The sequence below is a fragment of the Rhodococcus sp. ABRD24 genome (assembly GCF_004328705.1).
GTDB lineage: Bacteria > Actinomycetota > Actinomycetes > Mycobacteriales > Mycobacteriaceae > Prescottella.
In genome coordinates this window covers 288,358-403,700 of sequence record NZ_CP035319.1, presented here as the reverse complement: position 1 = coordinate 403,700, position 115,343 = coordinate 288,358, and the positions used below count along the sequence as shown (strand labels likewise).

Below are 115,343 nucleotides of genomic sequence, written 5' to 3'. Positions count from 1 at the left end.
CGAGAAACACGTGACGGTGATCGAACGCGCCGACCAGCCGGATCTGGCGTGAGAGCAGCATCCCGTTGCCGAAGACGTCGCCGGACATGTCGCCGATACCGGCGACGGTGAACGGTTCGGTGTCGACGTCGAGTCCGGATTCGGCGAGGTGGCGCCGCACCGAACCCCACGCTCCGCGGGCGGTGATACCCATCTCCTTGTGGTCGTAACCGGTGGCGCCGCCGGACGCGAACGCGTCGCCGAGCCAGAATCCGCGGCCAGTGGAGATTGCGTTGGCCAGGTCGGAGAACCGCGCGGTGCCCTTGTCCGCGGCCACCACGAGGTAAGTGTCGGGGCCGTCGTGGATCACGGTATCGTCGGGATGCACGGTCGCGCCGTCTACGACGTTGTCCGTCACGTCGAGCAACGCGCCGATGAACGCACTGTATGCGGCACGGACCTGCTCCGGCGACGGATCGGCTGCGCCCCGAACGACGAAGGCACCCTTGGCTCCCATCGGCACGATCAGGGAGTTCTTCACGATCTGGGTGCGCATCAGACCCAGCACCTCGGTACGGAAGTCGTCGCGGCGGTCCGACCAGCGCAGGCCGCCCCGCGAGATCGGTCCGCCCCGTACGTGGCTGCCTTCGACGCCGCGAGCGTGCACGAAGATCTCGCGGTACGGCACGATCGTCGCCGGCAGACTGACACGCGACGGGTCGATCTTGAAGGCGATCGGGCCGCCGGCGCGGACGCTGTCCTGAAACCAGTTGGTGCGCAGCGTTGCCGAGACGAGTGACCACAGCCCGCGCAGCAGGCGGTCCTCGTCGAGTGTCGCGGTCGCCGTGACCGCGTCGGCGAGGTCGGCCTCCGCGGTCGCGGTGGGCGCAGCGCGGTCGGGCAGGTGCGGTGTGAAGCGGGCGCGAAACAGCGCGACGAGGGCACGAACGAACCTCGGCTGCGCCGCGAGGATGTCGATGATCGACGATTCGGACAGTTCGAGTCCGGCCTGACGCACGTAGCGACCGAGAGCCCGCACCAGCGACGCCTCGTGCCACTGCAGGCCGGCGGTGGCCACGAGACGCAGGTAGCCGTCCACCTCGACCGCGCCGGATGCGGCCGCGGCGAAGGTGTCGGAGACCAGGTTCGCTGTCGAGGCCTCCCACGGCGCGCTGCTCGGGCAGAAGGTGAACAGGTGCACCGTGGTGGTTTCGGCAACGTCGGTTTCAGCAACGTCGGTTTCATCAACGTCGGAGCCGCGCCCGGGCAGTAGCTCGTGGGTGGCCACACACAGTCCCATGTGGGCGAACATCTCCACCAGGTCCGCGAGCAGGGGGGTGCCGTGCGGCCAGGTGAGCACCGCCGTCAGGGTCGAGTCGTCCCGGTGTGCCGCCGGCTGGAACCGCAGCGCCGGGCCGGCACTCTCCGGCGACGGAGCGGCGCTGATCGACTGGATATCCGGGATCCTGCCTGCTGGGCTGGCTGTCATGGCGATGTGTCTCATACTGACTCCCTCGTGGCGATGCGGCTGGAACCAGTGTGTGCGGAGGAGATCTGCGACACATGTGCCGGAACGGCGTGGGCCGCCGTGGTGAGTACACCCATTTGGAGCTGGCGCGGCTGTCAGGGCCGATCGAGGCGGACCAGCAGTGCGACCGGGAGGCGGTCGAATACCTTCGCCAGTGGTGCGGCGCTCGTATGGAGTTGCCCGGTGAGGCGGTCGAACCAGTCGCCCACCGGGAGGTGCACAGTGGTGGATCCCCAACCGGTTTCGCCGAGTGTGACGCTGTGGCGTGTGGCGAGCGCAATCGTGTCCGCCGGAGCACCGGCGGGTCCGCGTGCGAACCCGACCAGGTGCTCGCGGGCGGTTCCGACGCCGAACAACGGCGCGTACGAGCCTCCGACGAAGCTGTCGGGTCGCTCACGTCGCAGCCGCAGCGCCGTCCGGGTGACATGCAGCTTCGCGGCGCCCGTGTGATCGACCGCGGGGGCATCCACCCCCGGGGTGTCCATTGCACGGAGCAGCTTTCGACGTGGGGTGAAGTCGACGGGTCGACGGTTGTCCGGGTCGACGAGCGAATCCTCCCAGAGTTCGGTGCCCTGATAGACATCGGGAATGCCGGGGCCACACAGTTGGAAGAGCTTCTGGCCGAGCGCGTCGGACCGGCCGTGCGGTGCCAACTGAGCGACGATCGCAGTCATGCTGTGCGCGACGGGGCCGTCGATCACCCTGTCGATCCAGTTGTGGACGGCGCGCTCGAAGTCGTCGTCGATCGCGGTCCACGACGTGTGCAGCCCCGCCTCGCGGGTCGCCTTCTCCGCGTACGCGTGCAGTCGCTCGCGCAGGCCGGGTGCCGCGGCGGCAGGGGTGCCATCGGCGGGCCACACTCCGAACATGTTCTGCCACAGCAGTAGCCCGGTGACTCCATCGGGACTCGGCGTGGTCATCTCCCAGTCGGAGATGCACCGCGTCCACAGGTGCGGCACCTGAGACAGAACGCCGATACGGGCCCGCACGTCCTCGCCGCGCTTGGTGTCGTGGGTCGAGAGCGTCGTCATCGTTCGCGGCCAGTCGCGGGCGCGGGCGGCGGCCCGCAGGTGGAACTCGGCGGGGGAACAGCCGAATCGGCCGGGGTTCCCGCCCACCTCCTGCAGTGACACCAGGCGTGCGGTGCGATAGAACAGACAGTCCTCGACGGACTTCGCGGTGACCGCGCCGCACAGCTGCTGGAAGCGGGTCCGGGATTCCGCGCCCTCCACAAGCGCGCTCGCCAGTGTGGTCAGTGCGGATTCCCACTCGGGACGGGCTGCCGCGGTCTCGCCGATCACCCGTTCGAGCAGCCCCCGCAGCGGGGTGTAGTCGGAGCGATACACGGGCATCGCGGCGAGCACGTCCACCAGCGCGTCACGCAGCTGCGCGGGACTGCAGAAGGTGGCGGAGTCCCGCAGCACCGTTCGGATCAACCGATCGAGTTCGGGCGCCAGGTCGGTTCGGGCCGCGCGGCGCCGCAGGTCCATCTCGGTGTCTCGCAGCTACTGTGCGTCACCGGTTGCCCCCGACCGTGTCGCGAGTTCGGTCAGCGGTGCGGCGCCGTCCGGGTCGAGGAACAACCCGCCGACCTCGGCGAGCGCGTCGTAGCCGGTGGTGCCGTCTACCGGCAGGGTCGGGTCCAGCGGTTCGCCCTCGGTGAGGATCTTCTCGATCACCAGCCACCGATCAGGACCGAGCACGCCCCGTAGTTCGCGCAGATAGCCGGCGGGATCGCTCAAGCCATCCGGGTGGTCCACCCGTGCGCCGTCGACGAGGCCACCCGACACCCAGCTCGCGAGTTGGCGGTGTGTGGCTGCGAAGACCCGAGGATTCTCCTGCCGCACGGCGGCCAGATCGTTGACGGTGAAAAACCTGCGGTATCCGACCAGCCCGTCCCGCCAGCCGACCAGCCGATAGGCCTGCCGGTCATGGATGTCGCGCGGGGTGCCCTCCTCGGTGCCGTCGGCGATCGGGAACCGCAGCGCGCCGAGGGCCAGCACCGCGGTGCCGGAACCACGGTCGATGTGCAGCTCGTCGAGCTCGCGTTCGTGGCCAAGGACCGGCAGCGCAACGCGGCCGTCGGCGCCGTTGTCCTCGTGCCAGTCGATGTCGAACCACCGTGCATAGGGCGAAGCCCGCCCGCGGCTGAGAACGTCCCACCACCAACGGTTCTGGCGTGGATCGGAGATCCCCACGTGATTCGGCACCAGGTCGACGATCAGCCCCATGCCGCGTTCGTCGAGCTCGGCCGCGAGCGCCACGAGGGCGGCGCGCCCGCCGAGCTCGGCCGATACGGTCGTCGGATCGGTGACGTCGTAGCCGTGGGTGGATCCGGTGGTGGCGGTGAGGATGGGGGACAGATACAGGTGGGAGACCCCGAGCGAATCCAGGTAGCCGGCGAGCTTACGGGCGTCGTCGAGGGTGAACACGTCACCACGCAGTTGCAGTCGGTAGGTGCCCGTCACGGCCTTCATCGCGATCGGTCCCGCCGCAGGACCAGCAGCGATCGGGCCGGCACCGTCACCGTCGATGCCGCGGCAGTGGAGTCACCCGGTGTCCCGGTCGGCTCGGTGGTATCCAGCGCGACGGACCAGCCGTCACCGGGCACCGCGAACGCGAGGTCTTCGGCGTGGGCGTTGAAGCACAACAGGAACGAGTCGTCCATCACGCGCTGGCCGCGCTGGCCGGGCTCGGGAATCGCGTCGCCGCCCAGGTACACCGACAGGCCCTTTCCGAAGCCGCTGTCCCAGTCCTCAGTGGTCATCTCCCGGCCATCGGGGGTGAGCCAGGCGATGTCGCGGCTGTTCTCGGTTTCGCGGACCGGTCGGCCCCGGAAGAACCTGCGACGCCGGAACACCGGGTGGGCGGCCCGCAGGGCGGCGGCGACGCGGGCGAACTCGAGTAGATCGGCGTTGGTCTCGGCGAGCGTCCAGTCCATCCAGGACAGGGACGAATCCTGGCAGTACACATTGTTGTTGCCGTGCTGAGTGCGACCCAGTTCGTCGCCGTGCGCCAGCATCGGCGTGCCCTGACTCAACAGCAGCGTCGCCAGTATGTTGCGCCGCTGCCGGGCCCGCAGCGCCAGGATCTCCGGGTCATCTGTGGGACCCTCGACGCCGCAGTTCCACGATCGGTTGTGGCTCTCGCCATCCTGGTTTCCCTCGCCGTTGGCGTCGTTGTGCTTCTCGTCGTACGACACCAGATCGGTGAGGGTGAAACCGTCGTGCGCGGTGACGAAATTGATGCTCGCGCTCGGCCGGCGCCCGGTGGTCTCGTACAGGTCGGAGGACCCGGTCAGGCGGGACGCGAACTCGCCGAGGGTCGCGGGCTGCCCGCGCCAGTAGTCGCGGACTGTGTCGCGGTACTTGCCGTTCCACTCGGTCCACAGCCCGGGGAAGTTGCCTACCTGATAGCCGCCCTCGCCGACGTCCCAGGGTTCGGCGATCAGCTTCACCTGGCTGACCACCGGATCCTGCTGGACGAGGTCGAAGAAGGCGGAAAGCCGGTCCACGTCGTGCAATTCGCGGGCCAGGGTGGATGCGAGGTCGAAGCGGAAGCCGTCGACGTGCATCTCGGTGACCCAATACCGCAGAGAGTCCATGATCAGTTGCAGGGTGTGCGGGTGCCGCACGTTGAGGCTGTTCCCGGTCCCGGTGTAGTCCTTGTAGAGTTCGGGATCGCCGTCGTCGAGCCGGTAGTAGGCAGCATTGTCGATGCCGCGGAATGCGATGGTGGGCCCGCGGTGGCTGCCCTCCGCGGTGTGGTTGTAGACGACATCGAGGATCACCTCGATGCCCGCTTCGTGGAAGGCTCGCACCATCGTCTTGAACTCGGTGACGACGCCGCTCGGTTTCGTCACCGAGGAGTACTCGTTGTGTGGGGCAAGGAATCCGAAAGTGTTGTAGCCCCAATAGTTTCGGAGTCCCTGGTCGACCAGGATCTGGTCGTGCATGAACTGGTGGACCGGCATCAACTCGATCGCGGTGACGCCCAGCGATGTCAGGTGCTCTATGACGGCGGGGTGCGTGAGCCCGGCATACGTACCGCGAAGGTCCTCCGGCACCGCGGGATGTGTCGCGGTCATGCCCTTGACGTGGGCCTCGTAGATGAGGGTCTCGTGGTACGGGGTGCGCGGGGGCCGGTCGGTGCCCCAGTCGAAGTACGGGTTGATCACGACCGTGGTCATGGTGTGCCCGAGCGTGTCCTCGCCGTACGTGTACAACGGGGATGGCCTGGGGGGAGCCTCTGCACGAGTTGCTTGGGTGACGAAGGTGCCGTCGAATGCCTTGCCGTACGGGTCGAGCAGTAACTTCGACGGATCGCACCGCAGACCCGCCGCCGGGTCGTACGGGCCGTGGACTCGGTAGCCGTAACGCTGGCCGGGGGTGACGGTGGGCAGGTATGCGTGCCATACATATCCGTCGACCTCTTCGAGCGGGATTCGTGTCTCGGTGCCGTCCCGGGCGATCAGGCAGAGCTCGACTGCGTCGGCTACCTCCGAGAACAGCGAGAAGTTGGTGCCGCCTCCGTCGTAGGTGGCGCCCAGCGGATAGGCGGATCCCGGCCACACCTCGATCGTCGGCGAGGGCGCCGAGCCGCCGTCCGTCGGCGCCGAGGGGTCGGTGCGCTCCATGCTGCAAAACCCTAGCCCGAATGATCCGGATGCCGCGCGCGACTGCGGCTGTTGCCGGCGTGGAAACCGGATCCGACGTGCATTCGGGATGGCTGCCTTGAAAGTCCGGACGGGACGGAACTCGATGATTTACCGAAAGTGCGCGGATGTCCGCATCGATCGAAGGCGCTGACGGCGGTAGCGTGGATACGGTACTTCCTTTCTCGGACGAGGTGATTCTCATGCGCACGGCCCGCGTCGTGGTGCGTGGTGTGGCTGCCGTACTGGGTTCGGTAGCGGTCGGGGTGGGTGTGTTTGTGGCCGGAGGTGGTGTAGCCGACGCCGAGGAGCCGCCGCCGGATGTCCTCGGCGTCGAGTTGGACGAGGAAGACGGTCGGCCCACCGTCGAGGTGGACTTCGTCGATCTCCAGGGAGTCCACCGAGAGATCGAGATCGACCTCCAGACGGGCCGCATCATCGAGGATGAACCCGTATCCGGACAGGGGGCCGCGGCGTCAGGCGGCTTGTGGTCCCGCCCGATTGTGGGCGGGGATGGGCTTCTTGTAGGGATCTACTGACGCGGGTGGTGTGAACCACGGCTTTCGATCGTCACCGACTTCTACCTGCCAGTGGGAGTGGTGCAGCAAATGGTGGTGGTAGCGGCACAACAGCACTAGGTTGTCGAGGTCGGTGGGGCCGCCGTCGGCCCAATGCTTGACGTGGTGGCCTTCGCAGTGTGCGGGTGGTGCGCCGCAGCCGGGGAATGCGCAGCCATGGTCGCGAGCGATCAACGCACGGCGCTGCTTCTTGGACACAGTCCGACTGGTGCGGCCCAGGTTCAAGGGCACGCCGTCGTCCATGACAATCGGGGTGAGGTGGCAGTCGCAGGCCAATCGGCGGGCGGTCGCAATGGTGAGTGGCCCCATGTGGGGCACCTGCGCAACGTCTTTGTCACCGAACAGATTCGGATCGTTGTCTGACTCCCAGTGCCCGTGATCGGTCTCGGTCCGCGCGAGGTCGCTGGCGTTCACATGTAAGGACAGGTGTGGTCGTTCCCCACCTTCGATGGGTGCGTCACCGGAGTCGAGGTAGCGGCGCAGGATCTCGGCGAAGGCGTCGGCGCGTCGCTGCGCCGGGGTGCGGGCACCCGCTGGATCGTCGACCGGGTTACGCGGTTTGGTGAGCGACGACAGCGCCGTCAATAACATCTCGCCGGTGACGGCATCGAGATCACCCTTGACGGCGACGCGTCCGTTCAGGGTCTTCGAGGCATGGAACTCGTTGCGGTCGGTGTCCTCACTCGGTGGGAGTTCGTCGGATTCGAAGATCCGCTCGAGGCGCGCGATGCAGGTGCGGACGGTCATCGTGGTTGCGGCCGGTCCGGTGGCGCAGTCCAGCAGGACTTTTCGGCACGAGTCCAGAGCCTCGTGAGGCATGCCGCGCGGTGGGGTCTCGCAGAACTTGCCGATCAATGCGGCGTGTTCGGCCGACACGGTGCCGGCGCTGAATGCGTCGGCGATGTCGGGTTGCCGGCGAAGCGTCTTCCCCAGCGCCAGGATCCGTGCTGCGGCCGGCACTTCCAGCAGTGTGTTCGCTGCCAGCCACAGTTTGACACTGCGGAATCCGAGGGCGTCAAACGAAACGGCACGCTCGTCGATTTCGGCAACCATTGCGACACGCAGTGCTTCGAGGCGTTCGATCTCACGGGACACTTCGAGTGTGCCTTGCAGCAGCGAGATCTCGGGGAGCGTGCACACGTCACCCGGCTGCAGCGCGGTGGCTGCGATGCCTGAGTTGCTGAGTCCCCCCGGATTCATGGCACGAGTCTAGTTCGAACTGATATTCGAGTCAATGGTTCGCGTTGACTCATCAAAGATGCCCGCGTAGGTCCCATCGTTGACTCATCCGAGAATGCCCGCGTAGCGGCGTGTCGGTCCGGTCGATGCCGGTGGGGGCGGTAGGGCCGGGTGATGGGACTGTCTATGGCGGAACGTAAGTCTGTGACGAGGGCGATCGCGACCCGATATGCCCGGGCCGACAGGTCAGGGAAGTCCCGGATTCTCGACGAGTTGTGCGCGACGACGGGGTGGCATCGTGATCATGCCCGCAGGATGTTGCGGTCTGCTCTGATGCCGCGGGTGGTGCGTCCGCGGGCTCCACGTCCGGTCAAGTATGGTTCGGAAGTTGTTACAGCACTGACATTCTGTTGGGCGGTGCTCGGCATGCCGGCAGGGAAGCGTCTTGTCCCGATCCTGCCGGAGCTGGTTCCGGTGTTGCGGCGGTTCGGGGAACTCGACATCGACGACGACACCGCGGCGTTGCTGGTGCGGATGTCGGCGGCGACCGTGGATCGGCGGCTGGCCCCGCAGCGCAAGTCGCTCGAACTCAAGGGTCGCTCGCACACGAAGCCGGGATCGCTGCTCAAGTCGCAGATACCGATCCGGACGTGGGCGCAGTGGGACGATGCGGTGCCGGGGTTCGTGGAGATCGATCTGGTCGGTCACGAGGGCGGGAACGCGGTCGATGAGCATGCGTACACGTTGACGGTGACCGATATCGCCACCGGGTGGACGGAGAACCGGTCGGTGCCGAACAAGGCCCTCAAGTGGGTGGTCGCGGCGCTCGACGAGATCGCCGGGGTGTTGCCGTTCCCGCTGCTCGGTGTGGACTCCGACAACGGCAGCGAGTTCATCAACCATCATCTGCTGGCGTGGTGTGAACGGCGGGAGATCACGTTCACCCGCTCGCGGCCGGGGAACTCGAATGATGGTGCGCACGTCGAGCAGAAGAACTGGGCCATCGTGCGTACCGTTGTCGGCTATCTTCGCTACGACACTCCTGCGGAACTTTTGTTACTCAACAAGATTTGGGTTCTGCAATCGAATATGACGAACTTCTTCTCGCCGCAGCAGAAGCTGATCTCCAAGGTTCGGGACGGCGCGAAGGTGACCAAGAAGTACGACACCGCGACCACTCCACACCGGCGTGCGAGCGCTCACCCCGCGGTGACCGCCGACACGAAGGACGCTCTCGATGCGGCCTACGCGAGCGTCAATCCCGCGGCGGTCCAACGACAGATCCAGGCCCTTACCGCCGAGTTGATCACCCTCGCCACCAGTAAACGAACACCGACGAAGAAGCCCGGATCCGCCACCACTCCCTCGCGGACATCCACAAATGAGGCAACGAATCACGCTTCGCGGGCATCTTGACATGAGGCAACAGGTGGTGATCGCGTGCGCCGGACCTTCTGGCAGTCCCGGCGCGCGGATCCCGGCGCAGGGTCCTCTGATCAATGAGAGAAGCGGGCCCTACACGTCCGGGCCAATTCGACGTTGTCGGTCTGCGGCGACTCCGGGATGCGCAGCTGCTGCTGGAGGTGAGCGATCGCCCCGTCGTCGAGTTCGGCGTCGAAGACGAATGCCCCCCGGTTTCGGTTAGCGAACCATGTCATCTGCTCCCGTGCGCGCGTGGCGTCGTTCACGGAGCAATGCTGGCCCCGGGGGAGATACCGACGGTTCTCGAGTCGGCCGTGCAGCGTGCTACGGGTGCCCGGTCGAGCCGGACAGATCGGACAGTGCAAGTTCGCGAAGTGGATCACCGCCGTCGATGAAGAGTCTCCCGCCCGGGGCCAATGCTGCCGCGATCCTGCGGACCGCGAGCAGTCCCGCGTCGGGATGACGCCCGTCGAGTGCGCCCACCCGCACGGCGAAGGCGATATCGAACGGTGCCTCGTCGGCGGCAAGTTCGAACTGCTCGACCGCGACCTGACGGAAGCTCAGGGTTCCAGCCTCGATCTGCGTTCGAGATCCTCTGACGGCCTGTCGAATCGCGTTCGGCGAGCGGTCGATTGCGAGAATGTGCCCGGTCCCGATGCGGCGTGCGATCTCGCGCGCGGCGGCGCCCGGTCCGCATCCGATCTCCAGCACCCTTGTCCCGTCTCGGAGCGGTAGTGCATCGACGATCGCCGCGAGCCGGGGTGACAGCGAAGTGTTGACCACGACTGGAACACTACTGTTCGCTGGGACGCATCATCCGGTAATTCGGGGCCCGGGCCCGATCCGTGCACACCTGATCCGTGCACAATGAGCCCAAACGACCGTAGAAATCCGGTGGGGGTGAACGGTGAAGCGTGATCAGCGTGCCGAACTGTGGTTGCGCGACTACGTGACCACGACGATGACGCGCGAGCATCTCACTTCCTTCCTGTCCGACCTCGAGGAATCGTTCGCTGCTGACGTGCCGGAGCTTGCTGCGGACGCGGAGGTGCAGCGTGATCTGCGTGCGGCGATCCGCTGTCAGCTCGAGGCGTTTCTCGTTGCGAGTGTGCCGCTGGCCGACGGTCCCGCGGCGACACCCGTGTCGGAGGAGGCGCATGCGCTTGCGCGAACGATCGCCCAGCGCGGCCTGGAACTGCGCGTCCTCTCACAGCTCTACCATGCGGGCCACCGCGCGATGCTGGGTTTCACATCGGGTTTGGTCGAGCAGGAGGGATTGGATTCCGACTTCAAGCTCGAGGTGCTCACCACGGTGTGGGCGCAGACGAGTGAGTTGCTCAACGCCATGCTCGACGAACTCGCAGCTACCTACTCGCGGGAGCGGGAGCGGCTCCTGCAGGGCGCCTTCGCGTCCCGGTTGGCGACTGTCCGCGAGATCCTGGACGGCGGCGGCCACGCCACCCAGGACTCGGCGCGGCTCGGGTATCCGCTGCATCGCACGCACACAGCTGTCGTGGCCTGGGTCGAGGGGGCGGCGCCGTTCGCCGGTTCGCTGGAATCGGTCGTTTCCCGTGTGGCGGGGGGACGCCGCACCCTGTCGGTTCCCTCCGGTGCACACGGGGTGTGGGCGTGGATCGCGCACGGCGAGTCCGATGTCGAGCCGCTGACAACGGGGCCGTTGTCGGCACCTGCCGGAGTTCGCCTGGCGCTGGGTGAGCCTTCGTCGGGAATCGACGGGTTCCGGCGCAGTCACCGAGAGGCCCGCGCGGCGCAGCGGATCGCGGAGTCAGGACGGCGTCAGACAACAGTTACCCGTTACCGTGACATCGAGGTGGTCTCGATGCTGTCGGCCGACCCGGCCGCAATGGCCGCCCTCGTCGGCCGTGAGCTCGACGGACTGCTCGGCGAGGACACTACAGCGGAACGGCTCCGTGACACGCTGCGAGAGGTGCTCGCGTGCCACGGCAACCAGGAGGCCGCCGCTCGTCGGCTGGGCGTCCACAAGAACACGGTGCGGTACCGCATCCAGCGGGTCGAGGAGACGCTCGGCCGTGACCTGCTCGCTCGGCGTTTGAATCTCGAACTTGCGTTGAAGTGTTTCGACGCCTTCGGCCGGTGATTCACCTGTAGGGCGGCACATGTGCGAAATGTACAAAGCAACTGCGCGCGGCTGGGGGAATCGGCCAAGCGGGGCGGCGCGGAACCGTGTGACGATCGGCGTGTTCGCAAGTGTGTGGCCGTCGACGGATCCCGAGCGAAGGAGTTTGGCGTGGCAATTCCCCGTATTCCAGAAGGTTTCGACTTCACCGACCCCGATGTGTACGAGACGAGGTTGCCGATCGAGGAGTTCGCGGAACTCCGGAAGACGGCTCCCGTGTGGTGGGTCGAACAGCCGCCGACGAAGGGTGGGTATCCGGATGCTGGGTACTGGGCGGTGACTCGGCACGCCGACGTCAAAGAAGTCTCGCGCAACAGCGAGGTGTTCTCGACGTGGGAGAACACGGCGATCGCTCGGTTCTCCGACGACATACCCCGCGAGACAGTCGAACTCATGCGGCACCTGCTCGTGAACAAGGATGCCCCGGAGCACACCAAGCTACGCAAGATCATCGCCCGTGGCTTCACCCCGCGCGCCATCGCCAGCCTGCGTCCGGCGCTGGCCGCGCGCGCCGAGAAGATCGTCTCGGAGGCCATCGCCGCCGGGTCGGGCGACTTCGTCGCGCAGGTCGCGGCGGAACTTCCGCTGCAGGCCATCGCCGAATTGATCGGTGTGCCGCAGGACGACCGCAGCAAGATCTTCGACTGGTCCAATCAAATGATGGGTTACGACGATCCCGAGTACGGTGACGAGTCGGCGACGGCATCGGCGGAGCTGCTGGGCTATGCGTATGCCATGGCGGAGGAGCGCCGTAAGTGCCCGGCCGACGACATTCTCACCACGCTCGTCGAGGCCGACATCGACGGCGACGCACTCAATTCCGAAGACTTCGGCTTCTTCGTGCTTCTGCTCGCGGTTGCCGGGAACGAGACCACCCGCAACGCCATCACCCACGGCATCCTTGCCTTCATGGACAACCCCGACCAATGGGAGCTGTACAAGCGCGAGCGTCCGATGTCCGCCGTCGACGAGATCATCCGTTGGGCCACACCGGTGGTGGGGTTCCAGCGAACTGCACTGTGCGACACAGAGCTCGGTGGTCAGGCGATTCGCAAGGGCGATCGGGTGGTGATGTTCTACTCGTCCGCCAACTTCGACGAGGACGTGTTCGCCAATCCGACGGCATTCGATATCACGCGAACGGACAACGACCACTTGAGCTTCGGGGGTACCGGCGCGCACTACTGCATCGGCGCGAACCTGGCACGGATGGAGATCGAGCTGATGTTCAATGCGATCGCCGACCGCATGCCCGACATCACCAAGCTCGGTGATCCGCGCCGGCTGCGATCAGGGTGGATCAACGGGATCAAGGAACTGCAGGTTGACTACAGCGGAAAGTGTCCGGTCGCGCACTGATATCGCGTTTGTCGCTTCTTTCGCGGGGTCGGGTCGCGAACTCGTCGCACCCGAGTGTTTCCGCCCCGAGTGTTTCCGCTTGGAAACGGTGCTCACACCCAGGAGGTAGAGCCGGCAGTCAGCCCGAACGACCTGCCGAGCGAGGAGCCGAGCTCTGCACCTACAGTCGTGCGACGTGACCTCCATGCACCTGACTTCCGACCGGATCGTCGAGCTCGACTCCGAACACCTGTGGCACCCCTACGGTGCGCTCCCTGCGTCGACGGTCCCGCTCGTGGTCGAGTCCGCGCAGGGTGCCCGGCTCACCCTTGCGGACGGGACCGAATTGGTCGACGGCATGAGTTCGTGGTGGTCGGCAGTGCACGGGTACCGCCACCCGGTACTCGACGCTGCCGTCATTGATCAGCTCGGCCGGATGAGCCACGTGATGTTCGGCGGTCTCACGCACGCCCCCGCCGCACGGTTAGCCGAACTGCTCGTGCAGATCACCCCCGCCGGGCTCGACAAGGTGTTTCTCTCCGACTCGGGGTCGGTGTCTGTCGAGGTCGCGGTGAAGATGTGCCTGCAGTACTGGCGCAGCCTCGGGCGGCCGGAGAAACACCGGCTACTGACGTGGCGCGGCGGCTATCACGGCGACACGTTCGCCCCGATGAGCGTGTGCGATCCGGTCGGCGGCATGCATTCGATGTGGACCGACGTGCTGACCCGCCAGAGGTTCGCGCCCGTCCCGCCGCGCGACTTCCACCCGGAGTATGTTCGCGAGTTCGAGCGCATCGTGATCGAGCACCGCGACGAGTTGGCCGCGATCATCGTCGAGCCGATCGTGCAGGGTGCTGGCGGCATGCGGTTCCATCATCCCGACTACCTGCGGGAACTGCGGCGCATGTGTGACGAGCACGGACTGCTGCTCGTGTTCGACGAGATCGCCACTGGATTCGGCCGTACCGGCGAGTTGTTCGCGGCCGACCACGCAGGCCTCGCTCCGGACGTCATGTGCGTCGGTAAGGCGCTCACCGGTGGGTATCTCACACTCGCTGCGACGCTGTGTACCGCGACCGTTGCCGAGGTGATCAGTGCGGGCGAGGGCGGCGGCATCATGCATGGGCCGACGTTCATGGCGAACCCGATGGCGTGTGCGGTCGCCGTCGCCGCCGTCGAACTACTGCTGTCGCGGGACTGGCGGGCCGAGGTCGAGGCGCTCGGCAGGGGACTCGAGCGGGGCCTTGCCCCGTTGCGTGACGTACCCGGTGTCCTGGATGTCCGGGTGCTCGGCGGAATCGGCGTGATCGAGCTCGCTCAGCCGGTGGACATGCCGACCGCGACCGACGCGGCCGTCGCGGCAGGGGTGTGGCTGCGACCGTTCCGGAACCTGATCTATGCGATGCCGCCGTACATCTGCAACCGGGACGAACTGGACCGCATCACCTCCGGCATGGTTGCGGCGGCGCGGAGCCAACTGGAGTGAATACATACAAGCCCACTTGAACGCCGTTCAAGTGGGCTTGTATCGTGCTGTGGGTGGGTACCGAGGGCAACGCACTGAGCTGGCTGGACGACGTCGCACGCGACCGGCGGGCCGCCGGGCTGCGCCGGGAGTTGCGTCCACGCGGTGACGCCGACACGGTGATCGATCTCGCGTCCAACGACTACCTCGGTTTGGTTCGTCATCCTGAGGTGATCGATGGCACCGTCGAGGCGGTTCGGCGGTGGGGCGGTGGTGCCACGGGTTCACGCCTCGTGACGGGCACGACGCGCGAGCATGCGCGGCTCGAGCGGGAGCTCGCCGACTTTGTCGGTACCGAGTCAGGTCTCGTGTTCGCCAGCGGATATGCTGCGAATCTCGGTGCTGTGACGGCGCTTTCGGGCCCGGGTTCGCTGATCGTCTCGGACGCGGGCGCGCATGCTTCGTTGGTGGACGCATGCCGGCTGTCTCGCTCGCGGGTGGTGGTTGCACCCCATGCTGACGTCGAATTCTTGCGCCGGACGCTCGCGGGCCGCGCCGAGGAACGTGCCCTGGTGCTCACGGACTCGGTGTTCAGCGCCGACGGCGATCTCGCGCCACTCGTGGCAATGCACCGCGTGTGCCGCGAGTACGGTGCGGTGCTGCTGGTGGACGAGGCGCACGGACTCGGTGTTCGGGGCGTCGGGGGGCGCGGCCTCGTGCACGAGGTGGGGCTGGCGGGGGAGCCGGACATCGTGGTGACCGCGACGTTGTCGAAGTCACTGGCCAGCCAGGGCGGCGTGGTGCTCGCACCGGACAGCGTCCGCGCCCACCTGATCGATGCCGCGCGCACGTTCATCTTCGATACCGGTCTGGCGCCTGCCGCGGTGGGTGCGGCGCGGGCCGCGCTCGCGGTGCTGATCCGGGAACCAGAGCGCGCGGCGGCGGTGCTGGCGCGCGCGGGTGACCTGGCGCGGATTTCTGGGGCGGATGCCCCCGAATCTGCGGTGGTGTCGGTCATTCTCGGTGATCCGTCGGCCGCGCTGGCCGCGGCCGACGCGTGCAGGGAACGCGGGGTGCACGTGGGTTGCTTCCGGCCGCCGTCGGTCCCGGAGGGCACATCGCGGCTGCGGCTGACCGCGCGCGCGACGATTGCCGACGATGAGCTAGCGCATATCGAATCCGTTCTGGCTGAAGTGCTTTCGCTGGATGCTGCGGGAACTTCCGCATGAGTGTCGTGATCATCTCCGGGACATCGACCGATGTCGGCAAGACGGTCGTGACGGCCGCGCTGGCGGCCGCGATCAGCAGGCTGGGCCGGACCGTCGCGGTGTGCAAGCCCGCGCAGACCGGCGTTGCCGATGGCGAGCCGGGCGACCTGGCCGAGGTGGCACGCTTGGCGGGCGTTGCCACCGGATTGGAGTTGGCGCGGTACCCCGAGCCGTTGGCACCGGACACCGCGGCTCGGTGCAGCGGCCGGGCGCAGCTGACCCGTCACGAGGTGGTCGCGGCGATCCGGGACCTCGATTCCCGCCACGACGTGACGCTGGTGGAGGGTGCCGGCGGTCTGCTGGTGCGGCTCGGCAGGGACGGCTTCACGCTGCGGGACGTCGCCGGGGACGTGAGGGCTCCGGTGGTGGTGGTCGCGGCCGCGGGCCTTGGCACGTTGAACCATTGCGCGCTCACCGCCGAGGCTCTGGTGTCGGCGGGCGTGCCGTGCGGGGGTTTCGTGATCGGCTCCTGGCCCGCTGAACCGGGTCTCGCCGAGCGTTGCAATGTCGAAGACATTGCAACCGTGACGGGGTCGCCGCTGGTGGGGCGGGTCCCCGCGGGTGTCGCGGGTTCGGACACCGCCGGTTTCGCGTCGACGGCCCCGGAGTGGTTCGACCCCGACTGGCTCGCCGCGCTGATTGGATGATCGACGGGTCTCCTCTCGGCGGGCCCGGTACAGCTGCCTAGGTTCTGATGTGGCGGATGCCGACCACGGCCCGTCGGAGTCGATAGCGGGTGGCCGTAAGACGCGGTTGGGTGAGGAGGAGGCCCGCACGCGCCGCGATGTCTTCGACGACCTCGTCGATGGTGCGATCGTCGGTGTCGACGTGTTCGGTGAATCGGTCTGTGCCCAGGGCGGCGACGCAGCGGGTGATTTGCTGCATTGCCCACGTTTCGTCCCGTCCTGCAGCGCGGCCCAGCCAGTAGCCGCTGCGGGTCCGTAGTCGATGGCGAAGAGTTTCGGCCGAGGCAGTCAGTGAGAAGTGTTTGACATCAACGTTTTCGGCGGACAGACCGGTCATGATCTCGTCGAAATACTCCGGGTTGACGAGCGTCATCGGCACGATCACCGGTCCGTCGTGGGCGGCGACGGCATCGGCCAGTGTCGCGACGACCGCTGACCGCCACTGAGGTCGGTCTTGGAAGTCGCCTCGTTCGGACGCCGGAAGCATCTTGTGGACAGCGAATCCGATGAGTTCGGGATCGGCGATGTGGGAATGCGGGACGCGTCGATTCAATTCGAATGCAGTTTGTGTCTTTCCTGCGCCGAACGCGCCGTTGATCCATATGAGCACCGAGTCGAGTCTAGACACTGTCGCGAGTCCGGAGGGTGATCAGGTCTGTGGCGAGTGATGCCGGACCAGGGCGCGCGACCTTCACGGGAGGAAGGCGAATCCGATTGATCCGTCATGTTTCCCAACCTGAGCGGCGAGTGCGGACGATCAGCAAAGGGCATGATTTGAGCCTCACGTAGCGTCAGCCTTTAGCTTGTGGGTCATGACGATCACAGTTCTGGACACATTCACCGGTATGGACACGGTGCTGCGGGCCCCGACGGCGGAACGCTCGGCGCGGCTCACCGCGATGCTCACTCCGATGGCGGGTATGTACCGGTTCTTCCCAGGTGAGGTAGATCTCGAAGCGATGCACCGGATGAGCTTCGGATTCCCAGCCGACCGCGAGAATGAAGCGTGCCGTGACGCGCTGGCGATGTTGCATGATGCCGATGCGTGGGGACGAATCTCGCGGGCTCTCGACGATGCGTTGGCCATTTAGCTCATGGCGACGCCCAGTATCGAGGTACCGGACATCACGGTTCTCATAGTGCTCGGCGATCCCGGTAATGACTACTTCATGGAATCAGCGAAAGGCATGAGCGGGAACGGAAGTACGTTCGGTTACATCTCGCTGACCTTCTGGCCTACGCCGCAGAACCTGGACCGACTCGAGGCGACTGCCGTGCACGAGCTCAACCACAATCTCCGCTACAGTCCGGGTGGAGTGATATGGGACCCCTCCGTTGTCAACGTCGGTGAACAGGTCGTTTCCGAAGGCCTCGCTGACGCGTTCGCCCGGCAGCTCTATGGCGACGAGCTCGGCTATTCCCTCATCGGCGTACCGCACCTCTCGGACGAAACTGTTTTTGCCAAGGTCGTCTCCGGACTCGAAGTGACCGGAATGCAGAACTTCACTGCGTGGATCCATGGCGATGCGGCGGCAAGGAGATTCGGCGGTGAGCCTGTCGGTCTGCCGACCGGCGCGGGATACGCGGTCGGTAGCCGGCTGGTCGATACGTACCTCGCCAAGACCGGCCGCACTGCCGCTGATGCCCTCCACATCTCGAGCCGAGAGATCATCGACGTGGCACTCGGCCGCATCTGACGGGTGAATGTGGATCAGCCACAATCGCTCACGCTTGCCTCCACGGTGTCGTGTCGGTGCGCGAGGGCCACCAAGGAGCGCCTGGCATGAGCTATCGAGTTCTGTTTCCTGCGCGTTCATCCGGTTGCAGTAGCGTCAGGCGGGTGGCGAGGATTGCGCTTCTGGGTTTGGGCCGAATGTCTGGCGGACACACCTCGCGCGGCGGCGCAGGGTGCCGAGGCGATCATCGCGATGGTGGCCGACGACGATGTCTCGCGTGCGGTCTGGCTGGGCGCGGACGGCGCCCTCGCTGGCGACCCAGCGCCGGGCGCCTTCGCCGTGGAGTGCTCCACCATCTCTCGGACCTGGGTGGTCTAGTTGGCGAAACACGCTTCGGCGCACGGCCTCCGCTACTTGGACTCGCCGGTCACCGGCCTGCCCGACGCCGCTGCCGCCGGCACGCTGACCCTCTTCATCGGCGCGGATGCCGCCGACCTGGCCGCTGCCCGCCCGATGCTGGAACCGTTGTGCACCAGAATTGTTCACTTCGGTGAGGTTGGGGCGGGTACCGCCTACAAGCTCATCCAGAACTTGCTCGGCTCGATTCAGATCGCCGCCACCGCCGAGGCGTTGCGCACGGCGGAACTCGCAGGCTTGGACCTGGCCACCGTCGCCGACACCCTCACTCGGGGCAGCTCGGCGAGCCCCACGGTGATCCGCATGAGCAAGCTCATGCTCGACGGACCTCACGGCCGCGATATCGCTTTCACCGCGGCACTTCGCCTGAAGGACACCCGAATCGGCGTCGAACTGGCCGACGCCGTTGGTGCCCCCGCAGCCCTCGGCCACACCGCCCTCGACATCTTCCAGTGCTTGGTCGCAGCTGGCTACGGCGACCTCTCCGAAACCAAACTCATCGACCACCTCCGCAACTAGAGCGGTGTCTGAGAAGAGCGTGCAGGGTTCTGGGTCAGTCGGGCCGACCGGATGAGGAATCCGATGGAGGTGCTGACCGGGGCGAGTGCGGCTGTGATCGCGGGTATGCCGAGGGGTTGTGAAGGTGAGTAGTTCGAACACGGAACCGTTGATCTTGGTGTGGGTCGACACGGGGAGTGCCGACCACACCAACTCCGGGCTACCGCCGAACTGCGCCCTCATCGTTCGGATACGCTCCCCATCCCCGTGCTACAGAAGTCCCGCACTGCTCGGGTTCGTCGCCGGCGCGGATCAGTAGAGCAGTCAGCATGGTCGCGCCGCAGTCGAGAATCTCTCTCGCAAGCGGCCCGGTTGCGACGAGTGAGGTCAGCCCGTGGCCGATGATCCAACACTGGGTGGCGAGTTCGGGCGCAACGACCGCATGCTGGGCATGTCGGAGATCGTGTATGGAGCGGATCCGGCGGTTGCGTTCCCCCATCGGATGGCTCAGCCGCCCGGCCTGCCGGAACAAATGATCAGCGGTAGCGGCCTCTGGGAGGCGTGGATTCCTGATCTTGGACCGCCCGAGGGTTAATCCCGGCGCAGGGACAACCCTTGACGTACTGTGATAGCCATCACAAAGAGTAGGCAGATCGGGCGGCGGGCCGACGGCACTACCTATTCCGCCACGCTGATCGAGCCGACAAATCGACCAGTGCTTGTCGGAGGTTCGGATGACCACCACCGAAGTGATGGATTTGCAGCGCACGATCGGGCATCTGCGGGAGTGTGTCGGGTCGCTGCGGGACGTCTACGGCGACGCGTCCGTGGTGCGCAGGCTCGCAAACGACGTCGATCGTCTCGATATCGATGCCCATGATCTGACTGAATCACCGCCGCGGCCGACGACGGGCGCCTCGTCCGAGCGTGTGCAGGTGCCGGACACCCCGTATGACCGCTCGCTGTGGCAGGACGCGGACGACGAGGGGCTCGGCGGCAACCCACACGAGAACGCGTGAGGACTCCGCGCGTGACCGAGCTCGGCACACCGCCGCCGGCCCGGGCGTTGATCGGCGCCCGCACGCTACGGACCGACCGCTGGTGGCTGGCGCCGCTGCTCACGACGATCGGGCTCGCAGTCTTCGTGGTGTACGCGACCGTCCGCTCGTTCGTCCGGACCGCGTACTGGGTGGACGACTACCACTACCTGACGCCGTTCTACTCGCCGTGCATCAGTGAATCCTGTGTACCCGGCGCGAGCCACTTCGGCACGTGGGTCGGTGAGCTTCCGATGTGGATCCCACTCGGCTTCCTGGTACTGCCGTTCCTGCTCGGCTTCCGGCTCACCTGCTACTACTACCGCAAGGCCTACTACCGGTCGATCTGGCTGGCGCCACCGGCATGCGCGGTCGCGGAACCGCACGCCAAGTACACCGGCGAGACTCGGCTGCCGCTGATCGTGCAGAACGCGCACCGCTACTTCTTCTACGTCGCGCTGGTGGTGTCGCTGGTCAACACGTACGACGCGGTGCGGGCGTACGAGGGTCCGAACGGAAGTTTCGGTCTCGGGCTCGGCAGCCTGATCATCACGGTCAACGTGCTCCTGCTGTGGGCGTACACGCTGTCTTGTCATTCGTGCCGGCACGTCACCGGCGGCCGGCTAAAGCACTTTTCGTCGCATCCGGTCCGCTATCGGATCTGGACCTGGGTGAGCAAGCTCAACACCCGGCACATGCAGCTCGCGTGGACCACGCTGGCGACGCTGATCATCACCGACTTCTACATCATGTTGGTCGCGAGCGGCACCATCTCCGACCTGCGCTTGTTCAACTGACAGCAGTACCGGACCGGCTTTATCGACAGAGGGGGAACGCGTGGCGGAGGTCGAACGGCACACCTACGACGTAGTGGTGATCGGTGCCGGGGGCGCCGGGTTGCGGGCGGTGATCGAAGCGCGTGAACGCGGCCTGTCCGTCGCCGTGGTGTGCAAGTCGCTCTTCGGGAAGGCGCACACGGTGATGGCCGAGGGCGGGTGTGCTGCTGCGATGGGCAACGCCAACTCGAAGGACAGCTGGCAGGTGCACTTCCGCGACACGATGCGCGGTGGGAAATTCCTGGGCAACTGGCGGATGGCGGAGCTGCACGCGAGAGAGGCGCCCGATCGGGTCTGGGAACTCGAGACGTACGGCGCGCTGTTCGACCGGACGCCCGACGGGCGGATCAGCCAGCGCAACTTCGGCGGCCACACGTATCCGCGACTTGCACACGTCGGTGACCGCACCGGGCTCGAGCTGATTCGGACGATGCAGCAGAAGATCGTCTCGCTTCAACAGGAAGACTTCGCCGAGACCGGCGACTACGAGGCGCGCGTGAAGGTCTTCGCGGAGTGCACCATCACCGAACTGCTCAAGGATGGCGACCGGATTTCGGGGGCCTTCGGGTACTGGCGCGAATCCGGGCGGTTCGTGCTGTTCGACGCCCCCGCGATCGTGATGGCGACCGGAGGCATCGGCAAGTCTTTCAAGGTGACGTCGAACTCGTGGGAGTACACCGGCGACGGGCACGCGTTGGCGCTGCGGGCCGGGGCGAATCTGATCAACATGGAGTTCGTCCAGTTCCATCCGACCGGCATGGTGTGGCCGCCGAGCGTCAAGGGCATCCTCGTCACCGAGGGCGTACGCGGAGATGGCGGCGTACTGAAGAACGTGGACGGCGAGCGTTTCATGTTCTCGTACATCCCCGCGGTGTTCAAAGGCCAGTACGCGGAGACCGTGGAGGAGGCCGACAAGTGGTATGACGATCCGGACAACAACCGCCGCACCCCGGATCTGCTCCCGCGTGACGAGGTTGCTCGGGCGATCAACTCGGAGGTGAAGGCGGGCCGCTCCACCCCGCACGGTGGCGTGTACCTCGACATCGCGTCCCGCATGCCGGCCGAGGAGATCGTGCGGCGGTTGCCGTCGATGCACCACCAGTTCAAGGAGCTCGCCGATGTCGACATCACGAAGGAGCAGATGGAGGTCGGACCCACCTGCCACTATGTGATGGGTGGGATCGAGGTCGATCCCGACAGCGGATCATCCACAGTGCGAGGGCTTTTCGCGGCCGGTGAATGCTCGGGCGGCATGCACGGATCGAACCGGCTCGGTGGTAACTCGCTGTCCGACCTACTGGTGTTCGGCAGACGAGCAGGCCTGGGCGCCGCCGATTACGTGCAGTCCCTCACCGCGCGCCCCGTGGTCACCGACGCGGATGTCACGGCTGCGGCGGAGGCCGCGCTGGCACCGTTCGATCCGCCAGCCGAGGGGCTCGGCGAGAACCCGTACACCCTGCACACCGAGTTGCAGCAGACGATGAACGACCTGGTCGGCATCATCCGTAACGAGGAGGAGGTCGAGCGGGCCATCGCGAAGCTCGAAGAGATCAAATCCCGTATCGGCGGCGTGACCGTCGAGGGGCACCGCCAGTTCAACCCGGGCTGGCACCTGGCGTTGGACCTGCGGAACATGGTGCTGGTCAGCGAGTGCGTCGCGCGAGCCGCGCTGATGCGCACGGAGAGCCGCGGCGGCCATACCCGCGATGACTACCCGTCGATGGATGCCGACTGGCGGGCGACGCTGCTGGTGTGCAGCACGGTGCCGGGTGTTCGGGCCCTCGGCGACGGTGCGGCGATACCCGACGTGATCGTCACCCGGGAGGAGCAGGCGCCGATGCGTCCGGATCTGCTGGCGCTCTTCGACATCGACGAACTGGGGAAGTACTACACGGACACCGAACTGGCGGGGCATCCGGGAAGGGCGACCTGACATGGGCTACGACGCGAAGTTTCGGGTGTGGCGCGGCGACGCGTCGGGCGGCGATCTGCGTGACTACAACGTCGAAGTCCATGAGGGTGAGGTGGTGCTCGACATCATCCACCGACTCCAGGCGACCCAGTCGGCCGATCTGGCGGTGCGGTGGAACTGCAAGGCGGGCAAGTGCGGATCGTGTTCGGCGGAGATCAACGGTAAGCCGCGGCTGATGTGCATGACGCGGATGTCGACGTTCGCCGAGGACGAGACCGTCACGGTCACGCCGATGCGGACGTTCCCGGTGATTCGTGACCTGGTCACCGATGTGTCCTTCAACTACACCAAGGCCCGCGAGATTCCGTCGTTCACGCCGCCACCCGGACTGGCGCCGGGCGAGTATCGGATGAAGCAGGTGGACGTCGAGCGGTCGCAGGAGTTCCGCAAGTGCATCGAGTGCTTTCTGTGCCAGAACACCTGCCATGTGGTGCGCGATCACGAGGAGAACAAGGATGCGTTCGCCGGGCCGCGTTACCTGATGCGGATTGCCGAGTTGGAGATGCACCCGCTCGACACCGCCGACCGCCGGGACGCCGCGCAGGCCGAGCACGGGCTCGGCCTGTGCAACATCACCAAATGCTGCACCGATGTGTGCCCCGAGAACATTCACATCACCGACAACGCACTCATTCCGATGAAGGAACGGGTCGCAGACAGGCAATACGACCCAGTGGTCTGGTTGGGCAACAAGCTGTTTCGACGGGGGCGGTAGGCAGCGAAAGCACCGGCACCAAGCCTGCGTTCGCCGGATCGGCGAGTGGATCGGAATGAACCCAGTAGACATCTCCGCGGGTGCGAGTGTCGAGGTCGATCGAGCGGACGGTGCCGTCCGGTGACTGTGCAGCGAGGCTGCCGGCGGCAGCCCACTCGGTCCCGTCGCCGCCGCGGGCACGGTCGGCCAGGCAGGCCCACGCGGTGACCCGGGCGAGGGTGAGCCGATCCTTGACCGGGGTGAGCCGGCCGTCATGCTCGAGCATCCGCACTGGATGGGGATCGGGATCGACGCGCACCATCCCGTGTCGGCGATCGGTGCACAACATCGGACGGGTTGAACCGAGAAGGTAGAGCCGGCCCTCGGCGACGACGCCCCGGCCACCGTCGGTGCACATCCGTTGGACGGTCAGCGTCCCGGAGCCGGATCGGTCACAGCGGAACACGTCGTGGCGGGACGTGATCCAGCATCCGCCCCCGTCGGCGTGGACCGCGCGAGTCCACTCGCCTGTCGGGGGCTCGATCGTCAGCGGCAGCAGATACTCGACGACCCGATGTGGGTTGGACTCCGTATCAAGATGCAGCAGGACAGGGTTGGACCGATCAATCACCCACACGTCGGCTCCGTGGACGGACACCGCTCCGGCCACGAATCCGGATCGGGGCGCTGGGACATCGTCGAGGTCGAGGTCGATCAGCACTCCCGTCCGGACGAAATCCTCGCCTTCCGTCCGATCGTCCCAGTTCGACCAGAAACGGTGCGGTGTTGCCTCGATATCGGTCAGGCGTTCGCTGCCCTCGACGAGATGCTCACCGGTGGCCGTGCGTACGCGTTGCTGCTCGACCAGGCGCACGCGACGAACCCGTCCGCGGGCGGGAGCGGGATCGTCGGACGCCCCCGAGCCGTGGTCGACGAAGAACCGTCCGCGGAGCTCCACAGGTCCCGTCACCGGGCGGTCGGACCACCACGCGGCAGACCAGCCGTCACCGGTCACCTCCAGTAGCCAATGCAAACCACGGTCCGAATGTTCGGCGGGCATTCGCCCGTAGGCGGGCCGCGCCGTTGCCCGGACGGATTGCGCGCACGGAGACGGCATGGTGCCGGTGGGAACAAACTTCAGCACGGCTTCGACAACGTCGCCCGGCGCCGGTGGCGCAAGGGAACAGTCATCGAGGATCGACCCCGGGACGAACACAACAAGCGTGCGACTAGCCGTTTCGGCGATCATCGTCGAACCCCACGCACTCGACGAACCGATGGGCGACGCCATCGGACGCGGGGCTACCTTGCGCCGAACAATACCCCGATATCCGACGGATGGGGACGGCATGTCCTCGGGGTCTCGCGCGCTGGAGCTGGCCGCCAATCGGTTGGCACTCTCATGGGGGGAGTGCTAACTTTGTTTCTGTCGCACCCGTTCTTCGCGCAAGGAAGTTCCACTCCGCCATGTCCGTCGTTGCTGACCGCCCCGCCGCAACCCCTGACCCTGAACCCGAATCCCCGCCGTCCCTGCGAATGGCGTGGCCGATTACCGCGGTCGCCGGATTCCTGCGTCGCGCCGGAAGTGATACCGCGTTGGCCCTCGGAGCCCTGTCGGTCATCACTTTCTGGACATTCGGCCTGGGGATACTGCTCGGGCTGGGTGCGGTGGCGACCGGCGTGTTTGCCACCCGCGGCGACGTCGAGTATGACGAATCCCGTTCACTCGAGGCGCTTTTCGGAATTCTCTCGGGTGTTCTGGGTATCGCTGCGGGAGCGGTGTTTCTTCTGATCGCCGGCCCGGGACGGTAGCGAGCTGGAAGCCGTCATCTGCGCATTGTGACTGCGCACCGTGACCGAGCTGTGCCGACCGAGGCGAAATCGTCACTCGCCCGGACCCTGCGGTCCGCAGTATCGTGGGTGGTGCAATGACTATCATCGACGCAGATCCCGCGTCGGCGAACGCTATCGGCGTTCGTGCGCGGAGGATCGGCTCTCGAGGCCCCGGCTGAGGCGCACGGCATCGGCGGGCACTCAGCCCGTGTGTCGGACTCTCGGGTCCGTACGCCGCGACCATTCTCATGGAGCTCCCTTACCGAGCCGATGCAGCGTCCGGTTCCACGGACGCAGTTCCTCTCTGGTCCGCTACCGGGCAGGCCCTGCAGCCGATGCCGCTCACGCCGGCGCAAACCGGCCAGTGGCTCGCGCAGCATCTCGACCCCGATGTGCCGCTGTCGGTGGCGCAGTACATCGACATCCGGGATTCGCAGGGCCGAAAGCGCCTTGACGCCGCACTTCTCTCCCGGGTAATTGCCGACGCTGCCCGGGAATTCGGTTCGGGTCTTGTTCGTCTGGTTCTGATCGATTCGCAGCCGTATCAGGTTGTCGATCCAGATGTCGACATCAGCACGCAAATGCTCGACTTCCGCGGTGCGGCCGATCCCGAGGCGGCGGCGCGGGAATGGATGCGCCGCGATGTCGGCGCGCCGATCGACCTACTGCAGGACCGGCTGGCGGTGTCCGCGCTGATTCGGATCGCCGATGATCGGCACTTCTGGTACACCCGCACCCACCACATCGTGCTCGACGGTGTCGGCGCCGCAAGCATGCTGTACCGGGTGGCCGATCTCTACAACGCTGCCGTCGAGGGCAGGCAGCCGCCGCCGAGTATCGCGAGCGACCTGGCGGTCGTCCACGGTGTAGAGGCGGACTACGTCGGTTCGACTCGATGGCGGTCCGATCGGGAGTACTGGATCGAACGAACGGTTGGTATGCCCGAACGCAGCAGTCTGGCAGAGCGTTCGGCCCCGGCGTGCGTGCACAGCCGCGACGTCGGCGGCGAACTCGATTCGGAAACGACAGCCGCGCTGGCCGCGGCCCAGGACCGCTACGGTGTCAGCGTCGCGGCCCTGGTCGCGGCGGCGATCGTCGCCTATACTGCGCGACACACGGGTGCCGAGGACATCGTTCTCAGCCTGCCGGTGTCCTCGCGGACCACTGCGGTGCTGCGCCGATCCGGCGGAACGCTTGCCAACGTGGTTCCCATCCGAGTCGATGTCGGTACCCGAACCACGGTTGCCGAACTGGTGGCGGATGTCGCCCGCGCACTGTCCGGCGCGTTGCGACACCAGCGTTACCGGCACGAGGACCTGCGCCGCGAGCGCCGACAGCAGGGGTACGGCCGAGGATTCTCCGGTCCGCTGCTCAACCTCATGCTCTTTCCCGCCGAGCTGCGTCTGGGTGACACGCAGACGTCCCTCGAGGTGCTCTCGTCGGGTCCGATCGAGGACGTCCTCTTCAACGTCTACCAATACGGCGGTTCCGGACCGATCCGGTTGGACGTCAAGGCCAATCCACAGTTGTACGACGCGGTGACCCTCCGGATGCACCACGATCGATTCATCCGGTTGTTCGGCGGACTCCTGGTTGCCGCCCCCGGCACTCCGGTCGGCGACCTCCCGACGGTCGACGCGGCCGCGTTGCACGCGCAGCTCGACGGATGGTCCACGCCGGGATCTGCCGCGACGGATGCGACGCTTCCTGATCTGGTTGTGCGGCAGGCAATGTCGAATCCCGGCAAACCCGCAGTGGTGTTTCGCGATCGCATGCTCACCTACGGGGAGCTGGCGGAACGCGCGAACCGGCTGGCACGGCGGCTGATCGCGTTGGGGGCAGGTCCCGAACGGCCGGTCGCAGTCTTGATGGACCGATCGGCCGAACTGATAGTCGCGCTGCTCGCGGTCGTCAACGCCGGTGGTGCGTACGTCCCGATCGATACGAGCACACCGCAGGTGCGCCGGGCCTATGTACTTGCCGACGCACGGGCGGCGTGCGTGCTGACTACCGCCTCGGTTGCCGCCGAGATCCGTGATGACGCCACAAACGTGGATGCCCCGCTCGTCGTGCTCGAAGCCGACACCGGGGACGACCTTGCCACTGTCCCGGTGTCGGACACCGAACGCGCACAGCCGCTGCATCCGGACTGCCTTGCGTACACGATCTACACGTCTGGTTCGACGGGCCGACCCAAGGGCGTGCAAGTAAGCCACCGCGCCGCTGTCGCACTGCTCACCAATGCGGGAACTGCATTCGGAATCACGGACACCGATGTGTGGACGATGTTCCATTCCTTTGCATTCGACTTCTCGGTGTGGGAGATCTGGGGGCCGCTGACATCGGGCGGGACGGTGGTGGTGGTCGACCAGGACACCGTCCGCGCGCCAGAGGCGTTCGTCGAGCTGTTGCGCCGCGAGCAGGTGAGTGTGCTCAACCAGACACCGGCCGCATTTGTCCAGACCTTCGATTCCGAGCGCGCCGTCGCGCTACCGCCAGTGAACCTGCGTCGTGTTTTCGTCGGCGGTGACGAATTCGATCAGCGCCGTCTGCTGTCGTGGTTCGACCGGCACCAGGCCGACGGCACCCGGCTGTCCAGTGTCTACGGAATCACCGAGACGACAGTGTTCCTCACGCACATGACGATGACGCCGGAGCTCGCATCGTCGGGTGCAGGCAATCTCGTCGGCCGCGGGCTACCGGGTGTACGGCTCTACCTGTTGGATCGGCGGCTCGCACGGGTCCCGGTCGGGGTGGTAGGCGAAATCTACGCGGGCGGTCCGCAGGTGGCGCGCGGATACGGCGGACGGCCCGGTCTGACGTCGGAGCGGTTCATCGCGGATCCATTCGGCGACGACGGCTCCCGCATGTACCGTTCGGGCGATCTGGCTCGATGGAACACAGATGGACAGCTGGAATTCTTGGGCCGCAGTGACTTTCAAGTCCAGGTCCGCGGCTTTCGGGTGGAACCCGGCGAGATCGAGGTGGCCCTTGTCGAGTGCCCGGGTGTCGCACAGGCGGCCGTGGTGCCGCATCGGGGCGCGGATGGCGACCCCGTCCGGCTGATCGCGTACGTGGTGGCCGAACCCGGCGCGAAGCTCGACCCGGCCGTAGTGCGGGAAGCCGCCCGGGCGCTCCTGGCGCCGTACATGGTGCCGGCGGCGGTGATGGTGGTGGACACCCTGCCGTTGACGGTGAACGGCAAACTGGATCGGAAAGCTTTGCCGGAGCCGGATTTCGGCGCTCTCGCCGGTGGAGGGCGTGCCCCGGCAGGTGCTGTGGAGGAGGCGCTCGCCGGGCTGTTCGCCCAGGTGCTCGGCGTGGACTCGGTGAGTGCCGACGATTCCTTCTTCGGACTGGGCGGCGACTCGATCATGGCGATCCAATTGGTGTCGCGGGCCCGGGAGGCGGGGTTGGTGCTGACCCCGCACGACGTTTTCGAGCGAGTTTCGGTGGCCGGACTGGCTTCGGTGGCGGCCGCGCCGTCGGACGGCGCGGCCCCGCTCGAGGAGTTGCCCGGCGCCGGCGTCGGCCTGGTCACGGCGACGCCGATCGTGCGATGGCTCGTCGCCCGCGGTGGTTCGTGGTCGCGTCTGGCTCAGTCGGTGTGTGTACAGCTTCCGGTGGGGATCCGGTCGGAAGATCTCGAGGGCGCAGCGCAGGCCGTCCTCGATCACCACGACATGCTCCGTGCACGGATCGTCGCCGACGATGCCGGCGTGTGGTTCGACGTGCCGCCTTCTGGTGCCGTTCGGGCATCGGAAGTGCTGCGCCGTAGCGAGATCGACGATGATCCGGGAAGCTCGGAGTTTCGCACGGGCGTGGCCGCGGAACGGAATGCGGCGGTCGGTCGGCTCGACCCTGCGGCGGGCGTCATGGTGCAGCTGGTGTGGTGTGATGCCGGTCCGGAGCGGGCCGGGCGGCTCGTCGTCTCGATCCACCACCTCGTGGTAGACGGGGTGTCGTGGCGGATACTGCTGCCAGATCTGGCGTCGGCGTGGCAGCAGCTGCGGGCCGGTGCCGTACCAAGGCTGCCTGAGGTAGCCACCTCGATGCGCACGTGGGCGCACGCACTGACCGATCTGGCCCGCGCCCGCGAGAGCGAGGTCGACTACTGGCGTGGTCTTCTCGCCGAGGCGGAGCCGATCCTGGGACGGCGTCCTCTGGACCCCGCAGTCGACGTTGCGGCGACGGCGGAGGAGGTGTTCGTCGACCTGCCTGCCGATATCAGCGAGGCGATTTCGACGGTGGTGCCGGAATCGGTACACGGCAACGTGAACGACGCGGTGATGACGGGTCTGGCGCTGGCGGTTGCTCGGTGGCGGCGTGGCACAGCAGCCCCGATCATACTGTTCTCCCTCGAAGCCCACGGGCGAGAGGATCAGGTGATCGCGGGCGCGGACCTGAGCCGGACCGTCGGCTGGTTCACCACGACTCATCCGGTGCGAATCGACCTGGCGCGCATCGATATCGAGGCGGCCTTCGCTTCCGGCCCACAAGCGGTGGACGCGCTCAAGGCGGTCAAGGAGCAGCTACGGGAGGCGCCCGATCACGGCATCGGCTATGGGATGCTGCGCTACCTGTCCGACGAGTCCGCGGACGCGCTCCGGGGACTGTCCGACCCGCAGATCAGCGTCAATTACCTGGGGCGCATTGCCGTCGCACCGCACGGAACCGGCGGAGACTGGATGCCGCTCGATGACCTCGGTGACCTCGGCGGCACCGTTGACCCACAGCTGCCGCTGACCGCGGCGCTGGACATCAACCTCATCACCCTCGACACCGGGGACGGTCCCCGGTTGCGGGCGAGTTTTGCGTTCCCGACCGGGATTATCGACGCCTCCGCGGTGGAGGATCTCGCGCAACTCTGGTCGGCTGCGTGCGCCGCCTTGGTGACCGCCACCGGGCAGCCTGGGGCCGGCGGGCTGACGCCGTCGGATCTGCCGCTGGTCGAGCTCGATCAGGACACCGTCGATCGGCTCGAGGCGACGCTGCCAGATCTCGACGACGTGTGGCCGCTCTCACCGTTGCAGGCCGGCCTGCTTTTCCAGACGGAGATGGCCGGTGACACCGCCGATCCCTACATGGTGCAGCTCGAACTCGTACTGTCGGGCGCAGTGGATGCGGACCGGATGCGGAGGGCGGTGCAGGCGCTGCTCGACAGGCACGCGATCCTGCGGGCGTGCTTCGTCACCGGACCCGACGGCGACCCGCTGCAATTGGTGCCCGCTCACGTCGAATTGCCTTGGGCGAGCAGCATCGACGACCCGGAAGGCCCGGAAGGCCCGGAAGGCGCGGACGCTGTGTTCGCCGCGGACGCTGTCCGACGTTTCGACATGGGCAGGGCGCCGCTGTGGCGCGCACGGTTGATCCGCACCGGTAGCGACAGCCACCGCCTGGTCCTGACCTATCACCACATCCTGCTCGACGGCTGGTCGGTGCCGTTGCTGGTCCGTGAGCTACTCGGGCTCTATGTCGGGGACGGCGCCGCCGACATCGCGGTTGCGCCATCATTCCGGGACTATCTCGCCTGGCTCGGCGAAACGGATCTTGCGGCGTCGACCGCACGGTGGGTCGATGCCCTTGCCGGGCTCGACGATCCGACACTGCTGGCGCCGCTCGACCGCGGCCGTCAGCTGCCGACGGTCCCGAGGCCGGAGCGGCTCACGCTCACACAGGAGCAGACGTCGGCGCTCGCGGCGGTTGCGCGCGACCGCGGCTTCACCCTCAACACGGTCGTCCAGGTGGTGTGGGGCATTGTGCTCGGCTCGCTGATCCGGCGCGACGATGTGGTCTTCGGCGCAATCGTGTCCGGTCGCCCGCCCGCAGTGCGCGGCATCGAGTCGATGATCGGACTGTTCATCAATACGATCCCAGTCCGGGTGACGCTTCGCCCGGGGGAGACATTGAGCGAGCTACTCGCCCGCTGCCAGCGGCGAGCTGCGGAATTGGTCGATCACCAGTACGTCGGACTCGCCGAACTCGAACGGGCGACAGGCTCGGCGTCTTTGTTCGACACCATCACCGTGTTCGAGTCCTACCCGGTCGATCGCGACGGTCTCACCGAAGAAACCGATTTCGGCGGAATGCACGTCATCGATGTCGCGGTGCGCGATGCAACCCACTATCCGTTCGCGCTCGCCGCCACGCTGAACGACGCCCGACTGGAGCTGCGGTTCGACTACGCGCCGGCATTGTTCTCCTCCGAAGCGATCGACGCGATCGCGGATCGGATCCGGCGGGTGCTGTTCGCCGTCACCACCGACGTCGACCAGACTCTTGCGCACGTGCAGCTGCTCTCCGACGACGAATTCGACCGGCTGGCACCGGTTCACGGGCAGTACGGTAGTGCCCGGAGCACCCTCGCCCACATTCTCTCGGAGGCCGCCAGGCTCGATCCGGACGCGCCCGCGCTTTCGTGCGGGCCCCGCACCATCACCTACCGCGAGCTCGACGAACGCTCGAATCAGATGGCCCGGCACCTCATCGCCCACGGCGCCGGGCCGGAGGGCATCGTCGCACTCGGACTGACCCGGTCCATCGAGTTCGTCGAGGCGGTGTGGGCAGTGGCGAAGTCCGGCGCCGCGTTCGTGCCGGTCGATCCGACTTACCCCGCCGAGCGGATCGAACACATGTTGTCCGACTCGGGCGCGAGCGTCGGACTGACGGTCCGCGGGCGCCGCGGCAGTCTGTCGGACTCGGTCACATGGCATGTCCTCGACACCGACGGCTACCTCGACAGTGTCGCGGAATATCCGGCGTATCCCGTTGCGGACATCGAGCGGACGGCGCCCCTGCGGATCGACAACCCGGCGTATCTGATCTACACATCCGGATCGACGGGTGTGCCGAAGGGGGTTGTTCTGACCCACCGAGGCCTTGCCAACCTCGTGATACAGGAACGGGAGAGTCTCACCGTCACGGCCGCCTCGCGGGTTTCTCAGTTCACCTCGCCGAGTTTCGATGCGTCGGTCTTCGAGCTGCTGATGGCTTTCGGATCCGGCGCGCACCTGGTGATCGCACCGCCGGAGGTCTATGGCGGGCAGGCACTTTCCCGCCAGCTCGCCCAGGAGGGTGAGACGCACGCCTTCTTCACCCCGAGTGTCCTCGGCTCGATCGACCCGGATGGTCTGGACGCGTTGCGCTCGCTCGCGGTGGCGGGCGAGCCGTGCCCGCCTGAACTGGTCGGACGCTGGGCCCCCGATCGCAACATGTTCAACGCCTACGGCCCCACCGAGGTCACGATCATGTCCAACATCGCCGGCCCGCTCGGCCCCGACGACCCGGTGACCATCGGTGGGCCCACACTCGGCTTCGTCGAGCTCGTGCTCGACGCCCGCCTGCAGCCAGTTCCGGTGGGTGTGCCGGGCGAGTTGTATCTCGGTGGACCCGCGATCGCCCGTGGCTACCATCGCCGTCCGGGGCTGACCGCCGAGAGATTCGTCGCCAGTCCGTTCGTGATTGCCACGGACGATCCCACCCTTGAGGACGAGGGCACCCTGCCCGGCGATCGGCTCTACCGCACCGGCGACATCGTTCGCTGGCTCGAGGATCTGACGCTCGAATACCTCGGACGCAGCGACCAGCAGGTCAAGGTTCGCGGCTTCCGCATCGAGCTCGGTGAGGTCGATGCGGCGCTGACCGACCACCCCGGAGTGCAGTTCGCGGCGACACTGGGCCGGACCGCACCGTCCGGGGACACCGTCCTCGTCTCGTATGTCCGGTCCGGCGACGTGCCCGCAGTGGACCCCGGTGAACTGATGCGCCATGTAGCCGCCCGGCTGCCCGCGCACATGGTCCCGGCGCTGATCGTGCCGATCGGGGAAGTACCGCTGACTCCGGCCGGAAAACTCGACCAGAAAGCGCTGCCCGCTCCGGACTTCCCGCGGCTCGTGGACTCGACCGCGACGGCCACGCTCACTCCGGTCGAGTCGATCGTCGCGGAACACCTGCGCGCGGTCCTCGGTCTGGAACAGATCGGGCCCGACGACAGTTTCTTCGATCTCGGCGGCAACTCGCTGATGGCGACCCGGGTGGTCCGGCGACTGGGTGCGGCGCTCGACGCCGAGCTCGACGTCCGGGCCATCTTCGAGGCGCCCACCGTTCGCGGACTGGCCAGACGGGTCGCGCGCGCAGACGTCGAGCACCGCCCGCGGCTGCGCCCGTATCCGCACCCCGGCGCGGTCCCGCTGTCGTCGGCGCAGCTGCGGATGTGGTCGATCAACCAGCTCGACACCGCCTCGCCCGCATACAACATCTCGATGGTCGTGCGACTGCGCGGCCGCCTCGACGCGAACGCGCTGTGTGCGGCGGTCCGCGATGTCACCGAACGCCACCACAGTCTGCGCACGATGTATCCGGTCCTGGACGGCGAGCCGGTGCAGCGGGTCGTCGATATGGAAGCTATCCCGGGGCCGACGGCCCGCAACCTCGGCGACGAGGACCTCGAGCAGCACGTCGTCGGGTTCGCGTCGGACGGGTTCGACGTCACCCGGGAGGTGCCGCTTCGGGCGGAACTGCTGAAGGTCTCGGACCTCGACCATGTTCTGGTGGTGGTGGCCCACCACATCTGTGCCGATGGGTTCTCGATGACCCCGCTGAGCCGGGACGTGATGGCGGCCTACGCGTCCCGCGTCCGTGGCCGCGCCCCGGAGTGGGCGGAGCTGCCGGTGCAGTATGCGGATTTTGCGCTGTGGCAGCGGGATCTGCTGGGGTCACCGGACGACCCGACCTCGCTGTACAGCAGTCAGCTCGGCTACTGGAAGAATGCGCTCGCGGGGGCGCCGGAACTGCTGACGCTGCCGACCGACCGCCCGCGCCCAGGACACCAGTCGTTGCGTGGTGGGCGCGTGGGCGTCGACCTCGACGCCGAGTTGCACCTCGCCCTCACAGAATTGGCACGCCGACACAACTCTACGATGTTCATGCTGGTTCACGCCGCGCTGGCGGTGCTGCTCGCACGGCTGTCCGGTACGGACGACATCGTGGTCGGCACTCCGATCGCCGGCCGCGGCGAGGCGGGTCTCGACGAGGTCGTCGGCATGTTCGTCGGAACCCTCGTGCTGCGCACCCGAATCGGTTCCGACATCGGTTTCGACGACATCCTCGACCATGTTCGAGAGGTTGACCTCGGAGCCTTCGGACATACGGATCTGCCGTTCGAACGACTCGTCGACGAGCTGGCGCCGGAGCGGTCCACATCGTATGCGCCGCTGTTCCAGGTGCTCGTCGAGTACCGCACCGATATGTCGGCCTACCTCCACCTGCCGGGACTCGCGGTCGAACCCGTCGAACACGATCTCGGTGTTTCGAAATTCGATCTGCAACTGAGCATCTCGGAGACACGCGACGGCGCGGCGCCCACTGGGATGCGGCTCGAGTTCACGTATGCGACGGACCTGTGGGACGGTGCGACGGTGCAGTCGTTCGCGGACAGGCTGCACCGGATCCTCGCCGCTGCGGTCGCCGATCCGGCCGGGGCGGTCGGTGACATCGAGCTCCTCGGTGCGGATGAACGGCGGGTGCTCGCGTCCTGGAACGCCGACGGCACGCCGGTTCCCGACCTGACTCTCGCGGAGGTGTTCGACTGGACGGCTGCCGCGCATCCCGGCTCCTCGGCACTGGTCTCCGGCGGTCACCGGATGACGTACGCCGAACTGGCAGCCTCGTCGAATCGGCTCGCACGCTTGCTGATTGCACACGGTGTGGGGCCAGAATCGGTGGTGGCACTGGTCCTGCCGCTCTCCGTCGATACGATCGTCGCGACGCTCGCGGTCCTGACCGCTGGGGCTGCATACCTCCCGATCGATCCAGGGTCGCCGTCCGACCGGATCGCCCTCGTCCTGGAGGACGCCGCACCGACGTGTGTGTTGTCTGTCGAGGCCGTGTCGGGGGTGCTGGGGCCGGTCAGTGCGCCGATTGTCGAGCTCGACGCGGCCACGACCCGATGCCGGCTCGCCGAGTTGCGGCCCGAACCGGTGCCGGACGCCGAGAGGACGGGTCCACTGCGTCCGGATAACGCCGCGTATGTGATCTACACGTCGGGATCCACAGGACGACCGAAGGGCGTGCAGGTGTGTCACCGCAGCGCGGTGGCACTGCTGACGAACGTGCGGACACTGTTCGAGTTCGACCTCGAAGATGTGTGGACGATGTTCCACTCGTACGCCTTCGACGTGTCGGTGTGGGAGATGTGGGGTGCGCTCGCGTCCGGGGCGACGCTGGTGCTGGTGGATCCGTCGATCGCGCGTTCGCCGGCGGACTTCGTCGATCTGCTCCGGCGAGAACGGGTCACGGTTCTCAACCAGACACCGGGTGCGTTCTATCAGGTGATCGAGTGCGGCGCGGTCGCGGACCTGCCGTTGCGGTACGTGTTCGTCGGTGGCGAAGAACTCGCGCTCGAGCAGGTTGCCCGCTGGTACGACCGCCGTCCTCCCGGCGCGGACACGGTGGTGGAGATGTACGGCGTCACCGAGGCCACGGTGGTCGACACCACCGCGCCTCTCGTTCGAGGCGATCTCGCTGACGTTCCCCCCGGTGTCATCGGCCGCGGTGCCCCGGGCGTCGGCGTCTATGTGCTGGACCGCCGGCTGCACCCCGTGCCGCGGGGCGTTGTCGGCGATCTGTACATCTCGGGCGATCAGATTGCGCGGGGATACTCCGGTCGACCCGGGCCCACTGCGGCGCGGTTCGTGGCCCATCCGCTGGCGACCGACGGTCGGCGCATGTACCGCACCGGCGACCTTGCACGCTGGACGAGTGGTGGTCGCCTGGAGTTCCTGGGGCGCAGTGACTTCCAAGTACAGGTACGCGGGTTCCGGGTTGAGCTCGGTGAGATCGAATCGGGACTGCTGCAGACCGTTGGCGTCGCCCGGGCCGTTGTCGTCGCGCAGCGCGGCGATTCGGGGAGCGGTGACCGCCTGATCGGGTACGTCGTACCGGCGACCGGGTTCGAGCTCGACCCCGTCGAGGTCCGTGACGACGTGTCCGGCCGCCTGGCGCCGTACATGGTTCCTGCAGCAGTTGTCGTGCTGGACGACCTTCCGCTGACGGTGAACGGCAAGGTGGATCGGAAAGCGCTGCCCGAACCCGATTTCGGTGCCTTCACGGGAGTAGGGAGGGCCCCGTTCGGTCCTGTCGAGGAGGTGCTGGCCCGGCTGTTCACCAGGGTGCTCGGTGTTTCGTCGGTGAGCGCGGACGATTCGTTCTTCGCCCTCGGCGGCGACTCGATCATGGCGATTCAGCTGGTGTCCCGGGCGCGCGAGGAAGGCATCGTCTTCGCGCCGCAGGACGTGTTCGAGCGGGGCACTGTGGCGGGTCTCGCTGCGGCAGCACAGACCCGGTCCGGCGGCACCACCCCGGTCCTCGAGGAGATCCCCGGCGGCGGGCTCGGGAGAGTCGAGCCGACCCCGATCGTGCGGTGGCTCCTCGAGCGTGGCGCCGAGTGGCGGCACTTCTCGCAGTCGGTGACCGCGACGGTTCCTCCGGGTGTGACGGCGGACGAGATGACCAGGGCGTTGCAGGCCGTGCTCGACCATCACGACATGCTGCGGGCGCGGTGCACCGGAACCGACGTGGACGTCGTCGTCGAGGTAGGCGCGCCGGGCACCGTCGAGGCCGCGCAGTGCCTGCGGCGCGTCGGCGACGGTGAAGCGGACGTCCGTGCTGCTGCCAGTCGGCTCGATCCCTGGACCGGGTCGATGGTGCAGGTGGACTGGGACGTGGGCGGCCCGGAGAGGCCCGGTCGGATGACGGTGGCTATCCACCACCTCGCCGTCGACGGGGTGTCCTGGCGGATCCTGCTGTCCGATCTGGTATCCGCACTCGACCAGGTGCGTGCCGGCGGCGCGCCACAGTTGCCGCCGGTGGGAACCTCGATGCGTACGTGGGCGCACGGCCTGGTCGCGGCTGCGCGCGATCCCGACCGGGTTGCGGAGACGAGCCGGTGGGTCGATGTCCTCGCGCACGAGGATCCGGTGCTGGGCGTCCACCGGTTCGACCCCGGCCGGGACTCGAGCGGCGGCGTGCTGGACGTGGACGTCCAGCCCTCGATCACGCGAATGCTCCTGAACCGGCTTCCCGAGACATACCGGGCCACCGTGGCTGACGCCGTCGCGTGTGGGCTCGTGATGGCGCTGGCGCGCTGGCCCCACTGGGGTGGCGGATGCGACTCGGCGACCGTCACCGTAGAGAGCCACGGGCGGGAGGACCGAGTATTGCCCGGAGCAGATCTGGCTCACACCGTCGGCTGGTTCACCACCGCATACCCGGTTCGCCTGGATCTGGACGGAATTGACATCGGCGACGCGTTTGCGGCCGGTCCCGCCGCCGAGCGGGCACTCGGGACGGTCAGGGAACAGCTGCGAGCCGCCCCCGACCACGGAATTGGATACGGGATGTTGCGCTATCTCAATCCCGATACCTCCCCGATTCTCGCGGGCTACGACGATCCGCAGGTCGCCGTCAACTACCTCGGGCGGGTGTCCCCGGACCTGGATCCAGAGCAGGGATGGGATGTCGAGGTCGGCGCCTCTTCCGATCTCGGCGCCGGGCCGATCCCGTGCGCCCTCGCGCTGGACGTCATCCTGTTCGATGCGCCCGGCGGGCCACTGCTGCGGGGCACCGTTCGTTACGCATCCGGGATTCTCGATGCAGATGGTGCCGCAGAGTTCGCAGGCCTCTGGGTGGAGGCACTCGGTGCGTTGAGCCGGCGTCTGGCTCGGCCCGACGCCGGCCGCCTCACCCCGTCCGGCGTCGATGTGGCACGAGTGAGCCGTGCTGAGCTCGAGCGGTGGGTGGGCGCACATCCTGGACTTGTCGAGGTATGGCCGCTGGCGCCGCTACAGCAGGGTCTGCTCTTCCACGCCCTGCTCGCCCAGGAAGGTACCGATGCGTATCAGGTGCAACTCGTGCTCGATCTCGATGGCGATCTCGACGAGGAGCGGATGGCCGCCGCGGCGCAGGCGCTGATGGACCGTCACGCGAGCCTGCGCACGGTCTTCGACAATCGGGACGACGGCTCGGCGGTGCAATTGGTGCTGGCACACGTTCCGGTCGATTGGGCAGCAATCGAATCGGTGGACTGTGACGCGTTGATTGCACGGGAACAGCAGGCGCACTTCGACATGCGGTCGACCCCACTGATCCGATTCCGGTTGCTCGATGTGGGCGGCGGCCGGCACCGGCTGGTGATCACCAATCACCACATCGTCCTCGACGGCTGGTCGATGCCGCTGCTCGTGGCCGATCTGTTCGAACTCTATGCCGCCGGAGGGCAGCCGCTGGACCGGACGGCCCCGAACTACCGGGACTATCTGACGTGGCTGTCGTCGAGGGAAACCGCCGCGGCCGAGCGGGCCTGGGCGTCCGCCTTGTCGGGGCTCTCCGGTCCGACGCTCGTGGCGGGGCAGTCGTCGGGTCGGCAGACAACGGCGAGCGCGAACGTGGCCGTGCCCATGGACGAGGCGACGGCCGACGCGTTGGCGCACTCGGCCGAGCGGCTCGGCGTCACCGTCAACACCGCGCTACAGGGGGCTTGGGGAATTCTGCTCGGCGAAATGACCGCGAGTACAGATGTCGTGTTCGGGACCACCGTAGCCGGGCGTCCCCCCGAGATCGACGGCGTCGAGGCGATGGTCGGACTGTTCATCAACACGATTCCGGTCCGGGTCCAGCTCGATCCGAACGAGACAGTAGGGGAACTACTTTCACGATTGCAGGCCGAACGGGCCGCGCTGATGGCCCACGAGTACCTCGGTCTCACGGACATTGCGCGGGCCGGCGGATTCGGGGTCCTGTTCGACACCGCGATGGTCGTCGAGTCGTATCCGATGGACGCGAGCGCGCTGGCCCGGCTCACCGAACGCTCGGGTCTGCGGGTCACCGGCATCAGCGGTACCGATTCGACACATTATCCGCTGTCTCTGATGGCGTTCGACGACGGTGTTCTGCACGTCCGATTGCGGTATTCACCTGAAGTCATCGAACCAGCTGATGCGGTCGACGTGGCCCAGCGACTGCGGCGCGTCCTCGAGTACATCGCGCACCGGCCGGCAACTGGCGTCGGACGTATCGACCTGCTCGGTGACGCTCGCAGTCGTGAGCTGGTCCAGGTCGCCGACTCGTCCTCGGTCGAGCCGCGCACATGGGCGCAGTTGCTCACGGAGGGTGCCGCTTTCGATCCGGATGCGATTGCGCTGCGGTGGCGCGGCGCAGATGTTTCCTACCGTGAGCTCGACGAGCGGTCGAACCGGTTGGCGCGGGCCCTGATCGGCCGCGGGGTCGGCCCGGAGGACTTCGTGCCTGTCGCGGTGCCACGGTCGGCCGAATCGGTTGTGGCGATGTGGGCGGTCGCCAAGAGCGGTGCGGCCCCGGTGCCGATCGATCCGAAGCTGCCGGCGCAGCGGATCGCGTACATGCTCGCAGATTGCGATGCCAGCGTCGGTCTCACCGCAACCCGCGACCACCCGCTGCCCGGCAGCCTTGATTGGCTGGCGATCTCCGGGATGGATCTCGGCCGTTGGTCCGGACGGGCAATCGGTGACGAGGAGCGCACCCACCCGATCCGGACGACGGATCCGGCCTATCTGATCTACACGTCGGGTTCGACGGGTGCGCCCAAGGGCGTCGTGGTCACCCATACCGGGCTGGCATACCTGACCGCGGCGCAGGTGGACCACCAGCGGGTGACATCGGAATCTCGCGTCCTGCACGTGTGTTCGCCGAGTTTCGATGTCTCGATCCTCGAGCTGATGCTCGCGGTCGGTGCGGGTGCAACGCTCGTGGTCGCGCCGCCCGAGGTGTACGCAGGCGCCGAGCTTGCCGCTTACGCCGAGGCTGAACGGGTCACCCATCTGCTCGTCACTCCCGCGGTCCTCGGAACCCTCGAACCGGGCTCCGTGCCCGATATCGAGGTGATCGAGGTAGGTGGTGAGCTGTTCGGCTCGGATCTGGTGGAGACCTGGTCGCGTCACAGCCGAGTCCTCAACGCGTACGGGCCGACGGAGTGCACGGTGTGCGTGACCACCAGCGACACCCTCGCATCAGGCGCACCGATCACTCTGGGCGGGCCGCTCCCACGCTCGGGAGTCGGTGCCGTGGTGCTGGACTGCTGGCTTCGCCCTGTCCCGGCCGGCAGTGAGGGCGAGTTGTATCTGTTCGGTCCGTGCCTCGCCCGCGGCTACCGCGGCCAGCCGATGCTGACGGCCGACCGATTCGTGGCCAACCCGTACGGACCGGCCGGATCCCGAATGTACCGGACCGGCGACCTGGTGCGCCGCGGCGATCCAGGGCTGCAGTATGTGGGGCGCACCGATTTTCAGATCAAGATTCGCGGTCTGCGTATCGAGATCGGGGATGTCGATGCGGCGCTGGCCGCACACCCGGACGTCGAATTCTCTGCGTCCCTCGGACACACGGCGGCCAATGGGGAGACGGCCCTGGTTTCGTACGTGCGCCTCGCTCCGGACAGCGTCGCCGATGCCGCCGCAATCAAGAAGTTCGCTGCCACCTCATTGCCCGCGTACATGGTTCCATCCGCGGTCACTGTGCTCGACGAGGTTCCGATGAACTCCAACGGCAAGCTCGACCGCGCCGCTCTGCCCGACCCGGTGTTCACGACGGGGGAGTACCGGCCGCCCGAGACGGACGCCGAGAGGGTGCTCACGGAGGTGTTTGCCGACGTTCTCGGCGCCGAACACGTAGGCGCGGACGACAGCTTCTTCGAGCTCGGCGGCAATTCGCTGAGCGCGGTGCGCGTGGTCGCGGAGGTGCAGTCGCGGGTGGGGAGGGCGTTGCCGATGCAGTGGATCTTCAGTGATCCCACTCCGGCGTTGATAGCCCGCCGGATCGAGACGGGAACCCTCGCAGATCAGTCGATGCAGGCGCTGCTGCGGATGCGTTCCGGTGACGGCGGCTCTCCGCTGATCTGTGTGCATCCGGCGATCGGGCTGGCATGGTGTTACACGGGTCTGCTGCAGTACCTCGATGCCCGCCGGCCGGTGTTCGGCCTGCAGTCGCCGGGGTTGGTCGATTCCTGTGTCGTTGCGGCCTCGATGGAAGAGCTGGCCCGCCGGTACGTCGAGCAGATCCGAGAGGTACAGCCGCACGGGCCGTACCACTTGCTCGGGTATTCCGTAGGTGGCGCGATCGCCCACGCGATGGCGGTGCAGTTGCGTGCGCTGGGCGAGGACGTCGGCGCGCTGATCATGCTGGACACCCAGACCGCCGAATCCGTCCCCGACGAGGGCCTGACGCCGACCCTGGGGATGTTGTTCGCCGAGTTCACCGATATCGAGGCACCGATCTCGGACGGCGATCTCACTGCGCAGCGGGCTGCGGACCTGCTCGCTGACGGCGGCGGTCCGTATGCCGGACTCACCGCGGACGATTTGGAGCGGCTGTACGCCGACTACGTGCACACCATCACCCTCGGTCAGGCGTACCGCCCGGAGCGGTTCGACGGAGACCTCGTCTACGTCGCAGCCCTCGACGAGACGTCCGAGCAGCCGCCCGGAACACCATGGGACAGCTACGTTTCGGGCACCGTCCACATCCATCGCGTCGCGCACCGCCACAACCAGCTGACCACTCCCGAGGCGTTCGCGGAGATCGGTCCCATCGTTGCGCGCTATCTCGATAGTGGGACGAGATGAGGTTGCGGCACAAGCGGGGCTGGTGCTTTGATAGGTGACAGCGTCGCGTGCCGATGACGGACTGCGTCACCTCACTGTTCGGGGCGGGGAGCTAGATCAACCGGTGTCGCGGGCGCAAGTTGGACCGGAATGTCGACTGCACAACGATGTGAGTTCCGCTTCTACGAGGAGCTGAACGAGTTTCTGCAGCCCGCACAACGTCAGCACAGCTTCTACCACGACTTCGACGGCACTCCTTCGGTGAAGGACCGGATCGAAGCCCTCGGGGTGCCGCATACCGAGGTCGACCTGATCGTGGTGGACGAGGAGCCCGTCGGATTCGACCACCGGCTCGGCGGCGGCGAGCGGGTGGCGGTGTACCCCGCTTTCCAGTCGCTGGAATTGGCGGGGATTGCGCCGCTGCGCCCGGCGTTGCCGGAACCCCGGTTCGTGCTCGATGTCCACCTCGGTCACCTCGCGCGATACCTCCGTCTACTCGGCTTCGATACGCGCTACCGGAACGAGTGTGACGACGACGAGTTACTCGCATTGTCCCGCAACGAGAATCGAATCCTCCTCACCCGCGATATCGGACTGCTCCGGAGGGCGGCAGTGGTGTATGGCGGGTTCCTCCACGAAACTGACTCCCGGCTGCAACTGCGGGAGGTGCTCGACCGTTTTCGACTACAGAGTCGCATCGCGCCACTGACGCGGTGCGCCCGCTGCAACGGTCTGATCGGGCCCGCAACACCGGCGCTCGCGCGGGGCCGGGTGCCGGGTGGAGTGCTGCGGGAGCGGCGGCGGTTCAGTCGGTGTCACGACTGTGGCCAGGTGTACTGGTCCGGTGGACATCTCCAGCGACTGCGGGCCAGGCTCGCCGAGATCGGCGTGTGGTTCTGACCGGGACCGACTCCGATCCGGGTGCGCCAACGGTGGGCGGCCCGACAGCCGTCACCGAGCGCTGAACAAGCTCCGGACGAAGGACTGGCTCTCGGGCAGCGCCGCCCGCATCGTCTCCAGATGCCCGGTGGGGTAGGTGCGGAACGTGACAGGTTGCCGGTTGGCGGCGAGCTCGGCTGCCAGTTTCAACGCCAGTGGCGCGGGCACCATCTCGTCCGTCAAGCCCTGCCCGAGAAAGACCGGCCGGTCGTATCCGGTGGTCGGAATCTCGAGCATCTGCCGTGCGGCCTCGAGCAGTGCCGGATCGTCCAGCGGCCGGCTGACCAACTCGCCGATCGAGGTGTCGGCGAGCTCCGACTCCATCTGTCCGTAGCACTGCGTTTCGGCCCGCGCCAGGGCATCGTGCCCGCGTGGTGTCAGATAGCTATCGACGTCGAGATCCGGCCGTGCCGCGCGCAGCCCGGCCAGGATGTACGAGACGAACACCGTACTTCCGGTCAGCGGAAGTTGCGGGAATCCTGGGCGTACAAGTGGCGCAAGGTTTTCCAGATTCGATGGAGCTCCGGTTGCCACGGCGCCGCGATAGTCCAGTTCCGGCGCGTAACGCGTCGCGATGGCTGCGGTTGCCATCGCTGCCTGCCCGCCCTGCGACTGCCCGAGTGCGACCCACCGACTCGAAAGTGAGGGTTCCACCGCTCGCGCGGCCCGAACCATGTCGATCACGCTGTGTGCTTCCGACGGTCCGTCCAGATAGGGGTGGATGCCAGGTGTTCCCAGGCCCACGTAGTCGGTCGCAACGATCGCGTACCCCTGCGAGAGCCAGTTCGCGAGATAGGGGCCGCCGATCATGCCGGATCGGGTCGGAGCGCACTGGTCGGCTATGCCGACAGTGCCGTGGGCCCAGGACACCACTGGCCATCCACCGTCGGGCGGATCGCCCGGTGGAACGAACAGTGCGCCGGTGCTCAGGGCGGGACGACCGATCGGACCGGTGGACCAGTAGGTCACTCTTGACCCATCTGCCGCGCCCGGAATCCAGGAGGACTTCGGCAGCGGGCCGACGTCCACGATGGCACCCGGACTGGAAGGCGGCCCGAACGGTTCGGCGTGTGCAGGTACTGCCGCCGTGATCGCGGCGAGGGCCACCGCCAGTGCGGCCCCTCTGACGAGTCGCCGGATCATCACATCACCCGGTCAGGGAGTCACGATCGCGAAGTTCGGGTCGGGCTCGTCGAGGTACCCGGCGAGCTCCGCGAGTTTGGCCATGTCACCCTCCACGGTGATTCGCCCGTCTCCGATCTCCTTACCCAGGTCGGCCCCGCCGAGCAGCACTCCGAGCAGCATCCGACGCGTCAGGGTGAACGTCGCGTCCGGAGCGGACGCGTCACGGACGGTGGCGTCGAGGACGAAGTGCACGAGCAAGCCGTTGTGTAGCTGTGTCCGGTGCACGACGTCCTCGTCTGTGACGTGCCAGTCGATGACGACGTGCGCTCCCCACGACCGGGGCCCGTCTATCCGCAGCGAGATGGCGTCGAACACCTGCTCCACCGACAGTGCGGCCGCAATGTCGGCAGATGCGCTCGCGGTCGGTGTCCCGACGGGACCGTTGCGCAGTTCGAACGCGCCGGTGAGGTAGAAGTTCCGCCAGGTCGCGTTCTCGGCACCGAAGGCGAGTTGTTCGAAGGTGTCGGCTTGCATCGCCTTGGCCTCCGCATTGTCGGGCTCGGCGAAGATCACGTAGTTCACCACCTGCGCGACCCAGCGGAAGTCCCCGTCCGCGAACGACTCCCGGGCCTTCCGGAGTACCGCTTCCGAACCGCCCATGAACTTGACGTGTCGCTTCGCGGACTCCACCGGCGGGTATTCCCACAGGTGTGCGGGGTTGCCGTCGAACCACCCCATGTAGCGCTGGTAGATCGCCTTGACGTTGTGGCTTACCGAGCCGTAGTACCCGTGTGTGTGCCAGGCATTCTTCAGTGCCGGCGGCAGTTCGAACTCCTCTGCGATCTCGATGCCGGTGTGCCCCTGGTTGAGTCGCCGCAGGGTCTGGTCGTGGAGATAGCCGTACAGGTCTCGCTGCAGCGATAGGAACTCAGTGAGCCGCTCGGTGCCCCACGTGGGCCAGTGGTGGGATGCGAACAGGACATCGGACTGCGTCGCGTAGCGGTTGATCGACTCGGTGAGGTATTTCGACCACACGTGCGGGTCGCGGACCAACGCACCACGCAGCGTCAGGAGGTTGTGCAGCGTGTGTGTCGCGTTCTCCGCCATGCACAGCGCCCGCAAATCGGGGAAGTAGAAGTTCATCTCGGCCGGAGCCTCGGTGCCCGGCGTCATCTGGAACTCGATCCGGACCCCGTCGACAACCTCGATCTGGCCTGTCTCGGAGACGTTCACGGTCGGCGTGATGAGTGTCGGCGTCCCCGTCGACGTGGTCTGTCCCAGCCCGGCGCCCACGGCGCCACGCGGACCGCGTGGCAATACGGCGCCGTACATGTATGCGGCGCGTCGGGCCATGGCGGTGCCCGCGAAGATGTTCTCCTCCACCGCGTGTTCGACGAAACCGGCGGGGGCGATGACCGGGCAGTGCCCCGCGGCAACGTCCTCGGCGGTGGTGACGCCCTTGACGCCGCCGAAGTGATCGATGTGGGAATGCGTGTAGATCACGGCAGTGACGGGTCGTTCGCCTCGATGCTCACGATAGAGGGCGAGCCCGGCTGCGGCCGTCTCAGCCGAGATCAGCGGGTCGATCACGATGACGCCGGACTCGCCTTCGACCAGGGTCATATTGGACAGGTCGAGGCCGCGAACCTGGTAGATCCGTTCGTCGACCTTGAACAAGCCCTGCCTGGCGACCAGACCCGACTGTCGCCACAGGCTCGGGTTCACGGTCGGCGGGCAGGGCTCGCTGAGGAAGGAATAGGAGTCGTTGTCCCACACCACAGCCCCATCGGCCGCAGTTACCACGCCGGGGCTCAGCGCGGCGATGAAGCCGCGGTCGGCATCGACCATATCCGTGTCGTCGGCAAACGGGAGCGACTCCGCCGCTTGGGCGTTGGCAGCTTCGATGGCAGGGGTAGCGACCTGGTTGACCGTCATGTGGACGTCCTCTCGTCGGTCTGCCGACACGAATTCGGTTGTCTACTTCCTCAGCTGAGAAGCTGCGCCTTTGCCGCCGCGAACTCCTCGTCGGACAGCACACCCGACTGGTGCAGCTGGCCGAGCTGCTGCAACTTGGACACCAGGTCGTCGCCAGTCGGTGCCGGTGCCGGTGCCGGTGCTGGTGCTGGTGGGACAGGCTGGACAGCGGCAGCCTGCTGATCGGCGTACGCCTGCTGCTCCGCGGCACGCTGCTGCCCACGACGGTTCACGGCGTTGGACGTGGCCTGCGCGGTGCCCGCGATGACAGCGGTACGAGCGACGGTGCCGAGCAATCCGGGGCGACCCCTGCGGCCGGCTCGAAATACCATGTGGTTCTCCTGTTTTCTAGAGTGCTGCTTCGACGGCGGCGAGTACCGCGTCGCGGGGAATCTGGACGTGCAGTGCGACTTGGCCACCCGCGTCGCGGACCGTCGACGCGAACTGCCGGGCCCAGGTCTCCTCGTAGACGATGATCGCCGCCGACGTGCCGGGTTCGAGCGAGTCGCGCACGACGTCGAGATCCTCGTCGCTGATGAGGGACTTCGCCTCGATCGACAGGATTGCCAGACCGACCTCGTCGAGATCCTCGTCGACGTCCACCTGGGTGACGTTCCCGTCGGCGTCCTTGGCGAGATAGACGAGGTCGAGCAGTGTGACGTATCCGCGGTCGACCACGTTCTGCAAGGCCGCGACTGCGGCGTCGCTCACCCGTGTCCCCGGGAATGTCAGCACGACGAGTTCGACCGGTCCGATGTTCAATGTGTCACCCATGTGTTCGAGCCTGCCATCATTGGCGCTTGAATGCTCGCCGATTCGCCGGATGGCGTGGTCGGTGCGGGAACCAAGTGGTGATGGCCTTCAGCCGTGCACGGCCGACTCGCCGATTCGGGCACGAATGCCGTCGATGAACAGTGCGAGACCGAAGTCGAAGCGCACTGCGGGATCGCCGTCGAGCAGGTCCTCGTCCGGTCCGATCTCGGCAGCGGTCTCGGCGTCGGGGGAGACGGGAGCACGGGTGAGTGCACCCATGGCTTCCATCTGCGCGCGGGACTGCTCGTCGACAGTCTGACCGAGGACGAAGTAGAGCAGCGTGTAGGCGGCGAGTTCGGCGTGTGGACCGGACAGGCCGGCCCGGACGCCGGCGCCGACGAAACTCTCGCGAGCCAGATTCGATGTCATCCGTGACGCGTACGTGGCGGCCACCAACTCGGCGCCGTCCCGGTGCGCGAGCAGCGCGTCCCGTAGGCGGTGCGCCAGTTCGGCGACGCCATCGTCCCATCGGGCTGACGCAACCGGAGCGTCGACGCCCTCGAGGATGCGGTCAGCCATCGCGCCGAGCAATGTCTGCTTGTTCGGGAAATGCCAGTACAGGGCGCCGGGCTGCACGCCGAGGGAGGTAGCCAGTCGGCGCATCGTGAGATCGGCCAGCCCGTACTCGTCCAGGATGGCCATGGCGCCGTCGAGGACGTCCCCGCGTCGTAGCTGCACTGCAGTTCTCCCCGAATCGATGGTGGCTGTCCTTTGACACTATTCCACCGCAGATCTAACGTGAACGCCGTCCAACTTGTACGGTGTTCAATTCGGGCACCGATCACGCTTCGAATCTCGGCTCGACCGGGATTGTTCGAACCCGAGGAGTTGCAGTGACCCAGGCCCCCGCGCGGACCGACATTCTCGAAATTGCCCGTGATCAGGTGCTCGAACGTGGCGAGGCGCTGTCACAGGACCAAGTGCTCGAGGTGCTGCAGCTCTCGGATGAGCGTCTCGAGGATCTGCTCGCGCTCGCCCACGACGTGCGGATGAAGTGGTGCGGGCCGGAGGTCGAGGTCGAGGGCATCATCAGCCTCAAGACCGGCGGCTGCCCCGAGGACTGCCACTTCTGCTCGCAGTCGGGCCTGTTCCAGTCACCCGTGCGGGCTGCCTGGCTCGACATCCCGAGTCTCGTCGAGGCCGCCAAGCAGACCGCGAAGACCGGCGCGACCGAGTTCTGTATCGTCGCCGCCGTCCGCGGGCCCGACGAGAAGCTGCTCGCCCAGGTTGCGGCCGGCATCGAGGCGATCCGCAACGAGGTCGACATCCAGATCGCGTGCTCGCTCGGCATGCTCACTCAGGAGCAGGTCGATCAGCTCGCCGCGATGGGCGTGCACCGTTACAACCACAACCTCGAGACTGCGAAGTCGTACTTCCCGAACGTCGTCACCACCCACACATGGGACGAGCGCTGGGACACCCTGCGCATGGTCCGCGAGGCCGGTATGGAGGTGTGCTGCGGCGGCATCCTCGGCATGGGTGAGAGCGTCGAGCAGCGGGCCGAGTTCGCCGCGAACCTCGCGGCGCTCGAGCCGGACGAGGTGCCGCTGAACTTCTTCAACCCGCGGCCCGGCACACCGTTCGGTGACCTCGACGTGCTGCCTGCGAGCGAGGCCTTGAAGTCGGTGGCGGCGTTCCGTCTCGCGCTGCCGCGCACCATTCTGCGCTTCGCAGGCGGACGCGAGATCACCCTCGGAGACCTCGGTGCCAAGCAGGGCATGCTCGGCGGAATCAATGCCGTCATCGTCGGCAACTACCTGACCACGCTCGGGCGTCCAGCGGAGAGTGACCTCGACCTGTTGGTGGACCTCGAGATGCCGATCAAGGCTCTCAACGCCACGCTGTGAGTGGCATCGAGGCGGCGGACGAGCGCTACAACGTCTATACCGGCAGGCGGGTCCTGACCGGTGGCGACGACACAGTCCCTACCGCCGCGCAGCTGGGGCTCGAACCACCGCGGTTCTGCGAGCAGTGTGGTCGACGGATGATCGTCCAGGTCAGCCCGGACGGCTGGTGGGCGAAGTGCTCACGTCACGGCGTCACCGACTCTGCCGAGCTCGGACGCAGGTAACGTCGCGGGTTGTGAAAACTCGACGCCGCCCCGAGATGAGCGCGACCCTGCGGATCGTGTGGTCGCTCGTCGCGGCTGGCGGGCTGTCCGGTGTCGTCTGGGCGTTTCTCGCGCCGCCCGAACGGATGCTCGTGGTCGCCGAGGACCGCGGGGTGGTGCTCACGACCGAGAGCCTGCACCAGTTCGATTCGATCGCCATCTTCGCGGGAATCGGCCTCGTGGTGGGTGTGCTCTCGGCCGTAGCCGCGTGGGGAGTGCGTCGCGCCCGTGGACCCGCGGTGCTGGCCGCCTTGGTATGCGGTTCGGGTATCGGGGCAACCCTTGCCGCGCTGGTCGGCATGGGTGTTGCGCGTCTGCGGTATCCCAAGCCCGACGCGCCGGTGATCGGTGACATTCTGTCTGCTGCACCGGGGCTGGTGACTCCGCTCGTGCTCATCCTCCAGCCGCTGGCGGCCGCGCTGATCTATCTGCTTCTGGTCTCACTCAGTCCGCACGACGACCTTGGCGTGGGTGATCCGGATCACGAAGTCGCCCTGGACGATCGAGTTCGTGTCGAGGGTGCGAACACTGTGAACACCGTGACACCCGTGTGTGCCGTCGGCGCGGAGGAAATGAACGGCGTAGTCGACGACGAAAGCAGCAAGCGCTGAACCGGTGTGGGTAAGGGTGTAGCTGGAGTCGTCCGCGGAGCCGACGTGAGATCGACGTGCACCTGACCTGAGGGTCGGACTTGCTACGAGCCTGCATTCCCGATGAATGCGCCTGCGCGCGTAGCGATGTGAGTGCGTAGCCGGTCCACCGCCGGGGTCGGGCGGTGGCTACCGCCGGCGAGTCCGATGTCCCGCTGGGGCACTCCTGACAGGGGGATGCTGACCAACTCGGGGTGCGGGGTCTCGGCTGCCGGTAGCAGGGCAACGCCGAGGCCGTGGGCAACGAGTGCTCGGATCGTCTCGAACTCGGTGATCTCGAATGACACCCGAGGAGCGAATCCTGCTTCGGCGCAAGATGCGTCGAGGGTGCGCCGCAGGTGGTAGGACGGCGGACTGGCGATGAACGACTCGGCGGTGAGTTCGGCGAGTTGTATCCGCTTCCTGCCGGCAAGCGGGTGGGTACGTGAGACGTGCAGGAAGAGGCGCTGGCGTCCGAGCACGGTCGCAGGCAGGTCGTCGGGTGGCGGGATCATCACCGCCAGATCCAGACGGCCGTCGCGCACCATCTCGGCGAGCGCGTCCCCGTGGGCTTGCGTCAGGTGTAGCCGGATCCGCGGTGCGATGGTGTGGAACTCGGCGAGCAACGACGGGATGCTCACCGGCCCCAGCGTGAGTGGAAAGCCGAATCGTACGAGTCCGCTCTCCGGATCGGCGTTGCTACGCACCACCGCGACCGCGTCGTCGAGTGCTCGCACGAGGCTGTGCGTACGTTCGAACAGTTCCCGGCCCTGGGTGGTGAGGGCGATCCGGCGACCGACCGGTTGGAACAGCGGAACCCCCAATGTCTTCTCCAGCGTCTTGAGGCGCCGACTGAGCGAAGACTGTGGGACGCCGAGGAGATCGGATGCGCGGGTCACGTGTCCTTCTTCCGCTGCTGCGTCGAAGGCGGCGAGCAACGGCGCTATCGCCTCGATTTCGGCGGACATGAATTCATCCATTTATGGATGATAAGCGAAACATATTCTCATTGGACGGATGATTTGGGTCGGCGCAGTCTTGTGTCACACCAGTGAGGAGAGGGCGTGGCATGGACATGATCGGCGGCGGAGGGACAGGCGGAGGGATGGACGACGAGGTGCTCGACGTGGTTCTTGTCGGTGGCGGCATCATGTCCGCGACCCTCGGTGCACTGCTGGCAAGGCTGCAGCCCGACTGGTCGATCGCGTTGCTCGAGCGTCTCGGCGAGCTGGCCGGGGAAAGCTCGAACGCATGGAACAACGCCGGGACCGGCCATTCCGGGCTGTGTGAACTGAACTACATGCCCGACCCCGGTGATCCCGCCAAGGCTGAAGGTATCGGACGGCAGTTCCAACTCTCCCGGCAGTTCTGGGCGGCGCTCGCCGAGGACGGTGAGGTGCCTGACCCCGGCTCGTTCATCAACTCCACACCACACATGGACGTCGTTTTCGGAGAACGCGACGTCGCTTATCTGCGTGAGCGATACGACACCCTGCGGCAGCTGCCGTTGTTCTCGGCGATGCAGTACACCGAGGACCCGGCGAAGATTCGGGAGTGGGCGCCACTGATCATGGACGGTCGCCGTGGAGCCGAGCCGGTCGCGGCGACGCATTACGAGGCCGGCACCGACATCGACTTCGGGGCGCTCACCCATGCCCTCGTCCGGACGATGGAGGGCCGTGGCGCGCATGTGCGAACCGGTCACGAAGTGACTTCCTTGACGCGCGGGGGAGACGGTATCTGGGTCGTCGGGGGCCTCGATCGGCATTCCGGACACAGCTTTCGGATGAAATCGCGTTTCGTCTTCGTCGGCGCGGGTGGCTACGCTCTCAAGCTCCTGCAGAAGGCTCGGATCCCGGAGGTGCGCGGATACGCGGTCTTCCCGATCGGCGCCCAGTTCCTGCGGACCGACGATCCGGCCGTCGTCGGCCGGCACGACGCGAAAGTGTATGGCCAGGCCGCAATTGGAGCTCCGCCGATATCGGCACCTCATCTCGACAAGCGCATCGTTGACGGCAAGCAATCGTTGATGTTCGGCCCCTACGCCACTTTCAGTACCAGGCTGTTGAAGCACGGTAGGCTCACCGATCTGTTCACGACCATCCGCGTCCGCAACGTTGTGGTGTTGCTTGCCGTCGGTGTTCAGAACCTTCCACTGGTGCGCTATCTGATCGGGCAGTTGCTTGCATCGCGACGACGTAAGTTCGGGCAGTTGCGGCATTTCCATCCGGGCGCTGACCCGGCTCACTGGCGGGTTGTGCAGGCGGGCCAACGTGCCCAGCTCGTCAAGCCGCACCCGCGCAGGATCGGAGTTCTGACCTTCGGAACGGAGGTTGTCGTCGGTGCGGACGGAACTATCGCCGGGCTGCTCGGTGCCTCGCCCGGCGCATCGGTCGCCCCACCGCTGATGGCCGAGGTTCTGTCGAGGTGCTTCCCACAGCAATGCGATCGGTGGGAGCCGCTGTTGCGCAGAATCATGCCGGGAATCGACCTGACCGACGACGCGGGCCAGCGCGCTGTCGACAGCAATCTCGACCGCACTGGGCGCAGCCTGGGCCTGGCGTAGTCGCCGAGTGGATACCCCGCGGGATTTCGCCAATTCGTGCGTGCGTGCGACGGAGGTATCCGGTAGTGTAGAACGCATGTTCGATACGGGGGGATTGTCTACGGAGGTAATCGCAGACGACCGCGGCAGCGGTGTCGTTGTGCTACGTGCATTCCTGGACCAGCTGATGACGCTGGATCGAAATATCGGCGACGCGACGAAGATCGACCTGCTGCGGGCACTCGAGGAACTGAAAGCCGGGTGCGCGGCGGCGCAAGCGAGGGTGGCGGCCGATCTCGATGTTTCTGTGCGCGCGGGTAGAGCGGCACGCGGTGTGCCGTCGGCACAACAGGGTCGCGGCATCGCGTCGGAGGTGGCCTTGGCTCGCCGGGTGTCGCCACACAACGGTGGTCGGCATCTCGGTCTTGCCAAGGCGCTGGTAGACGAGATGCCGCATACCCTGGCGTTGCTGGAACGAGGGATTCTCAGCGAGTGGAGAGCCACGATCCTCGCCCGCGAAACTGCGTGCCTCTCGCGCGAGGATCGCGCGGCCGTGGACAAGGAACTGTGTGCGGATTCGGCTACGTTGGACGGTCTTGGGGACCGCGCCATCGCGGCACGGGCCAAAGCGCTTGCTGTGCAACGGGACGCCGAGGCGATCGTCCGGCGAGCACGGAAGGCGAAATCGGATCGACGAGTGACCTCGCGGCCGGCGCCGGACACTATGGGCTATGTCACAGCGCTACTGCCCGTGGCGCAGGCGGTCGCGGTGCATGCGTCGCTGGCGCGAGACGCGGACTCGATCCTCGCCCGCGGTGACAGCCGGTCGCGATCGCAGATCATGGCGGACTTGCTCGTAGATCGAGTGACGGGGGTGTCCGCGGCCGGGGCGGTGCCGGTAACCGTCAATCTGGTGATCTCGGACGAGAGCCTCCTGGCCGGGGGAGCGGAGCCGGCGCATCTGATGGGATCCGGGCCGATCCCGGCCGGGATCGCTCGGCAGTGGATCACCAATGCGGCTGACGACGGTCGGGCAACACTGCGTCGTGTCTATGCCTGCCCCAGCTCTGGCGCGCTCACGGCCGTCGAATCGCGATCGCGTTGCTTCCCGGAGGGGCTGGCTCGGCTGATCGACCTGCGAGACCGGACCTGCCGCACGCCGTGGTGCGATGCCTCCATCCGTCATCGCGACCACGTTCGGCCCCATGGAGAGGGTGGTACCACCTCGACGGATAACGGTGCGGGGCTGTGCGCAGGCTGTAACTACGCCAAACAAGGTCTCGGTTGGTCCGCGAGTGTCTGCCGGGGGCGTCGCGGACGGTCGGTATTGCATGTGGTGAATCTGCGGACGCCGACGGGGCACCGGTACCGATCGACGGCACCGCCGTTGCCGACTCCGCTACCCACGGCAGGCGTTGCAGTGCGGGAGTCGACCATGGAGAACGTCCTCGTCGAGTATCTGCGAGTTGCGTGAAGATCAGACCGGTGGCCGTAGGGCGGCAAACTCGTCCGTCACACGCAGCCGGGTGTCCGTGAAGCGGTACAGGGCGGCGGGCCTGCCACCGGTCCGTCCGGGGGGTGCCGTGCTTCCGGTTGCGATGATGACTCCTCGCCGAGTCAGCACCCTCTGTAGGTTCGTCGTGTCGACCTGATATCCCAATGCGGCACAATAGATTTCACGCAGTGTGGACATCGTGAACTCGTCCGGCGCGAGTGCGAAGGCGATGTTGGTGTAGGACAGCTTTGCGGCGAGCCTGGTGCGTGCGTGTTCGACCACGGTGCCGTGGTCGAACGACATTGACGGTAGGGCGGAGACGGGGTGCCATGCGGTGTCGGGCGGCAGCTGCGGGTCCGCCGGAAGCGGGACCAGTCCGAGGTAGGTCGATGCGATCCGGCGCGGCCCCGGTACCCGGTGCGGGTCGCTGAAAACCGATAGCTGCTCGAGGTGTGCCACATCGCGCACGTCGACTTTCTCTGCGAGCTGGCGTCGCGCGGAGGTTTTGAGGTCCTCGTGGTCGCCCAGGGTTCCGCCGGGTAGTGACCACGTGCCTTTCTCGGGGTCGAGTGCGCGCTGCCACAGCAGCACCATCAACTCGTCGGTTCGGCAACAGGAATCGCCGTGATGGCCGTCACCTGCGGCGATTGTTCCCCCGGGGGTTCGAACCTGGAACACCGCGGTGAGCACTTCGTGAACGGTGCTACCATGTGTCATGTTTTCGATCCTAAGTCGAAAACCTCGATTTCGGAAATTCGGGCCAGCCCGCCCGGGTTGTAGTGACGGAGCTGTAAACGAGCTTCGCGAAGAAGGAGTGGCCATGACATCGACGTTGTGGGCGGGTGCCGGAACGATCCAGGACGGCCCCGGTGGATACACCGGCGTCGAGGCCGGACCCGAGTGGGCGGCGGAGGTGCGTCGTCTGGCGAAGGAACGCAACGCCACGATCCTGGCGCACAATTACCAGCTGCCCGAGATCCAGGACGTCGCCGACCATGTCGGTGACTCGCTCGCGCTGTCGCGGATCGCCGCAGAGGCCGAAGAGGGCACGATCGTGTTCTGTGGCGTCCACTTCATGGCCGAGACCGCCAAGATTCTCAGCCCGGAGAAGACAGTGCTGATCCCGGACGAACGGGCCGGCTGCTCGCTCGCCGACTCGATCACCGCGGATCAGCTCCGAGAGTGGAAGGCCGAATACCCCGATGCGGTGGTGGTGTCGTATGTCAACACCACCGCCGAGGTGAAGGGGCTGACCGACATCTGCTGCACGTCGTCCAATGCGGTCGACGTCGTTTCGTCGATAGACCCCGACCGCGAGGTGTTGTTCCTGCCGGACCAGTTCCTGGGCGCCCACGTCAAGCGGGTTACCGGCCGGACCAACATGCAGATCTGGGCGGGTGAGTGCCATGTGCACGCCGGCATCAACGGCGATGAGCTGACTGCCAAGTCGAAGTCGCATCCGGACGCCGAACTTTTCGTGCATCCCGAGTGTGGCTGCGCCACGTCCGCGCTCTACCTCGCCGGCGAGGGCTTCGTTCCCGCAGACAAGGTCAAGATTCTCTCGACCGGAGGGATGCTCGACGCCGCCCGTGAGACCGGGGCCAAGCAGGTGCTGGTCGCGACCGAGGTGGGCATGCTGCATCAGCTGCGCAAGGCGGCGCCGGGCGTCGATTTCCAGGCCGTCAACGACCGTGCGTCGTGCCCTTACATGAAGATGATCACCCCGGCAGCCCTGCTGCGCTGCCTGGTCGAGGGCAAGGACGAGGTCAACGTTGCTCCCGATGTCGCCGAGCGTGCCCGCACGTCCGTTCAGCGCATGATCGAGATCGGGAATCCCGGCGGCGGGGAGTAATGACCGCGCGCGCGGAGAGTGGCGGCGTGGTGTGGGAGGCACACGCCGACCTCGTGATCGTGGGGGGTGGCGTCGCGGGACTGACCGCGGCTCGCACCGCGATATCGCGCGGACTGCGGGTCCTGGGCGTCAGCAAGGGCGGAGCGACCGACACCGCGACGCAGTATGCACAGGGCGGCATCGCTGTCGTAGGTGACGGGCGGACCGATTCGGTCGACTCCCACACAGGTGACACGTGCACGGCCGGCGCCGGGCTGTGCGACGAGTCCGCGGTGCGGTCGATCGTGTCGGCGGGCAAACAAGCCGTCGCGTCTCTGATCGCGGTGGGTGCCGCGTTCGACACCGGATCCGACGGAGTCGTCTCGCGCACCCGAGAGGGCGGGCACAGTACGCGCCGCATCATTCATGCCGGCGGCGATGCAACCGGCGCCGAGGTGCAACGAGCCCTCAACGCTCTGGGGCTGCCGATGCTGCACGGCGCCGCCGCTGCGCGGGTCACGACGGATGCGCGGGGCGTCACCGGGCTGATCGTGGTGTCCGAGCACGGACTGGGCGTCATCCACGCACCAGCCGTCGTGCTCGCGACTGGAGGGCTCGGCCAGCTGTACGCGTGTAGCACCAATCCATCAGGCGCCACCGCGGACGGCATCGCGCTCGCCCTCGAGGCCGGTGCGACCGTCACCGATCTCGAGTTCGTCCAGTTCCATCCCACGGTTCTGTACACGCCCAACGGGATCGGGCGACGCCCGCTGATCAGCGAGGCGGTCCGGGGGGAAGGCGCGCGACTGGTGGACGCCGATGGTCGCTCGGTTACCGAGGGCATCCACCCGCTCGGGGACCTCGCGCCGCGTGACGTGGTCTCGCGGGCGATTGCGCAGCGGCTGCGCGAGAGTGGCGGTGACCACGTGTACCTCGACGCGCGAGGCCTGAAGGGGTTCGCGCTGCGGTTCCCGACGGTCACCGCGTCCTGTCTGGCGGCGGGAATCGATCCGTCGGCTCAGCTCATTCCGGTGGCGCCGGCAGCTCACTACTCGTGCGGCGGTGTCGCGACGGACGTACACGGGCGAACCGAGGTGCCGGGCCTCTACGCGGCCGGCGAGGTGGCCCGGACTGGGCTGCACGGCGCCAATCGCCTCGCGTCGAACAGCCTGCTCGAGGGGCTCGTCGTCGGCGAACGGGTCGGTCATGCGGCCGCTGAACGTGCCGACATGTCAGTCGAGGCAACTGATCTGCTCCTTCCGTTCCGGCCGCGCGCCGCGCGGGAGCGGGTGCAGTCGCTCATGACCGCGCACGCGTCGGTCGTGCGCGACGGCGACGGACTGGACGCGGCGGCAGGTGAACTCGCACGATGTGGGGTTGCGGTGGCAGGGGACGGCCGCGCGCTCGAGGACACTGCGCTCACGGTCGCCGCATCCGCGCTGGCACTGGCCGCATCCGCTCGGCGAGAGAGCCGCGGCTGCCACACCCGAACCGACTATCCCGACTCGTCCGACGAGTTTCGCCGCAGCTTCGCGGTGCGACTCGGCCGCGACGGTGACCTGGAACTACCCGAACTGCAATCGACAGGAGCACGATGACCGCGTTGGACCGACTCGATCCGCTGGAGACGCTCGCGCTGGTGCGCACTGCGCTCGACGAGGACCTGCGGTACGGCCCGGACGTGACATCGGTGGCGACTGTGCCCGAGGGCGCCATTGCCGAGGCGTCGGTGGTGTCGCGCGCGGCCGGAACCGTCGCGGGCATCGACGTGGGACTCATGGTGCTCGACGAGGTGATCGGTGCCGGCAACTACGAGGTGCTCAGCCGCGTCGACGACGGCACTCGCATCCAGCCCGGTGACGCGGTTCTCACCGTGGCCGCGCCGACCCGTGTCCTGCTCACGGCCGAGCGAACGATGCTGAACCTGATGTGCCACCTGTCCGGCATCGCGACTGCTACATCAGCGTGGGTCGATGCGGTCGAGGGAACCGAGTGCAAGATCCGCGACAGCCGAAAGACACTGCCCGGTCTGCGTGGCCTGCAGAAGTACGCGGTCCGGGTCGGCGGGGGCGTCAACCATCGAATGGGTCTCGGTGACGCCGCCCTGATCAAGGACAACCATGTGGTGGCTGCGGGCTCGGCCGTCGCGGCATTGCGGGCCGTTCGGGCCGCTGCACCCGGCATCGAATGCGAGGTGGAGGTCGACAACCTCACGCAGTTGGACGAGGTGCTCGCGGAGAATGCCGAACTGGTTCTGCTGGATAACTTTCCACTGTGGCAGACGCAGATCGCGGTGCAGCGACGCGACACCGTCGCGCCGAGTACCAAGCTCGAGTCCTCGGGTGGGTTGACGCTGGATGTAGCCGCGGACTACGCCGGCACCGGCGTCGACTACCTCGCGGTGGGCGCATTGACCCATTCGGTCACCGTGCTGGATCTCGGATTGGACATGCTCTGACCACCCCACGTAGCGCACAGGTGGGGCCGGAACGTAAGTAACTTGCACCCATCCCGGATAATCGGTGTAAACCCCAGTTCTCCAGAGAGGACCTCTCATGCTTGCCCGCACCGACCTTCGCGGTCGTACCCCATCCACCGCTGAGCTTCGAGGCGCCCTGCCTCGCGGCGGAGTGGACGTGGACGCGGTGCTGCATCAGGTCCGTCCCGTCGTCGAGGACATCCGTGACCGTGGTGCGGAGGCGGCCCTCGATTACAGCGAGAAGTTCGACGGTGTCCGGCCCGGCGCCGTCCGCGTGCCGCAGGCCGAGTTGGATCGCGCGCTCGCCGAGCTGGACGCCGATGTCCGTGCCGCGCTCGAGGTCGCGATCGAGCGGACCCGCAAAGTGCACGCCGATCAGCGCCGCACCGACACCGTCACCGAGGTCGTTCCCGGCGGTATCGTCACCGAGCGCTGGGTCCCGGTCGAGCGCGTCGGCCTGTACGTACCGGGCGGCAACGCGGTGTACCCGTCCAGCGTCGTGATGAACGTCGTCCCGGCGCAGGCCGCGGGCGTCGAGTCGCTCGTCGTCGCCTCCCCGCCGCAGTCCGCCTTCGGTGGCCTGCCGCACCCGACAATCCTGGCCGCCGCAGCACTGCTCGGTGTCGGCGAGGTGTGGGCGGTCGGCGGTGCGCAGGCCGTGGCGCTGCTCACCTACGGTGGTACCGATACCGACGGTGCAGAGTTGACGCCCGTCGACCTCATCACGGGTCCCGGCAACATCTTCGTCACCGCCGCCAAGCGACTGTGCCGCGGCCTGGTCGGCATCGACGCCGAGGCCGGTCCCACGGAGATCGCCATCCTCGCCGACCACAGCGCCGATCCGGTGCACGTGGCCGCCGACATGATCAGCCAGGCCGAACACGACGTCATGGCCGCTTCCGTGCTGGTGACCACCAGCACCGAACTGGCAGATGCTGTCGACGCCGCGCTGGCGGCACAGCTCGAGCTCACCAAGCACCGCGAGCGGGTCGAGACGGCGCTGCGCGGGAGCCAGTCCGGCACCGTCCTGGTCGACGATATCGAGGCCGGGCTCAAGGTCGTCAACGCCTACGCCGCCGAGCACCTCGAGATCCAGACCGAGGACGCGTCCGCCGTCGCGGCGCAGGTGCGATCCGCCGGAGCGATCTTCGTCGGCCCGTGGGCTCCGGTGAGCCTCGGCGACTACTGCGCCGGCTCCAACCACGTGCTGCCCACCGCGGGCTGCGCGCGGCACTCGTCGGGTCTGAGCGTGCAGACGTTCCTGCGCGGCATCCACGTGGTCGACTACTCCGAGGCGGCGCTGAAAGATGTTGCCGGTCACGTCATCACGCTCGCCAACGCCGAGGACCTCCCGGCCCACGGCGAGGCTGTGCGGCTGCGCTTCGAGGCTCTCAAGTGAGCGCCGGGGTCGTCCCTGGATCGGCCGTCGGTATCGACGATCTGCCCGTCCGGGAGAACCTGCGCGGTCAGTCCCCGTACGGAGCGCCGCAGTTGACGGTTCCCGTGCAGCTCAACACCAACGAGAACCCGCACCCACCGTCGAAGTCGCTCGTCGACGACGTCGCCGAGGCGGTGCGCGCCGCGGCCGCGAACCTGCACCGCTACCCGGACCGGGACGCGGTCGCATTGCGCACCGACCTGGCTGAGTACATGAGCCGGCAGACCGGTGTCGCACTCGACGTCTCCAACGTGTGGGCGGCCAACGGCTCCAACGAGGTGCTGCAGCAGCTGTTGCAGGCCTTCGGCGGGCCGGGACGTACGGCGATCGGTTTCGTCCCGTCCTACTCGATGCACCCGCTGCTGGTCACCGGCACGCAGACCGAGTGGGTCCCCGCGCCGCGGCGCGAGGACTTCTCGCTCGACGTGGACACCGCGGTGCAGGTGATCGTGGAGCGCCGGCCCGACATCGTCTTCGTCACCAGCCCCAACAACCCGACCGGGCACAGCATCGGCCTCGAAGATCTGAAGCAGATCCTCACGGCGGCGCCGGGGATCGTGATCGTGGACGAGGCGTACGCCGAGTTCTCCTCGATCCCGAGTGCGGTGAGCCTGATCGACGAGTTCCCGACCAAGCTGGTGGTGAGTCGTACGATGAGCAAGGCGTTCGCGTTCGCCGGTGGCCGGCTCGGCTACCTCGTTGCGGCTCCGGCATTCATCGACGCAATGCTGTTGGTGCGGTTGCCGTATCACCTGTCGGTCGTCACGCAGGCGGCCGCGCGGGCGGCGCTGCGGCACGCCGATGAGACGTTGGGCAGTGTCGCGGAGCTGGCGTCCGAGCGTGACCGGGTGAGTACGGAGCTGTCGGCGATGGGCTATACCGTGGTCCCGAGCGATGCCAACTTCATCCTGTTCGGGCTCTTCGAGGATGCCGCCCGGACGTGGCAGCATTACCTCGACGAGGGTGTGCTCATCCGCGACGTCGGTATTGCCGGTCACCTGCGAGCCACTGTGGGTCTGGCTGCCGAGAATGACGAACTGCTGCGCATCAGCAGGAAGCTGGCCTCCACCGAATTGAAGGGCTTGTGATGACGAAGGACTGTGATGAGTGATCGGATCGCGCGGGTGGAGCGGACCACCAAGGAGTCGAGCATCGTCGTCGAGCTGAACCTCGACGGGACCGGGAACGTCTCTGTGTCGACGGGTGTCCCGTTCTTCGACCACATGCTCACCGCCCTGGGCTCGCATGCCAGCTTCGACCTCAACGTGCAGGCGAAGGGCGATGTCGAGATCGATGCCCACCACACCGTCGAGGACACCTCGATCGTGCTGGGGCAGGCGCTCGGTCAGGCGCTCGGCGACAAGCGCGGTATCCGACGCTTCGGCGATGCTTTCATCCCGATGGACGAGACTCTCGCCCACGCGTCGGTGGACGTATCCGGTCGCCCGTACTGTGTACACACCGGTGAGCCGGAACACATGCTGCACAGTGTGATCGGCGGCTACCCGGGCGTGCCGTACTCGACCGTGATCAACCGGCACGTGTTCGAGTCGATCGCCCTCAATGCGCGCATCGCGTTGCACGTGCGGGTGCTGTACGGCCGCGACCAGCACCACATCACCGAGGCCGAGTTCAAGGCCGTCGCCCGCGCGCTGCGCGAGGCCGTCGAACCGGACCCGCGGGTGACGGGCATTCCGTCGACCAAGGGTGCACTGTAGGCATGGATACCGTCCTCACCTACATCCTGTTCCTCGGCGCCGGTTTCGCCATCGGTGGCGTGTATGCGTTGTGGAAGGTGAACAAGCTGGCGTCGGGCGTGCTGTCGGCCCTTGCCGTGCTGGCCGCTGCGGCGGGGATTCTCCGGCTGATCTGATGCGCGAACTCCTGCGAACTCGCGGGATCCTGGTAGCTCTTCTCATGGGCGCCACCACCTTCGGTGGTTGGACGCTGCTGTTGCCTGTGGTCCCCCTCGCGATCGCCGATGGGGGTGGTTCGAGCACGGCTGCCGGAGCATCGACGGCGGTGTTCATGGCGACGACGGTCGTGACGCAGTTGCGTGTGCCGTCGTTGCTGCGCAGCCGTGGGTACCGAGCCGTGCTCGCTGCAGGCTGCCTGCTGCTGGGGCTGCCGTCGCTGGGCTTCCTGTTGAGTACGGCGACCGCACCGGCGCTTGCGATTTCGGCGGTCCGGGGTATCGGCTTCGGTCTGGTGACAGTGGCCGGGATCGGGCTGCTCGCCGAGTTGGCGCCGCGCAATCTGCTTGGCCGGGTGACCGGCGCCAACGGTGTGGCGGTCTCGTCGGCCCAGATGCTGGTGCTGCCCTTGGGGCTCGGCCTCTATCAGGCGGGACACTTCACTGCGGTGTACCTGCTAGGCGCAATCATCCCGCTGCTGTCCCTGGTGTCGATCTTCCGGCTGCCGGTCGTGCCGAAACCTGGTCTGCCGGCCGGGCGTAAGGGGCTGCCCGTGCAGGTGCTGTTGGTTCCGTGCCTGTCGATGCTGGTGGTGGCGGCCACCTACGGTGGGGTGTCCTCCCTGCTTCCGATCGCGACCGAAAACCGCGCTGCCGTGGCTGGTTTCGCGCTCTCGGCGTCGGCGGGCGCGATGCTGCTCGGCCGTTATGGCGCTGGCGTGATCGCGGATCGGCTCGGTGCGGGCCGCACCACCGTGCCGGCGCTGCTGATCGCGGCGGTGGGCACGGCGGTGCTCGCGTTCGCGGTCGCCGGGCACGTCGGCGATATCGGCCTCGTGGTCGGTGCGATGACCTTCGGGCTGGGATTCGGCGCGGTACAGAACGAGTCCCTGCTGGTCCTGCTCGCGTCCGCGGGCCGGGACCGGGTCGGGGCCGCCAGTGCCGCCTGGAACGTCGCATACGACGGCGGCACCGGTGTCGGGGCGCTCGCGCTCGGTGCGGTGGCGACGTCTGTGGGATATCCGCCGGTGTTCGTCGTCGCGGCGGTTGCGGTTGTCGCGGTCGTCCCCGTGGCGGCGGTCGCCCGGCTGCGCCCCGATAGAGTCCAGGCATGACCGCACGCAAGGTTGCTCTTCTCGATTACGGCTCCGGAAATCTGCATTCGGCCCAGCGCGCCCTCGCGCGTACCGGCGCCGAGATCGAGGTGACATCGGACCCCAAGATCGCGCTCGCTGCCGACGGCCTCGTGGTGCCCGGTGTCGGAGCTTTCGCGGCGTGCATGGAGGGCCTGCTCGGTGTCCGCGGCGATCGGATCATCGGCCAGCGGCTCGCGGGCGGGCGCCCGGTACTCGGCATCTGCGTCGGTATGCAGATCCTGTTCGAACGTGGCGTCGAGTTCGGTGTCGAGGCCGAGGGCTGCGGTGAGTGGCCCGGCACCGTCGAGAGACTCGAGGCCGACGTGCTGCCGCACATGGGCTGGAACACGGTCGAGGCACCCGAGGACAGCACGCTGTTTGCCGGAATGGCTCCGGATACCCGCTTCTACTTCGTCCACTCGTACGGCGTGCGCAGGTGGGAGTTGCCACCGTCGGAGATCATCGCGCCACCGCGGCTGACGTGGGCCGAACACGGCTCGCGTTTCCTCGCTGCCGTCGAAAACGGTGCGCTCTCCGCCACCCAGTTCCATCCGGAGAAGTCCGGTGACGCCGGTGCGCAGCTGTTGGAGAACTGGGTCCGCAGTCTGTGACCCGCGCCCCGGGCGAAGGCTCGGGAGGGCACCTACTAGGATCGGCGCAGTGAGCCTGGTCCTTTTGCCTGCTGTAGATGTCGCCAACGGTGAAGCTGTTCGCCTCGTTCAGGGAGAGGCGGGGAGTGAGACCAGTTATGGTGCGCCCCGCGACGCCGCCCTGGCGTGGCAGAACGACGGAGCCGAGTGGGTCCATCTGGTTGATCTCGATGCTGCCTTCGGCCGCGGCTCCAACCGTGAGCTGCTTGCCAGCGTCGTCGGCGAGCTCGACGTCAAGGTGGAGTTGTCCGGTGGAATCCGTGACGACGACTCCCTCGAGGCCGCCCTCGCGACCGGCTGCGCGCGTGTCAACCTCGGCACCGCCGCCGTCGAGAACCCGGACTGGTGCGCCCGCGCCATTGCCAAGCACGGCGAGCGCATCGCTGTCGGCCTCGACGTCAAACTGATCGACGGCGACTATCGCCTGCGAGGCCGTGGCTGGGTCTCCGACGGCGGTGACCTGTGGGAGGTCCTCGAGCGCCTGAACCGTGACGGCTGCTCGCGCTACGTCGTCACCGACGTCAGCAAGGATGGCACCCTCACCGGTCCGAACCTCGAACTCCTGAGTCAGGTCTGCGCGGCCACCGACGCACCCGTCGTCGCATCGGGCGGCGTCTCCACGATCGCCGACCTCGAGGCCATTGCCGGTCTCGTCGGTGAGGGCGTCGAGGGATCGATCGTCGGAAAGGCTCTCTATGCAGGACGATTCACGCTTCCCGAGGCCCTCGCCGCGGTCTCGCGCTAGGAATCGGCCGTCGCGATGAGCCCGCTCCGGGACCCGCTCGAGCTGCTGGCGATCGCGAGCGACGTCCTCGACGGTGCCCGGGACCGGTTCGTTGCGGGGCTGGGCGCCCCGAGCGCGGTTCGTAAGGGGCCCAACGATTTCGCCACGGCGGTCGATCTGGAACTGGAAGGGACGATCTCCGGGGAACTCGAGCGCCGCACAGGCATCGAGGTGCACGGTGAGGAATTCGGTGGGCCCGAACTCGCCGACGGTGACGTCTGGATCCTCGATCCGATCGACGGCACGTTCAACTATTCGGCGGGCCTGTCGACGGCGGGCATGCTGTTGGCGCTGCTGCGCGAAGGCGTTCCCGTGCTGGGGTTGACGTGGCTGCCGCTGACGGGTGAGCGGTTCGCGGCTGCCACGGACGGGCCGGTGTACCGCAACGGAATCGCGTTGCCGCCACTCGAGCCGAGCTCGCTCTCGTCGGCGATGATCGGGTTCGGGGCGTTCAACATCGACAGTCGGGGACGCATCCCGGGCTCGTACCGCTTCGAACTGCTCGGTCAGCTGAGCCGGGTCTCGTCCCGGATCCGGATGCACGGATCCACAGGCGCCGACCTCGCGTACACCGCCGCCGGAATTCTCGGTGGTGCAGTCGTGTTCGGTCACCACGTGTGGGACAACGCGGCCGGTGTCGCACTCGTGCGGGCGGCAGGGGGTGTTGTCACCGATCTGCGCGGCGACGACTGGCAAATCGGATCCCGTTCGGTACTGGCCGCCGCGCCAGGCATACACGGCGAGCTGCTCGATATTCTCCATTCTCTGGGCGATCCGGAGAAGCGGCCTGAAGGAGGGCCTCCACAATGACTTTGGCTGTTCGAGTGATCCCGTGTCTGGACGTCGACGCGGGCCGCGTCGTGAAGGGCGTGAACTTCGAGAACCTTCGTGACGCGGGCGATCCCGTCGAACTCGCCGCGACCTACGACGCGCAGGGCGCCGACGAGTTGACCTTCCTGGACGTCACCGCGTCCAGCGGCGACCGGGGCACGATGCTCGACGTCGTCACCCGGACCGCCGAGCAGGTCTTCATTCCGCTCACCGTCGGTGGCGGTGTGCGGACCGTCGAGGACGTCGACCGACTGCTGCGCGCCGGCGCGGACAAGGTCAGCGTCAACACCGCCGCAATCGCCCGCCCCGAGGTACTGCGGGAGATGTCCGAGCGATTCGGGTCGCAGTGCATCGTGTTGTCGGTCGATGCGCGGACCGTCCCGGAGGGGCAGGAGCCCACCCCGTCGGGCTGGGAGGTCACCACGCACGGTGGCAAGCGCGGCACAGGCATCGACGCCGTCGAATGGGCCATCCGTGGTGCCGAACTGGGTGTCGGCGAGATCCTGCTGAATTCGATGGACGCCGACGGCACCAAGGCCGGGTTCGACCTGAAGATGATCCGCGCCGTTCGCGCCGCGGTGCACGTCCCGGTGATCGCCAGCGGCGGTGCAGGCGCCGTCGAACACTTCGCTCCAGCCGTCGAGGCCGGTGCCGATGCGGTGCTCGCGGCCAGCGTGTTCCACTTCGGGGACATGACGATCGGGGACGTCAAGGCGTCCATGCGCGCAGAAGGGATCACCGTCCGATGAGTCTCGATCCGTCGATCGCCGCCCGCATCAAGCGAAACGAGGCCGGACTGTTCAGTGCCGTAGCCCAGGAGAAGTCCACCGGCGACATCCTCATGGTTGCGTGGATGGACGACGAGGCCCTCGCTCGCACCCTCGAGACCCGCAAGGGCACCTACTACTCGCGCTCGCGTCAGCAGTACTGGGTGAAGGGCGAGACCTCCGGCCACACGCAGTATGTGCACGAGGTGCGGCTCGACTGTGACGGCGATACCGTCCTGCTGATCGTCGATCAGGAGGGCGCCGCGTGCCACACCGGCACCCACACGTGTTTCGACACGGACGTCCTCCTCGCCGCAGAGGGCTGACTCCTGGAACACCCGTTCAGCGTCAACCGGGGGTGGGGTCGGCGGGTCCCGGCCGATCGGTGAGAATGACGGCATGCCCTTGATTCAGATCAGCCAGATTTCCGGACTGACCGCCGCGCAGAAGCGCGAGACCATCGCCGCCGTCACCAAGGCCTATGCCGAGGCGACCGGTAAGGACGCGAGCTCGGTATGGGTCACCATCACCGAGGTTCCGCGCGAGCACTGGGGCGTGGGCGGCGAACCGCTGGGGTGATCGCGCATCCGCGAATCGAGGCGACCGTGCGGTTCATCAGGTGCCGGATCATCCGCTGGTACAACAGGTTCCGAAGTCCGGTGAGGTTGGTCCCGTGCTGTCGGTAGAACGCGTCGGGATCGTCGTACGTGCCGAGGTCACGGCTGACTCCGGTTTTCTGAATCGCGGTGTCGGTGCCGGTCCAGGCCACTGGCGGATCGCCGATGTCGTCGGTACCTGCGCCGTACCCGAGGAATGCGCCGCCCGGCGCGACCGTGTTGCGTAGCCCGGTCAGATAGTCGGCGTCCAGGATGACGCCCTCCAGTTCGACCCACCGGTCTCCGAACCGCACCTCTGCCCAACTGTGGAGGATGTTCCGAGGGGCCAGACGGTAGAGGATTCCGTCGACGATGCCCTTTTGCAGACGCTTGTCGATCGTGGCCCCGTGGAACCGGCAGGGCACCTCGACTGCCCTGAGTAGCGCCATCAGCAGCGTCGTCTTGGTATTGCACTGACCGTATCCGTCCGCCAGCACCAACGAGGCGGGCAGCGCGTCGGATGCGTTGTATCCGAAATCGATTTCGTCCCGGACGAAATCGTAGACCGCGCCGATGCGGGTTCCGTAGGGCAGATCGCGCCATCGGCGCTCCGCGATCAGCACCTGGATCGAAGGGCGGTCGTAGTCGAGGATGCGGGTGGGCTGTAGATGAACGTCCATGAAACCGAACGTAGGTCGCGCGGGCACCGGAGGGCTTGAACGCTCCGGCTGACCTTTCGGCGGATGGTTGCCCGGCCGGATCAGGTGGTGCTCTCGGGCCACTCCTCGCGGTCGAACGTCATTCCCAGAAGGGCGGAAGGGCTCAGACCGAAGTTGCCCTTGAACATTCGGCTCAAGTGCGAGGAGTCGCTGAACCCGGCCACGACCGCCGCCTGCGTCAGATTGTCGCCCGCCGCCACTCGCTCCGCGACGGTCCGCAGTCGGACCCAGAGCCCGTATCGTCGGAACGGTATGCCCACTTCGCGGGTGAACAGGTGGGTCAATCGTGAAGGGGAGAGGCTGGCCTCGGCCGCAGCACGTCCGAGTGTGGGCCGTGAACCCGAGTTTCGCTCCAGGTAGCGAAGCGCCGAGCGGACCGGCTCGGACAGGTGGATGGGCCGCTGCGGAACTGACGGGGAGACTGCCCGAACCAAGCGGTCGATGGTGGTCACGGCGTCTGGGTCGTCGGAGTGCTCAGTGACGATGTGTGTCAGCGCGTCCTCGAACTCCTTGCCGCGGCTTCGTTCACCGACAAGGCCGAGGCCACGGCCACGCGGCCCGAACGGCTCGACGAGGATCAGGAGCAGATCGCGAGAGTTGCAGCGCAATCGGTGCGGCAGCCCGCTCGGAACGATCGCGGCCGAGGTGCGGACGTCGACATCCTCGAGCTCGAGGATGAACGGCTCGTCCAGGGAGACAATTACCTGCACTGCGTGATGCGCGTGTCGATCCGCGTCGCCGCCGGCACCACGGTAGAGAACTGCCCCGGGCGTCAACGTGAGCCGGCCGCCCCACGGGAGGCGCGCAGGCGTCGTCCTCGCCATCGACATGGCAGCCACCGTCCTGTGATCCGCTCTAGGCCTTGCCTGTGCCTGCCGCGATGCCCTTGTCGAGTTGTTCGACGAGCGCCTTGCCGAGTGACGACAGCTGGGCCACCTGAGCGGAGTCGAGCCCCTCGAACACCAGCGCCTGAACGGTGTCGACGTGTCCGGGGGCGGCCTCGACCACTTTGTCGTACCCGTCGTCGGTCAGGACCGCGAGCGCTCCGCGTGTGCCCGCGACCGTCTCCCGGATCGCCCAGCCCCGCTTCTCGAGTCGCGTGACGACGTGCGAGAGACGCGAGAGCGACGCGTTGGCCTGCTGCGCCAGATCGGACAGCCGCAACCGCCGATCGGGCGCTTCGGAGAGCAGGGCGAGCACGAAGTACTCGAAATGGGTCAGTTCGGAGTCTCGCTGCAACTGCGTGTCCAGCGCCGCAGGCAGACGGGTCACCAGGGACACGAGTGTTCGCCAGGCCTCCTGCTGGGTGCCCGTGAGCCACTTGGTCTCGGTGCTGTCCTGCGCGCCCATCGGGTCCTTCTCCGATCGCTGAATGTCGGTGTGCAGGTACCAGCGTGTCAAACCCGTGCCGCCGACGCCGGGGCGGGGAACTGCCACACGGCTGGCGGCGTAAACTCATCTGTTAAGTTGAAGCTTCAACAAAGGAGTATCTGTGACAGACATGCCGGCAATCTTCCTCAGTCACGGTGCGCCACCGCTGGTGGACAGTGAGCGCTGGGTGTCCGAGCTCGCGCAGTGGTCCGCGGACCTGCCGCGCCCGAAGGCGATCCTCGTCGTCTCGGCCCATTGGGAGGCGGCGCCGCTCACGATCGGTGCCACCGCGACCGGAACACCCCTCGTGTACGACTTCGGCGGCTTCCCGCGTCGTTTCTACGAGGTCACCTACCGCTCGCCCGGCGCCCCGGAACTGGCCCGGCAGGTCGCGGCCCTCATGCCCGACAGCGAACCGGTGTACCACCAGCTCGACCGTGGTCTCGACCATGGCGCGTACGTACCGCTGACCGTCATGTATCCCGACGCTGACATCCCGGTGCTGCAGATCTCGATGCCGACGCTCGATCCAGCGCGGTTACTCGAGCTCGGATGCCGGCTGCGCCCGCTCCGCGAGCAGGGTGTCCTGATCATCGGCTCGGGATTCACCACGCACGGGCTGCCGTTTCTGCGCGACCCATCGCCAGATGCCACCGCGCCGGGATGGTCCGCCGAATTCGACGCCTGGGCGGGGGAGCGGCTGGCTGCCGGTGACGTCGACGCGCTCGTCGACTTCCGGTCGAAGGCTCCGGGCATGCCCTTCGCGCACCCGACGATCGAGCATTTTGCGCCGCTGTTCGTCACTCTCGGGGCATCGAACGATCCGGAGCAGGAGCCGCAGCAGGTGATCGACGGGTTCTGGATGGGGCTGGCCAAGCGTTCCATCCAGGTGGCCTGACGCCCGATCGCCGGGCCTCATGTGTTGCCGAGTCGACCCGCGGCCGAGGCCGCGATCGGCCGTCCTGGGATGATGGGAGCATGCGCGGCGAGTCCACCACCATCCCAGCAGCTCCCTCCGCACTTCCGGGCGAGGGTGCCCGGCCCGATTCGACCACTACGCGCGAGCAGTTCCGCGCCCTGGCGGCCGAGCATCGTGTGGTGCCCGTCACCCGGAAAGTGCTGGCTGATGCCGAGACTCCGCTGTCCGCGTACACCAAGCTCGCGGGCAGTCGGCCCGGGACGTTCCTGCTCGAGTCCGCGGAGAACGGCCGATCGTGGTCGCGATGGTCGTTCATCGGCGCCGGTAGTCCGGCCGCGTTGACGGTGATCGACGGCGAGGCCGCCTGGTTCGGGAACGTGCCCGTCGGCGCGCCGTCGGGTGGCGACCCGTTGGTGGTGCTCGGCGCGACGCTCGAGCTGTTGCGCTCGGAGCGCCTGCCGGATCTTCCGCCGCTGACCGGTGGCATGGTCGGCTTCCTCGGGTACGACGCGGTGCGGCGGCTCGAGCGGCTGCCCACGCACGCGGTTGACGATCTCGAGATCCCGGAGATGGTGATGCTCCTCGCGACGGACCTTGCCGCGGTCGATCATCACGAGGGCGCGATCACGCTGATCGCCAACGCGGTCAACTGGGATGGTTCCGACGAGCGGGTCGATGCCGCCTACGACGATGCCGTTGCGCGTCTGGAGCGGATGACCGACGCGCTGGCCGCCCCGGCGCCGTCCACCGTCTCGACGTTCGCGAGTCCGCAGCCCGAGTACCGGCGTCAGCGCACCACCGAGAGCTTCGGCATCGACGTACGCCGCCTGATCGGCGAGATCGAGGCGGGCGAGGCCTTCCAGGTGGTGCTCTCGCAGCGCTTCGAAATGGATTGCGCGGCAGAGCCGATCGACGTCTATCGGATGCTGCGGGCGTCGAACCCCAGCCCGTACATGTACCTGTTGCAGGTGCCCGACTCTGACGGGGGTACGTCCTTCTCCATCGTCGGCTCGAGCCCCGAGGCACTGGTGACCGTCAGCGAGGGTGTCGCGACGACGCACCCCATCGCGGGCACCCGCTGGCGCGGGGTGACCGAGGAGGACGACATCCTCCTCGAGAAGGACCTGCTCGCGGACGAGAAGGAAAACTCCGAGCATTTGATGCTCGTCGACCTGGGCCGCAACGATCTGGGCCGGGTGTGCGAACCCGGCACCGTGAAGGTGCACGACTACCGGCATATCGAGCGCTACAGCCATGTGATGCATCTGGTGTCGACGGTGACGGGACGCCTCGCGGAGGGCAAGCACGCGCTCGACGCGGTGACCGCATGCTTCCCGGCGGGAACGCTCTCGGGTGCGCCCAAGGTGCGGGCGATGGAGCTGATCGATGAGCTCGAGCCGACGCGCCGCGGAATCTACGGTGGCATCGTCGGATACCTCGATTTCGCAGGCGACGCGGACACCGCGATCGCGATCCGTACCGCGCTGATCAAGGACGGCACCGCCTACGTGCAGGCGGGAGCCGGAGTGGTCGCCGACTCCGATCCGGTCTATGAGGACACCGAGGCGAGGAACAAGGCGATGGCCGTTCTCAGCGCCATCGCGGCCGCGCAGACGCTGCGGCCCTTCGGAGGGGAGCGTTGATGAGTGCCGACAAGACCGGACGACGCGCGACGGGCATGGCGGCACTGCTGCTGGCCGTCGCCGCGGCCTGCCTGTGGGGCGCCTCGCGGATGACATGGGTGACGGTGACTTCGTCCGACGGGCTGAGTGACGACCGCATCACGCGCCTCGACGGCGGAACGTGGGCGGCCGCCACGACCCCGCTTGCGCTGGCGTTGGTGGCTGCGATCGCGGCTGCCTTCGCGGTCCGCGGGTGGCTGGTCCGGATCCTGGGACTGCTCGTCGCGGTGGTTGCGGTCGCCGCTGCGGTCCCCGCCATCGGCCTGCTGTCCGAGGGGGCATCGGAGGATGCTGCGGACATTGCCGGATTCGAGCGCGTCGCGGAACAGGTCACGGGCACCGAGGTGTCCGTTCTTCCGGCGCTACTGGTGCTGTGCGGGTCGGTCGTCGCGCTGGGTGCAGCATTCATGCTCATCCGGAAACCGGCTGCGGCAGGAGGACTTTCGTCGAAGTACGATAGTCCTGCGGCGCGCCGTGAGGCGGCGTCGAAACGCAACCCCGCTGACGGTGTGCAGGAACCGCAGACCCAGCGCATGCTTTGGGACGCACTCGATGCGGGTGAGGACCCGACGATCGACGGCGATGCGCACGGAGGCGGTACCAGCGTTCCGCCGGTGAATGTGACGAAGAACACCGGGCGGCCGGGTACCCGCCCGGAGACCGAATAACCCCGACCTCTAGGCTGAATCACGATCCGATGAGGTTCCTCACATCGGTTGACATGCCGGAAAGGACTCGAGCCACGATGACCGTTCTCGACTCGATTCTCGACGGGGTGCGCGCCGATGTCGCCGCCCGCGAATCCGTTCTCGACCTGGCTGCGGTGAAGGCCGCCGCCGCTGCCGCGCCGCCCGCGCTGGACGCCGCCGCCGCGTTGCGGGCATCCGGAATCGGCGTGATCGCGGAGGTCAAGCGTGCCAGCCCGTCGAAGGGTGCGCTTGCCGAGATCCCGGATCCCGCAGTGCTGGCGTCGGCTTACGAGGCCGGTGGCGCGCGGATCATCAGCGTGTTGACCGAGGAGCGCCGTTTCCATGGCTCGCTCGCCGACTTGGATGCGGTCCGCCGGGCCGTGAGCATCCCGGTGCTGCGCAAGGACTTCGTCGTCGGCCCCTATCAGATCCACGAGGCGCGGGCCCACGGTGCCGACGTCATCCTGCTGATTGTCGCGGCACTCGAACAGCATGTCCTCACCTCGCTGCTCGAGCGGACCGAGTCGCTCGGTATGACTGCGCTGGTCGAGGTGCACACCGAGGAAGAGGCGGACCGGGCGCTCGAGGCCGGTGCCAGCGTCATCGGCGTCAACGCCCGCAATCTCAAGACACTCGAGGTCGACAAGGACACGTTCGGGCGCATCGCGCCGGGTCTGCCCACCGACATCGTGAAGATCGCCGAGTCGGGTGTCCGTGGCACAGCCGACCTGCTCGCATACGCCGGGGCCGGGGCGGATGCGGTCCTCGTCGGCGAGGGGCTGGTTACCAGCGGTGACCCGCGGACCGCCGTGTCCGATCTGGTTACCGCGGGCGCTCACCCGTCCTGCCCCAAGCCCTCCCGCTGAGTCGACGGCCCGCGGAGGACCCGACCGCTCGTTCTCGTCGGCGTTGGGGCAGACTGAAGACGTGACTTCACGCAATGAGGCCCTCGTCTCCAAGGGCGGGAATCTGCCCCGCGCCAGCGCCGGCTTGACCGAGCGTTCCGGCCACGACCCCGATCCCGGCGGACACTGGGGTCTCTTCGGCGGACGGCATGTCCCCGAGGCTCTGATGGCGGTCATCGAGGAAGTCACCGCGGAATACGAGAAGGCGCGTTCGGACGATTCGTTCCTGGACGAGTTGGACCGCCTGCAGCGCGACTACACGGGCCGCCCCTCGCCGGTTTTCGAAGCCACCCGGCTGCGTGAGCACGCAGGTGGGGCCCGGATCCTCCTCAAGCGGGAAGATCTGAACCACACCGGTTCTCACAAGATCAACAATGTGCTCGGGCAGGTTCTGCTCGCCAAGCGGATGGGCAAGACGCGCGTCATTGCCGAGACCGGAGCGGGCCAGCACGGCGTCGCGACCGCGACCGCCTGTGCGTTGCTGGGCCTCGAGTGCGTCGTCTACATGGGCGCAGTCGACACCCGGCGTCAGGCGCTCAACGTCGCCCGTATGCGCCTGCTCGGCGCGCGTGTCGTCTCCGTCGACACCGGTTCTAGCACTCTCAAGGACGCGATCAACGAGGCGCTACGGGACTGGGTGACCAACGCCGATCGCACGTACTACTGCTTCGGTACCGCGGCCGGGCCGCACCCGTTCCCGATGATGGTGCGCGACTTCCAGCGCATCGTCGGCCTCGAGGCGCGAGCACAGGTACAGGCGCTGACGGGAAGGCTCCCCGATGCGGTCGTAGCCTGCGTCGGCGGTGGCTCCAACGCGATCGGCATCTTCCACGCGTTCATCGACGATCCCTCGGTCAAGCTCGTGGGCTATGAGGCCGCCGGCGACGGAGTCGAGACCGGTCGGCACGCAGCGACATTCGCTGGAGGCACCCCCGGGGCCTTTCAGGGCGCCTACTCGTACCTGCTGCAGGACGAGGACGGGCAGACCATCGAGTCACACTCCATCTCCGCCGGTCTCGACTACCCGGGGGTCGGTCCCGAGCACGCGTTCCTCAAGGACACCGGCCGGGCGTCGTACGAACCGATCACCGACGCCCAGGCCATGGACGCGCTACTGCTGCTCTCCCGGGCCGAGGGCATCATCCCGGCGATCGAGTCCGCGCACGCGGTGGCCGGTGCCCTCGAGCTGGGCCGCGAACTCGGTGACGGGTCGATCATCGTCGTCAGTCTCTCGGGCCGCGGCGACAAGGACATGGACACCGCCGCGGAGTGGTTCGGCTTGTTCGACGATGTCGATACCGACACTGCTGCCGATTCGGACAAGGAAGGTACGGCCAAGTGAGCGAACGAGATTCACGCCTGTCGCCGGTATTCGCGAAGTGCCGTGCGGAGAAGCGCGCCGCTCTCGTCGGCTACCTGCCGGCCGGATACCCGGATGTGGCAACGTCGATCGACGTCTACAAGACGATGGTGGACGCGGGCTGCGACATCATCGAGGTGGGCGTCGCCTACTCGGATCCGGTGATGGACGGCCCGACGATTCAGACGGCCGCCGAGACCGCGCTGCGCAATGGGGTCCGTCTGCGTGACGTGTTCACCGTCGTCGAGCAGATCGCATCGGTCGGTGGCAAGGCCGTCGTGATGACGTACTGGAACCCGGTGCTCAAGTACGGCGTCGATGCCTTCTCCCGCGACCTCGCCTCCGCCGGTGGACTCGGCATGATCACGCCGAACCTCATCCCCGAGGAGGCTGACGAGTGGATGGTGGCCTCCGAGGAACACCACCTCGACCGGATTTTCCTGGTCGCGCCGTCGTCGACCGAGGAGCGCCTCGCGAAGACACTCGAGGCGAGCAGCGGGTTCATCTACGCGGCCTCGACGATGGGTGTCACCGGTGCGCGTGACGCGGTGTCCTCGATGGCGCCCGAGCTGACCGCCCGCATCCGGGCACACTCCGACATTCCCGTCGGCGTCGGACTCGGCGTGCGCTCCGGTGCGCAGGCCGCCGAGATCGCTGCGTACGCGGACGCCGTGATTGTCGGTTCGGCCATCGTCTCCGCCGTCGAGAATGGGCTGGGAGCCGTTCGCGCCCTCACGACTGAACTCGCGGAGGGCGTGCGCTCGGCTACCGTGGCCCAGTGACTTCGATGGTGAATTCGACCGAACTGCTCGCCTACATTCCGAGCCCACCTCAGGGGGTGTGGCACGTGGGGCCTCTGGCTCTGCGGGCCTACGCGCTGTGCATCATCGTCGGCATCGTCGTCGCGATCGTGTGGGGCGACCGCCGTTGGGTGGCGCGTGGTGGCGAGAAGGGCACCGTCCTCGACATCGCGATCTGGGCGGTGCCGTTCGGTCTGATCGGTGGTCGGCTCTACCACGTGATCACCGACTGGCCGACGTACTTCGGTGAGGGCGGTAGCCCGGTCGATGCGCTGAAGATCTGGCAGGGCGGTCTCGGTATCTGGGGCGCGGTGGCGCTCGGCGGTGTCGGAGCGTGGATCGGCTGCCGGCGACGGGGTATCCCGCTGCCGGCGCTGGGCGATGCCATCGCCCCGGGCATCGTGCTCGCACAGGCCATCGGCCGACTCGGGAACTGGTTCAACCAGGAGCTCTACGGCCGTGAGACCACGGTGCCGTGGGGCCTGGAGATCTACGAGCGCACCGACGCGACCGGCCGGATCGACGCCCTGAACGGGGTATCCAACGGCGTGGTCACGCAGGTGGTCCAGCCCACGTTCCTGTACGAGCTGGTCTGGAACCTGCTGATCGTCGTGCTGCTGGTCGTGGTGGACCGCAAGTTCAAGATCGGGCACGGCCGACTCTTCGCCCTGTACGTCGCGGGATACTGCGCGGGCCGTTTCTGGATCGAATTGATGCGTTCGGATCACGCCACCGAGATCCTGGGCCTGCGGGTCAATACGTTCACGTCGGCGATCGTGTTCGCCGGAGCCGTCGCGTACTTCGTCCTCGCCACCAAGGGCCGAGAGGATCCGGCAGACCTACGTCCGGGAACGGATGCTGACACCAAGGACGGCTCCTCATGATCGACCTCAGTAAATCCGGCAACGACGACGAGGACCGTGGCGACGCCACGACTGAGAACGCGACGCCAGTCACCCCGGCGCCGCCCGAGTTCGGATCGCCCTTCGACTACGACGCGACCGCCGACGCCTCGCTCTCGGAATCCACGTCAGGCCAATCGGCGGTGCCGCCGTCGGGGCCGAGCAGTACGGGCCCCGGCTGGGACACATTCTCCGGTGTGGGCAACGGTCCGGGTTGGGGCAGCGGACCGACGTACCCGCCGCCCACGATGGGACCCGTGCCTGGGTACCCGGCGGCCCCGAGCTATCCGCCCGGCTACGGTGCGGGTGCGTACGGGATGTATCCCGATCCGAGTGCGCCCTTCGGCCGTGATCCGATCACCGGCGAGCCGATGTCGGACAAGTCGAAGTCGACCGCCGGCCTGCTGCAGATCCTGCTCGGATTCGTGTCGCTGCCGGGCATCGGGCGCCTGTACGTCGGTAGCGTCGGCATCGGGCTCACCCAGTTGCTCGTGTTCTGGCTGGGCATCATCACGATCTTCATCGGCGTGGGGGTCATCATTTTCCCGTTGATCTGGATCTGGGCCTTCGTGGACGGGATCATGATGCTCACCGGGAGTGTTCGGGACGCCCAGGGCCGCCCACTCCGGAGCTGATCTTTCCGGGTTCGCGACCTCCACCCTCGTTGTCCTTTCGCCATCGCTTCGGGCGGCCCGCGCGCGGTAAACTGGCCCGGCCGGGGAGGCAACTCGGCAACCTTCACGGGTCGACAGCAGTACCGGTAGACCCCGATCAACGCAGTCAGCACCCGTAGTCGGCGACCCCGCGAGGGAGCCGCCGGAGAAGTGCGTGACGCGCGAGTGGGCCGCGGGCGACGGTGACTGTGGCCGGTGTGGAGGTGTTCCGGTGCTGTTCTCTCAGCTACCCGATCCGCATGGGCTCTACGTGGCCGATCGCGAGGCGGATGCGTGCGGCGTCGCGATGGTTGCCGACGTCCACGGCCGGCGCTCACACGCGATCGTGGCCGACGCGCTCCTGGCACTCGACAATCTCGAGCATCGCGGCGCTGCGGGCACGGAGGTCAACAGCGGTGACGGCGCCGGAATCCTGATCCAGCTGCCGGGTGATCTGCTGCGCGAGCTTGCCGCCTTCGAGTTGCCCGCTCCGCTGCCGGACGGTTCGGAGACGTTTGCGGCCGGCATCTGCTTCCTGCCCCAGGACCCCGGCCACCGTGCGGCGGCACGCGCCCGGGTGCATGCCCTCGCCGAGGAGGAGGGTCTCGAGATACTCGGGTGGCACGAGGTGCGGGTCGATCCACTCGGCGCTGACATCGGGGCCACCGCGCGTTCGTGCATGCCGCACATGACGTACCTGTTCGTATCGGTTCCGCCCGTCGAGGGCATCCGGCCCGGTGGTCTGGACCTGGACCGCCGTGTATTCGGCCTGCGTAAACGCGCCGAGCGAATCACCCCGGAGATCGACCAGGCAGGTACCGGCGTGTACTTCCCGTCGTTGTCGAGCCGAACGCTGACCTACAAGGGGATGCTGACCACTGCGCAGCTCGCGCTGTACTTCCCGGATCTACGTGACCGGCGGATCACGAGTGCGATCGCGGTGGTGCACAGCCGGTTCTCCACCAACACGTTTCCGTCCTGGCCGTTGGCCCATCCGTTCCGTTACATTGCGCACAACGGGGAGATCAACACGGTGCGCGGCAACCGCAACCGGATGCGGTCGCGGGAGGCGATGCTCGCGAGCACGCTCATCCCCGGCGACCTGGCGCGGCTCTATCCGATCTGCACCCCGGACGCATCGGATTCGGCGTCCTTCGACGAGGTCCTCGAACTGCTACACCTGGGCGGACGGTCGCTGCCCCATGCGGTGTTGATGATGATTCCGGAGGCGTGGGAGAACCACGCCGCCATGAGCGATGATCGGCGCGCGTTCTACCAGTTCCATGCGTCGGTGATGGAGCCGTGGGACGGCCCCGCATGCGTGACGTTCACCGACGGAACCGTGGTGGGGGCGGTACTGGACCGCAACGGTCTGCGTCCCGGCAGGTGGTGGCACACCAACGACGGGCGCGTCGTGCTCGCGAGCGAGAGCGGAGTCCTCCCCATCGCTCAGTCCGAGGTGATCGAGAAGGGACGCCTCGAACCGGGCCAGATGTTCCTGCTGGACACGGCCGCCGGACGCATCGTCCCCGACGAGGAGATCAAGGCCCAGCTCGCGGCGCGGCAGCCGTACCGGGAGTGGCTCCACGCCGGACTACTCGAACTGCGATCGCTGCCTCCGCGTGGGCGGATCCCGCACGATCACGAGTCGGTGGTGCGGCGGCAGCTTTCGTTCGGCTACACGGAGGAGGAGCAGCGGGTTCTGCTGCAACCGATGGCGGCCTCCGGGGGCGAGCCCCTCGGCTCGATGGGCACCGACACCCCGATTGCCGTGCTCTCGCAACGCCCACGTCTGCTCTACGACTACTTTGTCGAGCTGTTCGCTCAGGTCACCAATCCACCTCTGGACGCGATCCGGGAGGAGATCGTCACGTCGCTGCGGCGGGTGATGGGCCCGGAACAGAATCTGCTCGAGCCCACCGCCGCGTCGTGTCGGCAGATCGTGCTGTCGTGGCCGGTCCTCGACAATGACGAGCTCGGTCGGATCATCGACATCAATGCCGACGGTGATTGCCCGGGGTTCGCGGCGACGGTGCTGCGGGCGCTCTACGACGTAGATCGTGGCGGAGAGGGTATGGCCGAGGCGATCGAGGACCTGCGGGCGGCGGCTGGTGAGGCGATTGCGAACGGCTATCGGACACTTGTCATCTCGGATCGCGACTCCGATCACCTGCATGGTCCTGTCCCGGCGCTACTCGCGGTCGCCGCAGTTCACCATCACCTCGTTCGCACCAAGGAACGCACCAAGGTTGCACTCGTCGTCGAGACCGGAGACGCGCGCGAGGTGCACCACATCGCCTTGCTGATCGGCTACGGTGCGGCCGCGGTCAACCCCTATCTGGCGATGGAATCGATCGAGGACCTCGTCGCAGAGGGCGAGCTCACCGGCGTCGATTCGTCCGTCGCTGTGCGAAACTACCTCACCGCGCTGGGCAAGGGCGTGCTGAAGGTGATGTCCAAGATGGGGATCTCGACCGTCGGATCCTATACCGCGGCACAGGTATTCGAGGCGATCGGGCTCGATCGCAGGTTGGTCGACGAGTACTTCACCGGTACTGTGAGCCGGCTCGGCGGGGTGGGCCTGGATGTGCTGGCCCGCGAGGTGCAGATGCGGCATCGCCGGGCCTACCCGGACAACCCGTCCTCGCTGGTGCATCGCCGCCTCGACGTCGGCGGTATCTACCAGTATCGCCGAGATGGTGAGCTGCACCTGTTCACACCCGAGACCGTCTTCCTGTTGCAGCACGCGACCCGAACCGGTCGCGCCGACGTGTTCGCGCAGTACAGCGCGGAGGTCGACCGGTTGTCAGCGGAGGGCGGAACGCTGCGGGGCCTCTTCGGGTTCCGCCACGGCCTGCGTCCGCGGGTCCCGGTTGAGGAGGTCGAGCCGGTGTCGGCCATCGTTCGGCGATTCAACACCGGCGCGATGAGCTACGGGTCGATCTCGGCGGAGGCACACGAGACGATCGCTATCGCGATGAACCGGATCGGGGGGCGATCCAATTCCGGAGAGGGTGGCGAGGATGTGGATCGGTTGTATGATCCGCTGCGTCGCAGCGCCGTCAAGCAGGTCGCGAGCGGGCGGTTCGGGGTGACCAGCGACTATCTCGTCAATGCGACCGACATCCAGATCAAGATGGCGCAGGGCGCCAAACCTGGTGAGGGCGGTCAGCTTCCCGCCTACAAGGTGTATCCGTGGATCGCGCGGACTCGGCACTCGACACCAGGGGTGGGTCTGATTTCTCCTCCGCCGCACCACGACATCTACTCCATCGAGGATCTTGCCCAGCTGATCCACGACCTCAAGAACGCGAACGAGCAGGCGAGGGTGCACGTCAAGCTGGTGAGCTCGGTGGGCGTCGGCACGGTGGCCGCCGGAGTGAGCAAGGCGCACGCCGACGTGGTGCTGATCTCCGGGCACGATGGGGGTACCGGGGCGTCGCCGCTGACCTCTCTCGAACATGCTGGCCTGCCGTGGGAGGTCGGCGTTGCGGATGCTCAGCAGACGCTGGTGCTCAACGGTTTGCGTGACCGGATCACGATGCAGTGCGACGGGGGTCTGCGCACCGCGCGGGACGTGATGGTGGCGATGCTGCTCGGTGCGGAGGAGTACGGGTTCTCCACCGCGCCGCTCATCGTGGCGGGCTGCATCATGATGCGGGTGTGTCACCTCGACACGTGCCCCGTCGGGGTGGCGACGCAGAACCCAGAGCTGCGCAAGAGATTCACGGGCAGGCCGGAATTCGTCGAGCAGTTCTTCCAGTTCGTTGCGGAGGGCGTGCGCGTACACCTTGCCGACTTGGGGTTCCGCAGCGTCGACGAGGCGGTCGGTCATCCAGAAGCACTCGAGACGGCTACCGGGGTCGCGCACTGGAAGAGTCGGGGTCTGGACCTGTCGCCGGTGTTTGCCACACCCGAAGCCGCACAGAACGCACAGGCTCAGCAGCGCCGGCGGGTGCGCGCACAGGACCATGGCCTCGACTTCGCGCTGGATCGGACGCTGATTCAATTGGCCGAGGGGGCACTCGAGGACGCGCTGCCGGTTCGGTTGGAACTGCCGGTGCGCAACGTCAACCGCACGGTGGGCACCTTGCTGGGGGCCGAGGTGACCCGGCGGTACGGCGCGGCGGGGCTGCCCGACGACACGATCCGCGTTCAGCTGGAGGGATCGGCTGGTCAGTCCTTGGGGGCTTTCCTGCCGCCCGGCATCACGATCGATCTCGTCGGAGACGCCAATGACTATGTGGGTAAAGGGCTTTCAGGCGGAAGGGTGGTGGTTCGGCCCGCCGATGACGTGCTCTTTCTTCCGGAGACACAGGTGATCGCCGGCAACACGCTGCTGTACGGCGCGACCTCCGGCGAGGTGTACCTGCGGGGCCGCGTGGGGGAGCGGTTCTGTGTTCGGAACTCGGGCGCCGTCGCGGTCTCGGAGGGTGTCGGCGACCACGCCTGCGAGTACATGACCGGAGGCCGGGTCGTCGTACTCGGCCCCATCGGCAGGAATCTGGCGGCGGGCATGTCCGGCGGGATCGCGTTCGTGCTCGACGCCGATCCGGCGAAGATCAATCCGGCGATGGTGACGCTGCAGACGCCGAACGGCGACGATTTCGACTGGCTGCGGGTGACGATCGAACAGCACCAGCGGTGGACCGGATCTGCCGTCGCGGCGTCGTTGCTGGCCGATTGGCCGCGGCGGTCGGCCGCGTTCACCAAGGTGATGCCCGTCGACTACCAGCGTGTGCTCGAGGCCGCACGCCTGGCGCGGGCCGAGGGCCTGGACGTGGACACCGCGATCATGGAGGCGGCACGTGGCTGATCCGCAGGGGTTTCTGCATGTTGTGAAGAGGGATGCACGCAAGCGACCCGTGGACGAACGCGTCCACGACTGGCGCGAGGTGTACGCCGATCAGTCGCCGGCCGAACGCGCCAGAGAGGTGTCGGAACAGGCTCGGCGTTGTATGGATTGCGGGATCCCGTTCTGTCATTCCGAGAGCGCGGGATGTCCACTCGGCAACCTGATCCCGGAATGGAACGACCTGGTGCGCCGCGGTCGGTGGGACGCTGCAGCCGAACGGCTGCATGCGACCAACAATTTCCCCGAGTTCACCGGGCGAGTGTGCCCGGCGCCTTGCGAGGCGGCGTGCGTGCTGTCGCTCTCCGACACTCATACCACCGGCAGTGTGACGATCAAGCGGATCGAGCAGGCGATAGCCGACGCGGCCTGGGAGAAGAGCACGGTCGGTCCGATCCTGCCGACTACGAGTACGGGCCGACAGGTTGCGGTGGTGGGGTCGGGGCCGGCGGGCCTGGCCGCGGCGCAGCAGCTCACCCGGGCCGGTCACGACGTCACGGTGTACGAGCGCGACGACCGGCTGGGCGGGCTACTCCGGTATGGCATTCCGGCATTCAAGCTGGAGAAGGCTGTCATCGATCAACGGCTGACCCAGATGCGGGTCGAGGGAACACATTTCGTAACCGACGTCGAAGTGGGCCTGGACCTTCCGGTGTCGCGTTTGCGCGAGCGCTACGACGCGGTGGTGCTCGCGGTCGGGGCACTGCGTGCGCGCGACACCCGGGATGTCGCCGGCCGCGACCTTGCCGGTATCCATCTGGCGATGGAGCACCTGGTCGCATCCAATCACGAGTGTGAAGGGGACGGTGCGACACCGATCTCCGCGCACGGAAGGCACGTCGTGATCATCGGTGGCGGCGACACCGGCGCCGACTGCCTCGGCACTGCACACCGGCAGGGCGCGCTGTCGGTGACCCAGCTCGACTACCACCCCGCGCTGCCCGAGGAGCGGGCCGAGTCGGCCGCACCATGGCCAGCGTGGCCTATGGTTCTGCGGACGTCGCCGGCTCATGCCGAGGGCGGGGTGCGCCGTTACGAGGTTGCGGTGCAACGCTTTCTGGGCGACGCCGACGGTCATGTCCGCTCGATGATCCTGGCGGAGGTGCGCCTGGGTCGCGATGAGAACGGCAGGCGGGTGATCATGCCCGTCGGGGAGGAGATCGAGCTTCCCTGTGACCTAGCGCTTTTCGCGATCGGCTTCGAGGGGGTGGAGCACGGACCATTACTCGACGACCTCGGGCTTGCACCGAACCGGCGCGGATCGCTCTCGTGCGCTTCGGATTGGCAGACGGCGGCGCCGGGAGTGTTCGTGTGCGGCGACGCGCACCGCGGCGCCTCTCTCGTGGTGTGGGCGATCGCCGAGGGGAGAGCAGCGGCGCACGGTGTCGACGCGTATCTGACCGGTAGCTCCGAACTGCCCGTGCCTGTGCATCCGACCGCACTGCCGCTGACCGTCGTCTGACGGCCACGTGAACGTCACCGCAGGTTCGCCTGCGGAATAGAGATCGTTTGCGGCACCGACTAGGCTTTCCCCGTGACCCGACGCACTAAGATTGTATGTACTCTTGGCCCTGCTACTGCTACCGGTGATCGCGTCCGTGAGCTCGTCGAGAGCGGAATGGATGTAGCTCGACTGAACTTCAGCCACGGCGAGCACTCCGATCACGAAGACAACTACCGCCGGGTACGCGAGGCGTCGGATGCGACGGGCCGCGCGGTCGGTATTCTCGCCGACCTCCAGGGTCCGAAGATCCGACTCGGCCGTTTCGTGGAGGGCAAGACCTATTGGGAGACCGGCGAGCAGGTCCGGATCACGGTCGAGGACTGCGACGGAACCCACGACCGGGTTTCGACCACGTACAAGCAGCTCGCGCAGGACGCGAAGGCCGGTGACCGGCTGCTTGTCGACGACGGCAAGGTCGGACTCGTCGTGGTGGAGGTCGAGGGCAACGACGTCGTCTGTCGCGTCACCGAGGGCGGCCCGGTCAGCAACAACAAGGGCGTCTCGCTTCCCGGCATGAACGTGTCGGTGCCCGCGATGTCGGAGAAGGACATCGAGGATCTCGAGTTTGCGCTGCGGCTCGGTGTCGACTTCATCGCACTGTCGTTCGTCCGCTCGCCCGCCGACGTCGAGTTGGTGCACGCGGTGATGGATCGCGTCGGCCGACGCGTTCCCGTGATCGCCAAGCTCGAGAAGCCCGAGGCCATCGAGAACCTCGAGGCCATTGTGCTGGCCTTCGACGCAGTGATGGTCGCCCGCGGTGACCTCGGTGTCGAGCTGCCCCTCGAGCAGGTGCCGCTGGTTCAGAAGCGTGCCATCCAGATTGCCCGCGAGAACGCGAAGCCGGTCATTGTCGCCACCCAGATGCTCGAGTCGATGATCGAGAATTCGCGGCCCACCCGCGCCGAGGCGTCGGACGTTGCCAACGCGGTGCTCGACGGCGCCGACGCGGTGATGCTCTCGGGTGAGACCTCGGTGGGCAAGTACGTGATGGAGACGGTGCAGACGATGGCCCGCATCGTCCAGGCTGTCGAGACCGACCCGGCGCGGGTGCCGCCGCTGACACATGTGCCGCGTACCAAGCGCGGTGTCATCTCCTACGGTGCGCGCGACATCGGCGAGCGCCTGGACGCGAAGGCGCTGGTTGCCTTCACGCAGTCCGGTGACACGGTTCGCCGTCTGGCCCGGTTGCACACGCCGCTGCCGCTGCTGGCATTCACCCCGTTGCCGGAGGTGCGTAGCCAGCTCGCGCTCTCGTGGGGTACGGAGACCTTCCTGGTGGACCCGGTCGCGACCACCGACCAGATGTTCTTCCAAGTGGACCACGCGCTGCTCTCGCTCGGCCGGTACAACAAGGGCGACCTCGTTGTCATCGTCGCCGGTTCGCCCCCCGGCACAGTAGGCTCGACCAACCTGATCCACGTGCACCGGATCGGCGAGGAAGACCACTAGAAGGGGACATCTCGGGTGATCGATGGGGTGGGGGCAGGTTTACCCCCGACGAGGTCGGGTGACCTGGAGACGCTGCTCGCGCTCCTGGATCTCGAGCAGATCGACGACGACCGTTTCGTCGGTCATCATCCTGAGCAGGTCGGCAGCCGCACGTTCGGCGGCCAGCTGGTGTCGCAGGCGTTGGTCGCGGCGTATCGGACGGTGGACGGTGACCGCCCGATTCACGCGATCAACGCCCACTTCATCCGGGGTGGCGACGTCAAGGCGCCGATCGAGTACCGCGTCGAACGACACCGTGACGGCCGTGCCTTCGCGAACCGCCAGGTTTCCGCGTATCAGGGCGGCAATGTCCTGTTCTCGATGTTCGCGGCATTCCAGGACTGGGGCCAGGGGCTCGAGCACAGTGTCGATATCCCGGACGTCGCAGGTCCGGAGGCGCTCCCCTCCATCGGCGATCACTTGATCGGCTACGAGGATCGGCTCCAGATGTTCGTCGATGCGCTCAAACCGATGGAGATGCGTTACGCGAATGATCCGACTTGGGTTCTCAAAGGCACGGGCGAGCGGCTGAATCACAATCGTGTGTGGATCCGGGCCGACGGCGAGCTGCCCGGGGATCCGCGACTGCATGCGGCCGCGCTTGCGTACTCGTCGGATACCACCGTGCTGGACTCGATCCTCACGACGCACGGGCTGTCTTGGGGCCTGGACCGCATCGTCGCGGCGACGGTCAACCACTCCATTTGGTTTCACCGTCCGTTCCGGTTCGATGAATGGACTTTGTACGCAACGGAATCGCCGGTTGCGTCCGGTTCGCGGGGATTGGCGACCGGTCGGTTCTTCTCGCAGGACGGGCAGTTGCTGGCAACCGTGGTGCAGGAAGGCGTCATTCGGCACTTTCCGGCCCGTCGTTGATCCGGTTCCCTCGTGACTGTCCGTGAGCGGCTCTGCGGCGGATAGACTTTCATCTCCATGCCCGGCACGCCATCGCTGATGGGGGAGCCTCATGCGCAACGAGCCGATCGACTGGAACCACGAGGCGGTCGCGAGTCTGTTGTGGACCGCGCGTGCCTTCGGGATCGCGCTCGTGTGCTTCGTCGTCATCGGCGTGCTGCTCGCGCGCTATACGAGGTGGGGTCGGCAGTTCTGGCTCCTCTCGGGCGCCTACTTCACGGGCCGCGGCAGTTGGCGGCCGTGGCTGATGGTTGCCGCGATGCTGGTGCTCACCGTCATGGGTGTGCGCGTGATGATCCTGCTCTCTTACCAGGGCAACGAGATGTACACGTCGCTGCAGCTGGCGGCGCAGGCGTTCTCCGGCGGCGACGCGGCGGCCATGAGTGAGGCGAAGACCACGTTCTGGCGATCGATCGCGGTGTTCGGAGTTCTCGCGACGATCCATGTCATCCGCTCGCTGCTGGACTACTACGTGGGCCAGGCCTTCGTGATCCTGTGGCGGAAATGGCTGACCGCTCGCGTCACCGGGGACTGGCTCGACGATCGTGCCTACTACCGTGGCAGGTTCATCGACAAGGGGATCGACAATCCGGATCAGCGGATCCAGGCAGATGTCACCGACATGATCACGGTCTCACAGACCCTGTCGATGGGTCTGGTCACAGCGGTGACGTCGGTGGTCGCGTTCACCAAGATCCTGTGGGATTTGTCGGGACCGATGGAGATCTTCGGAATCGGGATTCCGCGGGCCATGGTTGTTCTGGTCTACGTGTACATCCTGATCGCAACCGTGATCGCGTTCTGGATCGGACATCCACTGATCAGGCTGAACTTCCTCAATGAGCGGCTCACAGCCAACTTCCGCTACGCGCTGGTCCGGCTGCGTGATCGTGCCGAGAGCGTCGCCTTCTATCGCGGCGAATCCGTCGAAAAGGCTGGGCTGCTCGGAAGATTCGCCTATGTCATAGCCAACGCGTGGCGAATTGTGTTCCGCACCTTGAAGTTCAACGGGTTCAACCTCGGTGTGAGTCAGGTGGCCGTGGTGTTTCCGATCGTCATCCAGGCTCCGAGGTTCTTCGCGGGAACGATCACGCTGGGCGATATCACGCAGAGCGCGGTGGCATTCGGTCAGGTGTCGGATTCGCTGGCGTTCTTTCGGCAGTCATACGACGTCTTTGCCGGCTACCGTGCGAGCCTGATCCGGCTCAGCGGTCTGGTGACCGCCGATCAGCGGTCGCGGGCACTCCCGGCGGTTCGGACCGAGCATCTCGATGGGGCGGTGGAACTGTCGTCGGTGTACGTGCGGTTGCCGGACGGCCGTCCGCTCATCGACGGACTGGACCTGCGCTTGACTCCGGGCGAGGCTCTGCTGGTGACGGGAGCGTCCGGCAGCGGGAAGACGACGTTGCTGCGAACCCTCGCGCAGATGTGGCCGTACGCCGACGGTACCGTGCGCCGCCCGACCGGATCCGAGGCGATCTTCCTCTCGCAGATGCCGTACCTGCCGCTCGGCAATCTACGCGACGCCGTCGCATACCCGGCCCGAGCGCAGGACCTGGGGGACAACGTGATTCGTGAGGTCCTGCAGAAGGTAGCGCTCGGCAACCTCGTGGACCGTCTCGACGAGGAGGCGGATTGGGCGGCGATCCTCTCGCCCGGGGAGCAGCAACGGGTGGCTTTCGCGCGGATCGTGCTGATCCGGCCGCAGGTGGCGTTCCTCGACGAGGCGACGTCCGCGGTCGACGAGGGACTCGAGTATCAGTTGTACCGGCTGGTCCGTGAGGAGGTGCCCGAGTGCATGCTCGTGAGTGTCAGTCACCGGAGCACCGTCGACCAGCACCACACCCGGCGGCTCGAGCTTCTCGGCGACGGGCCGTGGCGGATGTCGGCGGTGGCGGTCAACTAGTTCGACGGCGGGATCCCGCGTGGGGTTTGCACGCGGGATCCCCTTGTCCGGTCAGAGGTACTGGCTGCACGACGGCCATGCGCCGCTGCCCTGGCTCGCCAGCACGCTCTCCGCCACGCGGATCTGTTCCTCGCGGGAGTTGTTGTGCGGCAAGCCGGATCCGCCGTGTGCGCTCCAGGTGCCGGCGCTGAATTGCAGTCCGCCGTAGTAGCCGTTGCCGGTGTTCGCGCCCCAGTTGCCGCCACTCTCGCATTGGGCGACGGAGTCCCAGTCTCCGGATGCCGCATTGGCGGTACCGGAGCCGATCGCGAGCGGGGCGGCGACCAGCGCGCCGGTGGCGACGACGATGCCGAGAGTGTGCTTGACGGTGAACTTTGCCATGGGTGATTTCCTCTCCGTGGTGGATTGCGAGAGGTCCGGTGACGCTTTGGGAGGGGCACCGGACTGATTCCCTCGCACGTGACCCTGGAAGGTCTTCGATTCCGGTCCCGCAGATGGATCAGCAGATTGAAGCGGGACGGCGATGCTCGTTCGTGTCGAGCCGATCACGACGCTAGGGCGGATCGGCCGCCACGTCACGTCTCGGTTTTCTGGGACGGCTGTCCAGCATGTGGGAAGTAGGGCGGCGTCGGGCCAGGTGAGGCGCTGGATCCGAGGCCTTCAGTAAAGTTGGTTACCGATACAATTAGTAATGAAGGTCACATCGCACGGGCGGGTGTGGACGGTGCGGAAGCTGGCGAAACACGCGTGTGACCTGCTAAAACTCTCGCGTTCCGAACGGGGCGTCGAGGATGATGCTCCGCAAATCGGCTCGTCAGCAGGCGCGAACGTGCTCGATGAGGTCGATGACCGGCATCGGAACCACGCCGATCGACTGCGCGTCGGCCAGGCGATCCGGCGTCGCCTGGGAGGTGGCGTCCGCCGCGAGTACGAGCCGATAGTCACGCTCGCTGGCATCGAAGAGCGTCGCCCGTGGGCAGTTCGGGAAGTTGCAGCCGGCGACGACGACGGTGTCGACCTTCAGGGCGGCGAGATGGGCGTCCAGGCCGGTCCGGTGGAATGCGCTCCAGCGAGGTTTCCAGAGCACTGCCTCGTGCGCCCCGACCGGTTGCAGGGCGCCGCCGAGCAGTAGTTCCGAGTCGAGCCGCGGTGCGTCCCGCGGGAGCAGTCCGTCGACGATCTGCGACCCGCGCGAACCCGGGCGCGCGATGGCGGCGTTGTCGCGTGCGATGGCCGTCCGGCGCACGAGATCGACGTCGTCGCCGTCGTAGAGCCGCACGACGTGCACGATCGGTTTGCTCGAATTGCGGTATGCCTCGACGAGTTCCGTGAGCCGGGGGAGTACCCGGTCGGTTCCCGGAACCGGCAGCGGTCCGTCGTCGGTGAAGTCGTTCTGCATGTCGATCACGAGAAGTGCGGACGAGCCCAGGTGTGGGCGCAGGTACTCGTCGAGTCCGTCGAAGGCATCCGTCATGTGGTCGAACCTAGCGAAGCGCCCCCTCCCTGCAGGGGGAAAGGGCGCCTCGATGGCGCTGGTTGTCCCGTCAGACGGAGACGATGACCGACGATCCGTGGCCGAACAGGCCCTGGTTGGCCGTGATGCCGACGCGGGCGCCCTCGACCTGGCGGCCCTCGGCCTGGCCGCGCAGCTGCCACGTGAGTTCGCAGACCTGCGCGAGTGCCTGGGCCGGCACGGCCTCACCGAAGCAGGCCAGGCCACCGGACGGGTTGACCGGGATACGGCCACCGATCGTCGTGTCGCCGGCGCGCAGCAGATGCTCGGCCTCGCCACGCTTGCACAGCCCCAGGTCCTCGATCCAGTCGAGCTCGACCGAGGTCGCGAGGTCGTAGACCTCGGCGACGTCGACGTCCTCGGGGGAGATGCCGGCCTCCTCGTATGCGGCGTCGCCGATCGACTCCTTGAACGTTCGTTCCGGTGCGGGCACGGCCGACGCCGAATCGGTGGAGAAGTTCGGCATATCCATGATGGTCTGCGGGAAGGTGGGCGTCACCGTCGAAATCGCCTTGATGCGAACCGGATCCACGATGCCCTTCTTGCGGGCATACTCCATGGAGGTCAGGAGGATGGCGGCGCCGCCATCGGAGGTGGCACAGATGTCGAGCAGGTGCAGCGGATCCGCGACGACCGGCGAGGCCAGCACGTCGGCCGCCGAAACCTCCTTGCGGTAGCGCGCATTCGGGTTGCCCAGGCCGTGCTTGGCATTCTTGACCTTGACCGCGGCGAAGTCCTCGGGCGTCGCGCCGTAGAGATCGATGCGGCGGCGCGCGTTCAGCGCGAAGTACGCCGGGTTCGTCATACCCATCAGACGGAAGCGCAGCCAGTCCGGATCGTCCCATCGCTCACCGGCAACCGGGGCGAGGAAGCCCTTCGGGGTGGTGTCTGCGCCGACGACCAGTGCGACGTCGGACAGTCCGGCGAGGATGCGGGCGCGCGCGGTGTCCAGTGCTTGCGCGCCCGTGGCACACGCGGCGTACGACGTCGCCACGCGCGCGCCGTTCCAGCCGAGGGCCTGTGCGAAGGTAGCGCCGGCGACATAGCCGCCGTAGCCGTTGCGGACGGTCTCGCCGCCGACGATGAGGTCGACGTCCGTCCAGTCCACGCCGGAGTCGGCGAGGGCAGCGCGGGCCGCGGCGACTCCGTACCTTACGAACGAATGGCCCCACTTGCCCCACGGGTGCATGCCGACACCGAGGACGGCCACATCGTTTCTCGCGCTCATGCCTGTGCCCCGTTCTCTGCTGCTGCGACCGGCTTCCAGCGCCAGGTGCTGCGTTCGCCGGTCTCGTCGGTGTAGAGGGTCTCGATGACCAGCTCGACCGGGTTGCCGACCTTGAGGTCTGCGACGCCGTAGCCGTCGGCCACCTGGCCGAGCACGACCAGGCCCTCCGGCAGCTCGACGGCCGCCAGCGCGAACGGCACATACGGATCCGTGCTCGCGATGTATGGCGCCGGCGGCTGGTACTGCGCGTCGGTGTACGACCACACCTTGCCGAAGCGGGACAGCTCGACGTCGTCGAACTCCTCGCCCGAGCAACTCGGGTTCTTGCAGAAGGTGGTCTCCCGCGGGAACGAGATCGTCCCGCAGGATCGGCACGAAGTACCGATCAAGGCCGGCTCCGGCCCGGTGGTGAACCAGCCCTCTACGGCCGGTGTCGCGGTGTCGCTCATGCAAACCTCATCTGCTTGTCGAGCCTGATCGGCCGGTCGAGGCGGTGACCGGATATGGAACGTGTTGCAGTATCGCATGAGTTAACTGATTCTCGATGTGGGATCCTCGTTCACCGGACTGCGCCGTAGTCCTTGGCGCGCGTCGGACGGCCGCAGCCCGTCGACCGCCCACCCGGCGGGACCGGATGCGTCCCACCGGTGGGTCATTCGGTGAGGCGGCGCAGCTGGCCGAGTCGGCTCGCGGTCCTGGCGAGGTCGAGGGGAGCTCGGTCGCCGGCGGCGAGACCGGAGTCTGTGGCGGCGATGAACACGGCGGGGACGTCGCGGTCGGACAGCACGTCAACGAGGTTCGCGAACCGCTGGAGGGCGTCGGGTGTCGCATCCACTGGATCCGGAACGTTGTCGATGATCCAGAGGGGGAATCGCGCGGCCAGCGCCAGGTAGTCGCGAGGCGTGGTGGGGGCCGCACACAGATCGTCGAAGTCGAACCAGATCCGATCATCACGGGTTTGCCTGGCCGTGATCGAACGCCCGGTGGGGCTGACGGCTGTTCGTTCGTCGTCCGCCGGCCGTTGCAAACCTAGTTCGGCGAGTTGGCGATCGGCGCCGGGCGACACCCATCTGCCCGATGCGAAGCCGCCGGTGCGGTCCGCGCCGCGCCGGTGGTCGTGTGTTCCGCCGAGTTCGACGACTTCGAGATGGGCGTGCAGCAGAGCGATCGTCGGCTCGAAAGCCTCGTGGAACAGCGGGTTCGGCAGGAGTTCGTCAGGACGATAGTTCGACGTCACGGCGAGCACGGTGCCGCGTTTGAACAACGCGAGCAGTGCCCGGCGGATCAGCATGGCGTCGCCGACATCGTGGACGTGGAACTCGTCGAAGCACAACAACTCGGCGCGCCCAGCGATCCGGTCGATCGCAGCATCGATCGAATGCCCGGTGGCGACGAAAGCCGAGTGCAGAGCATCGAAGAACTCGTGGAAATGGAGGCGCAGTTTATGGTCCACCGGTGCTGATTCGTAGAGGACGTCGAGCAACCGTGTCTTGCCCCGCCCGGGCGTGCCCCACAAGTAGAGCCCACGTTCGGCGACGGCGATCCGGTCGAGCGCATTCCGCTGCTCGTCGTCCCATGTGAGGCCTGTGCGCTCCGCCGAACGGCGGAGTGCGTCTGGTGTGCCGAAGATCCGCTGCCGTGTTCTCCCGTGGCGCATGTGTCCTCCTGGCTTCCGGAATCCTCTACGGATGTAGAGTATGCACATGGATCGAAGGGCGCTCATCGCCGACGCTGCTATCGACGTCATCGCCGAGGCCGGCGCCCGCTCTCTGACGCACCGTGCGATCGATCGCCGGCTCGGGCTTCCACTCGGATCGACGTCGTACTACTTCCGGACACGGAGGGATCTGATCGGCGTGGTCGTGGACCGGATCCATCTGCAGTCGAAGGAGGATTTCGCGAAGTCGGGTCTCGTTCCAGTAGCGGCGTCGTGCGTGGCGGACGTCGTCGAGGGCGTCGCGAAGTCGCTTGAACAAACGATTGCCGGCCGCCGCAAGCAGTTGCTTGCGCGGTGTGCGCTCATGGTCGAACTGGTCGACGATCCGCCACTGCGGATGCGCCTGATGGTGTCCCTGTTCTCCCGCGAGAAGGCCGTCGCGCTCTTCACCGTGCTTGGTGCGGGGGACCCTTCCCGGCTGGCCTCGGGGTTCGTCCAGTTGCTCGAGGGGCTGGTACTCGATCACATCGTCGGATACCGAACGCCGCCAGCGGATTCGGACCTTTGCGACATCGCCGCGGAGCTGGCTGTTCCCATCGAGGCCTATCTCGTTGGTGCGGTTTCGATGGGTGCTGGATGAACGTTCGACGGGAACCGCTGAACTGCTGACGGCGGGGCGAACGATCGTTATCGTGAATCCGACTCGTCGGAGGTACGTGTGCACAGAGTGACCGTGAGGCCCGAGGATCGGGTGTTCAGTCTGCGAGATGGTCGGCTGATGGGATTCGCCGACTATGGTCCCGCCGACGGCTTTGTTGTGGTCAACGCGCACGCCGGGTTGTCGTGCAGGCTCGATATCCGGGCCGCCACGCCGGTTGCCGAAGCTGCGGGTATTCGGCTTATCTCCCCGGACCGCCCCGGCATCGGCTTGTCGGATCCGAGCCCCGGACGGACGGTCCTGGACTGGGCCGACGATGTCGAGGAGCTCGTCGACCATCTGGGGATCGAGCGCATGGGCGTGCTGGGGTGGTCGATGGGCGGTCAGTACGCCGCGGCGCTCGGCTATGCGCTAGCGCCCCGAATCAATCGGGTCGCGATCGTGGCCGGTGCCCTACCGCTCACCGAGGAAGGCGCGTTCGCCGGACTCGCCGCAATGGAACGACGGTTGACGCGTCTTTCGCAACGGTGGCCCGCCCTGGCAGAGATGTCGTTGCGGTCCCTCGCAGTCATGGCTTTGCGTATGCCGTGCTCGTTCGTCCGGATGGCCGGGCGGAGCCTGGGTCCGGCCGACGCCGAGGTGGTGTCCGGCGAACGCGAGTTCTACGCCGCGATGACCAACGAGGCGTTACGGAGCCCCTCCGGCATCGTCGAGGATTACCGCGCCTGGGCGCGGCCGTGGGGGTTCGAGCCCGAGGACCTCGAGGTTCCCGTCGACGTGTGGTGGGGCGACGCCGACCGGCTCATCCCGAAGGAATGGCCCTCCGAGCTGGCACGCCGAATTCCCAAGTCCACCTTGAATATCGGTACCGGCGGTCACTTCATGGCGCACCTGCACTATCGGGCGATCCTCGACTCCCTCGCGGAGCAGGCGTGACCCCGGCCCGAGGGAGCGTCGATCGGCGGCACTGATCCGACCTCTCGGCTTCGTGGCGTCGGGCCAGCGTGCAAGAGAACCTCCGATCCGCGTGGTCGACGCGGATCGGAGGTTCTGCTGGTGCCCTCGGTGAGACTCGAACTCATTTTCGACGACGGAAAGGTTCCAGGTCACCGAGGGTCCAGGCCGCCGACCTCGGGTGCTACTTAACCGCTAGTGACACGAGATTACGGGCGATGGACACAGTTTGCGTCCAAAATGCGTCCACGCGAAGGCCCGCCCAAGCGGGCGGCCTGTGGACTGCGTAGCGCTCTTCGCGGGCTGGCTTGGCCGCCTGATTCGGCCTGTATGTCGGACCGCTCCGATAGTGTCTCTGATCGTCAGTGGGGCGAGGAGTGGGGCGGAGCGATGTTGGACCCGAAAGTTCGAATTGAATTGTTGTTTCAGGTCGTCGAAGAACTGGAGAACCTGACTTCGGATCGAGAGGACATCGTCCTACAGACCTACGGCATCGAACCGAGGCGGTTCGAGGGATTCGGTCCAGGGTCGACTCTCGCCGAGGCTGTGAACTCTGCCTCCGACGACCAGGTCCTTGCACTGGCCCGCCAATTCGATATCGACACCCCGCAGGTGGACGCTCCGGTGGCGGTGGCCCATTCGGCCGCGAGGAGTGCCGAGCCGCTGTTCATGTTCGCCTCGCACCTCACCACCCACCGTGCGCTCGTCGCTGCTGTCGCGAATCGGCTCGAGCGGTACAACATCACGTTGTTTGTCGCGCACGACTCGATCGCTGTCGACAACCCCTGGGCGGCCGAGATCGAGAACGCCCTCGATCGGGCGGACGCGGGCGTTGTGTTCGTCCACGACGGGTTCAAGCAGAGCGACTGGTGCGACCAAGAAGTCGGGTGGATGCTGGGGCGAAAGATTCCGGTGTTCGCGTTCATGTTCGACGCCACGGCGTACGGCCCCCTGGGGCAGCGGCAGGCCGAGCAAGTCCGAGGCGCGGCCGACCCAACCAAGATCGCGGAGAGCATCGTCGACAGGGCGAAGGCGAAACCGGAGTTGGTGGCAGGGCTGACGGCCTCACTAGTGAACGCGATTTCGGCGTCGGGGAGTTTCGCGACCACTGACGCGGTGTGGGCGCGCCTGCGGGAACTGCGGTCCCTGGACAGTGGACAGTGCGCCCAACTCCTCGAAGCGACGAAAACCAACACACAGATCTACCGGGCGGTTTCGAAGGTGCCGGCCGACGCCCGGGAGCGGTACACGACGCTGATCGCGAAGTTCCTGCGGCAGCAGCCCGGCGGTAGCACGATCATGCAGGACATCGAGGCTTACGAGCAGTACCTGCGGGACCGCGATGCCGCGCAGTCGAAGCCACTGACGAAGCCGCCGGTAGTGCGGTGAGTTTCTGGGCGTGGCTGGCCGACGTGGCGAACGGCCCGGTCGGCGGCGCGGTCGTGGCCCTTGGAGGCGTAACGCTGACGCAGCGTAGCAACCGTATGGACAAGCGCCGAGACCGCGAGGTGGCGGTCGAGGACAAGCTCCGGGAAGAAGTCGCCGGATTACTCGTGCTGCGAGTTAAGACGCTGGATATGCAGCGAGACCTGGGGATCCAAAGCGCAGAGGCAATGCAGCGGTTGGATGACACCTCCACCGAAGCCACCACCGGGCGGCTTAGGTCGCTGGTGACGATGCGAGACAACTACATCGAACACGTCGAGGGCCTTCGTGACCGAGCTCTGCGGATTTCGTTCCTCACTCGAGAACCCCGCCTGACTGAGGCCCTCGACCGCCTCCGCGCCCTCACCTATGGGGACTGGTCGCTCCCAATGAAGCCACTCCACGCACGCGGTCCTGACAAATGGTCGACCTCATGGCAACGACTCGAGACCCTTCGCGCCGACACGAACTCGGCATTCGAAGAGGTGGAGGAGGCCACCCGCGCGCTGGTCGTGAGCCACGGGGGAGTGAACGCGCCCGGAGGCTCGGTGGTCAAGTTCCGCCGACCTAGGAAGCCACGGACCACCCGGCCGGAAGCGGTCGACGAACAAGCGGGCTGACACAGCGCGACGCCCCTCCGACCAGTCTTCCGGAGGGGCGTCGCTGTGCGGGCGAAAAGGTAAAGCCCCGCTGCCGCGCCGACTGCTTTCCGGTCAGCCGACGCGACCCCGGCGTGTTCCACGCACACCGGGAGTTTGTGAGGGTCAGACAACCCAATCGGCGGAGGGAAGACCCGAGGCCAGGCTCGCGAGGAGTGGAGCCGCGGAGGCAGGCCGCTTGGTCAGCTCATTCTCCCAGTACGCCTTACGTCCGGGGGTGACCCGCCCGTCCGCGACCGCGGCGGAAACCAGCTTGTTGATCTCGTGCTCGTTCACGATCAGCCCGCCAATCCGGTGATCTTCTTGACCGCGTACGGGTTGTGCGGCGCGAACGCGGGAACGACGTACGACTGAACGATCGTCGACCGCCGCTCGCGACGATCTTCGTCTCGAACGCGGCGAGCACGTCGGCGAGGTCCTTGCCGTAAGCGGTGGCCACGGCCGCCTTCTGAGTCGGGTTCATCACGAGCGTGTCGAACGTCAGCCCGAGGTCGTCGATATCGAACGCGAGCTGCACGTCGGCGAGGTTCGCTTCGAAACGGTCCGGGGTCGGGGTTTGCGAGGTCGGGTCACCGTTGCGCTCGATTGCCGACCAGTTCGAGCCGAAGACCACGCCGACACCCCCGTCGAGGCCATCGAGTGCGGCGTCGACCGCGGCCAGGGCACGGCGGTCGAGGCTCCGGAGGATCGAGTTCGCGAGCTGCGTGGTCCGCTGGTCGACGACGTCGGTCTGGTTGCGAGTACGTTCCTCGTCCGTGACCTCGAACTTGCCGCCGAAGTCCTCCAGCTCCGCGAGGTCGTAGCCCACCTTCGGGGTCGCGACGATCCGGTACTCGGTGCCGGGACCGCGGTCCTCCGGCGCGTCCGAGTACAGGTCCGAGGGTCGGAGGGTCGGAGGGTGCTGTACAGGATGCCGCCGCCTTGGACCTTCTGCCCGTCTGCGGAGAAGAACTGCCCCGCCAGCGCGCGAGGGGCGACGAGATCCGCGAGTCGCTTGGTGATCCGGGTCGGATGCTGCAGAACAGCGTCAACGGTCAACGTGCCGCCGTTGAGCTTCGGGGTCAGGAAGGAAGTCGACACTGTCGTGTCCTCTCGATCAGGCTGTCTCGGTCGACGTACCAGGTGCCCGCGTGCCGGTGGCCTTCGAGCCGACCGGTGCGGAGCAGGTGACGCACGCCGTGCGGAGTGATGCCGAGCATCCGCGCCGCGGACCGGGTGTCCTCGTAGCTGCGCTCGGTGTCATAGACCGAGTGAAACAGGCTGTCGGGTACCGGTTCTGACGCGCTGACGTCAGGAGCAGCGGCCGCGTCAGTAAGGCGTTTCCGGAGCGCCACTACGTCGGGGCGCAGGCGTTGGCCACGCTGTCGCGTCAGTACGGCGAGGGTGTCGAGGACGCCGACCACCAGTCGGGTATCGGCCTCGTCGAGAAGTACCCCCGCCACCCGGGCGGTCACTGGTCCGCCACCCGGGCGGTCACTGGTCCGCCTCCGGACGGGTGCCGGCCAAGTCGGCCGGGGCGAACCAGGAGTCGTCGACCGGCAGGCCGTCAACCCGGCGACCGGTGCGGTCATAGGCCACCGAGGCGCGGGCCGAGGGGCCGTAAAGTTCGACCGCGGCGCAGGTCGCGACCGGATCGAGGTGCAACAGCTCGTCGGCGAACAGCTCCGGCAGCTCGTAGTCGAACGGGGTCTCGTCGATCATCGTCGGTTCTCCTCGTCGAGGTGCAGCGGGCAACGGCCATCGCGAGTCAGGTAGGCGCACCGGGGTTCGGTGCACTTCGCGATCACCGCGGACTCCGGGTCTCGAGAACAGCCGCCGCGATCGCGCAGAGCGCAAGGACTTCCGGCCGGGTCGAGCGCGCGAGCGCTTCGCCGATCAGGTCCACCGCCGAGGGGGCGGACGCCCCGAGATCCGAGGTGCTCGTTCGGGTGTCTACCTGGCCAGCGAAGACACTCGAGCGCAAGATTCGGGGTTTCGGGGCCACCGAAAGGGTCGGGCGTTCTCCGGGCGCTTCCGCTTCGACGTTTGCGACCCGCCGAGCGTTCGAGGCCGTGATCGCCCGCTGGCTGGCCTCGTACGCGGCGACCTCTTCGGCCTCCACCTTGGCCTGGTGCTCGTCCGCCCGCGTCACCCGGGAGAGGTCGGTCCGCAGCAACAGGACTGCGTCCCGCAACAGTGCCGGGGTCGTGCGGATGTGGGCGGCGAGGTCGGGAGTCGGTCGAACCTCGGTCACCGGGCCGTCGCCTGCGCGACTTTCGCGCCAGGCGCGCAGCACCCAAACGGCCACTGCGAGCGCGGCCCCGGGCTTGCCGATCCCGGCCTCCCATCCGGTGCGGGCACCCGGGAGGCGTGCCGGGGCAACCGGAACGGTGAACTGGGACGGCGGAACCGTCCGGCGATCCTGGCCACCCGCTGCGGGAGTGGTGGCAGGGGAGGCGGTCGGGAGGGAGTTCTCGTTCATGCGACGACCTTTCGTGTCGTGGTCTGGGTGGTCTTGTGATCAGGCGAAGCTGTCCGGCCCACACGCCCGAGGGGCGTCCGGCCTGTGTCGCGGCGGTATCGCACCCGGCGAACACCGGGCACCGGGCGCAAACCTTGGCGGCGAGGGCCACCCGTGCGCGGCGGTCGGTGGCGGTCTCGTCGGCCAGCTCGGCGTCGAACATCGGGGCGAGACCAACACACGCGGCCCCGGCGAGGTCGGGGTCGACCAGTCCGGCGAGTAGCTGTGTCGGTAACTCGCGAGTTGCGGAATCTGAGCTGAGGGTCGGCGCGAGGGTTCGATCCCACCAACCGCGGCGGCCGCCGTGGGTCTCGAGCCGTCCCCACCTCGTGGTCAGGTTGACCCGCCCTCGGGTCGGTCGAGCTACGGCGAGGCGGTGTTCGGTCAACCAGGCGTCGAGGTCGGCCTCGGCGTCCTCGGCCGGCAGGAACCGGCCGGGTCGGTCGAGGACTCGGGCGGCCACCCAATCGCCGACCGCCCGCGTCGCGGCGTTCACTGTCCCCTCACCGCGTTCGGAAAGATGTTGCCTCCGTTGGCGTTACGTCGTTTCGAGGGTGTTCTCCGGTACCGACACCTTCGGACGCCGTCCGAGGCCGAGGGAACGGAAAGGAGAGGGTCGAGCGACGCCACGGTGAGCGGACGGTCGACCGCTTGGCACCCGCCGTGGGGAGAGAAAACGAGACTAAGTCGCGGGCAGAGGTCTCGCAGATGCCTATCTCCCAGCCGTCGGAAGTTGAGATCATTAGCCCCGCGAATGATCCGACCTGGTTGTTGGTGGCCACGATCCGAGCGGCCCGACCCGAATGATCCGAACGCTCCGCCTCCGGAACCCCCCTTCGGAGGGTGTCCGGACCGGAGCATTCCGATCGGAGCGCTCCGACGCTCCGGAGAGGTGCTCCGCGGAGCACTCGGAGCGGAGTAATTAAGGACGGTTTCAGTACTCATCTTCGCCCCACTCGTGGCCGTCCGAGCCGTTCCGCGCCGCCTCGACGAGCCGGGGGCCATCCCCGTTGGTGACCTTCAGTCCGGCGGACCGAACCGCCTTCTCCGCGGCGCGCCCGGACAGGACGCCGCCGTTCTTCCTCATGGCCTCCCGCACGACCGCAATCACGGCGCGGGTGTCCTTCTCTCGCTGGGCGTGCTTCTGGGCCTTCTGCTCGGCCCGACGCTCGTCCTGGACGGCCTTCCGGGACACGTCGTCGAGTGTTAGCTCACGGGTAGCGGGGTTGTAGTCGAGCATTCCCTCGTGGACCTCGACGTCGCGACCGAACGCCGAGAAGTAGCGGGCCGACGAGTCGTCGTCCGGGTCCTCGCGGACGATCTTCCACAACGCGTCCGGCCAGTCCACGATCCGGGAGTCGCCGCGAGAGCGTTCCCCCGAGTGGCCCATGTGGTGGACCACCATTGCTTCGTCGACCTCGGCGTCGTCCAGCAGCTCGTCGAACGCGACCAGGAACCGGCCCGCCTCGCGGTTCTCGTCCAGCCCGAGGGCGTCCAGGACCGGCCGGAGGCAGTCCAGGATCACGACGTCGGAACCGCGGAGCCGTTGGGCCCACCGCGCTCGGGTCTGCGGCTCCAGGATGTTGAACGAGGAGATGTGCCCCCTGAGCGTGACGACCTGGACCCGCTCGGTGGCGTGGATTCCGTGGTCGCGGAGCCACCGCTTGAGCATTCGGGGGTCGAGTTCGTTGTCGATCAGCGTCACGCGGCGGACCTGTTCGGTCTGGAACCGCCCGAGGAACTGGCCCCCGTCCGCGAGGCACCGGATCGCGTTACCGGTGGCGGTGGTCTTGCCGGACTTCTTCGAGGCGGCGAACACGACTCGACCGCCCTTGGGCCACAGCTCCTCCATTCGGTACTGGACCGGATCGTCTGGCGTGTCGAGCAGGTCAGCGAGCGAGATCGGGGCGGGGATCGCGGTGTCCGCGGCCTGCTCCCGGGCGAACAGCTCCCGGGCCGCCTGCTGGACGCGCAGCCGCTCGACCGCGTGCTGGACCTCGTTCGAGACCGCGTCCTCGGGGGCCAGCGGTGGCCCCACGAACGGGATTTCGACCACTTCGCCGGTGGCCTGTGCGGCTGTCAACGTTTCCCGTTTCCCCTCTTGACCGACTCGATGGTCTTGGTGATCTCCGCGTCGTCCAGGCCCGCGTGGCGTGCGACCTCGAACAGTCGCGACTCGTTCTCGGCGTGGAGCTGGCCGTCGTCGCGCATTGACGCTCCGACCGCGAAGAGCGCGTTTCCGCGCCCGCCCTCGGTCGTGTTGGCGAGCCGTTCGAGGGACGCCGAGTAGTCCCCGCCGGTCGCCAGCCGAAGGTGGCCCTTTGCCGGTCGGGTGTTCGAGGTCGGCTTGCGCAGCTCCCGGTCCCACGTCGCCGGGGCTGTCGCGGGTGCGGCCACTGTGTGCCAGGCGTACGGGCGACCGGTGTTCGGGTGGATCGAGGGCGGCATCACGACGTAACCGCCGAACCGTTTGACGTCGATTCCGTCGCCGAGCGAGGACCGCAGGTCACCGGAGAGCGCCTGGATTCGGAGCCAGACGTGCCAGCCGCCACCGCCGGTCCTGGCGCGCAGGGTGTCCGGGAGTCCGCCGAGCCTCAGCGTGAGGAGCTGGGCGGCGTCGGTGCCGCCGTTGCGGGGGTCCACGTCGAGGACGACCAGGCCCTCCGGGACGGCTACGCCGACGTTCCAGTTTCCGCGGCTCCACCACTGGCGGAGCTGGTCCTCGTCGAGGGAGGCGTCGTACACGCCCCGAGAGGTGATTGGGGCCTTGCCCCGCAACGGCAGGACCGGGAGTCCGGCGCGGACGTAGGCGAGGGCCTGCTCGAGAATATGGTCTCGGACGGGGGCGGTCGGCCGGTTGACCTCGCTAGATCGGCGGATTCGCCCGGGTGGTCGGAGGGTCGTTTGCGGTGTGTCGTTCATCTGGGAGGTACTCCCTTGGTCGGGAGTGCCTGCTACGCTGGGCGTGTGAATTGGGCCAGCGCGTAAGGCACTCGGTCTGTGTTGGAAGTCCCGGCGGCCACCGGGGCTTCCGCTTTATTCGGGGTCGGGTGGCAGTAGCGAGAGACCAGCGGCCCGAACGGATTTCGACATGGCCCGCGCGTTCTCGTACTCGCGTTGTGCTCGTGCGAACTGCTCGGGTCCGGCCGCTTCCGCGGCGGCGAGCTTGCGCGCCCAGTACTCGGCTTTACGCGCGGCCTTGAGTTCGGCCCTCCGTATCGCTCTGCGCCGCTTGGTCTCTTGTGCCTCCTCCGGCGTTGTGTCGTCTGTGCTCACAGGAAAATCGAAACAGGTCGATACGCGGTCTCGCCATTACTAATATCCGTTGTGGTGCAAGGGGATTCGAACTTCGATGGCCCGTAGAATGGGACTTCACGAGGGGCGTTGACCTCCTCTGACCCCCACGCTGCGGTGGGACGAGGCCACTTCCTGAGATCGCAACCTCAAGAAGGGGCCTCAGCCGTACCTGGCCGCTGACGCGGGCTTGCCCTGTCCTGGCTTCTCAGTAGTCGGCCGTCCCCTGGAACGAGTTCGCGGCCACGTACTCGGTGAGCGCGTCCGGGCTGTACGGGACACGGCGGCCGAGCTTGTGGAACTTGGGGCCGCCCCCGCGGTGTCGCAGCGCGGCCAGTGCCCTGGTAGTGGTCCGGAGGATCTCGGCGGCCTCGGTGGGGGTCAGCAGTTCTGGCATCTCGATTCCTCGTGTCTCGGGTTGTGCAGTGACACGAGCCTAGACGCTCGTGTTCTCGTTGCACTAGTGACGCCACTGTGTTTACAGTGACTCACATGGAGACGCAGACGAATACGCAGACACTGTCCGAGATCATCGGAATGAACGCACGGGAGATCCGTCTCTCGACCGGAGCGTCGCTCGAACGGCTCTCGTTCGCGGCACGCGCTCACGGATTGAACTGGTCTACCGGGAGAGTCGGAGACCTCGAGAGTGGTCGCGTCCAGGCCACCCTGCCGACCTTGTTCGCTCTCGCAGCGTCGCTGTCGCAGCTCGCCGGACGCTCGATCACGTTTAAGGAACTCTTGAGGCCGGATGATTGGCGCGGCTCGGTAGAAATCAACGAGAAGTTCGTCGTAGCTCAAGACGACTTCGTCGCCATATTGGGGACTGGTTCGATCCGGGCCGATCGTGACGAAAAGATCGAGACGGCCGAGCAGCACATGGCGCACGCCACCGTTACCGACCTTGTCCGGGCGCACGGATGGCCGAACAAGGCGGACGCGCTCCGGGACTTGAACCTCCCGGACGAGGAGAAGCTCGTCGAGGTGCTCGTCGCGGTCGAGAAAGCGGCCCTGGCCGACCGGCGGGCCGCGAAGGCGCTTGGGGTGAGTCTGCCGGAACTGATGATTGCGTCGCTCCGGCGCTGGGGGAAGCCACTGTCCGACCGGCGCGAGGAACTGGCCGGCACCGACGCGACCAACCAACACCGCGGCCAGATCACCCGCGACCTGTACGCGGCCCTTCGCGTCGAGTTGGGCCAGGCGGACTAGTGGCCAGCATCGGCAGCTACCAGACCTCCGGCGGCGTGACCCGGTACGAGGTTCGGTACCGCGGACCCGACCACCGGACGACCCGCAAACGCGGGTTCAAGACGAAGCGGGACGCCAACGCGTTCGCCGCCCGCGTCGAGGTCGACAAGCAGACCGGGGCCTGCGTCGCCCAGTCGGCCGGGCGGGTGACGGTCGGGGAGCTGGGGGAGCAGTGGCTCGGCCGCCAGGCGCACCTGAAACCGTCCTCCGCCCGAGTGGTCAAGTCCGCGTGGCGTAATCACGTCGAGCCGAAGTGGGGACAGGAGCCGGTCGGGCGGGTCAAGCGAACCGCGGTCGCGCAATGGGTCGCGGACCTGTCCAAGGACCGCGGGCCAGTGACAGTCACCCGGGCGTTCGGTGTGCTCGCGGCGATTCTCGACGACGCGCTGGCCGACCGGCTGGTCGCGGTGAACCCGGCCCGGGGGATACCGCTGCCGAAGCGCACGAAAGCCGAGCAGCAGTACCTGACGATCGACCAGCTCCACGCGCTCGCGGACGAGGCGGGGGAGCGGCGAGCCTTGGTGTTGCTGCTCGGCTTGTGCGGGTTGAGGTTCGGGGAGACGGCCGGACTACGGGTGCGCCACCTCGACCTGCTCCGCCGTCGCCTCCGGGTGGTCGAGAACGCGGTCACGGTGGCCGGTCGGGTGGAAGTGGGGACGCCGAAGTCACACGCCCAGCGGACAGTGGCCCTCCCGCGAGCGGTCTCGGACGTCCTGGCCCGGCAATGCGAGGGCAAGTCCCGCGACGACCTCGTGTTCCCCGGGCCACGCGGGAGCCACATGACGCTGCCGTCCGGGAAATCGTGGTCGGCGGGGGCGGTTGCCCGGTCCCACAGGGCGGACGCGAACTTCCCCGAGAAGATAAGTGTGCATGTCCTCCGTCACACTGCCGCGTCCCTCATGATCGCGGCAGGCGCAAACGCGAAAGCCGTTCAGTCCCAACTCGGCCACAAGTCCGCCACCCTGACGATGGACCGGTACGGCCACCTGATGCGGGACCAGCTAGGAGACCTCGCGGACGCACTCGACGAGGCTGTGTCCAAAATGCGTCCACAAGCTCCGGGCGAGCAGGCCGCGGAGGCGTAAGAACCGCTCCTACCAGCGGAGCGAAATAAAGCGGTTGTGGTGCCCTCGGTGAGACTCGAACTCACACTGCACGGGTTTTGAATCCGTTTCCTCTGCCAATTGGGATACGAGGGCGTGTTGCGCGTTCCTACTCTAGAAGATCACGAGTCTCAGTCAAACCACCGGTACCCTCGAAGCGTTCGCGCCCCGATCGGCGGGCGCCGATCCGAGGAGAATTGGTGACGATGAACGCTGCCGCCGCACAGGGCACGGAACGACAGCCGCGGCGTGTGGTGGTGGCCGAGGATGAGGCCCTGATCCGGCTCGATCTCGTCGAGATGCTGCGCGAGGAGGGATACGACGTCGTCGGCGAAGCTGGCGACGGGCAGCGCGCAGTCGAGCTGGCGGAGGAGCTGCGCCCGGACTTGGTGATCATGGATGTGAAGATGCCGCGCCGCGACGGTATCGATGCCGCATCGGAGATCGCCGCGAAGAGGATTGCGCCAGTGGTGATCTTGACGGCATTCAGCCAGCGTGAGCTGGTGGAGCGCGCTCGTGACGCGGGCGCAATGGCATATCTGGTCAAGCCGTTCTCGAAGGCCGATCTCGTGCCGGCGGTCGAACTCGCGGCCAGCCGGTTCACCGAGATCTCACTCCTCGAGCGTGAGGTGGCGAACCTGTCCGATCGGCTCGAGACGCGCAAGATCATCGAGCGCGCCAAGGGCCTGCTGATGCAGTCGCAGAACCTGTCCGAACCGGAAGCGTTCAAGTGGATCCAGCGCGCCGCGATGGACGGACGAACGACGATGAAGGCCGTCGCCGAGGTGGTTCTCGACACCATCGGAGGGTCCGCAAGCGGGGATTGATGCCGGTGGCGGCGTGCTCGGAGGGCGATTGATCGACGTGCCTGGCGGAGTCTGTCGGCCTTGCTCCCTAGACTGGTCAACCGTGAGCCCCGCAACCGCATCCTCGTCCACCACACCCGCACCCGTCGACGCGTCTGGTTCGGAGCGGCCGACGCTGTTGCTCCTGGATGGGCATTCGCTGGCGTTCCGCGCGTTCTATGCTTTGCCCGCCGAGAACTTCAAGACCCACAGCGGTCAGGCCACCAATGCGGTGTACGGGTTCACCTCGATGCTGATCAATCTGCTGCGCGACGAGCAGCCCACGCACGTCGCCGCCGCGTTCGATGTCTCCCGGCAGACGTTCCGCGCCGAAGCCTTCCCCGAATACAAGGCGAACCGCAGCAAGGCGCCCGACGAGTTCAAGGGCCAGGTCGAGATCACCAAGGACGTCCTCGTGGCGATGGGGATTCCGGTGATGGCCATCGAGGGTTTCGAGGCCGACGACATCATCGCGACCATCACGACGCAGGCCACCGAGCTCGGCTACCGCGTGCTGGTCGTGACCGGCGACCGGGACTCATTGCAGCTGGTGACCGACGACGTCACTGTGCTCTACCCGCGCAAGGGGGTCTCGGATCTGACGCGGTTCACTCCGGCCGCAGTCGAGGAGAAGTACGGTCTCACCCCGCGCCAGTACCCGGATTACGCTGCGCTGCGCGGCGACCCGAGCGACAACCTGCCCGGCATTCCGGGCGTCGGCGAGAAGACCGCGGCCAAGTGGATCCGTGAGTACGGGTCGCTCGATGAGCTCGTCAACCAGGTCGACAAGGTGAAGGGCAAGGTGGGAGATTCGCTGCGGGCGAACCTTTCCAGCGTTGTCCTGAACCGGCAGCTCACCGAGATGGTGCGCGACGTTGCGTTGCCGTACACCCCGGACCAGCTCGTTCTTGCGCCATGGGACCGCGAACGGATCCATGCGCTGTTCGATGACCTCGAGTTCAAGGTCCTGCGGGACCGACTCTTCGCGACCCTCAGCTCCGCCGAACCGGAGGCCGAGGAGGGCTTCGAGGTGCGCGGCCGGGCGCTTGCCCCGGGCGAGTTGACGGCGTGGCTGGCCGAGCACGCGTCGACGGGGGAGCGGCACGGCCTGTCGGTCGTCGGTACACGGTCTCCGTACGGCGGCGACGTCACGGCCCTGGCGATCGCCGCGTCCGACGGTGAGGGTGCCTACATCGCGACCACATCGGCGAGTCCCGAGGACGAGGCTGCTCTCGCGACCTGGCTCGCCGATCCGTCGCAGCCGAAGGCACTGCACGAGGCCAAGTGGGCGATGCACGCGCTACGCGGTCGCGGCTGGACGCTGGCCGGTCTCACGAGTGATACCGCGCTGGCGGCATACCTGGTGCGGCCCGGCCAGCGCAGCTTCAACCTGGACGACCTGTCGTTGCGCTATCTCAAGCGCGAGCTGCGAGTGGAAGAGTCTGGTCAGCAACAGCTTTCGCTGCTGGATGAGGAAGATGTCGCCGATGCCGAGATAGCCGAGGGCGAGATCCTGCGCGCCCGGGCGGTGGTCGACCTGGCGGCGGCACTGGACACAGAGCTGGCCGACATCGAGGCCACCGGTCTGCTTGCCGACATGGAGCTGCCGTTGCTCGCGGTACTGGCGGAGCTCGAGGCCACCGGCATCGCGGTAGACACCGACCATCTACAAGATCTGCAGAGCACGTTCGCGGCCCGGGTCGCCGCGGCCGCCGACGCCGCCTACGAGGTGATCGGCAAACAGATCAATCTCGGTTCGCCCAAGCAGCTTCAAGTGGTGTTGTTCGATGAACTCGACATGCCCAAGACCAAGAAGACCAAGACCGGCTACACCACGGACGCGGACGCACTGCAGACGCTGTTCGAGAAGACGCAGCACCCGTTCCTCGAGCATCTGCTCGCACACCGGGACGCGACCCGCCTCAAGGTGACCGTCGACGGACTGCTCAAGACCGTCGCCGAGGACGGCCGGATCCATACGACGTTCAACCAGACTGTTGCGGCCACCGGTCGGCTGTCCTCGACCGAGCCCAACCTGCAGAACATCCCGGTCCGCACCGATGCCGGCCGTCAGATCCGCGACGGGTTCGTCGTCGGCCAGGGTTTCGAGACGCTGCTTACGGCGGATTACAGCCAGATCGAGATGCGGATCATGGCGCACCTGTCGAAGGACGAGGGGCTGATCGAGGCCTTCAACACAGGCGAGGATCTGCACAGCTTCGTCGGCTCCCGCGCGTTCGGGGTGCCGATCGAGGAGGTCACCCCAGAGCTACGCCGGCGCGTCAAGGCGATGTCGTACGGCCTGGCTTACGGGCTCAGCGCGTTCGGTCTCGCGTCACAGCTCAAGATCTCCACCGAGGAGGCCAAGCAGCAGATGGACGCCTACTTCGCCCGATTCGGTGGGGTGCGCGACTATCTGCACGAGGTCGTCGAGCAGGCCCGAAAGGTCGGCTACACCGAGACGTTGTTCGGCCGCCGACGGTATCTGCCCGATCTCAACAGCGACAACCGGCAGCGCCGTGAGGTAGCTGAGCGTGCTGCTCTGAACGCGCCCATTCAGGGCTCGGCCGCGGACATCATCAAGGTCGCGATGATCGACGTACAGCGATCGTTGCATGACGCAGGGTTGGAGTCGCGGACGTTGCTGCAGGTTCACGACGAACTCGTCCTCGAGGTCGCCACCGGGGAGCGCGAACAGGTGGAGTCTTTGGTGCGGGAGAAGATGGCGTCCGCCATCGAGCTGTCGGTGCCGCTCGAGGTTTCGGTGGGCACCGGACGCAGCTGGGACGCCGCCGCGCACTGACATGTGGCCAGTGGGTCGGCCGGCGTCCCTGGAACTGCCCGCGTGGTGGTTACCGCTCGCCGGTCGGCGCCTGCGCGGCCATCTCCTTGCGTACGGCATCCATATCGAGGGCCTTGACCTGCGTGATCAGGTCCTCGAGTTGCGCCGGAGGGAGCGCGCCGGCCTGGTTGAACACCAGCACGCCCTCGCGGAACGCCATGATGGTCGGGATCGACCGGATTCCGGCCTGCGCTGCGAAGTTCTGCTCGGCCTCGGTGTCCATCTTCGCGTGCACGACATCGGTGTGCTTCTCCGACGATGCCTCGAACGTGGGCGCGAACGAGCGGCACGGGCCGCACCACGACGCCCAGAAGTCGACGAGGACCACATCGTTCTCGGAGACGATCTGCTCGAAGTTCTGCTCGGTCAGGGTCTGGGTAGCCACAAGGGTTCCTTTCTGGAAAATCTCGGGGGAGTTGGGTCCCGTTCGCCCATGACAACGCTCCCGTGGTCCCGATTCTTCCGCACGCGCCGATCGTCACGGTCGCCGCGTGATCCGCCACTCCCGCTTGGCATCGGAATCCCAGCGACGGATGCCGTCGCTGGTACCGACGACATCCCGGCTGCCGGCTCGGGTCACGACAATTGCGGTCCCGAGGTCGGTGGCCGGGATACGCCGGGACAGCGTCACGTGGGGCGTCCACTCGCCGGGAACGATGTGGGGCGGGACGCCCTCGCATTCCACCATCAACTCGTAGACGATTCGTTGCAGCGTGAGCAGGGCAGTGGTCGGAACGACCAGGCGGGCGAGCGTGAGCCGGCGGCCGCCGAACACCACGACACCACCGAGGCGGATCGGTAACGGTGCCGACGGCAGTTCCCGCTCGAGCGCAGCCTCCACGTCAGCGGGAATCTGTGTCGCGACGCCCAGCGTGACATGCGGACGGTTGGACTCAGCGGTGATGCGGTCCTGGCTGGGCAGACGCGCCGAAGAGAGCCGACGCCATTCGGCGCGCACGGTCGCGTCGACCTGGCTGTCGAGCAGCAACTCCACGGACTGGACCATCGTGAGTAATGATTGCTGGATGAGCAGCGCGAGTACAGGTGATTTGCCGAATCCGCGGATCGGATTGCTGCTGGGCGACGGCATCGGCCAGGAGATCGTTCCCGCCACGCGCGTCGTCGTCGACACCGCGGTTGCTGCGGTCGGTCTGCCAGACGTGCACTGGGTCCCGCTGCCGATCGGATTCGACGCGATCGCCTCACACGGCACACCCATCCCGGAGAGCACGCTCGTCGCGTTGGCTGCTCTCGACTCGTGGATCCTCGGACCGCATGACAGCGCGTCCTATCCCGAGCCGTTCCGGTCGCAGCTCACCCCTGGTGGCACCATCCGGAAACGCTTCGACCTCTTCGCGAACATCAGGCCGGCCCGGGCGTTGCCCGGGGTGCGGGCGGTGTCCCCGGGGATGGATCTCGTGATCGTCCGGGAGAACACCGAGGGCTTTTACGCCGATCGCAATATGTTCGCGGGCGGCGGCGAGTTCATGCCCACGCCGGACGTTGCGATGGCGGTCGGGGTGGTGACCCGGCAGGCATGCGAGCGAATCGCCCACACCGCATTCGAACTTGCGCGGCGTCGGCGCAAGCGAGTGACGGTGGTGCACAAGGCGAATGTTCTGTCCAAGACCACCGGCCTGTTCCGGGACGTGTGCCGCGAGGTGGGGCGGCACTATCCCGATGTCCGGATCGATGACGAGCACGTGGACGCGATGGCGGCCTACCTGGTGCGGCGCGGCGAGGAATACGACGTGATCGTCACCGAGAACATGTTCGGCGACATCCTTTCCGACCTGGCAGGTGAGCTGTCCGGCTCGCTCGGTATCGCCGCTTCGATCAATGCCTCCGCATCCAAGGCGATGGCGCAGGCCGCGCACGGGGCGGCGCCCGACATCTCCGGGCGCAACCGCGCAAACCCTACGGCGCTGATGCTCTCGGCTGCGATGATGCTGGAGTGGCTCGAATCGAGTGGACGCGGGCACGGGTTTGCGGCCGCGGCCGCGCGGATTCGGAGTGCCGTCGAACGCACCGTGGAGTCCGGGATCGCGACAACCGATCTCGGTGGGCTGGCGTCGACGAGCGAGTTCACCGAGTCCGTCGTCGCACGGGTCCTACGCCGATGATTGCCCGCAGCATGGTCGGACGCACACGGAGTCTCGGGCCGGGCCTGCTCGCGCACGTGGTCGGAGTCGTCGTCATAGGCGCCCTCGCGCTCGGCTCCGCGGGATGCGTGAGCAACAACGAGGGTCTCGTGCCGGTCGTCTCGGGGGTGGAACTGCAGGAGGTCGCGTCGATAGCCGCGCAGGTGCCGTCGGAGATCGCGGCGTCGGGCCGCCTGGTGGTGGGAGTCAACATTCCCTACGCCCCCAATGAGTTCAAGGACGAGAACGGCAAGATCGTGGGTTTCGACGTCGACCTCCTGAATGCGGTCGGCCAGGTGCTCGGGCTGAGCGTCGACTACAAACAGGCCGATTTCGACAAGATCATCCCGGCGGTCCAGGCGGGCACGTTCAACCTCGGGATGTCCTCGTTCACCGACACCTTGGAGCGGGAGAAGTCGGTCGACTTCGTCACCTACTACAGCGCCGGCGTGCAGTGGGCTCAGCGGCCGGGCGACCCGATCGATCCGAACAACGCCTGCGGACTGCGGGTGGGCGTGCAGACCACCACGATCGAGGACATCGACGAGGTACCCGCCAAGAGCGCGGCCTGCGTCGCCGCCGGGAAGCCGCCCATCGAGAAGATCAAGTACGACAGCCAGGACGACGCAGCCAATGCGCTGATCCTCGGGCGGATCGATGCACTGTCGGCGGATTCTCCGGTCACGGCATACGCGATCAAACGTAGCGGCGGCCGAATCGAGCCCGCTGGCGAGGTGTTCGACTCCGCGCCGTACGGCTGGGTGGTGGCGAAGGGATCGCCGCTGGCGCCAGTGCTGCAGCAGGGCATGCAGTACCTCATCGACGGCGGTCAGTATGCGCGGATCGCCGACGCGTGGGGTGTCGGTGCAGGCCTGATCGAAACATCGCTCATCAACGGGGCGACCACCTGAGGACGGGAGCGGAAAGCCATGTCAGCCAAGGAGAGTCGATCGGCCTACATTGCGGCCGAATCCGAGCCGGCGCCGATCAAGGCCGTTCCGCTGCGTCACCCGGGGCGCTGGATCGCCGCCGTGAGCGTGTTCGCGCTGTTCGGATTGTTCGTGTACGGCGCCGCCACCAACACGGCCTTCGAGTGGGATATCTACGGCCAGTACGTGTTCGACAAGCGGATCACCGCCGCCGCGTGGACGACGATTCAGATGACGATACTCGCCATGTCGCTTGCGATCGTGCTGGGTGTGATCCTGGCCGTGATGCGGCTGTCCCCGAATCCCGTGCTGCAGACGGCATCCTGGGTGTACCTGTGGGTCTTTCGAGGAACGCCAGTCTACGTGCAACTGGTGTTCTGGGGACTGTTCCCCTCGATCTACAAGACGCTGGATCTAGGTGTCCCTTTCGTCCACCAGTTCGCGCACATCGATATTCAGGCGCTCAACGCGGCCTTTCTGTTCGCCGTCATCGGTCTCGGTCTCAACGAGGCCGCGTATATGGCCGAGATCGTCCGGGCAGGAGTGAATTCGGTGAGTGAGGGACAGACGGAGGCGTCGACTGCGCTCGGCATGTCGTGGTCGCAGACCATGCGCCGGACGGTCCTGCCGCAGGCGATGCGGGTGATCATTCCGCCCACCGGCAACGAGCTGATCAGCCTGCTCAAGACCACCTCGCTGGTTAGTGCGGTGTCTTTCAGCGGCGAGTTGTACGGCCGTGCCCGGGACATCTCCGGCGCCAACTTCCATCCGATCCCGCTGCTGCTCGTCGCGGCCACGTGGTACCTGGTCATCACCAGCATCCTGATGATCGGCCAGTTCTACCTCGAGCGGTACTACTCGAGAGGGGTGTCGCGGACCTTGACCGCCCGCCAGTTGCAGGCCCTCGCCGATGCGCAGGGGCGGCCGGTCGCCATGACTTCCGACGCCCGAACGCTGCCGGATGCGCCGGGGGGGTGACTAGATGACGGCCATGGTCGAGGCGGATCGGGTGTGCAAGAACTTCGGCGCACTGAAGGTGCTGCGCGGGGTGTCGCTCGAGGTGGAACGAGGTGCGGTCATGTGCCTGGTCGGGCCGTCGGGCTCGGGGAAATCGACGTTCCTGCGCTGCATCAATCATCTCGAACGGGTCGACGCCGGTCGCCTGTACGTCGACGGCGAATTGGTCGGGTATGCCGAGCGTGCCGGCAAGTTGTACGAATTGAGCCCCCGCGCCTCCGCTCGGCAGCGCCGAGACATCGGCATGGTGTTTCAGCACTTCAATCTGTTCCCGCACCGCACGGCGCTCGAGAACATCATCGAGGCCCCGGTCCAGGTGAAGAAGGTGCCTCGGGCCAAGGCGATCGAGCGGGCCGTCGATCTGTTGGAGCAAGTGGGGATGGCGGAGAAGGCGAGTGCATACCCGGCCCAGCTGTCGGGAGGTCAGCAACAGCGCGTGGCGATCGCGCGAGCCCTCGCGATGGACCCGAAGCTCATGTTGTTCGACGAGCCGACCTCCGCACTCGACCCCGAACTGGTCGGTGAGGTGCTGGCGGTGATGAAACAGCTTGCGAAGGAAGGAATGACGATGATCGTCGTCACCCACGAGATGGGCTTCGCACGTGAGGTCGCCGACCAATTGGTCTTCATGGACGGCGGCGTCGTCGTCGAGTCGGGCGATCCGCGCGAGTTGCTCGCCAACCCGCAGCAGGAGCGCACGAAGGAGTTTCTCTCGAAGCTCCTGTGACCGGGTCGGTGGTCGATCCCGGTTGGCCGTAAGATATCGTGGTGATATCACATTGATATTCTTCGAGAGGTTGGCCAACGATGGAGCGTCGAGCATTTCGGTTGAACGGGTTCGCGGTGCTGGCCGGGTTCGTGGTGGTGGCCGCTGCGGCCGCACTCGCGGCGCTGACCGAGACTGCGGCAGGCATCGCGGCGGCGGTGCTACTGGCCCTGGTCGCACTCGTGGTATTGACCGGGTTCACCGTGATCAATCCGAACGAGGCGCGCGTTGTGCAGTTCCTCGGTCGCTACGTCGGGTCCGTCTCGGCCGCTGGGTTCCAGTGGGTGATTCCGTTGACCACCAAGAAGCGGATCACGTTGCGGGTCCGGAACTTCGAGACAGCCAAGCTCAAGGTCAACGACGCCGACGGCAATCCCGTCGAGATCGCGGCCGTCGTCGTATACAAGGTGGCGGACAGCGGTAAGGCCACTTTCGCGGTCGACGACTACGAGGAGTACGTCGCGATCCAGTCGGAGGCGGCGGTTCGGCACCTTGCCACCAGTCACCCGTACGACTCGCACGAGGTCGGTCGCACGAGCCTGCGTGACGGCAGCGAGGTTGCCGCGGAGCTGACCTCCGAGCTCAGTGAGCGCACCGAACTTGCCGGCGTCGAGCTCGTCGAGGCGCGCATCACCCACCTGGCGTACGCGCCGGAGATCGCTCAGGCCATGCTTGTCCGTCAGCAGGCGGCGCAAGTCGTCGCCGCGCGCACCCACATCGTGGAGGGTGCCGTGGGAATGGTGGGGCTCGCGCTCGAGCGATTGTCGGAGCAGGGAGTGGTCGAACTGGATGAGGAACGCAAGGCTGCGATGGTATCCAACCTGCTGGTCGTCCTGTGCGGGGACAAGGCGACGCAGCCGGTGGTCAACGCGGGTTCCCTGTACTCGTGACGCGGTCTGGGTGCTGACCGGTGGTCGAGCGGAAGAAAGTGCTGCTGCGGTTGGATCCCGCTGTGTACGAGGCTGTCGCGAAGTGGGCGGCCGACGATCTGCGCAGCGTCAACGCGCAGCTCGAATACGCGTTACGGCTCGCGCTCGACCAGGTCGGCCGCGGCACCCGCAAGGAGACGTGAGCCGGCGGAGTCGTCAGTCGGGCTTGCGGGTGACGAAAATGGCCGTGCCGGGGAAGAGTTGACCACGCAGCGGGCTCCACTGCCCCCACTCGCGGTCCAGCCACTCGGGCCATTCCGGCTCGACGATGTCGCGGATCTCGAGTCCCGCCGCGACGGCCTCGCGAACCCGGTCGCCGATCGTCCGGTGGTGTTCGACGTATGTCGGCACCCCTTCGTCATCGACCTCGACGTACGGGGTCCGGTCGAAGTACGACAGCGCCGCAGTGAGGCCGAGGGGTCCGGGGTCGTCGGGGAAGATCCAGCGGATCGGGTGATTGACGGCGAACACCCACAGGCCGCCGGGTCGCAGCACCCTGGCCACCTCCCGCATCACCCGCGCGGAATCGGCGACGAATGGCACCGCGCCGAAGGCTGAGCATGCGATGTCGAAGCTCTCGTCGAGGAACGGCAGCGTCTCGGCTCCGGCCTGCACCAGCGGCACCGCCGGCCCGCCTCGCTCGATCGCGTCCCGGCCGCGGGCGAGCATGCCCATAGACAGGTCCAGGCCTACCGCGTGGGCACCCTGTCCGGCGAGCCAGCGTGCGCACGGCGCGGATCCACAGCCGACCTCGAGGATCTGCTTCCCCGCGATGTCCCCGAGGAGTCGAATGTCGCCCTCGTGCAGGCCCTCCGGGCACCAGACGAACTCACCCGCGGTGGAATCGACACCGAGAAACTCGCCGTGCGTGCGGTGGTAGTCGTCGGCGTCGGCATCCCACCACGCGCGACTGGCCCGTTCGCTGTCCGCGGACCCGATTCGGGTACGGCTCACCCCGCTCGTTCCGAGCGTGGAGATGGCGGCGGCATGGCGATCGTCGGACATGGTCGTCAAGGGTAGAGAGTCCGGTCGTGGATGGAACCGCCAGGTGAATCGGCAGCGCAGTGCCGGGGTTTGCCCAGCTAGCTCGAGGTCGCGTACCCTGTTGCTCGCGAGTGTCTTCGGTGCGAACCCATGCCGGTTGCTGTTTCGGCTGCAGGGTCGGTACGGAAGCCTCGCGGGGGACTGGATGTCGGGTCGGTTTCGGTGTTGTGCCGGAATCTACGTCATGCCGGTCCACCTGTCTGACAGAACACAACCAACCGACTAACAACCCGTCCGGAGCAACTCAACACATGCCCTCCAACACCGTGACCTCGCCGCAGGTAGCCGTCAACGACATCGGCTCCGCCGAGGACTTCCTCGCCGCCATCGACGCCACGATCAAGTACTTCAACGATGGCGACATCGTCGAAGGCACCATCGTCAAGGTCGACCGCGACGAGGTCCTGCTCGACATCGGTTACAAGACCGAAGGCGTCATCCCTTCCCGTGAGCTCTCCATCAAGCACGACGTCGACCCCAATGAGGTCGTCTCCGTGGGCGATGAGGTCGAAGCCCTGGTCCTCACCAAGGAGGACAAGGAAGGTCGACTGATCCTGTCGAAGAAGCGTGCTCAGTACGAGCGCGCCTGGGGCACCATCGAGGAGCTCAAGGAGAAGGACGAGGCCGTCAAGGGCACCGTCATCGAGGTCGTCAAGGGTGGCCTCATCCTCGACATCGGCCTGCGTGGCTTCCTCCCCGCTTCCCTGGTCGAGATGCGCCGTGTCCGTGACCTCCAGCCGTACGTCGGCAAGGAGATCGAGGCCAAGATCATCGAGCTCGACAAGAACCGCAACAACGTGGTCCTGTCGCGTCGCGCATGGCTCGAGCAGACCCAGTCCGAGGTCCGCAGCGAGTTCCTGCACCAGCTGCAGAAGGGCCAGGTCCGCAAGGGCGTCGTGTCCTCCATCGTCAACTTCGGTGCCTTCGTTGACCTCGGTGGCGTCGACGGTCTGGTTCACGTCTCCGAGCTGTCCTGGAAGCACATCGATCACCCGTCCGAGGTCGTCGAGGTCGGTACCGAGGTCACCGTCGAGGTTCTCGACGTCGACCTGGATCGTGAGCGCGTCTCCTTGTCGCTGAAGGCGACCCAGGAAGATCCGTGGCGTCAGTTCGCCCGCACCCACGCCATCGGCCAGATCGTGCCGGGCAAGGTCACCAAGCTCGTCCCGTTCGGCGCGTTCGTTCGCGTCGAGGAGGGAATCGAGGGCCTGGTGCACATCTCCGAGCTGGCCGAGCGCCACGTGGAGGTTCCGGACCAGGTTGTCGGCGTCGGCGACGATGCGCTCGTCAAGGTCATCGATATCGACCTGGAGCGTCGCCGTATCTCGCTGTCGCTCAAGCAGGCGAACGAGGACTACAACGCCGAGTTCGATCCGTCCAAGTACGGCATGGCCGACTCGTACGACGACCAGGGCAACTACATCTTCCCCGAGGGCTTCGATCCCGAGACCAACGAATGGCTCGAGGGCTTCGACAAGCAGCGTGAAGAGTGGGAGTCGCGGTACGCCGAGGCCGAGCGTCGCCACAAGATGCACACTGCTCAGATGGAGAAGACGGCTGCCGACGAGGCTGCCGAGGCCGCGGCCGGTGCTTCGGGCACCAACTACTCCTCCGAGTCGGGTGCCGACGAAACTACGTCGGAGCGCACCGAGTCCGCAGGCGGTTCGCTCGCCAGCGATGCTCAGCTCGCCGCTCTGCGTGAGAAGCTGTCGGGCAACGCCTAGTCACAGCGGCCTGAAGCTTCAGGCTTGAACAACCGAGACCCCGGTCCTGCGTATGCGGGACCGGGGTTTTCGTATGTGGTCGCGCGCCCCTTGGACGACGGTGGCCCGGTCCCTGAGAGGGACCGGGCCACCGGGTTCGAGGATCTCGTGTGAAGCTAGCCGGCCGCGGCGGGCGACCATCGGACAGGCTGCGCCGCCGACCGTTTGCGGATGGCCGCGAAACTGTGGCGGGCAGGACTGAGCAACCCGGTGAACCAATTGCGGCGGTGTTCGGCGAGCGCCAGAGCCACCTCGGGTAT

100 protein-coding genes, 1 tRNA gene and 2 pseudogenes (2 of these 103 only partly in view) are annotated in these 115,343 nt (G+C 66.9%); 67 read left to right on the top strand and 36 right to left on the bottom strand.

Annotation, left to right across the window (positions count from 1 at the left end; all coding sequences use genetic code 11):
* The 3 genes and pseudogenes from ERC79_RS01690 to glgX form a co-directional block, all read right to left on the bottom strand.
* Positions 1-1,468, bottom strand: the 5' portion of a protein-coding gene (locus tag ERC79_RS01690) for an NAD-glutamate dehydrogenase domain-containing protein (RefSeq protein ID WP_242676715.1). It extends 1,742 nt beyond the left edge of the window; only the first 1,468 of its 3,210 coding nucleotides appear in the window; the start codon lies at positions 1,466-1,468; its stop codon lies off the left edge, out of view.
* Between the two features lie 134 nt (positions 1,469-1,602).
* Positions 1,603-3,984: pseudogene (gene treY / locus ERC79_RS01685) on the bottom strand (malto-oligosyltrehalose synthase).
* Positions 3,981-6,143: a glycogen debranching protein GlgX gene (glgX, locus tag ERC79_RS01680; protein ID WP_131575172.1), complete on the bottom strand. Its 2,163-nt coding sequence runs from the start codon at positions 6,141-6,143 to the stop codon at positions 3,981-3,983. The pseudogene treY and the gene glgX overlap by 4 nt, the downstream one beginning before the upstream one ends.
* 146 nt (positions 6,144-6,289) lie before the next feature.
* Here glgX and ERC79_RS23230 point away from each other — a divergent pair, with 146 nt between their 5' ends.
* Complete coding sequence (locus tag ERC79_RS23230) at positions 6,290-6,700, top strand: hypothetical protein (protein WP_207390406.1); 411 nt, start codon at positions 6,290-6,292, stop codon at positions 6,698-6,700.
* Here ERC79_RS23230 and ERC79_RS01670 read toward each other — a convergent pair.
* Complete coding sequence (locus ERC79_RS01670; protein WP_131575170.1) at positions 6,638-7,939, bottom strand: HNH endonuclease signature motif containing protein; 1,302 nt, start codon at positions 7,937-7,939, stop codon at positions 6,638-6,640. The genes ERC79_RS23230 and ERC79_RS01670 overlap by 63 nt on opposite strands.
* Positions 7,940-8,092: 153 nt before the next feature.
* Here ERC79_RS01670 and ERC79_RS01665 point away from each other — a divergent pair, with 153 nt between their 5' ends.
* A complete protein-coding gene (locus ERC79_RS01665; RefSeq protein ID WP_242676714.1) occupies positions 8,093-9,334 on the top strand; it encodes a transposase family protein in 1,242 nt (413 codons plus the stop codon).
* Between the two features lie 80 nt (positions 9,335-9,414).
* On the opposite strand, the gene ERC79_RS01660 is transcribed toward ERC79_RS01665, so the two are convergent.
* Both ERC79_RS01660 and ERC79_RS01655 read right to left on the bottom strand, forming a co-directional pair.
* On the bottom strand, positions 9,415-9,606 hold the full coding sequence (locus ERC79_RS01660) for a hypothetical protein (RefSeq protein WP_131575166.1): 192 nt from the start codon (positions 9,604-9,606) through the stop codon (positions 9,415-9,417).
* Positions 9,607-9,664: 58 nt separating this feature from the next.
* Complete coding sequence (locus tag ERC79_RS01655; RefSeq protein ID WP_131575164.1) at positions 9,665-10,123, bottom strand: class I SAM-dependent methyltransferase; 459 nt, start codon at positions 10,121-10,123, stop codon at positions 9,665-9,667.
* A gap of 124 nt (positions 10,124-10,247) precedes the next feature.
* On the opposite strand from ERC79_RS01655, the gene ERC79_RS01650 reads away from it, so the two are divergent.
* The 5 genes from ERC79_RS01650 to bioD all read left to right on the top strand — a co-directional run bounded on the left by ERC79_RS01650 (position 10,248) and on the right by bioD (position 16,216).
* Complete coding sequence (locus ERC79_RS01650; protein ID WP_131575162.1) at positions 10,248-11,459, top strand: PucR family transcriptional regulator; 1,212 nt, start codon at positions 10,248-10,250, stop codon at positions 11,457-11,459.
* A gap of 150 nt (positions 11,460-11,609) precedes the next feature.
* Complete coding sequence (locus ERC79_RS01645; protein ID WP_131575160.1) at positions 11,610-12,857, top strand: cytochrome P450; 1,248 nt, start codon at positions 11,610-11,612, stop codon at positions 12,855-12,857.
* 175 nt (positions 12,858-13,032) lie between these two features.
* Entirely contained in the window at positions 13,033-14,322 is a 1,290-nt protein-coding gene (locus tag ERC79_RS01640; RefSeq protein ID WP_131575158.1) for an adenosylmethionine--8-amino-7-oxononanoate transaminase, read from the top strand.
* 53 nt (positions 14,323-14,375) lie between these two features.
* Positions 14,376-15,530 carry an 8-amino-7-oxononanoate synthase gene (locus tag ERC79_RS01635; protein WP_242676713.1) on the top strand — a complete coding sequence of 385 codons (1,155 nt, stop codon included), beginning with the start codon at positions 14,376-14,378 and terminating at the stop codon, positions 15,528-15,530.
* On the top strand, positions 15,527-16,216 hold the full coding sequence (gene bioD, locus ERC79_RS01630) for a dethiobiotin synthase (protein ID WP_131575154.1): 690 nt from the start codon (positions 15,527-15,529) through the stop codon (positions 16,214-16,216). The genes ERC79_RS01635 and bioD overlap by 4 nt, the downstream gene beginning before the upstream one ends.
* Before the next feature lie 37 nt (positions 16,217-16,253).
* Here the strand turns inward: bioD and ERC79_RS01625 are convergent, their stop codons facing one another.
* Positions 16,254-16,865 carry an AAA family ATPase gene (locus tag ERC79_RS01625; RefSeq protein ID WP_131575152.1) on the bottom strand — a complete coding sequence of 204 codons (612 nt, stop codon included), beginning with the start codon at positions 16,863-16,865 and terminating at the stop codon, positions 16,254-16,256.
* Between the two features lie 202 nt (positions 16,866-17,067).
* Here ERC79_RS01625 and ERC79_RS23335 point away from each other — a divergent pair, with 202 nt between their 5' ends.
* From ERC79_RS23335 to ERC79_RS01590, 9 genes are all read left to right on the top strand, one after another.
* Positions 17,068-17,346 (top strand): hypothetical protein, encoded by a 279-nt coding sequence (locus ERC79_RS23335; protein WP_242676712.1) that lies wholly within the window; start codon positions 17,068-17,070, stop codon positions 17,344-17,346.
* A gap of 3 nt (positions 17,347-17,349) precedes the next feature.
* Positions 17,350-17,952, top strand: coding sequence for a DUF2268 domain-containing putative Zn-dependent protease (locus ERC79_RS01620; RefSeq protein ID WP_242676711.1), 603 nt, complete (start codon positions 17,350-17,352; stop codon positions 17,950-17,952).
* Between the two features lie 153 nt (positions 17,953-18,105).
* Positions 18,106-18,309 carry an NAD(P)-binding domain-containing protein gene (locus ERC79_RS23330; protein WP_242676710.1) on the top strand — a complete coding sequence of 68 codons (204 nt, stop codon included), beginning with the start codon at positions 18,106-18,108 and terminating at the stop codon, positions 18,307-18,309.
* The gene (locus ERC79_RS01615; RefSeq protein ID WP_242676709.1) at positions 18,310-18,867 is read left to right on the top strand and encodes an NAD-binding protein; all 558 of its coding nucleotides are present in this window, start codon (positions 18,310-18,312) and stop codon (positions 18,865-18,867) included.
* A 373-nt stretch (positions 18,868-19,240) separates the two neighbouring features.
* Positions 19,241-19,441: a hypothetical protein gene (locus ERC79_RS01610; protein WP_131575150.1), complete on the top strand. Its 201-nt coding sequence runs from the start codon at positions 19,241-19,243 to the stop codon at positions 19,439-19,441.
* A 139-nt stretch (positions 19,442-19,580) separates the two neighbouring features.
* The gene (locus ERC79_RS01605) at positions 19,581-19,865 is read left to right on the top strand and encodes a hypothetical protein (protein ID WP_131575148.1); all 285 of its coding nucleotides are present in this window, start codon (positions 19,581-19,583) and stop codon (positions 19,863-19,865) included.
* Positions 19,866-19,876: 11 nt separating this feature from the next.
* Positions 19,877-20,680: a hypothetical protein gene (locus tag ERC79_RS01600; protein WP_242676708.1), complete on the top strand. Its 804-nt coding sequence runs from the start codon at positions 19,877-19,879 to the stop codon at positions 20,678-20,680.
* Between the two features lie 40 nt (positions 20,681-20,720).
* Positions 20,721-22,652, top strand: a complete 1,932-nt coding sequence (locus tag ERC79_RS01595; protein WP_131575145.1) for a fumarate reductase/succinate dehydrogenase flavoprotein subunit — start codon at positions 20,721-20,723, stop codon at positions 22,650-22,652.
* A 1-nt stretch (position 22,653) separates the two neighbouring features.
* Positions 22,654-23,406: a succinate dehydrogenase/fumarate reductase iron-sulfur subunit gene (locus ERC79_RS01590; RefSeq protein WP_131575143.1), complete on the top strand. Its 753-nt coding sequence runs from the start codon at positions 22,654-22,656 to the stop codon at positions 23,404-23,406.
* On the opposite strand, the gene ERC79_RS01585 is transcribed toward ERC79_RS01590, so the two are convergent.
* Positions 23,321-24,445, bottom strand: a complete 1,125-nt coding sequence (locus ERC79_RS01585) for a hypothetical protein (RefSeq protein ID WP_131575141.1) — start codon at positions 24,443-24,445, stop codon at positions 23,321-23,323. The two genes, ERC79_RS01590 and ERC79_RS01585, sit on opposite strands and share 86 nt — an antisense overlap.
* A 407-nt stretch (positions 24,446-24,852) precedes the next feature.
* Between ERC79_RS01585 and ERC79_RS01580 the strand changes: the two genes are divergently transcribed.
* The 3 genes from ERC79_RS01580 (at position 24,853) to ERC79_RS01570 (ending at position 42,749) form a co-directional block, all read left to right on the top strand.
* Positions 24,853-25,197: a hypothetical protein gene (locus ERC79_RS01580; protein ID WP_131575139.1), complete on the top strand. Its 345-nt coding sequence runs from the start codon at positions 24,853-24,855 to the stop codon at positions 25,195-25,197.
* A gap of 269 nt (positions 25,198-25,466) precedes the next feature.
* Complete coding sequence (locus ERC79_RS01575) at positions 25,467-41,870, top strand: non-ribosomal peptide synthetase (protein WP_131575137.1); 16,404 nt, start codon at positions 25,467-25,469, stop codon at positions 41,868-41,870.
* A 129-nt stretch (positions 41,871-41,999) separates the two neighbouring features.
* Complete coding sequence (locus tag ERC79_RS01570; protein ID WP_131575135.1) at positions 42,000-42,749, top strand: Mut7-C RNAse domain-containing protein; 750 nt, start codon at positions 42,000-42,002, stop codon at positions 42,747-42,749.
* A gap of 51 nt (positions 42,750-42,800) precedes the next feature.
* Here the strand turns inward: ERC79_RS01570 and ERC79_RS01565 are convergent, their stop codons facing one another.
* The 5 genes from ERC79_RS01565 to ERC79_RS01545 form a co-directional block, all read right to left on the bottom strand.
* A complete protein-coding gene (locus ERC79_RS01565; RefSeq protein ID WP_131575134.1) occupies positions 42,801-43,931 on the bottom strand; it encodes a lipase family protein in 1,131 nt (376 codons plus the stop codon).
* A 12-nt stretch (positions 43,932-43,943) separates the two neighbouring features.
* Complete coding sequence (locus ERC79_RS01560; RefSeq protein ID WP_131575132.1) at positions 43,944-45,848, bottom strand: alkyl sulfatase dimerization domain-containing protein; 1,905 nt, start codon at positions 45,846-45,848, stop codon at positions 43,944-43,946.
* Positions 45,849-45,898: 50 nt separating this feature from the next.
* The gene (locus tag ERC79_RS01555; RefSeq protein WP_131575130.1) at positions 45,899-46,219 is read right to left on the bottom strand and encodes an SHOCT domain-containing protein; all 321 of its coding nucleotides are present in this window, start codon (positions 46,217-46,219) and stop codon (positions 45,899-45,901) included.
* A gap of 16 nt (positions 46,220-46,235) precedes the next feature.
* The gene (locus tag ERC79_RS01550) at positions 46,236-46,661 is read right to left on the bottom strand and encodes a DUF6325 family protein (RefSeq protein WP_131575128.1); all 426 of its coding nucleotides are present in this window, start codon (positions 46,659-46,661) and stop codon (positions 46,236-46,238) included.
* Between the two features lie 87 nt (positions 46,662-46,748).
* Positions 46,749-47,378, bottom strand: coding sequence for a TetR/AcrR family transcriptional regulator C-terminal domain-containing protein (locus ERC79_RS01545; protein WP_131575126.1), 630 nt, complete (start codon positions 47,376-47,378; stop codon positions 46,749-46,751).
* A gap of 155 nt (positions 47,379-47,533) precedes the next feature.
* Here ERC79_RS01545 and bioB point away from each other — a divergent pair, with 155 nt between their 5' ends.
* The 3 genes from bioB to ERC79_RS01530 are packed head-to-tail and all read left to right on the top strand — an operon-like array spanning position 47,534 to position 49,421.
* Positions 47,534-48,547: a biotin synthase BioB gene (bioB, locus tag ERC79_RS01540; protein ID WP_131575124.1), complete on the top strand. Its 1,014-nt coding sequence runs from the start codon at positions 47,534-47,536 to the stop codon at positions 48,545-48,547.
* Positions 48,544-48,771, top strand: coding sequence for a hypothetical protein (locus tag ERC79_RS01535; RefSeq protein WP_207390405.1), 228 nt, complete (start codon positions 48,544-48,546; stop codon positions 48,769-48,771). Before bioB ends, ERC79_RS01535 begins: the two co-directional genes overlap by 4 nt.
* Before the next feature lie 35 nt (positions 48,772-48,806).
* A complete protein-coding gene (locus ERC79_RS01530) occupies positions 48,807-49,421 on the top strand; it encodes a DUF2567 domain-containing protein (RefSeq protein WP_131575122.1) in 615 nt (204 codons plus the stop codon).
* Between the two features lie 83 nt (positions 49,422-49,504).
* Here the strand turns inward: ERC79_RS01530 and ERC79_RS01525 are convergent, their stop codons facing one another.
* On the bottom strand, positions 49,505-50,419 hold the full coding sequence (locus ERC79_RS01525) for a LysR family transcriptional regulator (RefSeq protein WP_131575120.1): 915 nt from the start codon (positions 50,417-50,419) through the stop codon (positions 49,505-49,507).
* A 95-nt stretch (positions 50,420-50,514) separates the two neighbouring features.
* On the opposite strand from ERC79_RS01525, the gene mqo reads away from it, so the two are divergent.
* On the top strand, positions 50,515-52,005 hold the full coding sequence (gene mqo, locus ERC79_RS01520) for a malate dehydrogenase (quinone) (RefSeq protein ID WP_165497198.1): 1,491 nt from the start codon (positions 50,515-50,517) through the stop codon (positions 52,003-52,005).
* Positions 52,006-52,171: 166 nt separating this feature from the next.
* Entirely contained in the window at positions 52,172-53,458 is a 1,287-nt protein-coding gene (locus ERC79_RS01515; protein ID WP_242676829.1) for an HNH endonuclease signature motif containing protein, read from the top strand.
* Positions 53,459-53,461: 3 nt separating this feature from the next.
* Here ERC79_RS01515 and ERC79_RS01510 read toward each other — a convergent pair whose 3' ends face one another.
* On the bottom strand, positions 53,462-54,196 hold the full coding sequence (locus ERC79_RS01510) for an NUDIX domain-containing protein (protein WP_131575114.1): 735 nt from the start codon (positions 54,194-54,196) through the stop codon (positions 53,462-53,464).
* 103 nt (positions 54,197-54,299) lie between these two features.
* Between ERC79_RS01510 and nadA the strand changes: the two genes are divergently transcribed.
* The 14 genes from nadA (at position 54,300) to ERC79_RS01445 (ending at position 65,886) form a co-directional block, all read left to right on the top strand.
* Positions 54,300-55,331, top strand: coding sequence for a quinolinate synthase NadA (nadA, locus tag ERC79_RS01505; protein WP_131575112.1), 1,032 nt, complete (start codon positions 54,300-54,302; stop codon positions 55,329-55,331).
* Positions 55,331-56,908 (top strand): L-aspartate oxidase, encoded by a 1,578-nt coding sequence (locus ERC79_RS01500; protein WP_131575110.1) that lies wholly within the window; start codon positions 55,331-55,333, stop codon positions 56,906-56,908. Before nadA ends, ERC79_RS01500 begins: the two co-directional genes overlap by 1 nt.
* Positions 56,905-57,768, top strand: coding sequence for a carboxylating nicotinate-nucleotide diphosphorylase (nadC, locus tag ERC79_RS01495; RefSeq protein ID WP_131575108.1), 864 nt, complete (start codon positions 56,905-56,907; stop codon positions 57,766-57,768). Before ERC79_RS01500 ends, nadC begins: the two co-directional genes overlap by 4 nt.
* 97 nt (positions 57,769-57,865) lie before the next feature.
* Positions 57,866-59,188, top strand: coding sequence for a histidinol dehydrogenase (gene hisD, locus ERC79_RS01490; protein ID WP_131575106.1), 1,323 nt, complete (start codon positions 57,866-57,868; stop codon positions 59,186-59,188).
* Positions 59,185-60,315 (top strand): histidinol-phosphate transaminase, encoded by a 1,131-nt coding sequence (locus ERC79_RS01485; RefSeq protein WP_131575104.1) that lies wholly within the window; start codon positions 59,185-59,187, stop codon positions 60,313-60,315. Before hisD ends, ERC79_RS01485 begins: the two co-directional genes overlap by 4 nt.
* A gap of 15 nt (positions 60,316-60,330) precedes the next feature.
* Positions 60,331-60,945, top strand: a complete 615-nt coding sequence (gene hisB / locus ERC79_RS01480) for an imidazoleglycerol-phosphate dehydratase HisB (protein ID WP_131575102.1) — start codon at positions 60,331-60,333, stop codon at positions 60,943-60,945.
* Between the two features lie 2 nt (positions 60,946-60,947).
* A complete protein-coding gene (locus ERC79_RS22880; protein ID WP_165497023.1) occupies positions 60,948-61,100 on the top strand; it encodes a hypothetical protein in 153 nt (50 codons plus the stop codon).
* Complete coding sequence (locus ERC79_RS01475; RefSeq protein WP_131575100.1) at positions 61,100-62,254, top strand: MFS transporter; 1,155 nt, start codon at positions 61,100-61,102, stop codon at positions 62,252-62,254. The genes ERC79_RS22880 and ERC79_RS01475 overlap by 1 nt, the downstream gene beginning before the upstream one ends.
* Entirely contained in the window at positions 62,251-62,886 is a 636-nt protein-coding gene (gene hisH, locus ERC79_RS01470; RefSeq protein WP_131575098.1) for an imidazole glycerol phosphate synthase subunit HisH, read from the top strand. Before ERC79_RS01475 ends, hisH begins: the two co-directional genes overlap by 4 nt.
* 49 nt (positions 62,887-62,935) lie before the next feature.
* A complete protein-coding gene (gene priA / locus ERC79_RS01465; RefSeq protein WP_131575097.1) occupies positions 62,936-63,670 on the top strand; it encodes a bifunctional 1-(5-phosphoribosyl)-5-((5-phosphoribosylamino)methylideneamino)imidazole-4-carboxamide isomerase/phosphoribosylanthranilate isomerase PriA in 735 nt (244 codons plus the stop codon).
* Positions 63,671-63,685: 15 nt separating this feature from the next.
* On the top strand, positions 63,686-64,519 hold the full coding sequence (locus tag ERC79_RS01460) for an inositol monophosphatase family protein (RefSeq protein WP_131575095.1): 834 nt from the start codon (positions 63,686-63,688) through the stop codon (positions 64,517-64,519).
* On the top strand, positions 64,516-65,289 hold the full coding sequence (gene hisF / locus ERC79_RS01455; protein ID WP_127916561.1) for an imidazole glycerol phosphate synthase subunit HisF: 774 nt from the start codon (positions 64,516-64,518) through the stop codon (positions 65,287-65,289). The genes ERC79_RS01460 and hisF overlap by 4 nt, the downstream gene beginning before the upstream one ends.
* Positions 65,286-65,633: a phosphoribosyl-AMP cyclohydrolase gene (gene hisI, locus ERC79_RS01450; protein ID WP_131575093.1), complete on the top strand. Its 348-nt coding sequence runs from the start codon at positions 65,286-65,288 to the stop codon at positions 65,631-65,633. The genes hisF and hisI overlap by 4 nt, the downstream gene beginning before the upstream one ends.
* 73 nt (positions 65,634-65,706) lie before the next feature.
* Entirely contained in the window at positions 65,707-65,886 is a 180-nt protein-coding gene (locus tag ERC79_RS01445) for a 2-hydroxymuconate tautomerase family protein (protein WP_131575091.1), read from the top strand.
* Here the strand turns inward: ERC79_RS01445 and ERC79_RS01440 are convergent.
* The 3 genes from ERC79_RS01440 to ERC79_RS01430 form a co-directional block, all read right to left on the bottom strand.
* Entirely contained in the window at positions 65,834-66,583 is a 750-nt protein-coding gene (locus ERC79_RS01440) for a transglutaminase family protein (RefSeq protein ID WP_131575089.1), read from the bottom strand. The genes ERC79_RS01445 and ERC79_RS01440 overlap by 53 nt on opposite strands.
* 80 nt (positions 66,584-66,663) lie before the next feature.
* Complete coding sequence (locus ERC79_RS01435) at positions 66,664-67,452, bottom strand: AraC family transcriptional regulator (RefSeq protein WP_131575087.1); 789 nt, start codon at positions 67,450-67,452, stop codon at positions 66,664-66,666.
* A 25-nt stretch (positions 67,453-67,477) separates the two neighbouring features.
* Positions 67,478-67,972, bottom strand: a complete 495-nt coding sequence (locus ERC79_RS01430) for a MarR family transcriptional regulator (protein WP_131580639.1) — start codon at positions 67,970-67,972, stop codon at positions 67,478-67,480.
* 151 nt (positions 67,973-68,123) lie between these two features.
* Here ERC79_RS01430 and ERC79_RS01425 point away from each other — a divergent pair, with 151 nt between their 5' ends.
* From ERC79_RS01425 to ERC79_RS01365, 13 genes and pseudogenes are all read left to right on the top strand, one after another.
* The gene (locus ERC79_RS01425; RefSeq protein ID WP_131580638.1) at positions 68,124-68,891 is read left to right on the top strand and encodes a class III extradiol ring-cleavage dioxygenase; all 768 of its coding nucleotides are present in this window, start codon (positions 68,124-68,126) and stop codon (positions 68,889-68,891) included.
* A gap of 80 nt (positions 68,892-68,971) precedes the next feature.
* Entirely contained in the window at positions 68,972-70,555 is a 1,584-nt protein-coding gene (locus ERC79_RS01420; protein WP_131575085.1) for an anthranilate synthase component I, read from the top strand.
* Positions 70,555-71,262, top strand: coding sequence for a TIGR02234 family membrane protein (locus ERC79_RS01415; protein ID WP_131575083.1), 708 nt, complete (start codon positions 70,555-70,557; stop codon positions 71,260-71,262). Before ERC79_RS01420 ends, ERC79_RS01415 begins: the two co-directional genes overlap by 1 nt.
* Positions 71,263-71,339: 77 nt before the next feature.
* The gene (trpC, locus tag ERC79_RS01410; protein ID WP_131575081.1) at positions 71,340-72,149 is read left to right on the top strand and encodes an indole-3-glycerol phosphate synthase TrpC; all 810 of its coding nucleotides are present in this window, start codon (positions 71,340-71,342) and stop codon (positions 72,147-72,149) included.
* Positions 72,150-72,210: 61 nt separating this feature from the next.
* Entirely contained in the window at positions 72,211-73,530 is a 1,320-nt protein-coding gene (trpB, locus tag ERC79_RS01405; protein WP_131575079.1) for a tryptophan synthase subunit beta, read from the top strand.
* Complete coding sequence (gene trpA / locus ERC79_RS01400; protein WP_131575077.1) at positions 73,527-74,330, top strand: tryptophan synthase subunit alpha; 804 nt, start codon at positions 73,527-73,529, stop codon at positions 74,328-74,330. The genes trpB and trpA overlap by 4 nt, the downstream gene beginning before the upstream one ends.
* A 5-nt stretch (positions 74,331-74,335) precedes the next feature.
* Positions 74,336-75,196 (top strand): annotated as a pseudogene (gene lgt / locus ERC79_RS01395) (prolipoprotein diacylglyceryl transferase); the annotation flags it as partial.
* A gap of 32 nt (positions 75,197-75,228) precedes the next feature.
* Positions 75,229-75,885 (top strand): NINE protein, encoded by a 657-nt coding sequence (locus ERC79_RS01390; RefSeq protein ID WP_242676707.1) that lies wholly within the window; start codon positions 75,229-75,231, stop codon positions 75,883-75,885.
* Between the two features lie 250 nt (positions 75,886-76,135).
* Positions 76,136-80,719, top strand: a complete 4,584-nt coding sequence (gene gltB / locus ERC79_RS01385) for a glutamate synthase large subunit (protein ID WP_131575073.1) — start codon at positions 76,136-76,138, stop codon at positions 80,717-80,719.
* Positions 80,712-82,217, top strand: coding sequence for a glutamate synthase subunit beta (locus ERC79_RS01380; protein ID WP_131575071.1), 1,506 nt, complete (start codon positions 80,712-80,714; stop codon positions 82,215-82,217). The genes gltB and ERC79_RS01380 overlap by 8 nt, the downstream gene beginning before the upstream one ends.
* Positions 82,218-82,289: 72 nt before the next feature.
* Complete coding sequence (pyk, locus tag ERC79_RS01375) at positions 82,290-83,708, top strand: pyruvate kinase (protein ID WP_131575069.1); 1,419 nt, start codon at positions 82,290-82,292, stop codon at positions 83,706-83,708.
* Positions 83,709-83,726: 18 nt separating this feature from the next.
* The gene (locus ERC79_RS01370) at positions 83,727-84,623 is read left to right on the top strand and encodes an acyl-CoA thioesterase II (protein ID WP_131580637.1); all 897 of its coding nucleotides are present in this window, start codon (positions 83,727-83,729) and stop codon (positions 84,621-84,623) included.
* Between the two features lie 91 nt (positions 84,624-84,714).
* Complete coding sequence (locus ERC79_RS01365; protein ID WP_131575067.1) at positions 84,715-86,568, top strand: ABC transporter ATP-binding protein/permease; 1,854 nt, start codon at positions 84,715-84,717, stop codon at positions 86,566-86,568.
* A 51-nt stretch (positions 86,569-86,619) separates the two neighbouring features.
* On the opposite strand, the gene ERC79_RS01360 is transcribed toward ERC79_RS01365, so the two are convergent.
* From ERC79_RS01360 to zapE, 5 genes are all read right to left on the bottom strand, one after another.
* Positions 86,620-86,949 carry a transglycosylase family protein gene (locus ERC79_RS01360; protein WP_131575065.1) on the bottom strand — a complete coding sequence of 110 codons (330 nt, stop codon included), beginning with the start codon at positions 86,947-86,949 and terminating at the stop codon, positions 86,620-86,622.
* Positions 86,950-87,382: 433 nt separating this feature from the next.
* A complete protein-coding gene (locus ERC79_RS01355; protein ID WP_131575063.1) occupies positions 87,383-88,042 on the bottom strand; it encodes an isochorismatase family cysteine hydrolase in 660 nt (219 codons plus the stop codon).
* A gap of 70 nt (positions 88,043-88,112) precedes the next feature.
* Positions 88,113-89,309, bottom strand: coding sequence for a lipid-transfer protein (locus tag ERC79_RS01350; protein ID WP_131575061.1), 1,197 nt, complete (start codon positions 89,307-89,309; stop codon positions 88,113-88,115).
* Positions 89,306-89,758 (bottom strand): OB-fold domain-containing protein, encoded by a 453-nt coding sequence (locus ERC79_RS01345; RefSeq protein ID WP_131575059.1) that lies wholly within the window; start codon positions 89,756-89,758, stop codon positions 89,306-89,308. The genes ERC79_RS01350 and ERC79_RS01345 overlap by 4 nt, the downstream gene beginning before the upstream one ends.
* A gap of 203 nt (positions 89,759-89,961) precedes the next feature.
* The gene (gene zapE, locus ERC79_RS01340) at positions 89,962-90,966 is read right to left on the bottom strand and encodes a cell division protein ZapE (protein WP_165497022.1); all 1,005 of its coding nucleotides are present in this window, start codon (positions 90,964-90,966) and stop codon (positions 89,962-89,964) included.
* A gap of 46 nt (positions 90,967-91,012) precedes the next feature.
* On the opposite strand from zapE, the gene ERC79_RS01335 reads away from it, so the two are divergent.
* The 4 genes from ERC79_RS01335 to ERC79_RS01320 all read left to right on the top strand — a co-directional run bounded on the left by ERC79_RS01335 (position 91,013) and on the right by ERC79_RS01320 (position 94,623).
* On the top strand, positions 91,013-91,606 hold the full coding sequence (locus tag ERC79_RS01335; protein WP_165497021.1) for a TetR family transcriptional regulator: 594 nt from the start codon (positions 91,013-91,015) through the stop codon (positions 91,604-91,606).
* A 138-nt stretch (positions 91,607-91,744) separates the two neighbouring features.
* Positions 91,745-92,560: an alpha/beta hydrolase gene (locus ERC79_RS01330; RefSeq protein WP_207390404.1), complete on the top strand. Its 816-nt coding sequence runs from the start codon at positions 91,745-91,747 to the stop codon at positions 92,558-92,560.
* Between the two features lie 408 nt (positions 92,561-92,968).
* A complete protein-coding gene (locus ERC79_RS01325; RefSeq protein ID WP_165497020.1) occupies positions 92,969-93,967 on the top strand; it encodes a toll/interleukin-1 receptor domain-containing protein in 999 nt (332 codons plus the stop codon).
* Positions 93,964-94,623: a hypothetical protein gene (locus ERC79_RS01320; protein ID WP_131575052.1), complete on the top strand. Its 660-nt coding sequence runs from the start codon at positions 93,964-93,966 to the stop codon at positions 94,621-94,623. The genes ERC79_RS01325 and ERC79_RS01320 overlap by 4 nt, the downstream gene beginning before the upstream one ends.
* Positions 94,624-94,867: 244 nt before the next feature.
* On the opposite strand, the gene ERC79_RS01315 is transcribed toward ERC79_RS01320, so the two are convergent.
* The 4 genes from ERC79_RS01315 to ERC79_RS01300 all read right to left on the bottom strand — a co-directional run bounded on the left by ERC79_RS01315 (position 94,868) and on the right by ERC79_RS01300 (position 97,238).
* Entirely contained in the window at positions 94,868-95,488 is a 621-nt protein-coding gene (locus ERC79_RS01315) for a major capsid protein (protein WP_347563592.1), read from the bottom strand.
* A 235-nt stretch (positions 95,489-95,723) separates the two neighbouring features.
* On the bottom strand, positions 95,724-96,116 hold the full coding sequence (locus ERC79_RS01310) for a helix-turn-helix domain-containing protein (protein ID WP_131575049.1): 393 nt from the start codon (positions 96,114-96,116) through the stop codon (positions 95,724-95,726).
* 19 nt (positions 96,117-96,135) lie between these two features.
* Complete coding sequence (locus tag ERC79_RS01305) at positions 96,136-96,363, bottom strand: hypothetical protein (protein ID WP_131575048.1); 228 nt, start codon at positions 96,361-96,363, stop codon at positions 96,136-96,138.
* The gene (locus tag ERC79_RS01300) at positions 96,360-97,238 is read right to left on the bottom strand and encodes a hypothetical protein (RefSeq protein ID WP_347563591.1); all 879 of its coding nucleotides are present in this window, start codon (positions 97,236-97,238) and stop codon (positions 96,360-96,362) included. The genes ERC79_RS01305 and ERC79_RS01300 overlap by 4 nt, the downstream gene beginning before the upstream one ends.
* Here ERC79_RS01300 and ERC79_RS23815 point away from each other — a divergent pair.
* Positions 97,122-97,385 carry a hypothetical protein gene (locus ERC79_RS23815; RefSeq protein ID WP_347563602.1) on the top strand — a complete coding sequence of 88 codons (264 nt, stop codon included), beginning with the start codon at positions 97,122-97,124 and terminating at the stop codon, positions 97,383-97,385. The two genes, ERC79_RS01300 and ERC79_RS23815, sit on opposite strands and share 117 nt — an antisense overlap.
* A gap of 711 nt (positions 97,386-98,096) precedes the next feature.
* Here the strand turns inward: ERC79_RS23815 and ERC79_RS01295 are convergent.
* From ERC79_RS01295 to ERC79_RS01280, 4 genes are all read right to left on the bottom strand, one after another.
* Positions 98,097-99,245 carry an AAA family ATPase gene (locus ERC79_RS01295; RefSeq protein WP_131575047.1) on the bottom strand — a complete coding sequence of 383 codons (1,149 nt, stop codon included), beginning with the start codon at positions 99,243-99,245 and terminating at the stop codon, positions 98,097-98,099.
* Positions 99,242-100,084, bottom strand: coding sequence for a bifunctional DNA primase/polymerase (locus ERC79_RS01290; RefSeq protein WP_131575046.1), 843 nt, complete (start codon positions 100,082-100,084; stop codon positions 99,242-99,244). Before ERC79_RS01290 ends, ERC79_RS01295 begins: the two co-directional genes overlap by 4 nt.
* Before the next feature lie 114 nt (positions 100,085-100,198).
* A complete protein-coding gene (locus ERC79_RS01285) occupies positions 100,199-100,438 on the bottom strand; it encodes a hypothetical protein (RefSeq protein ID WP_131575045.1) in 240 nt (79 codons plus the stop codon).
* Positions 100,439-100,664: 226 nt separating this feature from the next.
* Positions 100,665-100,853 carry a helix-turn-helix domain-containing protein gene (locus ERC79_RS01280; protein WP_131575044.1) on the bottom strand — a complete coding sequence of 63 codons (189 nt, stop codon included), beginning with the start codon at positions 100,851-100,853 and terminating at the stop codon, positions 100,665-100,667.
* Between the two features lie 95 nt (positions 100,854-100,948).
* Here ERC79_RS01280 and ERC79_RS01275 point away from each other — a divergent pair, with 95 nt between their 5' ends.
* Together ERC79_RS01275 and ERC79_RS01270 are read left to right on the top strand one after the other, a co-directional pair.
* Entirely contained in the window at positions 100,949-101,665 is a 717-nt protein-coding gene (locus tag ERC79_RS01275; RefSeq protein WP_131575043.1) for a hypothetical protein, read from the top strand.
* The gene (locus ERC79_RS01270; RefSeq protein ID WP_131575042.1) at positions 101,665-102,789 is read left to right on the top strand and encodes a tyrosine-type recombinase/integrase; all 1,125 of its coding nucleotides are present in this window, start codon (positions 101,665-101,667) and stop codon (positions 102,787-102,789) included. The genes ERC79_RS01275 and ERC79_RS01270 overlap by 1 nt, the downstream gene beginning before the upstream one ends.
* 37 nt (positions 102,790-102,826) lie before the next feature.
* Here ERC79_RS01270 and ERC79_RS01265 read toward each other — a convergent pair.
* Positions 102,827-102,903: transfer RNA gene (locus tag ERC79_RS01265), tRNA-Leu, on the bottom strand.
* 110 nt (positions 102,904-103,013) lie between these two features.
* On the opposite strand from ERC79_RS01265, the gene ERC79_RS01260 reads away from it, so the two are divergent.
* On the top strand, positions 103,014-103,634 hold the full coding sequence (locus ERC79_RS01260) for a response regulator (RefSeq protein ID WP_131580634.1): 621 nt from the start codon (positions 103,014-103,016) through the stop codon (positions 103,632-103,634).
* 82 nt (positions 103,635-103,716) lie between these two features.
* Positions 103,717-106,455 carry a DNA polymerase I gene (gene polA, locus ERC79_RS01255; RefSeq protein ID WP_131575041.1) on the top strand — a complete coding sequence of 913 codons (2,739 nt, stop codon included), beginning with the start codon at positions 103,717-103,719 and terminating at the stop codon, positions 106,453-106,455.
* Positions 106,456-106,504: 49 nt separating this feature from the next.
* Here polA and trxA read toward each other — a convergent pair whose 3' ends face one another.
* Complete coding sequence (gene trxA, locus ERC79_RS01250; RefSeq protein ID WP_131575040.1) at positions 106,505-106,879, bottom strand: thioredoxin; 375 nt, start codon at positions 106,877-106,879, stop codon at positions 106,505-106,507.
* A 93-nt stretch (positions 106,880-106,972) separates the two neighbouring features.
* Positions 106,973-107,500, bottom strand: a complete 528-nt coding sequence (locus tag ERC79_RS01245) for a 2'-5' RNA ligase family protein (protein WP_131575039.1) — start codon at positions 107,498-107,500, stop codon at positions 106,973-106,975.
* Between the two features lie 19 nt (positions 107,501-107,519).
* Here ERC79_RS01245 and ERC79_RS01240 point away from each other — a divergent pair, with 19 nt between their 5' ends.
* The 6 genes from ERC79_RS01240 to ERC79_RS22875 all read left to right on the top strand — a co-directional run bounded on the left by ERC79_RS01240 (position 107,520) and on the right by ERC79_RS22875 (position 112,419).
* Entirely contained in the window at positions 107,520-108,617 is a 1,098-nt protein-coding gene (locus ERC79_RS01240; protein WP_131575038.1) for an isocitrate/isopropylmalate family dehydrogenase, read from the top strand.
* A gap of 11 nt (positions 108,618-108,628) precedes the next feature.
* Complete coding sequence (locus tag ERC79_RS01235) at positions 108,629-109,546, top strand: ABC transporter substrate-binding protein (RefSeq protein WP_242676706.1); 918 nt, start codon at positions 108,629-108,631, stop codon at positions 109,544-109,546.
* Between the two features lie 18 nt (positions 109,547-109,564).
* On the top strand, positions 109,565-110,542 hold the full coding sequence (locus ERC79_RS01230; protein ID WP_131575036.1) for an amino acid ABC transporter permease: 978 nt from the start codon (positions 109,565-109,567) through the stop codon (positions 110,540-110,542).
* 4 nt (positions 110,543-110,546) lie between these two features.
* Positions 110,547-111,308 carry an amino acid ABC transporter ATP-binding protein gene (locus ERC79_RS01225; protein ID WP_278249718.1) on the top strand — a complete coding sequence of 254 codons (762 nt, stop codon included), beginning with the start codon at positions 110,547-110,549 and terminating at the stop codon, positions 111,306-111,308.
* 80 nt (positions 111,309-111,388) lie between these two features.
* Positions 111,389-112,237 carry an SPFH domain-containing protein gene (locus tag ERC79_RS01220; protein WP_131575035.1) on the top strand — a complete coding sequence of 283 codons (849 nt, stop codon included), beginning with the start codon at positions 111,389-111,391 and terminating at the stop codon, positions 112,235-112,237.
* Between the two features lie 20 nt (positions 112,238-112,257).
* A complete protein-coding gene (locus ERC79_RS22875; protein WP_165497019.1) occupies positions 112,258-112,419 on the top strand; it encodes a hypothetical protein in 162 nt (53 codons plus the stop codon).
* 13 nt (positions 112,420-112,432) lie between these two features.
* Here ERC79_RS22875 and ERC79_RS01215 read toward each other — a convergent pair whose 3' ends face one another.
* Positions 112,433-113,281: a class I SAM-dependent methyltransferase gene (locus ERC79_RS01215; RefSeq protein WP_131575034.1), complete on the bottom strand. Its 849-nt coding sequence runs from the start codon at positions 113,279-113,281 to the stop codon at positions 112,433-112,435.
* Between the two features lie 290 nt (positions 113,282-113,571).
* Between ERC79_RS01215 and rpsA the strand changes: the two genes are divergently transcribed.
* Positions 113,572-115,044 (top strand): 30S ribosomal protein S1, encoded by a 1,473-nt coding sequence (gene rpsA / locus ERC79_RS01210; protein ID WP_131575033.1) that lies wholly within the window; start codon positions 113,572-113,574, stop codon positions 115,042-115,044.
* A 155-nt stretch (positions 115,045-115,199) separates the two neighbouring features.
* Here rpsA and ERC79_RS01205 read toward each other — a convergent pair whose 3' ends face one another.
* Positions 115,200-115,343, bottom strand: partial view of a hypothetical protein gene (locus tag ERC79_RS01205; protein WP_131575032.1) — the 3' portion only. Its footprint extends 69 nt past the window's final position; the window shows 144 of its 213 coding nt (coding positions 70-213); its start codon lies beyond the right edge, outside the window — the gene reads right to left on this strand; the stop codon is at positions 115,200-115,202.

Coding starts and splice junctions, on each gene's coding strand:
- glgX (WP_131575172.1), bottom strand. CDS start 6,143: ATGGAGCGCACCGACCCCTCGGCGCCGACGGACGGCGGCTCGGCGCCC.
- ERC79_RS23230 (WP_207390406.1), top strand. CDS start 6,290: ATGTCCGCATCGATCGAAGGCGCTGACGGCGGTAGCGTGGATACGGTA.
- ERC79_RS01670 (WP_131575170.1), bottom strand. CDS start 7,939: ATGAATCCGGGGGGACTCAGCAACTCAGGCATCGCAGCCACCGCGCTG.
- ERC79_RS01665 (WP_242676714.1), top strand. CDS start 8,093: ATGGGACTGTCTATGGCGGAACGTAAGTCTGTGACGAGGGCGATCGCG.
- bioD (WP_131575154.1), top strand. CDS start 15,527: ATGAGTGTCGTGATCATCTCCGGGACATCGACCGATGTCGGCAAGACG.
- ERC79_RS23335 (WP_242676712.1), top strand. CDS start 17,068: ATGACGATCACAGTTCTGGACACATTCACCGGTATGGACACGGTGCTG.
- ERC79_RS01620 (WP_242676711.1), top strand. CDS start 17,350: ATGGCGACGCCCAGTATCGAGGTACCGGACATCACGGTTCTCATAGTG.
- ERC79_RS01605 (WP_131575148.1), top strand. CDS start 19,581: ATGACCACCACCGAAGTGATGGATTTGCAGCGCACGATCGGGCATCTG.
- ERC79_RS01590 (WP_131575143.1), top strand. CDS start 22,654: ATGGGCTACGACGCGAAGTTTCGGGTGTGGCGCGGCGACGCGTCGGGC.
- ERC79_RS01585 (WP_131575141.1), bottom strand. CDS start 24,445: ATGCCCGCCGAACATTCGGACCGTGGTTTGCATTGGCTACTGGAGGTG.
- ERC79_RS01580 (WP_131575139.1), top strand. CDS start 24,853: ATGTCCGTCGTTGCTGACCGCCCCGCCGCAACCCCTGACCCTGAACCC.
- ERC79_RS01575 (WP_131575137.1), top strand. CDS start 25,467: ATGGAGCTCCCTTACCGAGCCGATGCAGCGTCCGGTTCCACGGACGCA.
- ERC79_RS01570 (WP_131575135.1), top strand. CDS start 42,000: ATGTCGACTGCACAACGATGTGAGTTCCGCTTCTACGAGGAGCTGAAC.
- ERC79_RS01565 (WP_131575134.1), bottom strand. CDS start 43,931: ATGATCCGGCGACTCGTCAGAGGGGCCGCACTGGCGGTGGCCCTCGCC.
- ERC79_RS01560 (WP_131575132.1), bottom strand. CDS start 45,848: ATGACGGTCAACCAGGTCGCTACCCCTGCCATCGAAGCTGCCAACGCC.
- ERC79_RS01555 (WP_131575130.1), bottom strand. CDS start 46,219: ATGGTATTTCGAGCCGGCCGCAGGGGTCGCCCCGGATTGCTCGGCACC.
- ERC79_RS01550 (WP_131575128.1), bottom strand. CDS start 46,661: ATGGGTGACACATTGAACATCGGACCGGTCGAACTCGTCGTGCTGACA.
- ERC79_RS01530 (WP_131575122.1), top strand. CDS start 48,807: ATGAGCGCGACCCTGCGGATCGTGTGGTCGCTCGTCGCGGCTGGCGGG.
- ERC79_RS01525 (WP_131575120.1), bottom strand. CDS start 50,419: ATGGATGAATTCATGTCCGCCGAAATCGAGGCGATAGCGCCGTTGCTC.
- mqo (WP_165497198.1), top strand. CDS start 50,515: ATGATCGGCGGCGGAGGGACAGGCGGAGGGATGGACGACGAGGTGCTC.
- ERC79_RS01515 (WP_242676829.1), top strand. CDS start 52,172: ATGACGCTGGATCGAAATATCGGCGACGCGACGAAGATCGACCTGCTG.
- ERC79_RS01510 (WP_131575114.1), bottom strand. CDS start 54,196: ATGACACATGGTAGCACCGTTCACGAAGTGCTCACCGCGGTGTTCCAG.
- nadA (WP_131575112.1), top strand. CDS start 54,300: ATGACATCGACGTTGTGGGCGGGTGCCGGAACGATCCAGGACGGCCCC.
- ERC79_RS01500 (WP_131575110.1), top strand. CDS start 55,331: ATGACCGCGCGCGCGGAGAGTGGCGGCGTGGTGTGGGAGGCACACGCC.
- nadC (WP_131575108.1), top strand. CDS start 56,905: ATGACCGCGTTGGACCGACTCGATCCGCTGGAGACGCTCGCGCTGGTG.
- hisD (WP_131575106.1), top strand. CDS start 57,866: ATGCTTGCCCGCACCGACCTTCGCGGTCGTACCCCATCCACCGCTGAG.
- hisB (WP_131575102.1), top strand. CDS start 60,331: ATGAGTGATCGGATCGCGCGGGTGGAGCGGACCACCAAGGAGTCGAGC.
- ERC79_RS22880 (WP_165497023.1), top strand. CDS start 60,948: ATGGATACCGTCCTCACCTACATCCTGTTCCTCGGCGCCGGTTTCGCC.
- ERC79_RS01475 (WP_131575100.1), top strand. CDS start 61,100: ATGCGCGAACTCCTGCGAACTCGCGGGATCCTGGTAGCTCTTCTCATG.
- hisH (WP_131575098.1), top strand. CDS start 62,251: ATGACCGCACGCAAGGTTGCTCTTCTCGATTACGGCTCCGGAAATCTG.
- ERC79_RS01460 (WP_131575095.1), top strand. CDS start 63,686: ATGAGCCCGCTCCGGGACCCGCTCGAGCTGCTGGCGATCGCGAGCGAC.
- hisF (WP_127916561.1), top strand. CDS start 64,516: ATGACTTTGGCTGTTCGAGTGATCCCGTGTCTGGACGTCGACGCGGGC.
- hisI (WP_131575093.1), top strand. CDS start 65,286: ATGAGTCTCGATCCGTCGATCGCCGCCCGCATCAAGCGAAACGAGGCC.
- ERC79_RS01445 (WP_131575091.1), top strand. CDS start 65,707: ATGCCCTTGATTCAGATCAGCCAGATTTCCGGACTGACCGCCGCGCAG.
- ERC79_RS01440 (WP_131575089.1), bottom strand. CDS start 66,583: ATGGACGTTCATCTACAGCCCACCCGCATCCTCGACTACGACCGCCCT.
- ERC79_RS01435 (WP_131575087.1), bottom strand. CDS start 67,452: ATGTCGATGGCGAGGACGACGCCTGCGCGCCTCCCGTGGGGCGGCCGG.
- ERC79_RS01430 (WP_131580639.1), bottom strand. CDS start 67,972: ATGGGCGCGCAGGACAGCACCGAGACCAAGTGGCTCACGGGCACCCAG.
- ERC79_RS01425 (WP_131580638.1), top strand. CDS start 68,124: ATGCCGGCAATCTTCCTCAGTCACGGTGCGCCACCGCTGGTGGACAGT.
- ERC79_RS01420 (WP_131575085.1), top strand. CDS start 68,972: ATGCGCGGCGAGTCCACCACCATCCCAGCAGCTCCCTCCGCACTTCCG.
- ERC79_RS01415 (WP_131575083.1), top strand. CDS start 70,555: ATGAGTGCCGACAAGACCGGACGACGCGCGACGGGCATGGCGGCACTG.
- trpC (WP_131575081.1), top strand. CDS start 71,340: ATGACCGTTCTCGACTCGATTCTCGACGGGGTGCGCGCCGATGTCGCC.
- ERC79_RS01390 (WP_242676707.1), top strand. CDS start 75,229: ATGATCGACCTCAGTAAATCCGGCAACGACGACGAGGACCGTGGCGAC.
- ERC79_RS01365 (WP_131575067.1), top strand. CDS start 84,715: ATGCGCAACGAGCCGATCGACTGGAACCACGAGGCGGTCGCGAGTCTG.
- ERC79_RS01360 (WP_131575065.1), bottom strand. CDS start 86,949: ATGGCAAAGTTCACCGTCAAGCACACTCTCGGCATCGTCGTCGCCACC.
- ERC79_RS01355 (WP_131575063.1), bottom strand. CDS start 88,042: ATGACGGATGCCTTCGACGGACTCGACGAGTACCTGCGCCCACACCTG.
- ERC79_RS01350 (WP_131575061.1), bottom strand. CDS start 89,309: ATGAGCGCGAGAAACGATGTGGCCGTCCTCGGTGTCGGCATGCACCCG.
- ERC79_RS01345 (WP_131575059.1), bottom strand. CDS start 89,758: ATGAGCGACACCGCGACACCGGCCGTAGAGGGCTGGTTCACCACCGGG.
- zapE (WP_165497022.1), bottom strand. CDS start 90,966: ATGCGCCACGGGAGAACACGGCAGCGGATCTTCGGCACACCAGACGCA.
- ERC79_RS01335 (WP_165497021.1), top strand. CDS start 91,013: ATGGATCGAAGGGCGCTCATCGCCGACGCTGCTATCGACGTCATCGCC.
- ERC79_RS01330 (WP_207390404.1), top strand. CDS start 91,745: ATGGGATTCGCCGACTATGGTCCCGCCGACGGCTTTGTTGTGGTCAAC.
- ERC79_RS01325 (WP_165497020.1), top strand. CDS start 92,969: ATGTTGGACCCGAAAGTTCGAATTGAATTGTTGTTTCAGGTCGTCGAA.
- ERC79_RS01305 (WP_131575048.1), bottom strand. CDS start 96,363: ATGATCGACGAGACCCCGTTCGACTACGAGCTGCCGGAGCTGTTCGCC.
- ERC79_RS23815 (WP_347563602.1), top strand. CDS start 97,122: ATGCGACGACCTTTCGTGTCGTGGTCTGGGTGGTCTTGTGATCAGGCG.
- ERC79_RS01290 (WP_131575046.1), bottom strand. CDS start 100,084: ATGAACGACACACCGCAAACGACCCTCCGACCACCCGGGCGAATCCGC.
- ERC79_RS01280 (WP_131575044.1), bottom strand. CDS start 100,853: ATGCCAGAACTGCTGACCCCCACCGAGGCCGCCGAGATCCTCCGGACC.
- ERC79_RS01275 (WP_131575043.1), top strand. CDS start 100,949: ATGGAGACGCAGACGAATACGCAGACACTGTCCGAGATCATCGGAATG.
- ERC79_RS01260 (WP_131580634.1), top strand. CDS start 103,014: ATGAACGCTGCCGCCGCACAGGGCACGGAACGACAGCCGCGGCGTGTG.
- ERC79_RS01245 (WP_131575039.1), bottom strand. CDS start 107,500: ATGGTCCAGTCCGTGGAGTTGCTGCTCGACAGCCAGGTCGACGCGACC.
- ERC79_RS01240 (WP_131575038.1), top strand. CDS start 107,520: ATGAGCAGCGCGAGTACAGGTGATTTGCCGAATCCGCGGATCGGATTG.
- ERC79_RS01235 (WP_242676706.1), top strand. CDS start 108,629: ATGGTCGGACGCACACGGAGTCTCGGGCCGGGCCTGCTCGCGCACGTG.
- ERC79_RS01230 (WP_131575036.1), top strand. CDS start 109,565: ATGTCAGCCAAGGAGAGTCGATCGGCCTACATTGCGGCCGAATCCGAG.
- ERC79_RS01225 (WP_278249718.1), top strand. CDS start 110,547: ATGACGGCCATGGTCGAGGCGGATCGGGTGTGCAAGAACTTCGGCGCA.
- ERC79_RS01220 (WP_131575035.1), top strand. CDS start 111,389: ATGGAGCGTCGAGCATTTCGGTTGAACGGGTTCGCGGTGCTGGCCGGG.
- ERC79_RS01215 (WP_131575034.1), bottom strand. CDS start 113,281: ATGTCCGACGATCGCCATGCCGCCGCCATCTCCACGCTCGGAACGAGC.
- rpsA (WP_131575033.1), top strand. CDS start 113,572: ATGCCCTCCAACACCGTGACCTCGCCGCAGGTAGCCGTCAACGACATC.